The following is a 113,235-nucleotide window of genomic DNA, read 5'->3' on the forward strand; positions in this document are numbered from 1 at the left end:
CCGTGGTTATCCCCCTCCTAAAGGCAAGTTCCCAAGCATTACTCACCCGTCCGCCGCTCGTCAGCAAAGTAGCAAGCTACTCTCTGTTACCGCTCGACTTGCATGTGTTAGGCCTGCCGCCAGCGTTCAATCTGAGCCATGATCAAACTCTTCAGTTTAAAGTGTTTAATCGACCCATTGAATCAATGACTTAATAAATCTAATTTGTTAAGCACTTTTCCAATCAGTCAGGTGGTCAATCTAAAGACCTTTTTTGCATCCGAAGATGCGTCTCTGCCTGAATCCGGTAAGTGCCCACACAGTTTGCTTGGCTTGGTATATTGTTAAAGAACGTTCGCTTACTTCGCTGAAGTAGCGGCTTGCATCTCTGCAAGCAAGGCCGCGTATTTTACAGCCTCGAAGTTTTGTGTCAAGCCCTTGGGCTAATTTTTTTCAGACTCAAAACTTGTGCTTTTGGCGACTTCGTTGTCTGCCTCAAGCGTGGGGCGCATTTTAGAGATTTAACTGGCTGCGTCAAGCGCCTTTTTCACATTTTTAGGTGTTTTTTTGCCGACTGCTGTTTTTGTGAACGAAGCGCGGTAAAAAGCAACGGAAACTGTCGGATTAGCCACCAATAAGGCTTTCTGCTAATCTTTATGTAAGTTGAATCACAGATCAAAAATGTAACATTTTCGCGAATTAACGGGGTAAGTGGTCATGAATGGAGATATTCGTAGCTATCGGGGTATTGAGCCGCAAATTGGGGAGCATGTCTATATAGACTCCCGCTCTGTCATTGTTGGCGACGTACATATTGGTGAGCATAGTAGTGTTTGGCCATTGGTGGCGGCGCGTGGCGATGTTAACCAGATACGCATTGGTGCACGCACGAATGTGCAAGACAATAGCGTGCTGCATGTTAGTCGTAGCAGCGAAGGCAACCCTGAAGGACACCCACTGATTATTGGCGATGACGTTACCGTAGGTCATCACGTAATGCTGCATGGTTGTTCTATTGGTAACCGTGTACTTATTGGTATGTCGGCGGTGATTATGGACGGTGCCATAATTGAAGACGACGTTATTATTGGCGCAGGTAGCTTGGTACCTCCAGGCAAAACATTACGTAGCGGCTACCTTTATGTTGGTAGCCCAGTGAAAGAAGCTCGCCAGTTGACTGAAGCGGAGCGGAATTTCTTACCACAGTCAGCGGCAAACTATGTGCTATTAAAAGAAGACTACTTACTGCACGTCACTTCTATATAAGTAATCTATATAAGTATAAGGCTGTTATATATAAGTCAGCTTAATGAAAGTCACGGGAGCGGTTAGCAGCGACGCCCAGTTGTGCTAACTGCTCAGTTCCGTCTTCGAGGTGCCCCGCGATGACATGGATAACATCACCATGAATTTCAACCACGCCTTTCACTTTTAACAACTGCGCAGTTAAAAATGTTTGCCGAAAAGAACGTGCGGTTTGTTGCCAAATCACCACATTTACTAAACCACTTTCATCTTCTAAAGTCACAAAAGTAACCCCTGAGGCAGTGCCCGGCCGTTGCCGGCACGTCACTAACCCCGCCACGCGCACCAACTGCTTATGCCGACATTGCGCCAGCTCACTGGCCAGCTTATAGCCTGTTAACCCTTGCTGCTCGCGAAGTAGCGCAACAGGGTGACGACGAATAGAGACGCCCGTCGTTTTATAATCAACGGCGACGTCCTGAAACTCTGCCGGCGGTGGTAAAGGGTGGGCTTGAAGATCATAACTAGTGGCATTGTTATTCGGCGCTGTTGCTTCAGCAAAAAGGGGGAGCTGCTCAACTTGTAGTGCTAAGCTTTGCCATTGGCTTTCATGCCGGTGCCCGCTTAATGCTTGAAGCGCATCGGCCGCCGCTAGTTTATGTAAGTCTGCGCCGCTTAACCCAGCAGCTCGTAGCTGCTGCAGGTGTTTAAATCCGCCTTGTGGACGTTGACTTAGCAGCTTATCAATCGCGCTTTGCCGTAAGCCTTTAACTAAACGTAAGCCCAAACGCAACTGCAGCCCATGTTGCCCTAACTCAAGTTGGTGATGCCACTGGCTATGCTGAATATCGATTGGTAAGACATTAATGTGATGCCGTTTCGCGTCTTGAATAAGCTGACTCGCTGAATAAAACCCCATGGGCAGGCTGTTCAGCAGTCCACAGTAGAACGCCGCGGGGTAATAGTATTTTAGCCACGCCGAAGCATAAGCTAAATTGGCAAAACTGGCCGAATGGGACTCGGGAAAGCCATACTCGCCAAAACCACATATCTGTTGAAAAATGCGCTGCGCAAATTCATCGCTATATCCACGTTCTCGCATACCGGCAATCAGTTTACTTTCAAATTGCCGTAATTCGCCGCTACTTTTCCAATTTGCCATGGCTCGGCGTAACTGATCAGCTTCGCCACCACTAAAGCCAGCAGCGACCATAGCCAGCTTAATAACCTGCTCTTGAAAAATGGGCACCCCGAGCGTCCGTTGTAACACTTCACGTACCGCCTCACTGGGAAAAGTGACGGGCTCTATACCGGCACGACGACGTAAGTAAGGGTGCACCATGTCACCTTGAATGGGGCCTGGCCGTACAATCGCTATTTGTACCACCAGATCATAAAACGTCGAGGGCCGCAGTCGTGGCAACATGTTCATTTGTGCCCGCGATTCAATTTGAAACACACCAATGGAGTCCGCTCGCTGTAACATACCGTATACGGCGGCATCTTCTTGGATGATATCTGCAAGACCTAAGTCGCGTTGGTGGTGTTGCTTCACTAACGCGAACATTTTACGCAACGCTGTCAACATACCTAAGGCAAGCACGTCAACTTTTATGAGGTGTAAGGTTTCTAAATCGTCTTTGTCCCACTGAATAACTGTACGATCGAGCATGCTGGCATTTTCAACAGGAACAAGATCAGTCAGTTGTGTCGCGGCAATCACAAAGCCACCGACATGTTGGGATAGATGGCGGGGAAAGCCCAAAATACTTTGCGTGAGCTTTAACAAACAACGCCCACGATAGCTGGCTTGTAAGCCCGGAAACTTTTCTGCTAACTGCTCTTGCCAACTTTGTTGACCATCGCGCCGATCAATCTGGCGTAAATAATGACTCAGCTCCTGTTCATGAAACCCTAGAGCCTTACCGACATCACGCAAAGCACTACGTAAGCGATAACGTATGACCGTTGCCGCCAACGCCGCTCGGTGACGCCCATATTTCTGATAGATATATTGGATGACTTCTTCACGTCGCTCATGTTCAAAGTCGACATCAATATCTGGTGGCTCGTCACGTTCAGCTGAGATAAAGCGCTCAAATAGCACATCGATTTGATCGGGGTTCACTGCCGTAATCTGTAAGCAATAACACACTACCGAGTTGGCCGCTGACCCCCGACCTTGATACAAAATGCCGCGTTGCTGGGCAAACTGCACAATGTCATGAATGGTTAAAAAGAAATATTCATAATTTAACTGTGCAATTAAGGCGAGCTCTTTTTCCAATTTGGCTTGCACCTCAGTGCGTAGCCCTTCGGGAAAGCGTAAGGCGGCGCCAGCATAAGTTAACTCGCGTAAATAATCGGTGGCTGTTCTACCTTCAGGAACTAGCTCAGCTGGGTACTCATAGCGCAATTCACTTAAACAAAAGCAACATTGTTTGGCGATGGCAATTGTTTGCGCAAGCCACGCTTCCGGATAACAGCCTGTTAGTTCACTAGGGCTGCGTAAGCAATAATCTTGATTTGGCTTAAGTTGTGTAACTAGGCTATCAATAGGTTGCCGTTGACGTATAGCAACAAGCACATCATGTAAGGCCTGTCGCTTTGGCTGGTGATAATAAACCTCACAAACGGCGGCGACGGGCACCTTATGCGCTTCACTTAGCTGCTGATACCAGCGATAGCTGTCGGCATCATGTGCTTGATAATGACGCCCATAAGCTAGCCAAAGCCTTGCGGGATAATGCTGTTTGAGTGTGACAAAAGTTTGTTCAATTAACTCTGCGCCGCTATCTGTTTGGGGCAGCCGCCAAAGCAAATTGCAGTCGGGCAGGGTGCTAACAAAGTCTGATAAGGTGACTTGATAATGTCCTTTTTTACAACGGTTTCGCGCCTTGGTAATGAGCTGACAGAGCTGAGCATACCCTTGTCGATTACGCACCAAGACAATAAAAGTACCCAGTTCTGGCAAGTTAAATTCGCTACCAATAATTAACCGTAACGGTTTATTGCGTGCGGCAACATAAGCACGCACCACACCGGCTACCGAGCACTCATCGGTAATAGCCAAGGCTTGATAGCCCAACTGGCAAGCCCGTTCAACCAACTCATGTGGATGCGAAGCCCCACGCAAAAAACTAAAATTACTTAAGCAGTGTAGGGCGGCAGGGCGTGTGTCTTGTGCCGTTGGCAAGCTCACCGTTGCACCATTAGGTAAACCAGCCATGCAAATACCACCCTTGCTGACTGTGAAAAATCCACCCTTGGCGCTGGGCGTGATCAACCGCAATGTAATAATCACGCTTTATTGGCTTGGCATCCCACCAACCACTGACAATACGCTCAGGCCCCCACTGTAGCTGCCACTGTTGGCGATTAATCGGTTGCACTTGCGGTAGCAACCAGCAAGGCCGCTGTTGCTTCAGTGGTTGTGGTTGTTGCCCAAACTGCCACGGCTGCACACCACCTTGACGCTCTGGGCGCCAATCTTCGGTGTACTGAATGCTTTGTACACTGCGTTCCCCCAAGCGAGCTTGCAAACGGCTGACCAACGCACTGAGCTGATCGTGGCCGGTTGTTGCGCCAGCTAGCAATTGCGCATGCTTGGCTTGTCGTGGCTCTGGGCGTTGTAATCGAACACTTAACGCCAACACCGGCTGACGCAATTGTTGGCGTTCAAGATGCAACTGACTCAATTGCAATAAGTCATGGTGCTGCCAAACCGCGTGGGCAAACTGAATAGAAACCTGTGTACTCGGCCCTTGCCGATGATGCGCGCGAATAACGAGGGCTCTTGTACTCCATTGATGACTTTGCAGAAAGCTTTCAGCTTGTTGCAACAAGCGCTTTAGCGGAAAAAGTAACTGCACCCAACTGGATACTTCACTGCTGAGCTCTACTTTTTCATCAAACTTATCAGGCGGATGATAAAACGCTTGGGGCGGTTTAAACGTACCGCTTAACTCGGCCATATAAGTCATGACGGCTCGGCCAAAGCGCACACCCACTTCAGCTGGTGGGCGTTTTAATAAGTCGCCTACAGTTATAAAACCAACGTGGCATAGCTTTTCAATATGGCTGCCCGCTAGGCCACTATGTTGTATTGGCAACGCAGCTATTGCTTGCTGCACGCTGTCACCGTCATCAGTAACCACCGGCGTACCCGCCTCAGCAAGTAGTTTTGCTGCAAGAGGGCTATAGCCACTACTTAAGCAATAACGTAACGGCCATTGCTCAACACGTGACTGCAAGCGCGCCATCACCGCTTGGTAACCGCCATGCAAGCGCACCAAACTACGCACTTCACATAACAAGCCTTGCGGTGGGTATAAAACAATTTGCGCTATGTCTTGATAAAGCACTTGAGCAAGCTGCGTTAGCACACGCTGCTCTTGCGACAAAGAATAACGCTGCACACGTAAATTCGGTGCGAGCGTGCTCGCTAACACATCGGCCATGCCCAATTTAACCCCAGCTTGCAGAGCCGCCGCATTGGCTTGAACCAAAGTGCGCCTAGCCGCATGGCTTTCAAACAAAGCGTACGGCGCTTGGTTTTGCTCTGGCGGCTGCAGGGCCTGTTGATAGTCCAGCAATAGGTGTGGAAAGTGTAAATACACCCAAGTATTCATAACGCCCGCCGACGCTTTGGTAAGCGACTTTCTATTGCGCACGAAAATGGTGGTAATGGCCAGCCATAGCGGCGTTTTAGCACGGCTATCTGTAGCGCCGAGCACCCCCCTAAAGGCGAAGTTAAACGCAAACGCATTGCATAAGCTCGCGCGTCATCTTCAGGTTGTGTTGCCGTTATGATGAAAACCGTTTTTTGCGCCGCTTCAGCAGCTTGCTGCAGGCGGCGTACGGCAGCAGCCGATAACCCCGAGGCATGCCAAAACAAGACAAGATCAACCGCTTTGCTTTGTAACGCTTGCTCGGCCGCCCATAATGCCAACGTATCGTCGGGCTCTTGCACAACCACCTGTTGTGACAAAGCAATATTTTGATAGCTAAGCCCTGGCGCATAAGGTACCGCGGGAGGGTTAACCCATAGGCTGGTTATATTAGGCTGCGACAACAACGGAAAAAGCAACGCAAGCTCACCAATAAAAGGCAGCTGCAATTGCAGCTCATGTACACACCCCTGCAACCAACCACCGCCCAAACGCTGATCGAGCTCGGGCCAACCTGTTGTTAACACAGAGCTTGGTGATTTATGCAGCGGCGCTTGCTGCCCCTGCCAAACCAGCCCTTGCTTAACCAAGGCTTCAACTTGTGCTGGAAACGCCATAACCCCTCACGAAAGCCATAAATTACTGTATAAATATACAGTATACTTTAGAGCGTTTTTGGGAAACTGGCAAGTCTTTCACAATGGGGTATCATATGCGCACCACACCAACTATTTGCGACGAACGCACTGAGACTATGCTGACAACTTTATTAATTCCTTTTCGCTTTATCATCACATTTACTTTTGCTTTAGTGTCTACAGGAATTATTGGCGCTCTCATTATTTTAGTCGGCTTGCCAAAATTGCTCCTCCCCATACCAGCGGTGCAGCGTATGTTTTCAACTTGGGCAAATGGGTTGTTTCGCTTATGGGGCTACGCCATGTCGGCGACCTTTCGTTTAACCCAACCCATGCGCTGGCATATAGAAGGAGATAGTCAGTTGCATCGCGATCGCTGGTATATGATTTTGGCTAACCACCGCAGCTGGGTCGATATATTGGTATTAATGCATTTATCATGTCGCAACATGCCTATGCCGCGCTTCTTTCTAAAACATCAATTAATTTGGGTGCCTATTGTTGGGCTTGGGTGCTGGACGCTAGACATGCCATTTATGAAACGCTATTCACGCGAGCAAATTGCCAAAAACCCTAAATTACAAGGCAAAGACATTTCAACCACACAAAAGAAATGTCAAAAGTTTCGCCATATTCCAACTACGGTCATTAACTTTTGTGAAGGCACACGTTTTACACCTGAAAAACATGCGAAGCGGCAAAGTCCTTTCAAACATTTACTTGCTCCTAAAGCTGGCGGAACGGCGTTTGCTTTGCAGATTATGGGCCAGCAATTTGACGCTATTTTGGACATCACTATTATCTACCCCGATGATAAACGCCCAGCGGTTTGGCAGCTATTATCTGGCCAACTACGTGATATTTACGTGAATGTAGAGACGTTACCAGTAACCGATGATTTAATTGGTGATTACTTCAACGATGAAGCATTTAAAACTCATTTTCAAAGCTGGCTGAATAGCCGCTGGCAGCGCAAAGATCAACTAATTGACGCGATGAAGAGTAAAAGCGATATCAGCTAACAGATATCGGATATCAGACAAAAAAGCCCTCCAGATGGAGGGCTTTCACAAAGCTAAAGTCGTTCTTACTGTTCCAATATCTGATCGCTAATCGCGAATATCGCTCTTGCTCTTCAGTTACTTCTTCATCAAGTAGCCGGCAGCTTCCACAAGGTCGCCAACAACATCTTTGCTACCGTTAAAACCACTGGTAATAATTTCATACTTACCATTCACAATGAACGTTGGCGTTGCCTTGATATTGTATTTAATCATATTGCGCTCCATTTCATTCACCTGCTTTTCAACCAGTGGATGATTCATTGCTTTTTCAAACTTCTCAGCCTCAATGCCATGCACGTGGAAAATTGCTTTTAAATCTTCCTCAGAGTTTATTTGCTTTTTCTGATCGTGAATTCGCTCATAGAACGCCTTGCCAATTGGCTCTTCTTTTTTGAATAGCTTCGCTGCTACCATACCACGCGCCATAAGACGTAAAGTTGGGTGCGAAACAATATGCGATTTTTCAAATGTCGTTGGATACGCTTCTTTCATTGCTGCCGCCACTATTTCAAAGCGATAACAATGAATACAGTAGTACGAGAAAAACTCCCTAACTTCTGGGCGTTTGGTGCCTTCTTCAGCAATCACTTTATAGTGAACACCTTCTTTAAACTTTTCCTCATTCGCTTGTGCCGACATAGGCATAACCAACAATGCGAGAAAACCAATTAACAACGTCTTCATGTTTATAACTTCCTAATTTTTTGAAAAATCTTACTGATACATTTAATACGTAGGCTGCAGTGCCAATGGCGGCTCTTGCAACGCGGAAAATTGTTCTTTGAGCGTGAGAATTTGCTGTTCCCAATAACGTTGTTCAGCAAACCATGGAAACGCACGTTGAAAAGCACTGTCGTTCCAACGACGAGCTAACCACGCCATATAATGTATGATGCGAAAACCGCGTAAGGGTTCAATTAAAGCGACTTCTTTACTATCGAAATCACAAAACTCTTGATAACCCTCGAGCAATATATCTAGCTGCAATGTTCGCTCAGCGCGATTATCGCCCGCGAGCATCATCCATAAGTCTTGAATGGCGGGCCCGCTGCGAGCATCATCGAAATCAACAAACATTAGCTGCTCTTCACGCAGCAACATATTGCCTAAATGACAGTCGCCGTGCAAACGTTGGCATTGAAATGCGTCTAAACTTACCAAGCTGAGCTGTTTTACTAACGGCTCTGCAATAGCCCAAAAAGCTTCTTGCAAATTATCTGGCAACAATGGTGAATCTCGTAAAGTAGCCACCGCATCTGTGACAAACTCTTGATATGATAAGCGCGGCCGATGATTAAAGGGCTGCTGCTTAGCTACTGCGTGCATGCGTCCTATTTGGCGACCAATACGTTCAAGTTGATCAAGATCGCCCGGCTCAACGGCTCTTCCACCCACGCTTGGAAACACTGTAAAGCGGTAGTCTTGATAATTATGCAAGGTAGCACCGTTTAACACCAAAGGTGCTACCGCTGGCACTTCGGCATCAAGCAATTCTTGAGTAAAGGCATGCTCTTCTAATATTTGTTGTTCTTGCCAACGCCCAGGGCGATAAAACTTAGCGACATAGCGTTTATTGTCATCGGCGATAAACTGATACACGCGATTTTCGTAGCTGTTTAGCGCTAATAAACCAGATTGTGGATCAACCCCAACGTGCGCGAGCGCATCGGCGATGCGCTCGGGCGTCAGATTTTGAAAGCTAAAATCGTGCTGAGTAGAATGATCACTCATAGAGGAATCGAGTAACGTGTTGCTCACGAACATCACCAGTGACTGAACTAACCACAAAGGTAACATCTTGCACGCGCTCGGTCACGTCATCTGGATGCACAGCTAAGGTTATCGGCCGTGTTGCCACTTCGCCTGCTGCAACGGTTATGGTCGCGTCACCCAAAAGTTTACTGCGCGAGAAGCCTTCTGCGCTAATTACTAAGGTTTGTTCCTGCTGGGATTTATTCTGAATTTTCAGAGTAAACACGTTTTGCACCCAGCCATCCATATTAATACTGTATAGCTGGTTGCGATCTCGCAGCACGTTAAATTGCAATGGCGAGCGGGTAGTGATATCCCAAATTAATAAGGCGGTCATAATAATCATCACCACAAAGTAGCCTACGCTCTTAAAGCGCACTTTGTGGGTGCGTCCGCCTTGTAAATTGCGCTCGGTGGTAAAACGAATTAAGCCGCGCGGATAATTCATTTTATCCATCACGTCGTTACAGGCATCAACACAAGCACCGCAGTTAATGCACTCATATTGCAGGCCGTTGCGAATATCGATGCCGGTGGGGCATACCTGCACACACATGTAACAGTCGATACAGTCACCAAGACCAAGCTCTTTGGGGTCTTTTTTACGAGAACGACCACCACGTGGCTCACCACGTTTGGTGTCATATGAAACGGTTACTGTGTCTTTGTCAAACATGGCGGATTGAAAACGCGCATAAGGGCACATATGGGTGCACATAATCTCACGCATGTAACCCGCATTACCGTACGTACAAAAGGCAAAAAACCACACCGAGAAAGCCGCCCAGAACCCGGCATTAAAAGTCCAAAAGTCGACAAACAAGGCGCGAACATCCGTAAAGTAACCAACAAATGTTAATGCGGTTAGCAGTGACAATAGAACCCAAGAAATTTGCTTGCCGGTTTTCCGCCACAGTTTGTCAAAGTCCCATGGCCGTTTATCAAGCGACATACGCTGATTACGAGAGCCTTCAAATTTTTTCTCGAACCACATGAACATAAACGTCCAGGTGGTTTGTGGACACATAAAGCCACACCAAACACGGCCATACAAGGTGGTAACAAAGAACAAAGCAAATGCAGAAACAATGAAAATCCAAGCCAATATAGTGAAATCTTGTGGCCACAAGGTTAGCCCAAAAATACGGAAGCGTTGCTCGGCAATATCAAGCAAAATGGCTTGTTCGCCATTCCACTGTAGCCACGGCAATAAAGCAAATAGCGCCAGCAAGATAAAACCGAAACTGCGACGAAACCATTCCAACGTACCCTTTACATCACGCACATAAATACGGTTACGTGGCGAGTATTCATTGCTGCGCTGTTTGGGGTCAGGACGATGAATTTTTACTTTATCGGCCGCTTGCACTTCAATTTTTTGTTCCATAGCCATACCGCTTCTGTTTGGACTAGAAAATAAGCCCGATTATACATACTTTTTGTATGCCTATTTAGGCTTTTTCAACATGTTACCGGCCGTTTTTTGATCGCGATCAACACCGCAAATGGCAACAATAGTGTCCAATAGCACATTTGCGCCGGCTTCCACATCATGCCAGTGCGACCACTCGTCCGGCGCATGACTTACCCCATTCACTGACGGAATAAAAATAAGGCCAGCGTCAGTGACCTCGGTCATAAACTGCGTGTCGTGCCCGGCACCACTCGGCATACGCGTATAAGAATAACCACGGTGTTTCACTTGCGCTTCAATTAGGTTTGTTAATTCGCCCGAACAATGCTTCGGCTCAAGCCAGCTTACCTGCTCGTACTCAAACATGAGGCGATGCTTGCGCGCAATCGCTGACAATGTTTTACGACACGCATTGGCGAGTTCTTTCATGACGCCTTCGTCCATATCGCGCCCAACAATGGTAAATACAGCTTCACCAGGAACGGTATGAGGGTGACCTGGTTTGAGTTCAACTTTACCAACAGTGATGCGCGTTTTGTCCGTGCCGTTTTCAGCAATAATCCGATCGATTTCGTGGGCAAAATCAGCAAGCCCCATAAACGCATCGCTACGCATATCCATGGGTGCAGTTCCTGCGTGGTCGGCTTTCCCTTTCAGATGAACTATCCACTTGAACACACCAGAAATACCATCCACAACGCCTATTTGCAGGTCTTGTTGAAACAGCACAGGGCCTTGCTCAATATGCAGCTCCAAAAAAGCCTTGAGCTGTTCGGGGCGCCACGCCGCATCAAGTGCTTGCATGGCATCCAGACCCTGTGCAGCCATAGCGTCCTTCAAATACACGCCATCGGCGTCATGGGCCGACAATAGCCAATCGGGATTCAAGCAGCCAGACATGGCTTGCGAACCCAGCATACCACCAAATCGACCCTCTTCTTCGGCCGTGGCAACACCCCAAATGGGCGTGTCTATGTTCGGTTGTTGTTGCTGAATAGTTTGAATAACTTCAAGAGCAGCCATAACGCCAAGGGCACCGTCAAAAATGCCGCCTGCAGGCACGGTATCAATGTGTGAGCCCATAAGTACCACTGGCTTATCTCGCGCTCCGCGGCCAAAAAACACATTGCCCGCACCGTCCATATAGGTTTCAAGCCCAGCGCTTTTCGCTTTGTCTTGTAACCATTGCCGTCCTTGCATGTCGGCATCGGTAAAGCCGATGCGGTACATGCCGCGGTCTTGTTCGTTGTAGCCTATTTTTGCAAGTTCGAGTAGGTTGGCTTTCAGTCGCTCTGCATTGATCTCCATAATTCGTCCACTTCGTTGTTCGTGTTTCGTACGCTTCGCTGTTCGTACACGTCGTTATTCGTTAAAGATAGTATAGAAGCTCAATTTGGGTTTTGGGTTGTGGGTTTTCGAATAACGAAGAGCGAAGCGGTCGAATAACGAGTAACGGCTTTAAAAAAAGCCCGGCGGGTGCCGGGCAAGAAGAGAACAACCAGATCTCAGGGAAGTTTCACAGCACTATAAACAGCGCCTGTGACAAAGATGTGACATCAAGCAATTAAATTAGGCAATGCGTTTTGCGGTTGCTGCTGCGTTCAGTACCGCCGCCAATTTAATCGATGCTTGAATTACTTGCGCTGAAATGTTGTGCTTCAGCAATACACCAACGTGTGAGTCAATGCACATACCACAGCCGTTTAAGGCCGATACTGCGAGCGAGTACAACTCGAAATCTGCTTTATCAACACCTGGGTTGGCCATGCCATTCATACGTAAGCCGGCTGGCAATTTAGTAAACTGCTTGTCGGTGCACAGGTGTAAAAAGCGATAGTACACGTTGTTCATCGCCATAAGGGTTGCCGCAAGCTTTGCTGCGCCATCCACGTTATCTTCAATGTTGCCTTCAGCTTCGGCTTTTACCGCGTCAATTAATTCTTGGTCACCAATTGAGTATACCAATGACAGGGCGGTGCCATAAAACTGGGTTGGGGTCATACCAGAGGTATCGACATTGCCGAACAGGTTCGACAAATTGAGTTTGGTATCTTTACCGTGTTCACCCAAGCCTTGTTTGTAATCTGCAATGCTCATTTCAATTCCTCCGCTTAAAAAAGGTGCCGCAAATGCGGCACCTAAAGACATCACGTTATGTGGGGGGATGTGATGTCTGCTTACAGGGTGTCGCCGCCTACTGCACGGTTACATGGACACAATTCGTCAGTTTGTAAGCCGTCCAAAATACGTAGTACTTCTGTTGGGTTACGACCTACGTTCAAGTTGTTTACTGACACGTGCTGAATAACACCGTGTGGGTCCACAACGAAAGTGGCACGTAAAGCAACGTTTTCAACTTGGTCACGTACACCTAAACCGTCAACCAAAGACTTCACGCCGTTGTCAGCGAATGACCATTGGTTCAAGCTTTTCAGGTCTGGGTGCTCACGACGCCATGCCAATTTAACGAACTCGTTATCCGTGCTGCCGCCTAATACGATAGCGTCGCGGTCTGCGAATTCTTCGTTTAACTTCGCGAACTCAACAATTTCAGTTGGGCATACGAAGGTGAAGTCTTTCGGATAGAAGAAAATGATTTTCCATTTACCTTCAAAACTTTCGTTGTTGATAGTTTCGAACGCGCTTTCGCCGTTTTCTTCAGGCATGTTGAAACCAGGCTTAACACCTACAACTTCAAATTCTGGTAATTTATCGCCTACTGTTAACATACGTTTTGCTCCTTGTTTCAAATCGTCTTAGGGAAATTTGTGTAAGGCCCGTTGCCTTAGCTCGGGAACTATCATAGGCGCACATCAAAATTTGTTAAAACGAATAAAACGGATTACTATAATCGAAAATACTAATTAAGGCTTTGAGAGGGTCATTGAATGAGCAAGCTACCTAGCTTAAAAAACCTCAGCTATTTATTGGCGCTACACCAGCACCAGAACTTTAACCGAGCAGCGCAGGCGTGCAACGTAAGCCAATCGACGTTAAGTAGCGGCATTCAGAATTTAGAAGAACAATTAGGCTGCCAGCTGATTGAACGCGATCACAAGTCGTTTTTGTTTACTGGCATGGGCGAAGAAGTAGTTGAGCAGGCGCGACGTATACTGACCTCAACCGAAGAGCTGCTGTATTTTGCGCAAAGCCAAGGCAAAATTATGGAAGGCCCGTTACGCCTCGGCTGCATTCCAACTATTGCGCCATTCTTGGTGGGCCCTTTAACCAAGCAATTGCAGGTTGATTACCCCAAGTTGCAACTGAATATTCGCGAAGACACGACAGAAAATTTATTGCACCTGCTACGTAACGGCGAGCTTGATGTGTTGGTTTTAGCACTGCCAGTTGATCTGCAAGGCAACCAAAGCTATGTGTTAGGCCGCGACCCGTTCAAGTTAGTTATGCACCAGTCAATGGCTGACAATTTACATGAGCCGGTTCAATACAATCAGCTACCTGATAATTCAATTTTCCTACTGGAAAAAGAGCACTGTTTAACGGGGCATGCGGTTGCCGCCTGTGAATTAGCAGACTCAACCAAGATTAACCCGTTCACCGCCACCAGCCTACATAGTTTGGTGCAAATGGCTGACGCACGATTAGGCGCGACATTTATACCGCAAATGGCAATTGACCGAGGTATTTTGAATGGTACAGATTTGGTCGCGTTACAACCGACAGGGCAGCAAGCTTCACGTGAAATTGGGTTGGTGTATCGGCCAACAACAAACCGCCGGCAAACATTCCGGCGGTTAGCTGAGTTTATTGCGCAGTTATTGCCTGAGCCGCTATTAAAATAGCGGCTTACGTGCCATCTTAAGCACCTCGTTGGCACGACCCATTAAGGCGCCGTTTGTAATTGCTCTAAACGCGGCGCAATACTGGCTTGATCAGGCGCTTTTTCGCTGTGCACACGAGCCTGAGTCAGGTCTACTGGCTGACCGACTTCAGCAGAAATAATTTCCTGCAGCTGATCTGGGGTTAAATGTTTACCGGTTTTAACGACGCGTATATCGGTGTTACCGTCTACTGAGGCTGTACCCGGTAAATAAATAGTACCGTTAGAGAAGTCGACCGCAAATGCTATAACGCCCGGCACTAAGAAAAACAGTAAGCCAATACCGTTCAGTGCGGCAACGCCTGGGTCAATTTGTCCACTGACTTGACCTTTGCGCTCAGGGTAGAGAATAGTGCCACACGCGGTTAGGTGTAACGTGGCGAGAATTAAAGCCGTTGCACGTAATGCATTGCGTTTTAAGGTTGCCATTTGAGCTCCTTGGTCGCTTGTTAATATCATGTGATATCAGAATTGTAGCTAAAAAAATCAATCCAAAATTGGATTTAATCTATATTTACTTTAGTAAAGCTTTGTAAATTTTCACGTTAAGGAGCGTTCCATGTTACGCAAATTAGTTGCGCTTGCGGTTACCGCCGCACTATTTGGTAGTGGTCTTGGCAGTACTGATGCCTTGGCGGAGACGGTTTCTACTGAGCGTCATAAAGTGACGGTAAGTACCCTAGCAGACAAGCTTGAAAAGCCGTGGGGAATGGCGTTTTTGCCTGCTGGCGATCTACTCATCACCGAAAAGTCAGGCACCTTACGCCGGGTGACATTAAGCGGCGACATTAGCTCGCCTTTAAGTGGCGTTCCTGCAGTGGTCGACCGCAGCCAAGGCGGATTGCTCGACATTGCGGTAGACCCTAACTTTGGCGACAACCAATACGTTTATTTGAGCTACTCAGAAGCGGATCCGCAAGGTGGTGAAGGGAATAGTACAGCGGTTATGCGGGCCAAATTAACGGCCAATGGCTTAACCAACGGCAAGGTTATTTTTCGCGGCGCACCGAAATATAAAAGCGGCGCGCACTTTGGTTCTCGCTTAGTATTTGCACCTGACGGCCATTTGTTTATTACCCTGGGTGACCGTTATTCGGCCATGAATGACGCACAAACCTTAGATAATCATCACGGTAAAGTGGTACGTATTAAGCCCGACGGTAGCGTACCGAGTGATAACCCTTTTGTTGGCAAACAAGGCGCTTTACCGGAAATTTGGTCGTTTGGCCATCGCAACGTTCAAGGTGCCGCCATACACCCGACTACCGGCAAACTGTGGACGGTTGAACATGGCCCGAAAGGCGGTGATGAAATCAATATCCCCGAAGCCGGGCACAATTACGGTTGGCCAGAAGCCACCTACGGCGTGGACTACGATGGCAGCATTATTAGCGACAAAACTCACGTAGAAGGTACCGTGCAACCGCATTATTACTGGGTACCTTCTATTGCTACCTCCAACATGATTTTTTACACCGGTGATAAATTTCCGGCGTGGAAAGGTGATTTACTAGTCGCCGCTCTAAAAGGCTCTCAAGTTGCGCGCCTTGATCTTGATGGCGACCGCGTGATGCATGAGGAAACCTTGTTTGAAGAAGCCGTGACACAACGTATTCGCGATATTGAGCAAGGCCCGGATGGTTATATTTATTTAATTACCGATGATCGCAACGGTCAGCTTATTCAAATTAAACCGGCACAATAATCATGTTGTTAAGTAGTATTTTGGTCGCCTCACTTGCAGCGACCACAGAAACCTCAGCAACGCTGGCTTCGGCCAGCGTTGTTGTAGATGAAGTGATTGTGGTGAATCAAAGCCAGCCACGCCCCGCCGATGAAACCCCTGCTGCGCTCACCAACCTAGACTTAGATGAACAGCCCGAAGGCCTACGCGTTGATGCCGCCGAGCTGCTCAAAGGGGTGGCTGGCGTGCAAGCCGATTCGCGTGCCAACTACGCGCAAGATACCCGAATTACCTTACGAGGCTTTGGTGCCCGGTCGGCATTTGGGGTGCGTGGGGTTATTTTGCAACTAGATGGCATTCCCTTGAGCATGCCCGACGGGCAAGCACAAACATCGAGTATTTTGCTCGACGAGCCAGCCAATGTGCAGATTATTCGCGGACCCTTAGCAACCATTTACGGCAATAGCGCCGGTGGTGTCATTCAATGGTTTAGCGAACGCCCGCAGACAACCCAAGTGCAAGTGGATTTTATGGCCGGCACCAGTGATACCCAACGCCAGCATGTGCAAGCAGACTATGTGAGCGAGCGCAGTGCCGTTAGGTTGGCTGGCGCGCGCTTTCGTACCGACGGCCCACGCCAACACAATAGCGCAGAGCGTGACCAATTGGCGCTACGTTGGTACTACGACTTAACCGACAGCGTTGAAATGATTGTGCGCTTGGATGATAACAACGCGCCCTTGTTGCAAGACCCAGGTTCGCTGACACCAGCTGACTGGCAGGCCGACCCCAGCCAAACCTTTGGCGGCGCTGAGCGCTTTAATACCCGCAAGTCGATACATCATCAACAAATGTCCTTGTCTGTGCGCAGTTCTGTGGGTAACAAGAGCGGCTGGCACCTAAATGCATGGCGCGGTTGGCGTGACGTGCTGCAGTATTTGCCGTTTCCAGGCAGCGACACCCGCAGCTCAGGCGCTGTGATTGACCTGCAACGCAGTTTCACGGGCCTCGATGCAAGCTATGACATACACTGGAACGGCCAATGGCAAACAACATTAGGTGCTCATGTTGCTGAGCAAGTTGATCGCCGCTATGGCTTTGTGAACGACTTTGGTCAACGGGGTGAGCTGCGTCGTAATGAGCGCGGCGAAGTGAGCCAAACGGCTTTATACAGCTTGACCGACTGGCGCGTTAACGAGCATTGGTCGGTTACCGCTGGGCTGCGCTATAGCGACGTTGAATTTAGCGTTGATGACTATTTTATTCTGCCTGAAAACCCCGATGACAGTGGTGCGCAACAACAACATGCGTTGAGTTGGAGCCTTGGCGCCAACTATCAAATTAGCGACACCTGGCGTGTATTTGCCGCTAGGGGCCATGGCTTTGAAACCGCGACCTTAACCGAAATGGCGTACAGCAACACCGAAACGGGGTTAAATACTGCGCTAGGGCCTGCTTTCAATGATCAATGGGAAGTGGGCGTAAGCTGGCAGCATGCAGCCGCAAAAGGCCAGTTGAGTTGGTTTGATATTGAAACGACCGACGAAATTGTGGTGGACCAAAGCATTGATGGACGCACGACCTATACCAACGCCGGACTTACCGAACGTTACGGCGCTGAACTAGAAGTGAGCTGGCAACTGGCCGAAAACTGGGATTGGCGGGGCGCCGCTACTTGGCTTAAGGCAACCTATGGCAATGGCAACCGGTTACCAGGAGTGGCTGAACAGACGGCGTACAGCCAGCTTAACTGGAACTATTTGCTTAATCACCGGCTTAGCTTAATCACCGAATACCGCGGTGATATTGCCGCCACCGACGACAATAACGTTATGGCGCCAAGCCATACCTTATGGCACATCAATTGGCGTGCCGACTATGTCTTTAGCAACTGGCAAGTTAGCCCATGGCTGCAGCTGCACAATATTGGTGACACCAAATACGTTGGTGCAGTGGTGGTTAACCAAGGCAATGGCCGCGCTTTTGAACCTGGCGTTGGGCGCGAAGTACAGGTTGGATTTGGCCTTAGTCGTCGCTGGTAAGACACAGTTAAAGCCAGCGCATTAGCGCTGGCTTTGATGACATTTTAGCGCTTCAGCTTCTTAAGTAGTTCGCGCGCGACTAACTCAGAACTGGCAGGATTTTGCCCAGTAATGAGATTTCCATCCACCACGGCGTGTGGTTTCCAGTCAGCCACTTTTTCGTACAGGCCACCAAGCTCTTGCAGTTTGTCTTCAAGCAAAAACGGTACCACGTCGGTTAAGCCAACCGCGGCTTCTTCGCTATTGGTAAAGGCGCTGACTTTGCGACCCTGTACCAGCGGTTTGCCGGCTGGGGTTTTCACATTAACCAATACCGCTGGTGCATGACACACAGCTGCTACCGGTTTTTCCTGCTCCCAGAACTGTTGAATAAGGCCGATGGATAATGGGTCTTCGCTTAAGTCCCACAATGGCCCGTGGCCGCCTGGGTAAAACACCGCGTCAAATTTATCAGCAGTAACTTGGCTTAATTTCAGCGTATTCGACAGCTGCTCCATAGCCTCTTCGTCTTCGAACAAGCGCACAGTGGCATTGGTTTGTGCAGCTGATTGCTCGCTATTCGGATCAATTGGCGGCTGTCCACCATTGGGGCTGGCAAGGACGATTTCGGCTCCCGCGTCTTTGAATAAATAGTACGGCGCGGCAAATTCCTCTGCCCAGAAGCCGGTTTTATGGCCGCTATCACCGAGCTGCTCGTGCGAGGTCAATACCATTAATATTTTCATGAGCTTGCTCCTAATTCTTAAGTGCGTGTTAGAGTGGTATAACAAAGACATGCGCCCGTTAACATACTTTTTCAAGTGAGGATTTGATCACATGGCCATAAATTGGATACCCGTCGAACCCAATTACAAAAGCTATTTACAGTTGGTTGTGCTTATTGATATGGCCATTCTGGCAATTATTGCAGCAAGTTTATACCTGTTCTTACCGAACAACGGTTGGTTGCCGGCACCATTATGGTTCGGCGTACCATGGGCTGCCATCACCGTATTTTTTGGGCTGTTTTGGTCGTTGCGCCGTTACCAGTTCACCGCCTATGCGCGTACCGAAGAAGCGATGTTTTTGCGCCGAGGCGCGCTATGGCGTTTAACCCGCGCGGTACCACTGAACCGCATTCAACACGTTGAAGTTCGCCAAGGCTTTCTTGAGCGCCTGTTTGGGCTTGCGCATTTAACGCTTTATACCGCTGGCAGTGGCGGCGCAGATTTAAGCATACCGGGCTTGGCTTTGGCCAATGCTGAAGCCATGAAAGCAGAGCTGATTACCACGATTGCTAATGAGCAAACGGATGAGAGTGACCATGACTGAGTTTGTTTGGCAGCGCACTCCACTACTCACCATTGGCTTTTTCATTGCCAAAGAAGTGCGCAATTTAATCAAGAACATCACCAACTTTATTCCGGTACTAGCTGCCATTTTCGTGACTGACAGTACCTGGCTGCCTTACGCCATTGGTGGTGGTTATTTGGTATTTATTATTGTCAGCGCGATTTTGAATCATCACTTTTTCATGTACGCGCTAACAGATGACGCCGTGCACCTTCGTACCGGGGTGTTCAGCAAAAAAAGCCTCACCCTCAAGTATGAACGCATTCAACAAGCCGAACTTGATCAAACCTGGTATTTCCGGCCGTTTGCACTCACCATTTTGCGCGTCGATAGCGCAGGCTCTGCTGGCAAAGAAGTTGAAATTCCTGGCTTATCTGTTGAGTTAGCCCACAACTTGCGGCAACAAATGCTTGCTGAAGCCAAGCATGCAAGCGTATCAGCGACGGCTGCAGAAGATGATGTTGGCGCGGCACCAGCGCCACAACCCGATCTCGTACGCAGTTACGGAATTGGCGAGCTGGTACGCGCTGGTATTTATGACAATAAGCTTTTTGTGTTGTTAGCGGTGCTGATTTACCCGGTGTCGCAAACCGATATTCTAGAAGAGCGTTTGGTACCTTGGCTTGAGGCCAATGTCACGTTTATTGAGCAAAGCCTTTGGTTAAACATTGGCTTAGCTGCGGCGGCCTTGTCGTTGCTATTTGTGCTTGCTATTGCGGTGACGGTTATTAGTTTTTATAACCTAACACTCACAATCGACAACCAACGCTATCAAACTCGCCAAGGCCTGTTGAGTATTCGCACGGTGAGCTTTCGCTACCATAAATTGCAGCGAGTACGTATTCGGCAAAACCTGCGAGCACGTTTATTAGGGCGGTTCAGCATGCGCGTAAGCCAACTACAACCCTCAGCGAGTGCGCAACAGCAGCAAAGCGCAGCATTTAACCTTCCGGTGCTTACACAAAGCGGCATGTCTGAGCTGTGTCGCTGGTTACGATTACCCAACGCGAATCAGCTTAACTGGCAGAAAATCAGCCCAGTGGCTTTGCTGCAACCGTCGTTTTGGATAGCATTGACAGCCCCCATAACCGCAACCATAAGTTACCTTAACGTCGAAAATTTAGGTTTGGCGCTCACGCTTGGTGCCAGCGTTTGGCTTGCCTTACAGCTGTATGCGGTAGCTCGCTGGCAACGTTATGGTTTCACTCAAGCCGAAGGCTGGCTTGGCGTGCGTAGTGGCGTATTTGGCAGCAAACAAAATTGGTACCCAATGTATAAAGCACAGCAAATTGATGTGTATCAGTCACCTTGGTTACGCCTATTGGGCTATGCCGATGTCATTGTCTACACCGCAGCAGGCGCTGAAGTGATTAAGTATCAACCCGCTGCTTTAGCGACGCAATTACAACATGAATGGACAGCAACCGTGGCACAAAACCGAAAGCGTTGGATGTAGCAACAGATTGTTACGTTTGTCGGTAGAGCAACTAGCTATTTTGTGCCACGATGAAACCAGAACAGATAATAAGCAAACAAGGAAGCCAACATGTATACCGATGATGACTTAAGCTCAGCGGTCGAAAACGGGGTATTACCCGCTGAAAACGCGCAAGCTTTTCGCGAATTTGTGCAAAAAAAGCGGCACTCGACCATTCATGACGAAGAACATTTTCGGCTAGTAACTGGGTTTAACGATATATTTGTGGTGATTGCCGCAGTTTTGGCGCTATTCGCTCTTGGCACCTTAGGGAACACCATTGACGATTTTGTTGGTGGCATTCTTGTTGCCGCTACCGCGTGGGGGTTGTCTGAATATTTCACCCTCAAACGCCGCATGGCTCTGCCTTCCATTGTGTTGATGTTTTTTTGTTTAGGTGGTGTTTATTACGCAGTTGCGACAGGCTTCGCAGCTAAATCCGCTGAGCACGGCGGTTATTTCGTCTTGGCATTTGCGCTGACTGCGGCCGTGGCTGCTGCGCACTGGTACCGGTTTAAAGTGCCTATTACTCTTGCTGCCGGTCTTGCCACCGTTATTGGTATTGTGATTTCTTCGGCCAGCTTGGTTTTTGATTTTTCTGACACTTTGATAAAGGTACTGATTTTTATTTCTGGCGTTGTCGTGTTTGCCGTTGCCTTGTGGTGGGACAGCCAAGATCGACTGCGCCAATCACGCCATTCTGACGTGGCTTTTTGGCTGCATTTACTGGCGGCCCCGTTATTAGTCCATCCTATATTTGTCACCATTGCAGACGGTGACTTTGAGGTGAGTGTGGCACAAGCACTGATCACCTTAGTGCTTTACCTTGGCTTAAGTGCCTTATCACTTATTCTCGATCGCCGCGCGCTGATGGTATCGGCGTTGTCGTACGTGGTTTACGTATTTGGCGCGCTATTAACCAGCTTTGGTGTGGTTAACTTAGGCGCAGCAATTATTGGTGTGGTGATTGGCTTTGGGCTTCTGTTGGTGTCGGTATTTTGGCACCCGCTGCGCACCATGATCATGCGCATAACTCCAGCAAGCTTAGAGCAATTAGTACCGCCGGCTCGCTAGGCCGACGCGTCTTCTGGTAATATCTTGCTCTGTTCAAGCCGGCTCTGCCAGTAACTTATAGGCTGGGGCCGGCCGAACAAATAACCTTGAAACTTATGACAGCCTAAACCACGCAAGTGCTCTAACTGGGCCTGCGTTTCTACGCCTTCGGCAATAACCGATAAATTTAGGTTTTTACCCAGCCCCAAAATCGTTGTGGTAATAACTTCGTCATTAACGTCGGTGAGCATGTCACGCACAAAACTTTGATCGATTTTTAATTGGTACAGCGGTAACTTTTTCAAATACGCCAACGACGCGTACCCCGTTCCAAAATCGTCCAGTGAAAAACGCACGCCCAGCTCGCCCAAGCGCACCAAACGCTTCACCGTTATATCTATATTATCGATAAGTAAGCCTTCGGTAATTTCAAGTTCAAGCAATCCTGGTGGAATTTGCATGGCTTGTAAGCAGCGCTCAATATGCGTCACAAAGTGACTGTGGCGGAATTGTCGCGGGCTAATGTTCACTGCCAAGGGTATGTGTTTGAGTGCGTCGTGCGCTTGCCATTGTTGCAAAATACTGCAGGCTTGTTCTATCACCCAGCTACCCAACGGCACAATCAGGCCACTCGACTCAGCTACAGGAATAAACTCAACCGGCGAAATAACCCCAAGGTCTGGGTCGGTCCAGCGCAGCAATAATTCACCGGCAATAACTTCGCGATCTTCATTCACTTGCGGCTGCATATACAGCTCAAGTTCGTTGTTTTTCACCGCTCGGCGCAACGCCGATTCAATGAGCATACGACGGTTAATAGACTCTTGCATCGCTGGGTTGAAAAAGCGAATGGACTCGGCCCCTTGAGCTTTCGCCTCAGCAATGGCTAAGTCGGCATTTTTAAGCATCCCAGCCACACTGCTTTGACTGTCTGAGAACATAGTGACGCCAATACACGCGGTTGTGCTATGGGTTATGTCACCCAACACATAAGGCTCAGCAAGCGCTGCTAGTAATTCTCGCGCCCAGTTTCGAGCCGCTAATACGGCTTGTTCTGGATCGCGACTTAAGTCTTCCAAAATCACCACAAAATCATCTGAGCCTAAACGCGCTGCCGTGTCCGTGTCGTCGATGCTACTACGAATACGCTGCGCCACTTGCTGCAGCACTTGGTCGCCGGCTGCATGCCCTAAGGTGTCATTTATAATGGTGAAATGGGTTAAGTCTATACTAACCAGAGCGCCTTCGTAGCCGGTTCGATTGGAACTCGCCAATGCATGTTCTAAGTTTTGCAGCAGTAACTTACGATTCGCCAAGCCGGTAATGGCGTCGTAATACTCCAACTGAGTCAGCGACTCTTTAATGGTGATGTGCTCAGTAATATCTGTCGAAATACCACACAGCGCATAAACCTCTCCGTATGCATTGCGTAACGGTATTTTTACCGACAAAAAGTGGCGCATACTGCCATCGGCGGTCACGTTATTTTCTTCATCTGCCACGCGTTCACCTTGGCGAATAACGCGTAAGTCATTTTCCATTAAGTGTTCACAGGTTTTTTTATTGAAAAACGCACTATCCGACTGGCCGATAATTTTATCTGTGGTGGTTCCTAAATAATCACACACTTTTTTGTTGGCATATTCATAACGAAGGTTTTTGTCTTTGATATAAATATAAGCCTCTACCGAATCAAGAATGGTGTTTAGCTTAAGTTCACTATGAGCTAGTTCAAGGGTGCGCTGTTTTACACGCCGGCGCAGCCACAGCATAGTGACAAACACCAGTAGCAACACGCTACCGAGTAAAGTAATTAATGTATAAGGGAATGCAGGTGCATCGGAAGGCATGGCACGCCAGCGCTGCAGAATTTGGTAAAACGGTGAATGCGCGTCACGCCGCCAGTCACTGATGTACTGCTCGATGGTGTTAATCGCCCCCTGCTTTTGGGGGTTTGCGCTAACAAAATATAACCGACTGGGCTGAAACATCACCGGTGTCGGTTCGAGATCAAGTTCTCGTGCACGGCGGTCGCCGTACAGGTGGTTTGATGCAACCACATCGGCTTGGTTTGCCAGCACGGCCTGAAAACCTTGTTCAAAGGAGCGAACCGCAACAAATTCCACCTGTAAACCAAAGTTCGTCGCAATGTCAGCCAAATACACTTGTTGTATAGAGTCTTCTAAAACCGCAATGCGCACGCCCTCTAGATCAAGCAAGCTTGATACTTTTAACGAGCGTTTGCCGTACAACTGCGACCACGAGTGCAACACCGGTGTTTGGTGAAAGATAAAGCTTTCGTCACGTTGCTGATTCAGCGCCACGTCGGGCATAAGGTCAATATCGCCGCTACGCAGTAACTTTAAGCAATCATTCCATTGGCAAGTAATTGGCTCAATTTTCCAACCTTCTCGGAACGCCATTTCCTGCAGAATATCGCCGAAAATTCCCGAAACTTGGCCATTTTCGAACATAACTTTAGGCGGGTTTTCGTAAACCCCAACCCGAATAACTTGAGGCTCGACTTCATTGTTGTAGGCAAAAGAGGCTTGGCAGAAACATAGACAAGCTGCTAACGCTAAAAACGATATGCTTTTCATGTTTCCCAAATGGCACCTCTTTTGTTTATATTTACATAACGTATAGCATTGAATTACCGTTAAAACCAGCGCCGTACGCGCTTTCTGTAATTCACATACTGAGCGCCAAAGTGCTGCTGTAATATGCGCTCCTCAGGAATAATTTGAAAGCGATTCATATACAACACATAAACAATGAGCCAAACCAATGCCGGCAAGCTGCCCAGCCACACACCCCAACCAGCTAATGCCAACAAAAAACCTAAATACATTGGGTTGCGCGTAAACCCATAAATACCCGTCTGAACAACCTCTGAACTCTCTTCGGGTTTCATTGGGTTGACGGTAGTTTTAGCTTGGCGAAATGCAATAACCCCAGCCACCGCAATAAATGCGCCGGCGGTTACCAAAGCAAAGGCCAGCGCCTTGGCATCGGTAAAGCGCCAGGGTTGCATGGGTAGCAAACGCGACGTTAACGCCATAACACCAGCAATAATGGCAACCACCGCCACCGGTGGCACTTTCAACTCAAGTTTTTGCATACCGTTTTCCTGTGCAAGTAAAGAGGTGGTAAAATAGTAGCCTATGTCACACAACACGATTGCATTAAATCAGCAACGCCAGCCATTAGACCACCTAAAGTCAGTGTGGCTTTTTGGTTATGGGTCATTGATTTATAAAGCAGATTTCCCTTTTATACAACGCAAACCAGCACGTATTCGTGGCTGGGCTCGGCGGTTTTGGCAAGGCTCACACGATCATCGCGGTACTCCGGAAAAGCCGGGCCGTGTTGCGACGCTGATTGAAGCACCCGAAGCAGTATGCGCCGGCATGGCATATGAAGTAACGCCTGACGTGTTTGCCCACCTTGATCACCGTGAAAAAAACGGTTATTTGCGAATTTTCACTGAATTTGAGTGGCTTGACGAGCCCGGCTCAGTGGAAGGGTTGGTTTATATTGCCGGCCCCGATAACGCGGCGTTTTTGGGCGACGCTTCAGCAACACAGATTGCCCAGCATATTGCCAACTCGCACGGCCCAAGCGGCCCTAATGATGAGTACTTATTAAAATTAGCCGAGGCCCTGCGCGAGCTTGGCGAACACGATGATCATGTGTTCGCCATAGAGCGTGAGTTACTGGCATTGGCCTCTGAGTAACCGGCGCGGCGTTAACTTTCGCAGCACTATTTGCGCGTCGGTTTTTCAGAAATATAAATCGTAATCACACCGTCAATAACCAAGGTACCGTCAGCACGAAAGCCTTGCACAAGCACAGGTAAATCACCCGGTTTCCAAGCATTTTCATCAGCGCTGGCAACAATTCGAATATCGCTATCAGCTTTGGCGGTATAGGTTACTGTCATGCCTTTAGGTATCCAGCGCAGATGTTTCGGTATCGACGCTTCCGCAAGGGCTCCCATCGCCATTTCAAGGCCATTACACAAAGCAATGGCATGCACAGTGCCAATATGATTTTGCACGGCTTTGCGCTTTTTGAAGGTTAACTCGCAGTAATTAGGCTTTAAGTCAGCAATGGTTGGTTTTATGGTGCTGAAATACGGTGCTTTCTTGGCAAAAATGCGCGAAAACAACGCGCGGCCAAAGGGTAGCTTTAAGGTTTTATGATAAAGCTTGAGTAAGTAGTTTTCGTTCATCAGTTGGTTGTACTCCAAAGGGCGTCGGCTGCTCTCACAACCTAAATATTTAACAACAAAAAGCCAATGCCAATACGGTTTTGACGATGGTTATAATCTAGCAACGTTTCCCCGTAGCCCGAGAAGAATTGAATATAAAAACGTAGTCCATCAGGCTTGTCAGAGTTTAATGGGTGCGTGAAATCAAGCTGCCATGAGCCTTTGTCCCAAGACAGTTCTCGAGTAATGCGCGTTAAACTATAGGTACTCAAATTATTACGCCACGAAAAACGGTTCTCGAAATTACCGCGATAGCGCACTAAATCAGGGTTATCGTCGTCATCGCCAACTTCGTTAACACGTTGCTTCCACGTAGTCTCCCAAATGACTGGGCCCCACTCAACGGCGCCGCCAAAATAAATATAGTTCCAGCTACGCGAGTCAGGCTTACGCTGACCATTCGATTCATGCGCCAAACCTGCTTTGGCAAAGCGTACGGTGGCGTCACCAGGAATAAAGTCCCATTTTTCTTTCCACGGCATCACGTAAAAAACTTCAGGTTTATAGTTGGTGCTTCGAAACGGAGAAGAGTCGTCTGAATTCCATGCTTGCCAAAGCGATGTTTGCGAATACGCCACCCAAATATCACCATCTAACAAAATGTCTTCAACCAACTTGGTGCGCAGTGACAACTGCAGCTTGACCTCGTTAGGTTGCAAGTTTTCAAATGGCGTTCCCGGCCCACGCGTTGGCGAGCTTGGCTGCTCATTGGGGTTTGAGCTGTAATGAACTGGCAAAATAAAGTTGGGGTGAAAGGTACGCAGGTCAAAAATACCGCGCTTTTGGTCTTCACCAAGCTCCCAAAATCGACCAATTAAGTCGGTTTCTGCAAAAGCTTCTGCATCAAGCTCGACTTCAGCTTGTGGATTGTTCACGGCATTTTCCGAGGTATCTTGCGCCAACACAAGCTGAGACCAAAACAGTCCACCGACCAATAAACCAAACTTCACAGCACTATACTTAAACATAATATTTCTCCACCAACTGCTCACCGCATAACAACGCTGGGGTGTAATAGCCGCCCGCCGGCTGCTGCGAGACAATATGCATGGCTACATCAATTGCCCCCATACTGGTCAACTTGTAACCGTTCAGCACTTGCACGCGCAGTGTTTCCGTTATACCTGCTGCATTGCGAGCTTCACCCCATACGTAAGTCGTCGCCTGTTCAAGTTGCTTGTCGCTTGGCCCCGCAGGTTGCCTATCAACTTTCTTTTCCAAAAACTTTTTCACGCCTTCAATGCGCAACAACCAACGTAACCAATTGAGTTTTTTCAACTTACTCACTAACTTCGGTGAGGCCGGAATATACACCTCAATGTTGGGGATCCCTGTGGTATAAAAAGCCGTTGAGACATCGCCCCAGGGTATAGTCATGGCAAATTTATTGCCGTTGCCGAAATCTATTTCGCGGGTTCGGTAGGCAAGGGGCACCGTGGTAATGGTGCCATTGGCACGCACGGCACCGCCTTCGCCTAAGCGCCGCACACTGGTTTTAGCGGTGCCACGGCTCATGCGCGACGCCGAGTCAAAACCTAACGCTAAATGGGTTGCGTCGGGCAGCTTTTGCTTGAGCTTGGCCGCCACACAGTCGGTTGGAATAACATCAAACCCAACACCAGGGCATAACACAATGCCGGCTGCTGCCGCACGCTCATGCTGTGCATGCGCATATTCGAACACACTTAATTCACCGGTAATATCCACATAATGGGTTTTGCTGGCCAAACAGGCCTCAATCATAGGCTTGGCAGTCACTTCAAATGGTCCGGCACAATGCACCACTAGATCAATATCAGTCAGCGCTTGCTGTAATGCTTGAGTATCATTTAGATTCACCACACAACTCGGTAACTCTAGCTCACCCGCTAATTTGTGAATGGCTTCACCATTGCGCCCGGCAAGTATTGGGGTTAGCCCGCGCTGTTTGGCTTGTTGTGCCACAAGCTTACCCGTGTAGCCATTGGCACCGTATATCATCCAGTTCATGTTTGGTCCTTATTTTTTCCGCAGGTTGCTAACGGTTTGCTGCGCATTATGCATGCGTGCAGCAGCAGCCACCTCTTTGCTTACAATGGTTTTACCTACCGGCGAAAGCGCAATAGCGGCCAGCTTAATGTGTTGAATACCAAATGGAATTCCAATAATTGAAATAAACATGGCAATGGCTGCGACTAAGTGCCCCAAAGCCAACCACCAACCAAAGAAAATAAACCACAGCACATTGCCGAAGCAGCCAAGCGCGCCGGTACCGATATCTTCTTTTTGTGTCAGTTCGTCACGCGCTATGGCTTCTTGCCCAAACGGGAAAAATGAAAATAAGCCAATGACAAAACAAGAACGGGCCCATGGAATACCGACAATAGTAATAAATGCAACCAACCCGGCTAGCCACCAGCCTAAGCCCATAATGGCGCCACCTAGAATAAACCACAAAATATTACCCAATGTACGCATACTGCTTTCTCCGTTAAATATTACCGAACCTGTTATGTCGACAACGCAAAAGCTATGTAAACCGACTTCAAATTTCTCGAGTCTTTACTATGTTTAGACTGTAACGATTTACAAGCATATCGAAAACAGGAGGTTTTACCATGAAAACACTGCAAACTTTACTTATTGCAACCATTTCAGCTCTGGCTTTATCTGCTTGCTCACAGCAAGAGCAAGAAGAAACGCGTGAAGAAGCACAAACGGCGTTAGAGCAAGCAACAGAAGCGACGCAGCGCGCTGCCGAAGATGCCGCTGATTTTGCGCGTGAATCGGCCGACCGCACCAGCGACTTTTTAAGTGATAGTGCGATTACCGCGCGGGTTAAAACTGCATTGTTTGAAGCTGACCAGGTGAGTGCTAGCCAAATTAATGTCGAAACGATTGACGGCCACGTCGTACTCAGCGGCGTTGTTGCTACGGCTAGTGAGGCTGATTTAGCTGAACAACTTGCCGAAGGTATTGAAGGCGTGCAGTCGGTTGAAAACGACATTGAAGTGCAGCAATAACTCCAAAATCTTGTGAGAAACGGCGCCTCGGCGCCGTTTTTTTATGCCAATTCAATACCCCTTATGCCAAAGTCGAATAATCCAAACTACCCCACAGTGCGTTACACTCTTAACCATACATTTCATAGCGAGGAGCACGCATGTCGTCATCAACGGATAAATCATACACGCCCCCGAAGGTTTGGCAGTGGGATAAAGAAAGTGGTGGTAATTTTGCAAGCATTAATCGACCCATTGCAGGTGCCACGCACGAGAAAGAATTACCTGTGGGTAAACACCCGCTGCAGCTTTATTCTTTGGCCACCCCAAATGGCGTGAAGGTAACAGTCATGCTAGAAGAGTTGCTTGAAGCCGGTATTGGTGACGCTGAATACGATGCCCACTTAGTTGAAATTCTTGAAGGTGACCAATTTAGTAGTGGGTTTGTTAGTGTGAACCCTAATTCGAAAATACCGGCCCTGTTAGATGTAAGTACAACACCACCAACGCGGGTGTTTGAGTCGGGTTCAATTTTGCTTTATCTAGCAGAAAAGTTTCATGCGTTCTTGCCGCAAGACCCCGCTAAACGCACCGAAACCTTAAACTGGTTGTTCTGGCAAATGGCTAGCGCCCCGATTTTAGGTGGCGGCTTTGGCCATTTTTATGCCTATGCCCCAGAAAAATATGAGTACCCAATTAACCGCTACACGATGGAAATTAAGCGCCAGTTAGATGTTCTTGATCGCCAGTTAGCCGAGCATGAATACATAGCGGGAGACCAGTATACAATTGCGGATATGGCCATTTGGCCTTGGTATGGCGCGTTAGTGACGAATCAGGTTTATGAGGCCGCTGAATTTATTGAAGCGCACACGTATAAAAATGTACTACGCTGGGCTGAGCAAATAGCCAAACGCCCCGCAGTACAACGCGGGCGTATTGTGAATAAAACCTGGGGCGAACCCGACAAGCAATTACGCGAGCGCCATGACGCAAGCGACTTTAACCAATAAAAAAGGGCTGAAAAGCCCTTTTTTGGTTTTGCGAACAATGACCGCTAAGCTTTTTTCAACGCCCGCACAATGATTAACAGCACAATGGCACCAACGGTCGCGACAATAATACTACCAATGATACTGCCGTTGCTCGACAACCCAAGCAAGTTAAACAAAAACCCGCCCAGCATAGCGCCAATAATACCAATAACTATGTTGCCTAAAATACCAAAGCCGCCGCCTTTAACGAGCGTACCAGCTAACCAGCCTGCAATAAGCCCTACTAACAAAAACCAAAGAAAACCCATTTGCTTCTCCTTTTTTGTTTTTAAACAACTCGTTAGTAAGCCTAGCAGAAATTTTTGATAGCGCGAGCTTGCATACCTAGAACTATTAGGTATAGGATTATACATAGTACTTCTAGGTATAAGTGAGATAGTAACCCATGAATTTATCAAAAGATTTAATGGCGGCTTCATCAACGCCATTGGTACTTGGCGTTATTGCTGAAGGTGAAACCTATGGCTACGAGATAGTGAAGCGCGTTGAAGAGTTGTCTGGGGGCGAGTTGCAGTGGACAGATGGCATGTTATATCCGCTGTTACATCGCTTAGAAAAACAAGGCTACTTGCTCTCGCGCTGGCGTGTCGGTGACTCGAACCGTAAACGCAAATATTACGCAGTTACGGAAGAAGGCCGAAAGACACTGTGTGAACAACAGCAGCAATGGCAAATCATTAACCAAGCGCTGAATAAAATTTGGCGCGACATGCAACGGAGTGACAACAATGATGTCCAGTTCGCCTAATCATTTCGATTTAGAACAAAGCATAGCGCAGTGGCGCCAATTTGTACTGCGCCGTTCGGCTATTTTGAATGACGACGCCGATGAACTTGAGAGCCACTTGCGCGATCAAATTGATGCATTACTCACACAGGGATTGCATGCCGATGAAGCCTTTCTAATAGCCACCAAACGCATTGGCAATATTGAAGCCGTTTCGCAGCAATTTGCTGAGGTGCATACGGGCCGGCTGTGGCGAAACCTGGTATTAAGCCAACCCCACTCCAACTGGCTCAATGACGTATTGGTCGCGTTGTGCTTTGCGATTGCCGCAGCCCTGCTATTCCAAATACCGCGGTTATTTGGCTTTAACCCCGAGCAACACGAATGGGTGTATGCACGTAACATAAGTTTGTTTTGCTTACCGCTATTAGCCGGATACTGGGTGGTACAACGGCAGCTTGGTACTCGGGCTTGGTGGCTAATTTTAGGCACCGTAGCGCTGTTTGCGGTCACCATGAATGCCTACCCCTGGCAACCCATATCCGACACTGGCGATTTAGCCGTTTTACATTTGCCGATTATTTTATGGTTTTTAGTGGGCATTATGTACACCGGTAATTGGTGGCAAACCGATGCACGCCGCATGGACTTCATTCGGTTTTCTGGCGAATACGCCATTTACTTTGTGCTAATCGCCATAGGCGGCGCTGTGCTCACGGCAATGACCATAGGGCTGTTTTCGTTTATTGGCGTTGATATCGAAATTTTTGCGCAGCAGTGGCTCATTCCAAGTGGTGCCATGGGTGCGGTTGTTATTGTGGGCTGGTTAGTGGAAGCTAAAAAAGGCACCGTAGAAAACATGGCCCCTGTGCTCGCTCGCATTTTTACCCCCTTGTTCACATTGCTACTGGTGAGCTTTTTAGCAGTGTTGCTTATTTCGGGGCGCGCTTTTGATATGCAACGCGAAGTACTTATTGGTTTAGACGCCATGCTGATTATTGTGTTGGGCTTAGTGCTCTACGCGGTATCGTCACGCGAGCCCACACAAGCGCCAAGCCTATTTGACACCTTGCAATTGTTATTGGTGCTAGCCGCATTATGCGTGGATGTGGTTGCATTGAGCGCCATGTCTGATCGTATATTTGCAATGGGTATTACACCCAACCGTTTAGCAGCGCTAGGTGAAAACTTAATCTTGCTGGTTAGCTTGAGTGGTTATGCTTGGTATTACTGGGGTTTAATTCGCGCTAACCACGCAGGTTTTGCCAAGCTAGAGCGCTGGCAAACTCGTATGGTGCCCGTTTACGTTGTATGGGCAGCTGTGGTGGTGTTGCTGCTGCCTATATTGTTTCGTTTTACCTAGTGTGCATGGTCGTGGTGATGAGGCTTGTCATCACGACATAGCTCGCCAGGCAGCTCAAGCTCAATGGTGGTGTGGCTTAAATGGTAAGGCGCTAGCGCATTATCAATTTGCTGTTTTAAGTCACGCCGCGCTTCGGTGCCAATATCTTCATCAAGTACCAAGTGAGCGGTGAGCACATGGTGTTCGCCGTCTAGTGACCAAAAATGCAAATGATGTACATCAACCACATGGGGCAACTGCTTTAAGGTATTACTCACCGAAGTCACCGTGCCATTGTCCGGTGCAGCTTGGAAAAATAAACGAGCCGTTTCATACAAATTGCGAATCACGTTAAACAAAATAAATAGGGTGAACGCCACCGACAACAACGGGTCAAGAATGGGCCAGTTCACAAATTGCAGCACAATACCCACTATAAGTACCGCAACCCAGCCCAACACGTCTTCCATTAAGTGCCAGTTAATCACGCGCTCGTTTAATGACTTGCCCGCAGAGAGTTTATAGGCGGCAAAACCATTCACCGCAATACCTAAAATGGCGAGGCCGATCATGCCCTCAGCAATGGGCATTTCGGGGTTCCACAGTCGCGGAATAGCCTCCATTAAAACCCATGCCGAACCGGCAATAAGTACAATGGCATTGATAAAAGCGCCAGCCAAACTTAAACGCCGGTAACCATAAGTAAACTGGTTGTTGGCTTGTTTTTTACCGAGTTTATTGAGTATCCACGCCATGCCAAGCGATAAGCTGTCGCCTAAGTCATGAACGGCGTCGGCAAGTATGGCAGTACTGTTGGTGAGTATGCCGCCAATAAACTCAATAATGGTAAAGCAGAAATTAAGTAGGAACGCCCAGCCTAGGCGTTCCGAGGAGAGATCTTTGCTGTGATCGTGATGATGGCCCATGTTTTAGTTCAACGTCGATATTAGCTATTGGATATTGGATATTAGCTGAAAAGCTAGTTCGTTATTCGTTTAAAGACGATAACACATAACACCAAGAGCATGCCTAGAACAATAGTGGGCCAGGGAATAAAAATAGCTAAGCCTAGGCAGGCGACTAAGCCGAGTATGGAAACCCACTTGGGCACGAAACGTTGGGCTTGGGGTACTTTGAGGGCGGCGAGGTTGGTTAGCCCGTAGTAAATAAGTACGGTGAATGCACTGAACGTCCATGCGGTTTCAATACCACCGAGTAGTGCAATGGCGGCCATAACTGCAAAAGTTAGCCAAGTGGCGGCTGGCGCTGATTTTTGTTGGCTGTCTAGGCTGGCCAAACTGCGTGGTAAGTCACCGCGGCGCCCCATGGCTAATACCACCCGTGACACACCAAGCACGAGGTTCAGAATAACGCCGCACATAGCGACAATACCGCCCACAACCACCAAGCTGTGCCACGGCGAATTTTCAACTAGGTTAGCTATATTGAAGTTACTTTGAGCAAAGCTTTCGGCGCCACTTGCATGCAAAATAGCTAGGCCAACAGCTATGTACAGCAGGCTAATGACCGCTAAAGTAAGTACGATTGCTTTTGGTATGGTTTGTCGCGGGTTAACGACTTCTTCACCCATAGTGGCAATACGGCCATAGCCAGTAAAGGCTACAAACATTAACGCGGCCGCAAAAAACAAACCGTTGTCGTAATGCTGCAGTGAGGCCTCAGTAAAAATTTGTGGCGGGCTTGGCTGACTGTATGCCGCAGCTATAAATGCTAGTAAACCAGCTACGCTGATGCTGACCAACATGGCATTTAACCAATTGGTGCGGCGCACGCCGCTAAGAACAAAAGCCGTAAAAATAAGCAGTAACGTCGCGGCTATTGCATTGATTGCCCATGCTGGTGTGTTAACAACTGTGCTTATGTAGCCGTGTAAATACCAGGCGACGGCAAGTGCTGCGGTAGCGGCTGACGCGCTTTTTGCTAGCACAAATAAGGTACCGGCTGTTAAGCCTGCGGTTGGGTTGAGAAACTTATAGCCATACTCGTATGTGCCACCACTTACAGGGTGCACAGCAGCTAATTGGGCCGAACTTAAGCCATTCAACAAAGCCGTTACTGCCGCAATAACAATAGCAAAGACCAAATTTGGCCCAACCAATTCAGCACTTAAGCCCACACTGACATACGCGCCCGTACCCAAAATTGAGCCTAAGCCAAGAATAATCGCGCCAAAAAGTGTTGTTTCACGTACTAACTGTTGTGTCATTATTATTCCTTTTTAGCTTTGGTGATCAGCCAACGTAGCACCGCTTTATGACATTTTTATGCCGTTTTCAAAGCGCTGCCGTTAACGCTTCAGCGTCAGCATTTTAGATAATTCTTCGCTACCTTCTTTGCTGTTTATGGTGGCTAGGGTCCAAATAGCCGAAAGCACCAACAACACACCGTGCGTAATTGCACTGTCGAAGTTAATATCAAACACTATGCTTAACAACCACGCCAGCAAATAAGTAAAACCAATAGCCGGCAAGCTTAGTAATGCAAAGGCCAACATAACAATGACAAACGCGCCCACATGCTGCAGTAATTTTGTAAGCATAATGACTCCAATTATTCAGTTAGCGATTTATAATAATTTTCCAGCTGTACTGGCAGATTTTAGGTCACCAAAAACAACACGATAGTTGCTAACGTCATACCCGTAGTTCACTAGTTTTTGGCCATTAACTAATGAGACATCTGTCATTTCGCCTTGTTTCCAGTCAAGATCTTGCGCCTTTCGCTGTTCTTGTATGGTTTTTGAATAGTGTAATTTAACCATGAACTGCTCACTTGCTGAGCAATTACCGGCTGCACATTGTTCTTCATAGTCATGGACTTGAATGCAGAAATTATGCGGTTTAAATACCAGCTGATTGTCATCAGATAAATTGATCGTGTGGGTGATATCTTGGTCGCCATACCACACTGAATACCACTTGCCGCCGGCGCACATACTGCCTTGGTACTCACACACCGCGGTTTCATTAAGCTCAATCACTTTACCCGCATCGTTCAGTGCTAAGTTCAGCGCGATGTCTCGCGTTGCACCGGGTTGAAGGTTAGCCGTTGGGTTGTCATTGACACTGCAGCCAATACTGCCGGTGACGGCTTGCACGGCAACGCCAGCCACCTGGCAGCTTGAAAGCAGCGGAATGAACATGAATAGCAGCAGTTTTTGATTACGGCTCATACGCAATTAGTTCTCCAAAATGGCCAACATTAGCCATATAAACACACAACTCGCAACGTATTGAAATGCACCCGTTAGCGACAATCCGCCAGCTTTTTTTTGCCACATTTGCATGAGAGCACCGCCGCCCAAACACCAAAGGTGCCAAACCAACCCTAATCCTGCTCTGCGCTATCATTCAAAAATCATCGCAGCTATCAATTTTATGATAAGTGGCGTTTAATCATTAAGCCAATTAGCTATAGAGCTAGCCGAGGCTTGAGTTCATTTAAAAATACATTAGGCTGATCAATCCCCAAGTATATTGTCGGTATCACATGATCCGAACCATCACTTGCTGGCTTCAATTCAATCGCAATATTTGGCACACCTGAACTGTTATAGCGTTTCACTTGCTTTGCTCGCTTTACATAAGTTGCATGCGCCTTAACCGCTGCAATTTTTGATAACGGAATAACCTGCGGTGGATAAATTCCATAGCGAATAATTAACTCGTTTGCGGTTAGCGAAATAGGCCGTTTCGCGTACGCACGATATTCAGCGATAAAAAACACCAAACTAAATAGCGTTAGCGCTGTGATAATATTTGCCGCAAGTGGCGACCAGAAAAAATGCAGTAATACATGCGCAATTGGCAGTTCAATAATAATTAATAAAATAAACCCAAGTAGGTTGCTCTGTGCGCCGTCTTTTTGGTGATAAGTAAAATGCTGCTCGCCATTAAAGCGTTCTGGCTTAATTCGGCTAGCAAATAATGCGTAAGTCCACAGGCGGGTTTCAAAACTGAACACCTTAGCCACCAAACCGTCTCCTAAATAGCGCTTAATCGGTTCTGCTATAGCCAAATCTGGATCGATGTTCTGGTTTAGCGCCGCTTTAATCGAAACATAAACAGTAAGCAACACCGATAACTCAAGCAGCACCAATGCGGCTAAAACGAAATACCGCCCCTGCTCAAGATAGGGCCAAATTAGTTTATTTGTCTGCGGAATAATAAAACTGCCGACCAAAACAGCAATGCTGCACAGCACAGTGGCTTTTAGTAGTGCTTCTTTTTTATTCTTTATGCAGACAAAGCAGAGTATGGGCAGAACAAAGAACGCATCAATGAAGAACAGCCATTCATAGTTGGCACTTCCAAAGTCATTCAGCACTGAATTCGATTGATAATAAAACGTCCACCATAGCGAAATAGCAATGAGAAATAGCAGTGGTATTTTCGTTTTTATGGCGGTGCGCATTTGATGAGTGCCTTATCCAGAGGTTTTCATATCGTTATGCATTTGGCGAAACACAAAATTAGCCCATTTCAAAACAACCTGCTTATCATATGGGCTATCCTTCGGTTGATCATAAAGCACTAAAACCGGAAACTGATCTTGTGGACAAAAATCTGTAGGTGAAAATCCCCCCCATTTTAGTCCGAGACCCACAATCGTTTTTTCTGAATTACCGGTAACCCAATAGCTTACTCGGTGGTTAAATCCTTTGTCATATATCTTACGGCCCACTTTGCGCGCTTCAGACTCGGAAGCAAAACATATTGGCGTTTCCGTGTCTGAACTTACAGCACACGAGGATAAAACAAATACGACGCATAAACTGAAAACAAACCTAACGGACATTACGCCCCCGCATGTATTACTCATCGCGTTCGTATACAATCGCAGGTAACGGGGGCAAGCCTTTGGTTGTTCGATCAGCAGTGGATATATCTTTGCTAGCCGCTTTCAATTCACCATCGCTATAAGCCACGCCATAAGACTCAAGACTTAGTCCGCGGTTTTCGATATATCGATTGTAGGTTGCAGCCATCAACCAACGACCGTCAGGATGGTTTAATTCCGCAGCTCGTTTTGCCAAATAAAATGCCAACAAATGATTTTCATTGCCCATACTTACGAGTTTTTTGTCAACGTGCTCAAGATTTGTATGTTGCAATATAACCGCTGCATGCACGAAATCTGCAGCAGTTGAAATACGGCCATTAACCAGCTCTTCAAAAACCAATAATCGGCGGGCCATTTCATCGCTATATATCGGGAAATTACCGTTTTTCAAATTCTCTTCCGAACGCGCTTCTTGATCAGCTTGATAAGCAGCAAGTAGCTTTAGGTTGTCGTCAGCTAACAACGAGGTTGACATAAAAGATAGTCCGCAGATAGCTAAAAACAACAGTACGTTCAAAATTTTCATAGACTCTCACCGATTATGTGACCTAGAGATACCTTATATACCCGTTGGCAGTACGTTAATAGTCGATCCGCAGTGTAGCTATTAGCAACAGATTAAAATTGATCGAGTGTGGATCAGTTTTCACCCCTTGTTGACATTGGCAGCCGTTGCAACTGCTTTTAATGGCGAGATGTCGGCATCATTTTCGGTCCTTCAAAGTCTGGTAGACCTTCCCTTTCTCTCGTTTACCAACGACAAGAGCATAGATGACTAGCTCTTCATCGACCACTTCGTAAACCAATCGGTAACCCGCTGATCGTAGTTTAATTTTGTACACTGAACTGTAGCCTCCAAGCTTTGCCGAAGGCTCTCTTGGATTAATAAGTCGCTCCTCAAGCTTCTTCTTGAACTGACTTCTTATAGCAGCGTTCAGCTTCTTCCATTCCTTCAGTGCTGAGGGTACAAATTTCAGCTTATAGGTCATCCAGCGACACCGCGATGGCTTCTGCACGCTCACTACGACGCTCTTCGACCAGCTTGCCCAGTTCGTAATTCTCGATCATTTCCATAATTGCCTCATACGTATCCGCAGGTATAAGGTATGCAGCAGGCTTATTATGATTCAAGATAGCAATAGGGGAACCACTAGCTTGGGACAGCAACGATGATGGATTTTTCTTTAACTCTGAGATGCTTACAGAAAAATCTGCTAACACTTGGCGCATAAAAACCTCAAATATGACCTAAATAAAGATCATATTTTAGGTTATTTTCATAGTTTTGCCTAGATAAAAACTGAGCCCTAACGCCGCATTCAGCGGCTTGTCCGCTGCAATGCTTGGTTAGGCACGCCTGCAAGGCTCTCAATCGTCGCAATTGCGTTCTCTACGCCATCCTCTTCTCGCAGTCTCATTCCGAGCGCCTCTGCATCGTCAATCATATTCTGGTCGGTGGTTATCTCTTCGATAGCCGCCTGAAGCCTATCAACCGTCAGCCTCTTCAATGGGATCGGGGCTGAACCAGCGTTCAGTGTATGCACGCGATCCCCCCAGAAGGGTTGATCTCCGAAAAAAGGTATAACAATAGAAGGCTTTCCTGCACGCAAGGCTGCAGCTGTGGTTCCTGCGCCTCCATGGTGCACAACGCCTCTCACGCGAGAAAAGAGCCATGAGTGAGGCACTTGGTCAACCGCAATAATACTCTGAGGCAACGTCTTAATTTTTATCCCGCCCCAGCCAGTTGCGAGAACGCCGCGAACGCCTGCTCCTTGAAGTGCTTCAATGACCATACTTGCTAAACGTTCAGGGTCACGTCCTGTCATGGAGCCGAAGCCAACATACACAGGCGGTAAGCCTTCGGCCAAGAAAGCTGAAAGTTCTGGTGTAGGCTCATAGTCTTCACCATCTTCGGTATACCAGTAACCGCAGATACTAGCCGTTCGCGGCCAGTCGTCAGGTCGTGACACTACCAATTTGCTAAAGCCATGAATAACAGGAATTGCTGTGCCATCGTGAGTCTGTAAAAGACTAAAGCTTTTTGCTTTCGGTAGGTTATTTTCCTGGCGCCATGTTCGAGCGTGTTTAGCCACCGACAACCCAATCAGTAGATTAACAAAGCTATATGAGAGTTTATTATACCACCCACCCAGCTTCAATCGAGGCAGCATCATGTTTGGATACTCAGCCGTAGGTACTAATCCTGGCACGACTAGCGCCATCGCAACGGGAATGCCGAGCTTCTCAGCAATATCAGGTGCAGTAAACGCCTTGGGGTGAAACACAATCATATCTGGCTGTGATTGTTGTGCTGCCTCCCAGCTTTCGTCAGCTAAGGCACGCTGTATCGGGCCTACTTTCTTGAGCAAGCCCAACGTGCGCTTTACCACTTGAAATATATTATTCGTATCTTCCAGCACGCCTTGGTCTTCAGGCGTATCCAGCAAAGTCAGCATACCATCGTTCATGTAGGCATAATGGAGTCCAGCAGCTTCAATAGCCCCGCTAAATCGTGAGCTCGTTGACACCGTTACGCAGTGTCCACCCCGCTTTAAGCCTTGCCCCAATGCAATATACGGCTGTACATCGCCCCGGGTTCCGTAGGTAAGAATAAGTATGTTCATTGTGGGGGCCTAACTTTTAAATAAGGGGCGCAGGCACGTAGGGCATAATGGCGAAGCCGCCCTGCGTGTATGCGTCCCAGCCTGCGCAGCAGGCGACTTAATTTTTTTGTTATACACATCAATGCTCGGTGGTTGACATAAGGGTCTTAAGCCCGTTGTACCACGCTAAAAAAGCAACGGTGCCATGAGTCTCATTTTCAAAGAATTGTTGCTCCGAAATAGCATCATTGTTATCAATTACAGATGAAGCAAAAGTGGAGCCCCATTCATAATTAGTTAACCCAATATCTCCCAGATGAGAATTATTTGCAAAAGCAAAGTAAACTCGAGAATTGAACTTTATGTCTTTATTACCAGCGTTCACTGCCCGATTTAAGTAGTCATTATCCCATAAAGATGTTGGATCTATGATTAAGTAATCTGTAAATACAGATGGTGACTCTATAAGAGTGTTTGCTGCGAACAAGCCGCCAAACGACTCACCAACCAATACACGCTTTTTGGATGTCCTGTATGTAGTATCAACGGTAGGTATCAACTCATTTTCAAGGAACTTAGCGAACTGCTTAGCGTTTCCTGTTTGATCAAATGTTTCTAAGACGCGGCCTTTAAACTTCCACTCTATAAGCGATGATGGTGTTAAGTCTCGAGACCTATTTGTATTCGGAATGGCAATTACGATAGCTTCTTGAACCTGATTTCCCAGCGTTTCTGTACTTAAGGATTCAAGTACACCGACAAACCCCTTAAACCTGTGGATATCGCCGTCAAGAAGATAGATGACAGGGTAAGTATTTTCGCTCGTTCCGTATGACGGGGGTAAATAAACCATGTAGGGTCTATTCTCAGCCATGATCTTCGATTCTAACGATTTGGTTGTGCCTAATGAAATTGAGTCATCCGCGAATACTGGCAAGGTAAACAATAAGATTAAGAACGCCGCTACCAACTTTTTCATACTAACTTCCCTGATGTGTATAACGCCCAAATTTAGCGCGGAAAAACGCGCATGCGTTTTGCCGTCGCAGCCCATGCGCAGCATGGGCGATTAAGATTTGCTTGTTAGCCGTATTTGCCAACATGCAGGCCAATTGTACGAATTTAAAATTGCGACAGCGCTATAGTAAAACTGGGCAGCAAAACTTACTATTGCTCCAAGGCACTTAACGTTTCAGGCTTTCGACAACGTGCGTTTAAATTCTTGCCCACCTTCGCCGAAAGAAAGCATTTTCACTGCAACTACTTTGTTGTCTTTGTATACAGCCTGCAACCTTGCGCTTGAAAATGCTTTAAAAATGATTGTTTCCCGATCAATCAATTCGATTTCAAAAGGTCGATCATCAGCGTGTTGATAGAATACTTTCCCATCTTCTTGATAAATTTTACGTTCGCCATATTGACCAGTTATAAGGTTTATATCTTCTTGCTTAACAACATACCGATTCGATTCGGCTTTCACGAGCGGATATACCCATTGATGTAGTTTAATGTTGTCCGAACCTTTTTTTATAAGAGTATTTAACACATCTGCATAGGCCACATTAAATGCATTGTCACTGACTGCTTCTATATTGGGAGTTACGCCTTTTCGCTCCCAGTTATCATTTGTCCTTGGATCAACAGGTCGAAGCCTTGGTAAAGTAAGGATGTAATCCTCATTGATGATTTCTGCTCTTCTGGCATGGGCTGCACCTGCAGTGACTTCGCCAACGACTGTTGCCCTAGATAAATTCTTCATAGAATAACTAAAAGATTCTGCCGCCGATGCAGAGTTGTGACTGGTTAAGATATACAGTGGCGTATCTTTAAACCGCGGACCAGGCACATAAGGTGAAGTCCAATCTTGTACTTGGGTTAATCGTCCGTTTTCACGGCTTTCAAAGGTCAATAAGTGAACAGTGTCCATATCAAAAAAGTAGCTGGCCAATGTGTTTACCATAAAGGGGCTGCCACCAAAATTGTTTCTTAAATCGATAATAATGCCATCAGCATGCTGTAAAAACTTCATCGCACTTTCAAGTGTTGCGCCGCCCAAATGGCTATCAGAGAACATTCTTATATCAAGGTAACCTATATTACCTTCGAGCATTTCAACCTTTTTAAAACCATAATTATCCGTCGGTGTTTCCATAACGCGGCGATCTGAAACCGCTGTATTTTGTTCTGATGCTCGATATTCTTTCAGCTCTTTCACCCACTGTGGGTCATATACAACAGAGAGATGTTTATCATTGGCGATTTTATTGAGTTCTATGGTCGTAAAATCAGCAATTTTTTCAGCGGATTTTTGCTTGCTACAGCGGCTAAGGAAATCTTTGGAGTTTAATAACTGAGACATCTTTGTTGCTGTTGCTTCAATCACGTAGGCATCCTGAAGCTTTTTAGCGACAACTTTTGAGACATCACTGCAATCAGTTGCACTGGCTGCACCACAAAAGGCAATTAAATTGATTATCAGCGGTTTATAAAACTTTTTACTCATACTCTTCCCTGCAATTTAATTATTTTTCTATAACTTAAATGTTGAAACAACGCGGCAATTTTCAGTAGGGTTACATAAATTGCTAACGCCCGGCTCACAGGAGACAAAAGCGAAGCTTTTGGCTTCCTGTGCAGCCGATTGTTATGTGCATTAGTAGGCGTTTCTGATGTCTATAGCTTCGTCGATCCAGTCAGCAATATTCTCACTAATGTAGTTGTATACCCCTTGACTCGTAGCCTGTGAAGGCTTTTTTAGCTTTACTACGCTTGATAGTTTTTTGCCATCAATTGTAAAGTCATCAAATGGGTTTCTGCCTTCACTACCCTGTTCACCTGAAGAATTCTTTAGCTTGTGAATCTGAATTCCAAGAACGCCTTTCCCTGATTCCCAGGCTTTCTTGATTTCATATTTAATCCATTTTCTACCAGCCGTGTTCTCTCCGACCAGTACGATCACGCAAGATTTTCCGGTCATTTGACCATCAATCCATTTCTGAATGGCGCTATCGCCGCCTTTTTTTACTTCTTCCCAATCGTTATCGCTTGCAGGCTTATTACCTTCAACAGAACCAATATTTCTTACTGTCGAAGCTCTCCAGTTATCATTTTTATAATGAAAACTATAGAACGCTTTTCTAGCCATAAAAACTCCTTATTTTGTCAAGTCAGAAATGAAATCAATTACCGTTTGAACTTTTTCATCTAGAGATACTTTTTCGTCGGCTAGCTTCTCTAAATATTTTTTCGCCGCCTCTGAGTTTTGATAATAACTATCAATAGAAGGCAGTATTTTTTCGTATATTTCCTGAGCAGCATGCCCTGTCGAAGCAACAGGTATACATATATTTCCGAAAGCATGTGAAATTTCAAACTCACGAATGACCCCACCCGCAGTAACAATTTCACCATCAACGTTTTTGTTTCCGAAAAGGAAAATCGATATACCAGACAATGAGATCATCTTATGGCGATATTCATCCCATAAAACCGAAAGATCTTTATCTCCAGTTTTGAATTGTGGGAATGGCCTTAGTATAAGTTGAGCATCTGAATACTTTAACGGCTTTGAATATATCGCTTCTAAAGCCCCGTTTATCACGGAGCTTCCAACTCCCCAACCAAATCCATTAACAACTCTAAAATTACCTTCAATTAGTGCGCGAGATATCTTATGAATAAATTCAATTGATTCTTGTTTTTCGTAAGGATTGTAAACTTCGGCACTCCCGGAAATAAAGATCGTTTTCTTTTTAAATCGAGACTCAATCTCTTTTAGAATATTGGTTATTTCTTCGTAACCATCAACAAGAAGTGTTTTTATTCCGTACCTTTTCAGGTCATTTATAATCAACTCCTGCTTTCTGACGTTATAGTCATATGTTGCTTGATCTGGATTATTGTTATCACCAAGAGTGGGGCGTTTGGTGATGCAGTAATGCTGCTTTTTATCTTCAGAGTATCGAAAATTAAGCCTGCTGAGCACGTAGTCAAGATTAGGGTCAGTAAAGCTAAAACCTAAAAACAGGAAAGTTTTTGTTGTAAGCTCACCTGTCAGAGCATTGATAAATGGTTCATGCGTTTGATGGTATTGCTCATACTGCTCTTTGGTTATTATCGCCTCAGCTGGACAAGATACATCGCCGTGCATTTTAAATATTACAACGTCTCTTTTAGGCTTGTTATTTAGCAGCTGTTTGACATTGTGCTTCGTATCCGAAACTTTACCTTCTGCTAAAAACGCCTTTTCGATAAGCTCATCGTAGTTTGTAGTCCATACAGATGATATTGGTAGTCTTGCTAGAATTCTGTGGTTTTCAGTCTCCTCAGTTTCCTCAATAAACTCCTCAAGAATTTTACGACTAATTTTTGATCTGGTTCTATTTTCATTTACGTGAAACTGCGCAAGCGAAACAAGGTCAGATTCGACATTAATATCTAAACCCAAGTCAAAGGCGATTTCGCTCATCAATTCCTGCCAATTGACAAACCCAGCAGGAATAGACAGCCCTGCGCCAGCAAAAATCGCCGCAGTCCCTTCATTCAAATCTTTCACGTAATCTCGTATAAAGATTTCAGTTTCTCGATCAAAAATCATTTTCATACTTCCAAGCTAATATTTATGACTTCCTGAGCACATAACGCCTCAATAACCGGCGCGCTTTAGCGCGTCCGGCACCGAAGGTGCGAAGTTGATTGATTTGTTATGTGTTGACTTCATGCTCATTTACATTAAAAGATTCTACTAGAGAAAATGAATCATTATCAGGCCCTGAATTTCTGAACTCTTCTAGCGTTTCACGTGATTTCCATTTTTCAAAAATATTTACCCTGTTCTCATCAATTGGATCTACCGACACTGAAAAGTCTTCACAGGCATCTAGCTTTCTTGCAAGGGAAATTGCTTCAATTGATTTCTGGATAAATTCATCTCGTTTGCCTGACTTTATTCTCAATTTCCCTGCTACGATTATTGGCACGATCTTATCCTCATAGACACATAACGCCCGCAGCACGCGCGGCTTTGTAGTGGAGGCGAAGCCGCAACGAAAAAGGCGTCGCCGTGCCTGCGCTTGTTAGCTTTTTTCACAGTTCTGCTTCCACTCTTTAAACAGCGATTTCACGGCTTCGCTGACTTCGCTACGAAGATGTAGATCATGTGCTTGTAGCTCATATTCATAGAATATGGATTCAAAATTAATTGTTTGTTTGCAGCTAAAGCTGCCTGCCGATTCAGAGCAATGGCCTATATACCAGTCCGATGGAATAGCTTTTCCTGGGTTCTTCAAAGGCGCAGATCGAACAAGGTGCCACATAAACAGAGGCTCGTGATACTCATAAACACGATAAAACGGCAGGCTTGGGTCTTTTTCCACATACACGGTATCTCTTTTGTCGTAAACGTTCCAAGCGGCTTCAGCCATTCCATTAGGATTGCCAATCTGTGAGCTTGCATATGCCAACCCCATTAGCTCATGCTCAAAATCTACCCCATTACTGTTGATATGGCTTAATGTGTATCCCGAAACCTTAGCCTTAATATTTTGAGCTGGGATGTATATCAATTCTTGACCATCCGAACTATCGAGCTCGTCAGCGATAGGTGCAAGAAATGCTTTCATAAATGAACTATCCGGTGAAAAACTAGATGGATAGCAAATTTTAGTGTCATCTAGTCGCACTTTTCTAAGGCTTTCGGCATAAGTAACTTGCGAGCTAAAAATCACCAAGATAAAGAGATAAAACTTCATACTTCTCCTGAAAGCTAACGCCTTACTAATGGGCGCAAAATGTAGCTTGGCTAAACTTAGCGACGAAGGAGCACAAGCCAAGCATTTTGCGTCCTTTTGAGTAACTTGTTATATGGCTATTTGCTGTCTAGCCAACACTTAGAAAATACTATGTTATTAGAGTTTGAAACAACAAGTTTATGCACATAGTTTAAACCATGGGCAGGTTCTGGGTCTTTACCAACCATATACACAGTATTAGATGAGGAAACCAATTTTTCATTAATACTTACCGATGCATCATTATTTAGTAATACTCCTTCGAATAATCCTTGGTAACCTGCCATAACATGAATTGCTTTATTTAATTCTTGCCCACGCAATCCTTCTGTCGGTATCCAAAGGCTTGAATGATCAACAAGTTTGTTTGGTGGCAATTCAGACAAGCTATTAATTATGAATGCTTTTGCATTTTTTAAATAAGGCTTATGAGTTGCCATATTTCTTTCAACAAAGTTTATTGCTTTTGAAACAGAAACAATAACTTTTGAGTTGTTAGTTTTATAGAAAATAGCAGGTAGCTCGTAAGATTCGGGATGGCTTAAATTGGATTTCCATTTAACTGGATATTGATTTGACTCACAAGGATCGGTTTCAGCGTTCACAAAGCTAGAAACTAAAAATACTAATAAGACTAAAATTTTCTGCATACTTTCACTAGCCATATAACGCCGTTGTTCAGCGGTGCCCTTGTAGCGCAGCGAAAAGGGCATCCGGTGGAGGGCCGTCAGGCCCGGAACGAACTGGAACTATTTGTTAAGCCTTGTCTGTAGGCCACACCTTGGTTCCGATCTGTTTGAATTTTCCAATAGCCAGGGCACCCCGCTCATTTCGCGCTTTAGAGCCCGGAGCAAGGATTGCCTCTTGCACTGCGGGACGGTCGGCCTCCCACATTTCTATGACCTCAAAACTTTGGTCCAGCAAAACCAAAAGGACACTATCCCATTCATGATCGAGACGAATTGATCCGAGTCGTTGCCCGGGCCCTGGCTTCTCTGGCAGGCACCGACCTTTGATTTGGATCTTTCGGCCTGAACTATCGATAGCGTCGTAACCAGCCTGCCTTGCCTCCGTCAACTCCAAAGCAAGCAATTTGGCGGCGCTGAATTCAGCTATTTCGCCCGTGATCCCAAGTGGCTTACCCGTCAAATTTTTGAAGCGAACAGCAACGTCTTTGGCTGCCGCCAGAATTTCTTGCAACTCTTTATTCACGGAATTCCTTTTGGCTTAACGCTTCAATATGGGGCGCGCGTTGTTTGCGCGTCCCAGCCCAACTTGTTGGGCGAACATAATTGACTTGTTAGCTTTAAACGCACTTGGCGATTGTTGATAAAGCATCTTTCCAAGCCGCTACAGAGTCAAAATTTTCAACCAAACCGTCTTTAGTGCTTTGACCAGTGAACGCCCCCATTCCATGTTGAATCATATAAGTTGGCTTATATGCAGGTGCACCTAGATCAGTTAGGCTTTGACAAATCGCAGTATTATCAGCACTTAATTTTGTAAGAGCCGTTTGCAACTTATCCATATCATCTTGTGATTGCGCACCAAACAAATTCATACGCAGAACACTAATCGCTTGATGTGCAGTTTTATCTGAAACACGTTTAGTATCAAAAAAGCCATAAGACATGCCTGCAAAATATAGCTCAGCAGCATTCGAGTAATTATTGTCAGTCAAGCAAGCATTAAGTCCAGTAAAAATATCGACAGGGTTCTGCGTGTTCGATAGCTCGGCCACTGCGACGCATCCAGCTGGTTTCGGGGACTCCAAATTTCCAGCAGACTCATAGTTTGTAACACCACTTTTAGGCGTAGAATTACAAGCTGAAAGTAGCAAAGTTGATAAAGCTGCAAATATAATTTTTCTATCCATGAGCACAAAGCCCTCCTTTAAAGCTAACGCCCCGCTAAACGGCGAGCGTCAGCGAGTCCGGTGGAGGCCACGCTTTTTGTGGCCGGAACGAATTTGAGCGGTTTGTTATGCCTTTGGACGCACGAAGTCACCACCTGACCCTTTTATAAAATTTGCGTTTTCACGGCTGAAGCACTCACCAGATAACTGCCAAAAATCACCTTTACCACGAGAGTGCACTACATACTCAATTACTTCCGATTCGGTGGCAAAGACAATAACATTATGGCCATCTGACTTTAGCACATCGGTATGTTCTGACACCTGCCAATTAAAACCAAGAGCCTTCTCTGACATTTCGTTGTATGGCCCCAGAAAGCAAACCTTTGCCCACTTATCACCACCCAACGTGGAAAGATTCAAATTTTCGAAATTACTAGCCTTGATGGCAGCGTAAATTTCTTCACTGGTTTCGCTTACTACATACCCATTATCAGTGCAGCCCAAAAGGGAAACTAAGGTAAAAATTATTGCGGTTCTATTCATAGGCATAACATTTATATAGTGTGCGCGCACTCCTTGCACCGAGCCAAATCTCTAAGCAAAGCAGTTAGCGCTATCAAACACACGCTGTTTAACTTTGTTTTTTTTATGGAATTGACATTAAATTATTTATAAAGAATAAACAACAAAAAATGGCAGCACTGCTGATGGGCAGCTCTCAGAATATGTTGCATCACTCCGACCACACTGCATATTCATTACCGCTTGGATCGCTGAAATGAAATCTGCGCCCACCGGGGAAGCTGAAGATCGGCATCACAATGCTGCCACCGGCCTGTTCGACGCGTTGCAACGCATCTTCAAGATGTGCGCTATAGAGCACAATCAGCGCACTGCCGTTGCTGGTTTGCGCTTGCAGCTCAGAGCGATAAAAGCCGCCATCAAGACCAGCGCCCTGAATGGATGCATAGTCCGGGCCGTAATCGATAAATGTCCAACCGAATGCCGCGCTGAAGAACGCCTTGGTGCCCTCAAGATTACTTGCCGGCCATTCCACGTAGTTTATTTTTTCAGACATCGCCTGCCCCTCAATGCGATAGGACCATGGTGTTGTATTATCGTGAGCGGTTATTTTCCGATTTGATTTGCAATATCGGCAGTATGTGATTTCTACTTAGCCGATGGTGCGTTGCATTTTTATATTTATCGTCATGTGCATTGAGCAATAACGCGATCAAGAGATTTCGACTTGGTACAAACTGAATCAGAGCGGTGTAACCATAGTCAGTGCTGCCGCCCATTTGAATGATGGCTTCACCATTAATTTCGACCTGAGCTAAACTGCCTAGCAACCATCGTTCATTTGCTTCCTTAAAAACTAAATTGGACGACTCTGCGGGAAATATCGTTCCATTTTTAAGTGCCGCCGACCAAATAGCTAAATCATCAATTGACGTAACCATACCGCCAGCACCAACTAACGCCCAAGTTAAGCCTTTTTCAAAAGTACTAGCACCTGAGTCAGTTCCTCCATAGCCGCGAGCTATGTTATTAACTAATACGCGTTGATCTTGATAGAATCCGGTATTACTCAACTGCAACGGACTCAATAAATTGTCGTGAACGTAATCTCGAAAGGGTTGCTCACTAACCTTCTCGACAATAGCAGCCAACAACGTATAGCCCGCATTGGAATAGGCTATTTTCTCACCGGGCTTTGCAATTAACGGCATAGCTAAGATTCTGCGTTCCGCCTGAGCCTTATCCATTAATTCAAAGTCAGAATCATTATGAAAGTTATCCAAACCACTTGAATGCCCTAAGAGCTGCATAATGGTTATGGGCTTTACATCTTCTGGGGCCGTTGGATAAAAATCTCCAATTGTGTCAGAAAGCTGCAACCTTTCATTATTGACCAGTTGCAGCACGGCTGCGGCGGTAAAGGTTTTCGCAATTGAACCCATATCAAAGATAGTTACGGCACTATTTTTCACAGAGCCTTCTCTGTCTGCATAACCAAATGCACTCTGATATAAAACAGTATCCCCTTCAGCAACCAGAATCACGCCATCAAAAGTTCCCGCTTCGTGTTCTTGCCGAAGCTCATCTGCCAAACTTGCAATAACGGGTTTATCGGATTGAGTAATTGTAGATACATTACGATAGTTAGGTGCCGCACTGCACGCTGAACACGTCAGGATAAATAAAAGTATGGCGAGTCGATTCATGATAGTCCTAAGTGAATTAGCGCCTCGGGCTGAGGCGCTCAGCGTCTTACGGCCTTGCCTTGTCATGACTTTTTAACTTCTGAGTAGTCAGCAAAGAATTTATCGTCTGGACATGGTATCTCGCTTAACTCGAACCAAGATATCGTATTCGCCAACAGAGGAATTATTGCCACACCGACCGCCGCCGGATTAATGTTGCTTTTAAGGCACATCGTTGTGTTAGGAATAAGAGTTACATCGTAACTAAATGCGCGGCTACCATTTGCCTTGACCTGAAAACTATATGTCCCCGAATCCATTTTGACTTTCATGAATTGGTTATTATCAATGGAGCCAAAATACTGATCATTAAACCCAATGAGCATAGCGTTCGCACCGGCAGCAAATGCTGCTGGTCGAATAAAGATAACTTCTGATTGATCGTTACCTTCAGTAGCAAGCTGCATGTTTGGAGAGACCGAAGAACAGGCCGACAAAAACAGCGCCGTTACTGACAGTAAAATTTTATTTTTCATGTAAGTGACATCTCCATTTTGGTGGCGTCGCGCCAACTGGTTGACTTTTAGTTGTATCAATTTTCCTGCCATAGAGCGGTAACCGGGCTGCATAGCCATAGCAACAAACTTTGCTCTTTCCTGCGGAATATAGCGACGACGGCGTTGTTCGCCAGTGAAAATTTCTATACGCTCCATAGACACTCCTTAAAGATAGGTCTAAGCCTATCGCTTAACTAATGAGTGCCCGTTTTAAAAAGTGGCTAAAACACATAACGCCCCGAGTACCAGTACGAGCTTTCTAGCATTCGGCAGCCGAAGGTTGCGCAGTGATGCGCTTGGCTATGAGTATATGCCACTTTGCAATAATTCCCGTAGCTTAGATGAGCTTAGAGGGTGTATCAGTTGGCGGTTCTGCATAATCCGGCAAACCAGCACATCCAGCGACTAGGCATACCAATAAAACAATGTTAAATCTCAAAATAACTCCTCAGGAACACATAACGCAAAGCACATGGGCGACAAGCCGCGCAGCGGGTTGGCGTCCCAGCGACCAACGGGAGCGAGTGATGCGTATTGTTAGGCATTTTTTACACCTAAAACTGACCACTGCTGCCAAGAACCTAGAGCAAACAGGCCGCCAATAAACAAACATATACCAGAACTAATTAACCAAAATGCCAGGCTATTTTCTGGGAACATTGGCATTAACCCGACGAAAGAAACGCCACGAATTAAAAATATACTGGCAATGAGGATTAGCGCCAATTTTGTTAGAGGTAAACGTTTAATTGCGCCTGCGCCCGACAAACCATAAAGCGCCCAAACCAAAAGCACCATGACAATGACAGAGGTTACAATTGTCGGATACCAAAGCCCTTGCTCTGCCATCCGAGCCATCTGCTCGCCTGCACCAAAGAAACGATACCAATCGCCTCCGAACACAATACAACCCAAATGAGCAAGTGCAGCAGCGAAACAACATATTGCGGCAGCCAGAAGATACTTATTACCCGTAGAATGCATCTTTCCTCCGTGAATGCCTAACGCTTGCAGCAGCGGCCGAGCGTAGCGAGGTCCAGCCCCAAAGGGGCGTTGCTGACTGCACTTGTTACATGCCTACCACTCAATTTGAATTTTTGTACCGACATTTACCAAATCCATAAATTCATCCATTTCGGAGTTTGTAATGGCAATACAGCCGTTTGTCCAATTGAAGTGCTGCGAAATTGGAGCAAGCCAACCTAACCAATTACGCTGCCCATGAACCATAATAAAACCGCCTGGCGAAACGCCATTTTTCTCAGCATTAGCTGTATCAACTGCATTTGGATAGCTGACATGCATGGCTCTGTAGAATGAAGAGTCTTCTTTCTTGTAATCAAGTGTATATTCACCTTCAGGCGTCTTTTCATCACCTTCTTGTTCTTTATGTCCTTTAGGATTGGCTCCAAGGGCAATGTCATAAACCTTCACTATTTCACCGGCTGACAATAAGTACATTTTCCTTTCGGATTTGTCGACTTTAACCAGATCTACCCCAGCAAAAGCTGTTTGAGTAACGAACATCAAAATTAGCAGGATATATTTCATAGCATGTAACGCCTCAATAACCGGCGCGCGCTTTTTGCGCGTCCGGCGCCGAAGGCGCGTAGTTAATTGACTTGTTATGCTTATTTACTAGCCAAAGTTGTACGAACGCGCCTGTAATAAAGCTTGCCCACAAAAAAGCGAACAACTGTAGTGTAATAGTAATGGCCAGTAGAGTTGATGGTGGCTCCGACTGCCCAGGCATTGTTGCTATGAGATAAACCAAAATCGCCATCGGAGTTGATAATACCGTTGCATAGACTGCACCCGGCTTAATATTGGGCGATTGTTGCTTATGGATTGAATTACCCAAAGCTGTATAAGCAGCAAGCTGAAATAGAAATACTAAGATACTGAATAGGAAAACTGCAGGTATCGAGCGGATGGGCGCATTGTCTGGAGTTCCGTCAGGATTCGTAAAACTGTAAGTGAAGACAAACCACACAACCATAGCGAAAGGTACAATGAAAGAACTCATTGCTGAAGCGACTATGTATTTAGGTTTATTCTCCATAACTCTCACTGAGCATAACGCCTGCAGCAACGGCCGCAATGGAGCAGCGAAGCTGCGGAATGGAGGTCCAGCCCCGAAGGGGCGATGTTGCCTGCACTTGTTACACGTTGCGGACTATTTAAAAACACCGTTATCTCCTGCCTGCGCAAAGATATTGCCAAACCTAAGCTCTTGCTCTGTGAGCTGATATTGCAGGAGCACTACAACAGAGTAACCAGACTCATGATCTAGAGCGATTGCTATAGCGTCTGACTTTTCGCCGGTTTCTGGTAACGGGACACGGACATCATAAACTAAGGCGGTGGCTTTATATTCCCCTGACTGTGCTGCTGAGATGAAGGCCTGCTGAAGCATTGAGATAACTTCAGATGATGGAGGGTGCTCATCACCATCGTAAGCTGCAACACTAACTATTTCTCCGGATGGCGTCATTGCACCTCCGTAGGGGAAGAACTCACCATGCTGGGCTAGCAGCTGCTCTGCCAATGGCAATACGGCATCCATGAGTTGTTGTGATTCGGCTTTCCCTTGCTCCATGCTGCCTCCAAAGCAAAATGTTGAAAATAATAGGATTAATGTAGCGATGCTTAATTTCATAGTGACGTGTAACATTTGTATAGTGTTCTAGCACATGTCGTAATCGTTCGGTTTACTTGGTAACTCACCAAAAACAAAATAAAAACCATCCAAAAAGTCGCCTTTTCTTGCAAGCAAAGTAAGCACGCTCACTTTGCTTTTCGACTACGCCTGATAACACTATTTTTGTTTAAATTATGTAATTGAAAATAGGACATATTTATCCTCCATGCAAGCTTTAAGTGTGCGACTTTGAGCCGTGAAGCGTGCCGATTGATCGATTATGCTTAACTCACGATTATCAAAAATCATGGATGTTAATGATGCCGAGCCCTTTTATTGAAAAGCTTCGCGCTGATATGCGATTGCGTGGCTATAGCTTAAAAACTGAGAAATCTTATTTAGGTTGGATACGGCAGTTTATTTATTTTCATAAAAAGCGACATCCTAATGATATGGGTGCAGAAGAGGTGAAGTCCTTTTTAAGCTGGTTGGCGAATGAGCGCCATGTTGCTGTTAATACGCAAAAAGTTGCTCTAAATGCTTTGGTGTATCTTTATCACAAAGCGCTTAATCACGAACTGGGAGATCTCAATTTTAGCCTGGCCACTAAACAGCGTCAGTTACCTGTTGTGCTCTCACCTGAGGAAGTTCAGCGTATTTTAAACCAGCTTAGTGGTCGCAATAAGCTGATTATCGAACTCCTATACGGTAGCGGTTTGCGTGTAAGTGAGGCGCTACAACCTGCTGTGAAGGCGGCGAAAATCTTTAAAAAGGTCAATTGTCATACGTTTCGACATTCGTTTGCCACCCACTTATTACAAGCAGGATGCGACATTAGAACAGTGCAAGAGTTGCTAGGGCATAACGACGTGAGTACAACTCAGATTTATACCCACGTCATTGGTCAACATTATGCGGGCACAGCTAGCCCGCTTGATCGGCTGTTCAGCAATGAGTAAAACGATGGGGTTACTCCACCGTTACCGATTTAGCCAAGTTACGCGGCTGATCCACATCGGTGCCTTTAATAATGGCCACGAAGTAGGAGAGCAACTGCAGCGGAATGGTGTACACAATAGGTGCAATCAGCTCGTCACAGTGGGTGACGTTGATCACGCGCATGCTGTTGTCGCCTTTGAAGTGAGCATCTTTGTCAGCAAACACATACATGATGCCGCCACGGGCGCGAACTTCTTCCACGTTTGACTTCAGCTTCTCTAGCAGCTCATCGTTTGGTGCGACCACAATCACCGGCATGTCGGCATCAATGAGTGCTAATGGGCCGTGCTTTAACTCGCCAGCGGCGTAGGCTTCAGCGTGAATGTATGAAATTTCTTTCAGCTTCAGCGCGCCTTCCATTGCAATGGGGTACTGTGTGCCGCGGCCTAAGAACAAGCTATGGAATTTGTCGGCAAACTCGGGTGCTAAGGCCTCAATAGCGTCGCTTAACAGCAGGGCTTCTTCTAATTTTGCTGGCAAGGTTTTCAGTGATTTGATCACGGTTTCTTGCTGCTCTGCGCTCATGCCGCGGAACTGGCCAATCGCCAAAGTAAGCATGAGCAAGCCAACTAGCTGCGTGGTAAAGGCTTTGGTTGAGGCCACACCAATTTCAGTGCCAGCACGGGTCATGTACGCCAAATCTGACTCACGCACCATGGACGAGGTACTCACGTTACAAATGGTTAAGCTGCCTTTGTAACCAAGCTCTTTGCTTAAACGCAGTGCCGCTAGGGTGTCAGCAGTTTCACCAGACTGTGAAATAGTCACCAACAAGCTATTGCGGTGCACGTGCGAGGTGCGGTAGCGGAATTCTGAAGCAATTTCCACGTTGCACGACACACCAGCCATAGACTCAAGCCAATAGCGTGCCACCATGCCGGCATGATAAGACGTACCGCAAGCAACAATTTGTACGTGCTCAATGTCTTTCAAAAGCTCTAATGAGCCGTTACCGAAGACATCATCGGCCACATGGCCATCGACAATACGGCCTTCAAGTGCGTTACGCACCGCACTTGGCTGCTCGTGAATTTCTTTGAGCATAAAGTGGCGATATTCGCCTTTACCGCCTGCATCATAGTTGCCGTCTGACTCGTGAATATCGCGCTCTACACGAGTGCCTTTCGCGTCATAAACTTTCACTTCAGTACGGTTAATGTCCGCCATGTCGCCTTCTTCAAGGTACATGAACTTGTGGGTCACTGGCAGCAAGGCCAATTGGTCAGAGGCAATAAAGTTTTCGCCAATACCTAAGCCGATAACGAGCGGACTTCCTGAGCGCGCCACTACTAATCGGCCAGGTTCACGGCAATCCATCACCACGGTGCCGTATGCGCCTTCAAGCTGTTTAATGGCAGCTTGCACGGCTTCAAACAAATCGTCGTGGGTTTTGCGTTCGTGATGCACCAAGTGACAAATCACTTCGGTGTCGGTGTCCGAGGCAAAGGTATAGCCCAAGCCTTTCAGTTGCTCGCGCAGTTTTTCGTGGTTTTCAATAATGCCGTTGTGTACCACAGCTATACAGTCATCAGAAATGTGTGGGTGGGCATTGGCCTCGGTAACACCGCCATGTGTTGCCCAGCGAGTATGAGCAATACCGGTCGTTCCCGATAGTGGGTGCTCACCAACCGCGTCTTTCAATGCTTGTACTTTACCGGTACGGCGTACGCTTTCAATTACGCCTTGATCGTTCAATACGGCTAAGCCGGCCGAGTCATAACCACGGTATTCAAGGCGCTTTAAGCCTTCTAATAAAATTTCGCTAATACGGCGCTCTGAAGTTGCACCAACAATTCCACACATAGTTCTTATCCTTTTTTCACTGGGCGTTGCCAGCCTGTAATATTCCGTTGTTTGCCGCGCGCAACGGCTAATTCTTCATCTTCGACATTCTTGGTTACCGCAGAACCGGCGCCTACTGTTGCGTTTTTGCCTACGCGCACCGGGGCGACTAATGAGCTGTTCGAGCCAATAAACGCGCCATCATCAATTTCCGTGACAAATTTATTCACGCCGTCGTAGTTACAGGTAATAGTGCCTGCACCAATATTTACCCCAGCACCAATCATGGCATCGCCAAGGTAGGTTAAGTGGCTGGCTTTAGAGCCTTTACCCATACGGGTTTTTTTAATTTCAACAAAGTTGCCAACTTGCACACCTTCGGCTAACTCAGCACCAGGGCGCAAACGCGCATAAGGCCCTACAGCACAGTTTTCGGCTAATACGGCTTCTTCAATAACACTATTGGCTTTAACCCGTGAGCCTGCGCCAATTTTGCAATTGCGCAGCACGCAGTTACTTTCGATAACCACGCCTTCGCCAAGTTCCACACGGCCTTCAAAAATAACATTCACGTCAACCACTACGTCATTGGCAATAATCACCTCGCCACGCACGTCAACGCGTACGGGGTCCATTAACGTGGCGCCATTTAACATTAATTGCTCGGCCTGCCATGCTTGGTAAGCTCGCTCTAAGCCTGCCAACTGCACCCGGTTATTCGCCCCTTCCACTTCACTAATAGCCTGTGGTTGCGCAGTGGCAATATTCACACCTTCGTCAGCTGCCATAGCAACAATATCGGTTAGGTAGTATTCGCCTTGGGCATTATTGTTTGACAAATTGCCGAGCCAGCGCTTCAAAGCCGCACCCTTTACCGCCATCATGCCGGTGTTTACTTCGCTAATGGCCAGTTGCTCGGTATTCGCGTCTTTTTGCTCAACAATTCCCACTACGGCACCGTTTGCGTTGCGCACAATACGGCCGTAACCGGTTGGGTCGGGCAGGGTAACAGTTAATAAAGCTAAATCGGTATTGATTGCAGCATCTAACAACCCCTGCAGGGTTTCTTTGCGCGTTAGCGGTACGTCGCCATATAAAATCAATACAGTTTCATTATCGCCTAGGTGCGGCACCACTTGTTGCACGGCATGGCCGGTGCCAAGCTGCTGCGCCTGTTCGACAAAATTCAATTGCTGCCCAGCGAGTTTATCCATTAAGACATCGCCACCATGACCATAAATAACATGCACGTTTTCAGGCGCAAGCGTGCGCGCAGTGTCAATTACATGCTGAACCATGGGCTTATGAGCAACCGGGTGTAATACCTTAGGTAAGGCCGAACGCATACGCGTGCCTTTGCCTGCGGCAAGTACAACAACACTCAGAGACATGAATCCTTCCGTTTCTGTTTAGTAAATTAAGCGTCTATTTTAATGCTGTTTACAACAAATTAACAGGCGAAAAAAAGACCCACAAACCAAGATTTGCGGGTCTTTTCGTTTTTTTAAAGCTGGCGTGCTGATTATTTGCGTAATTTACGAATAATCTGCAACTGAGCCATCGCTCGAGCCAGTTCTGCTGCTGCTTCTGCGTAGCTTAAGTCAGAACTTTGATCTGCAATTGCTTCTTCAGCGTGTTTCATAGCTTCCAGAGCTTTTTGTTCGTCAAGCTCTTCACCACGAATGGCTGTGTCAGCAAGGACCGAGACGTTATGCGGCTGCACTTCAAGCACACCACCAGCAACGTAGATGATTTCTTCTTCGCCACCTTCTTTAACCACACGAACCATACCTGGTTTGATTGTGGTTAACAGCGGGGCGTGACCTGGGTGAATACCCAGCTCACCTTCGCTACCGGTCACTTGCAGGGTCTCAACGGCACCTGAGAACAAACGTTCTTCGGCGCTGACCACATCAAGCTGTACAGTTTTAGCTGCCATTTAAACCTCCCGGTTTATTACATTTTCTTGGCTTTTTCGACCGCTTCTTCGATGCTACCAACCATGTAGAAAGCTTGTTCTGGAAGGTCGTCGTAGTCACCGTTTAAGATGCCTTTAAAGCCAGCGATGGTATCTTTAAGCGATACATATTTACCTGGTGAGCCAGTGAATACTTCAGCAACGAAGAACGGCTGTGACAGGAAGCGCTGAATTTTACGCGCACGGGCTACGGTCATTTTGTCTTCTTCAGACAATTCGTCCATACCCAAGATAGCGATAATATCTTTCAGCTCTTTGTAACGCTGCAATACTGACTGTACGCCACGTGCTGTGTCGTAGTGCTCGTTACCGATAACCAGCGGGTCCAACTGACGTGACGTTGAATCCAACGGGTCAACCGCAGGGTAGATACCCAGTGACGCGATGTCACGTGACAATACTACGGTCGCGTCTAAGTGAGCGAACGTGGTTGCTGGCGACGGGTCGGTCAAGTCATCCGCAGGTACGTATACCGCTTGGATTGACGTGATTGAACCCGTTTTGGTTGAAGTAATACGTTCTTGTAGTACACCCATCTCTTCTGCAAGAGTTGGCTGATAACCTACCGCAGACGGCATACGACCTAACAATGCAGATACTTCGGTACCGGCAAGTGTGTAACGGTAGATGTTATCTACGAAGAACAATACGTCACGGCCTTCGTCACGGAACTTCTCAGCCATAGTCAAACCGGTTAACGCAACGCGCAAACGGTTACCAGGAGGCTCGTTCATCTGGCCATAAACCAGCGCAACTTTGTCCAGTACGTTTGAATCTTTCATTTCGTGATAGAAGTCATTACCCTCACGCGTACGCTCACCAACACCTGCGAATACTGAGTAGCCGCTGTGCTCGATAGCGATGTTACGGATAAGCTCCATCATGTTTACGGTTTTACCTACACCCGCACCACCGAACAGACCAACTTTACCACCCTTAGCGAACGGACAAATCAAGTCGATTACCTTGATACCGGTCTCTAACAGTTCAGTTGCACTTGACTGTTCTTCGTACGACGGTGCAGCACGGTGAATCGACATACGTTCTTCTTCACCGATATCGCCCGCTTCATCAATTGGCTCACCCAATACGTTCATGATACGACCTAGGGTTTGTTTACCCACTGGTACCATGATTGGCTCGCCGGTGTTTTGAACGGTAATTCCACGACGCAGACCGTCGGTAGTACCAAGTGCGATACCACGCACAATACCACCGCCTAACTGCTGCTGAACTTCCAGGGTCAGACCCTTGAGGTCACCGTCGGTCACCTGCAGCGCGTCGTATACCTTTGGCACGTCTGTTTGTGGAAATTCGATATCCACAACCGCGCCAATAATTTGCACGACCTTACCTTGACTCATGACATTTCCTCTAACTCTAAAATTCTTGCAAGCTTCGCCTTAAACCGCTTCGGCGCCCGATACAATTTCCGAAATTTCCTGTGTGATCGCAGCTTGGCGCGCTTTGTTGTACACCAATTGCAACTGATCAATAAGGTCTTCGGCGTTGTCGGTAGCGGCTTTCATTGCCACCATCCGCGCTGCCTGTTCACTAGCGATGTTGTCCACTACGCCCTGATACACTGTCGCTTCTACATAACGACGAATCAGCAATTCTAAAATGGGCTGTGGATTCGGCTCATACAAGTAGTCCCAGCTACCTGATTGAACTTCGTCACGAGACTCAGCTTTTGGCAACGGTAGCAACTGCGCTACTGTTGGCTCTTGCTTCATGGTGTTCACAAATTTGTTGTACACCACAAACAGGCGGTCAATTTTGCCTTTATCAAAGGCATCTAACATTACCTGTACTGTCCCGAGCACATCATTCACGCTTGGCTTATCGCCCAAGCCTGATTTTTGCGCCAGTAAACGGCCTCCAAAGCGTTTAAAGAAACCCGTAGCCTTGTTACCAATCGCTGCAAAATCAACATCTACACCGTTGTCTTTGTATGCTTTTGCGTGCTTAACCACCGCTTTAAATTCGTTGGTGTTTAAGCCGCCGCACAAACCGCGGTCAGTTGAAATTACAATGTAACCAACTCGTTTTACATCGCGTTCTTCTAAGTACGGATGCTTATATTCTAAGTTGGCATGGGCAACATGGCCGATCACCTTGCGAATGCTGTCGGCATACGGACGGCTAGAAGCCATACGTTCCTGCGCCTTTTTCATTTTAGACGCAGCAACCATTTCCATTGCGCTGGTGATCTTCTGAGTATTGTTAATACTCCCGATCTTGGTTTTTATCTCTTTACCGCCGGCCATGATATTCTCCTGTTAACTCAACGACTTGTGGCTACACACCCGTGTAGCCACGCTCCGCTTACCAAGACTGCGTCTTCTTGAAGGTTTTCAGGCCTTCGTGCAGCTTCGCTTCGATGTCGTCGTTATAGTTGCCAGTTTTATCAATATCAGCCATTAGTTCAGCGTGCTCGCTACGCATGTACGAAATTAACGCACCTTCGAAGTCGAGGATTTTGTCTTTCTCTACGTCTTTCAAGTAACCCTTTTCTGCAGAGAAAATAGACACTGCCATTTCAGCCACGCTCATTGGCTTATATTGGTTCTGTTTCATCAGTTCAGTAACACGCTGACCGTGCTCTAACTGCGCGCGAGTTGCTTCGTCTAAGTCTGAAGCGAACTGAGCAAACGCCGCCAATTCACGATACTGTGCTAATGCCAAACGGATACCACCACCAAGCTTCTTAATGATCTTGGTTTGTGCTGCACCACCTACACGCGATACCGAGATACCTGCGTTTACAGCAGGGCGGATACCGGCGTTGAACAAGTCAGTTTCTAAGAAGATCTGACCGTCGGTGATTGAAATCACGTTGGTTGGTACGAACGCAGATACGTCACCCGCTTGGGTTTCGATAATTGGTAGCGCCGTTAATGAACCGGTTTGACCTTTTACTTCACCGTTGGTGTACTTTTCAACGTAGTCAGCGTTTACACGCGCTGCGCGCTCAAGCAAACGTGAGTGAAGATAGAATACGTCACCTGGGTATGCTTCACGACCTGGCGGACGACGTAGCAACAATGAAATTTGACGATAAGCAACAGCTTGCTTCGACAAATCATCGTATACGATTAACGCGTCTTCACCGCGGTCACGGAAGTATTCACCCATGGTACAACCTGAGTAGGCTGCCAAGTATTGCAACGCTGCTGATTCAGAAGCAGATGCTGCAACAACAATGGTGTTTTCCAATGCGCCGTGTTCTTCAAGCTTGCGTACTACGTTAGCGATGGTCGATGCTTTCTGACCGATAGCTACGTACACACACTTAATGCCTGAGTTTTTCTGGTTGATAATGGCGTCGATAGCCAAAGCCGTTTTACCGGTTTGACGGTCACCGATGATCAACTCACGCTGACCACGACCAACTGGAATCATGGCGTCAATTGATTTGTAACCAGTTTGTACTGGTTGATCAACGGATTGACGCTCGATAACACCTGGTGCGATTTTTTCAACTGGCTCAAAGCCGTCTGCGTCAATCGGACCTTTACCGTCAATTGGCTCACCCAAGGTGTTTACCACGCGGCCTAACAAGGCACGACCAACCGGTACTTCTAAGATACGGCCAGTAGATTTAACTTTTACGCCTTCTTGCAAGTCGGCATATGGACCCATAACAACGGCACCAACGGTGTCGCGCTCAAGGTTCAATGCGATTGCGTAACGATTGCCAGGAAGCTCAACCATCTCACCTTGCATACAGTCTGCAAGGCCGTGAATGCGAATAATACCGTCGGTTACAGATACGATGGTACCTTCGTTACGAGCTTCACTGACCACTTCGAACTGTTCAATTCGTTTTTTGATCAGCTCTGCGATTTCATTTGAATTCAGTTGCATGCTCAAGTCCCCAATTAGGATTGCAGTGCGTGTGCAAGTCTATCTAACTTGCCGCGCACCGTGCCGTCGATTACCGTGTCACCAGCTTTAATGTATAAGCCACTGACAATTGCTGCATCGACAATGCAATTCAGCTTAACTTTGCGTGAAAAACGTTGCTCTAACGTTTTCGCTAGATTGTCTTGCTGTTTCTTCGTCAATTTCACCGCAGAAGTAACGTCTACCGCGATTTCTTTTTCGTAGTCGGCGCGCAATTCAGCGAACAGCGCAACCACAGCAGATAAAGCTTTCAAACGACCGTTTTCGGCCATAATGCGAACAAAATTCTGGCCTTTATCGTCCAGTTGCTCACCACATACATTCATGAAAACTTCAATTTTCTTATCTAGCGTTTCAGCGCTACTCAAAAACATGGCCATAGTAGCGTCTTCTGCAACCGCAGTCGCAAACGCCAACATTTCGTGCCATTTCTCGATAGCGCCGTTCTCTACTGCAAAATCAAAAGCTGCTTTTGCATAGGGGCGAGCAACCGTAGTCAATTCTGACATTTGCACAAACCCCTTTGGTTAGAGTTCAGCGACCAGTTTTTCAACAATGTCACTGTGAGCGTCTTTATCAATTTCACGCTCGATGATTTTGCTTGCACCAGCAACAGCCAATACAGCTACTTGCTTGCGCAATTCTTCGCGTAAGCGATTGCGTTCAGCTTCAACTTCAGCATGACCAGCAGCAATAATTGCTTCGCGCTCGGTTTCGCCACGTTGTTTGCCTTCATCAACCGTTTGCTCTGCGCGTTTTTTCGCTTGAGCAATGATTTCGGCAGCTTGAGCTTTCGCTTCTTTAAGTTCGTCAGCAATTTTTGCCTGAGCAAGCTCTAAGTCTTTTTCGGCACGTTCGCCGGCTGCAAGACCATCAGCAATTTTTTTCTGACGAGCTTCAATCGCATTATTAAGCGGAGGCCATACGAACTTCATACAAAACAGTACGAAGACGATGAACGCGATTAATTCTCCGATCAGGGTCATGTTTATATTCATTAACCCCCCCTCCTATAAGTTCTATCGTTCGAAAGTTGAATGGCTTATTAAGCAGCGAACAATAAGAACATGGCGATACCAACACCGATCATAGCAACGGCATCGATAAGACCAGCTAGGATGAACATTTTAACTTGCAAAGAAGGCGCTAATTCTGGCTGACGTGCACACGCTTCCAAGAATTTACCACCCATGTTACCGAAGCCAAGACCAGTACCGATAGCACCGAAACCGATCAACAAAGCTACAGCGATATATTTAAGACCTAATGCTAGTTCCATTGTTTTCTCCAATATTTCAAAGGTTAAGTTAAAAAATAAAAGTTAATACAAAAAATTAATGGCTTTCAGCGCTGGCCATGCTTAAGTAAACAATGGTCAACATCATGAATACGAATGCTTGCAGTATAATAACCAAGATGTGGAACACGGCCCACACAAAGTGCAACGGCAACTGGAACAAGCCAATAGCACCTATCAAGATGAAGATCATCTCGCCAGCGTATAAGTTACCGAATAGACGCAAGGCCAACGAGAACGGCTTAGCGACTAACGCAATGGTTTCTAACAACAAGTTAAATGGAATTAACAGCGCCTGCACAAAAGGATTGCTCGCATGAAACGGGTGCAAAGTTAATTCTTTAATGAAACCCAACACACCTTTCATACGAATGGCGTAGCCGATCATGAGTAAGAACACACCAGCGGCCAAACCAACGGTCATGTTTAAATCGGTGGTTGGTACAATTTTCATGTACACATCGTGCGAGTCCATGCCAAAGAAGGTGGCGCCTACCCAACCCGCAAATGCAGGTAAAAAGTCAACGGGCACTAAGTCCATTAGGTTCATCAGGAATACCCAGACGAAAATGGTCAGTGCTAACGGCGCGATTAATTTGCTTTTACCGTGGAAGGTATCGCGAACGTTGTCTGATACTAGCTCAACGATCATTTCGATAAAGCATTGCAATTTACCAGGTACGCCTGTGTCTGCTTTCTTTGCCGCTGAGCGGAAGATCATCAAAAACAGAATACCTAGTCCAATTGACCAAGCGAGGGTATCAATGTGCCATGTCCAGAACCCGGCTTCACTACACGCTTTATTAAAGGCAATACCATTTTCGGTAGAGCACATTTTGGCGTTAGTTAAGTGGTGCTGGATATGGCTTTGGAGCGTTAACTCTTCTGCAGCCATGTTGTTTCCCACAATTTTAAGTTGATTTTAAAAGTAAAATTGGTGCTAGCCATTGCACAATAAGGGCTGCAGTGTAGCCGCTAACAACCGCGCTTAGCGGGAGCGATGTCAACACCAACAGGCCTACAAGCAAGGCCCCGGCAAGGATTAATTTCAACGCCTCACCGGCAAAAAAGTTACTTACTATGTCTTTTGCAGAACGTGCGCCACCTATTGCGAAAGCGCGCCATGCAAACAGTGCTGTCGGAATAATTACGGCAATTCCGCCACCCACAACACCCCAAAAATATGTATATCCAGCAATGGGTTGTACCAACGAAAACACGCAAGCCAATAAAAATATAGCGCCAATTTGCACGCGAATTAACTTCGCCGCGAGCTGTTTTCCAGTTGCTGTCATTGTTTGTTTCACGGGCTAAAAACCTCGGCTAAAAGCCCGCGATAGTATAAAGATTTGGCGTTGAATTGCAAACAAATTGGGACGGCTAGCTGTCGTGTTCTAATTGAAAATGCGTCAAGATGCCATCAAGCTCATCTAAACTACTGTAATTAATCACGACTTTGCCTTTTCCTTTACGCCCGTGGTTGATAGCCACACTGGCACCAAGGCGTTCACTGATAAGCTTCTCAAGCCGCTGAATATCAGCATCTGGCTGGGGTTTTGCTGCTTTTTCTTTGGCGGGTTCTAATGCTTGGCGAACCAGTTTTTCGGCTTCTCGCACCGTCATGCCTTTGGCGGCAATTTGTCGTGCAATTTCAGCTTGAGGTTCGCCTTCAAGCGCTAACAACAACTTGGCGTGCCCCAATTCAATGTCACCACGCTCAAGCAACGTCTTGGTTTCTTGCTGTAAGTTATTTAACCGCAATAAGTTGGTCACCGTTGCACGAGATTTACCTACGGCGTCAGCAACTTCTTGGTGAGTTAATTGAAACTCGGTGAGTAATCGTTGCAAGGCGGTGGCTTCTTCCATGGCGTTTAAGTCTTCACGCTGAATATTTTCAATCAGCGCGATAGCTACCGCGGCTTCATCGGGTACCGACTTAATTAAACAAGGAACCTCCGGCAAGCGCGCCATTTGTGCGGCACGCCAACGGCGCTCACCGGCAATAATTTCATACTTTTCATGGGCGACTTCGCGCACCACAATCGGTTGAATAATGCCTTGCGCCTTAATTGACGCAGCTAAGTCTTCAAGGGCCTCGGGGGTCATATCTTTACGGGGTTGGTATTTACCCGGCTGCAACCATTCAATTGGCAACTTTTGCAGCTCACCTTTGGTGTAGTCAACTTCGGGCACGGTGTCGTGTTGTTCTTTGTCACGCGCCGTTTTGCTAGTTGTCAGTAACGCGTCTAAGCCGCGTCCAAGTCCTCGTTTTTTGGCAGACATAAAGCGTTTTTTCCTTAAGCTTCAGCCGCTGCTTCGGCCTTTTTTTGTTGTTCTGCGCGGCGAATAAGTTCGCCTGCAAGCGCTAAGTAGGCTTTGGCACCAGCCGATGATTTATCATAGTACATGGCCGGAGCACCAAAACTAGGTGCCTCAGCAAGGCGCACGTTGCGTGGAATAACCGTGCGGTAAACTTTTTCGCCAAAATGCGTTTTCAATTGTTCTGAAACATCGTTCGCTAGGCGATTACGTGGGTCGTACATGGTACGCAGAATACCTTCAATTGTTAAGCGCGGATTCACCGCTTCGGCTAGACGCTCAATGGTATCCATTAATGCAGTTAACCCTTCTAGCGCAAAATACTCACACTGCATTGGCACGAGCACTGAGTCAGCAGCGGCCATGGCGTTAACCGTAAGCATGCTCAAACTTGGTGGGCAGTCGATAAAAATGAAATCGTAATCGTCAACAACTGGCTTTAATGCTTGCGCTAAACGTTGCTCACGGGCAAATTCTTCCATCAGTTTAATATCAGCCGCGGTGGTATCGCTATTGGCGGCAATGAGGTGATATTTGCCATTGGTTTCGCGAATAATCACGTCTTTGGCAGGCTTTTGTTCAATCAACAGTTCGTAGGCGGTATTGTCCACGTCGTATTTATCAACGCCGCTACCCATGGTTGCGTTGCCTTGCGGATCAAGATCGATTAATAATACTTTGCGCCGTGTTGCCGCCATAGAGGCTGCTAAATTCACCGCTGTGGTGGTTTTCCCTACCCCACCTTTTTGATTCGCAACTGCAATAATTCTGCCCACAGGACTAACCTCTCGTTGTAATTATGGCCAAATGGCGTTCGCCATCGGCTTCGGGAACCTGTAATCGAATAATCTGTTCAACCTGATATTTTACTGGAATATCAGCTATTTCTGCTTCTGGGTAGACGCCTTTCAAGGCATAAAATTTGCCCTGATCATTCGGTAAATGCCCGCACCAATTCAGCATATCACTAAGCGAGGCAAAGGCTCTACTTATCACCCCATCAAATTTTAGGTCAGGTTGATAGTCTTCTACGCGGCTTTGCACAGCCGTTACATTCTTAAGGCCCAACTGATGACACACCTGGCGAATAAACCGAATGCGTTTGCCTAAGCTGTCTAACAACACAAATTCTTGGTCAGGGGAGGCAATAGCCAGTGGCAAACCTGGTAAACCTGGGCCGGTGCCAACGTCTATGAAGCGTTGCCCCTGCAAGTGGGGTAATACCACCAAACTATCTAAAATATGGCGACTAAGCATCTGCTGTGGGTCACGCACAGAAGTTAGATTATAGGCTTTGTTCCATTTGTCCAACTGCTGAACCAAGGTGACTAGCTGCTGTTGTTGATGCTCGTTAATATTCAGCGCGGTTTGCGCTAATAATTTTTGTAATTTTGTCAGCATGGTTTACGCGCTTTTCCGCAATAGGCCCTGTTTTTTCAAATGCACGAGCAACATAGAAATCGCCGCTGGTGTAATACCTGAAATGCGTGATGCTTTGCCCACCGTTTCAGGTTGGTGTTGATTTAACTTCGCCACCACTTCGTTCGACAGCCCCTTGATAGTGCCGTAATCGAAATTGAGCGGTAATTTGGTATTTTCATGACGTTGCTGCTTGGCGATTTCGTCTTGTTGGCGCGCAATATAACCCGCATATTTCGTTTGAATTTCAACTTGTTCAGCAGCTTTCTCGTCGGTTAAACCAGGGCCTATCGCGTTAATTTTCATTAACTCGCTGTAGGTAATTTCTGGTCGACGCAATAATTCTTCAGCGTTTACTTCGCGTGTAATTGGCGTTTTAACCAATGCATTAACTTGTTCCACGGCGGGGTGATCTTTATGGATCCAAGTACCGCGCAACCGTTGTTGCTCTTGCTCAATCGATTCGAGTTTGTGTTCAAACGCCGCCCAGCGCATATCATCGACCAATCCTAATTGGCGGCCTTGCGCAGTCATGCGTATGTCCGCGTTGTCTTCGCGTAATAGCAAGCGGTATTCAGCACGTGAAGTAAACATGCGATACGGTTCTTTGGTGCCTAAGGTACTTAAGTCGTCAATGAGTACGCCCATGTACGACTGATCGCGCCGAGGCGCCCAACCGTCTTTGTCTTGTACTTGTAAGGCAGCATTGGTACCGGCCACCAAGCCTTGCGCACCGGCTTCTTCATAACCGGTGGTACCGTTAATTTGGCCAGCAAAAAACAACCCCTGAATATATTTAGTTTCTAAGGTTTGTTTGAGATCGCGCGGATCAAAAAAGTCATATTCAATGGCATAACCAGGGCGCGTTATATGCGCATTTTCAAAACCTCGAATAGAGCGTACTAACTCCACTTGAACGTCAAATGGCAAACTTGTCGAAATACCATTTGGGTAAACTTCGTTCGTGGTTAAGCCTTCTGGTTCGACAAATATCTGATGCGAGTTTTTATCGCTAAAGCGCATAACTTTGTCTTCAATGGAAGGACAGTAGCGTGGGCCAACGCCTTCAATTACGCCAGAATACATGGGCGATCGATCAAGCCCACCGTGAATAATTTGATGGGTACGTTCGTTGGTATGCGTTATCCAGCATGAAATTTGCTGCGGATGATCTGCTTGCGAGCCCATAAACGAAAATACCGGTGTTGGGGTATCGCCAGGCTGTTCTTGCATGACGCTAAAGTCGATCGTTTTGGCGTCAATACGCGGTGGCGTACCAGTTTTTAAGCGATCAACACGTAATGGCAACTCGCGTAAACGGCGCGCTAAATTGTTGGCTGGCGGATCACCTGCGCGGCCACCCTGATAATTATTTAAGCCAATATGAATTTGACCACCTAAAAACGTACCAACGGTTAATACCACTGTTTTGGCTGAAAACTTCAAACCCATTTGAGTTACAACACCAACCACGCGATCGTTTTCAACGATCAGATCGTCACATGCTTGCTGGAACAAACTCAAATTTGGTTGGTTTTCGAGCATATGGCGAATAGCTGCTTTGTACAAAGCGCGATCAGCTTGAGCGCGAGTTGCTCGAACCGCAGGGCCTTTCGAAGAATTCAATGTACGAAATTGAATACCGGCTTTGTCCGCCGCAATGGCCATAGCACCACCAAGCGCATCAATTTCCTTCACTAAATGGCCTTTACCAATACCACCTATAGCTGGGTTGCAAGACATTTGCCCCAGTGTGTCAATGTTGTGCGTAAGCAACAAGGTGTTACAGCCCATGCGAGCTGATGCTAATGCAGCTTCAGTGCCGGCATGTCCACCACCAATGACAATAACGTCATAATGCTGGTGGTAAGTATTGGTATTTGGCATACAGTGCGATCCTAGAACGTCAGTGATGTCTTTAATAAAACGTAGCCGGATATTTTAACCTGAATTGGCTCAGATCAAAACGGTTAAATTTTAGTCGTGGTTTACGGGTTGTTTTTAAGTCAACTGCTTAAGGATCTAAGTAAATAAATTAAGATCTTTTTTTTGATCTTTTTTATTACTCTTACTATTAGCTTTGGGAATTTTGTGGATAACCGAAGCTAAGCCATATCGGGTAAGGATCAAAACGATCCGCTAACATGTGATCAGATCATGATCCTTTCGGTGATCAACCAGTGGATAACTAGGCTACTTATACACAGGGTAAGTTATTCACAGAGTTATGCAGTGGGTATGTACAGGGTTCGTTTGATCTTATACATAGGATTATTCACAAAGATTTGATGAAAGTTTCAAGCCATGTTGATGATTTTTCATCCGGATCATCTTGTGACATATCTATTTCAAGGTGTGTGATCAGGCGTTTTGCACCTAATATCGCGAGCATTGCATCGCAATCACGCCCTGCTGCACAGTAGGTGTCATAGCAGCTGTCACCAACGGCGATAACGCCATATTTGAGCCTAGTTAAGCTGGGTTTGTGTTGATGTAACTCCTCAGCAAAGTCGAGCATACTATCGGCATAGTCACCTGCACCGTGGCTTGCAACGCAGCATAGCCACACAGAGTTAGGATTTAGAGCTTCAATAAGATTTGAATAATCAGGTTCATAATGCATGTTGGTGCTGTGACCGGCTTGCTGAAGTTGGTTGGCGAGTTGATCAGCTAAGTATTCGGTATTTCCAGATGTGGTTGCGACAAGAATGTCGATAGCAGCCATGGGGTTTGTTCCTACTTAATTGAATGCGAGAGCATTAAACGGCAACGACAACTTTATTGCGACCTTTTTGTTTTGCTTCGCTAGTTGCTTGTTGTGCGCGTTGAATTGTTTCATCAAAGCTTTCACCGAATTGTACTTGCACCACGCCAAAGCTGCCACGAATTGGTAAAACTAATTCGTCAATACGCAGTACAGGCATTTTGCGACGAATTTCTTCGGCGCGTTGTTGGGCCTGGGAAAGATCTAAGTTTGGCATAAAGACAATAAAGCGGTCGCCGCGATAGCGAGATAGAATTTCACTGTCACGTAACTCGGTTTTTAAAATAGCGGACAGCTGTTGTAATACTTTGTCACCGACGTCTTCGCCATACTCATTATTAATGAGCGCAAAGCGGTCAATGTCAAATAGCGCTAAGCTGTGATTTTGATTGGGTTTTGATGATTTGATTACTTGTTCTACTAAGGTTTTGGTTAGCCAGCGCGTAGGTAATTGCGTGAGCAAATCAAGCATGGCGAGTTCTTTGAGCGCATTGTTTTGCTGGGCTAAAGCGGGCACCGTAATTGCAAAATAAGCCATAAAGGCCATAACAAATAACGCGAACTGGTACGTAATAGCTTGGTCGGTCACGTTAAATAAACCAACACCAAAGGCAATCACAGACGTTATGACTAATAAGCTTATTGAGGCGCGAGACGTACGTTCAGTAAATACAATCCACAATTGCGGAATAGCTAAAAAGAAAATGAAGTAAGCCACACCAGGGTGATCTATTGCATGGTCAAGCAGCATAATTGAAATGATAATCACGATAGCGAGGCTAAGCTTTACAATAAACGAAGCATAATTTGGGCTTAAACGTTTATCGTGTTCGAAGAATATTTCTATCCACGATAATTTTTGACCGGTTAGCTTAGGTAGAATAATCGTCAATATTGGCGTCACCACAATGACACCAATCAGATCGCCTAGCCACCAAGCGAACCAACCGTCAGCAATAATGTTTTGATAGTCATCGGTGGCATAGGCCCACACCAGTAATCCGGAAAATGTCGCGAACAACGCTGAAACTATAAAAATGACCAGTAAACCAATAATTTTTAGCGGCATTGGTTTTTGTACATAATGGCTCAGCCAAAAGCGCGCGGTTAATCCGCCGGCGCCATATGACAAGGTATGTACAAGAGAGAATAATAACGACGTTGCAAGATGAGTTGGGTCAAATCCATTTTCAAATTGTGTTTGAAAATGAAAAGAAACAAACCAAATACCGAAAAACACGGGAAAGAAACCGCGTTTACCCAGCACTAAAAACGCAGCAAATGAAACGCCGGCAGGCATATACCAGAGGCTGATAAACTCAGCGTAAGCCATTAGGTTTGAAGCATAAAAAGAGCTCACCCAAAGCGCAAAAACGAAAACAAAGGTGCTGATTTTCAAACGCCATCCTTAAGTACGTGAGTACGTCTTTTGTTTTAGTAACTGTTTGTCTGCACGTTCTATTGCGAGTTTTAAGCTTTCTTCTGGCGCTATTTCTACTACGCCAAAACTACCTTGTATAACGAATGGGCGATCATGGTTGTTGGCTTGAGCTAATTCAAGCTTTATTCGTTCAACTATATTGGTTGCGCCTTGCAAATTTTCTTTCGCTAAAAGCAGAATAAACTCATCGCCACCATAACGCGCAAATAAGTCATTTTCTCGTAACGATTGTTGCACTATTTTTGCTGTGGTTACAAGCGCTTGGTCGCCAGCTGCATGGCCGAATGTGTCATTTATGGCTTTAAATTTATCAAGGTCGAACAATACCAGTGAAATCGGATAATTTCGTTGGTCACTTAGTAGTCGTTTTGCTTGCTCAGCAAAGTGTTGACGATTGGCTATTTGAGTTAAGCCGTCGGTATTGCTGCGCTTTAATAAATAATTGTTGGTGGTAATTAAACTAGGTACGGCCATACCGAAATAAGCATTGGCACTAATGACACAAAGCGCGAATTGGTAGGTAATGGCGCTGGAGTTCATGTCTAAAATTTGAAACGACAGGGTAATAAAAATAGCTAATACGCTTAAACCAACACATTGGCGAGGAATACTTTCGGTGAACACAATCCACATTTGTGGAATACACAAAAAGAAAATGAAGTAAGCAAATTCGGGGTTTTCCAACCAAACATCGAGCATTAAGTGGATAGTCGTCAAACTTAATAAAACACCGAGTTTGAAAATAAATGGCGACCATGCACGTTTCGGTGATTTGTCATAGCGAAATGCAAAAAGACGGCTGTCACGTTTAGCATCAGGCCAAATTCTTGCAAAAAGTAGGAGAAAAACAGGTGTTAGAATATAAACACCGGCGAGATCACCTATCCACCAAGGCAGCCATATTGCTGAATTAGCACTTTCAATTAGCATTTCAGTAGCATTGAGTGTGGCAATACTTAGAAATGTTGCCACTAAGGTGGTGATAAAAGCACAGAGCAAAAACGTCAGAGTTTTTTGCACGATTTGCAGGTGGTTAAAGTGACCGATAAAAAACCGACAAGCTATACCGCCGATGCCATAAACCACCACATGCACCAACGAAAAAGGAGCCGCTTTTGTTATCGCGTCGACAAGTTCAAGGGGTTCATTGGAAGAGAAATTCAGCCCGAAAGTCGTTATTAATGCAGCAATAAAAATGGGAAGGGCAGCCAGCCAACGAAACATAATAAAGGCTGCAAACGAAAGCCCTGCAGGAATAAACCACAAGCTAGCGTGAGCTTGATATTCCATCAGCCCAGACAAGTGCCACGTAATAATCCATAGTGCAAATAATAATGCAAACGGAAGTAGTGCGCGTCTCGCTATCAACTTAATCATCCTTTTCAGTTGGTATCCTAACTTTAAGCCAGAATTCAAAACACGACAAATGGTTAATTTTCACGCCCAGTGCAATGGAGCACAAAGTGTATTCTTGCTACAGTACGCGGAATATTTTTTATCTAATCATCTAAGTAATTAGAGAATTAACAGAGAATTAAACATGAACAAATCAAAGGTGTGGTTAATTGCTGGGCTGGTTTTGGCTAGCAATATACAAGTAGCGCAAGCGTCGGTTGTTTCGCAAACAAAAGGGAATTTTGTTGATAAATTTCGTCAACTTGATGAAGTGTTGCCAACCCCTAACGTGTACCGCAATGCAGCCGGAGAACCAGGTGAAAATTACTGGCAGCAGCAAGCAAACTACACCATTAAAGTTCGATTAGATGAAGAAAAACGTCGTATTGATGCCCAAGAGACTATTCAGTACCACAATAATTCGCCGTATACGTTGAAATATATTTGGATTCAGCTCGATCAAAACATTTTCCGCAATGACTCGATGGCTGAACGAACGTCAACGTTTAACAGTAAGCCAGATATGAGTTTGGGTGGTATTGATAAGCCAGCAAAGATTTCATTGAATCAATTACGCCGCCAGCAGTTTATGGCAGACAACGAATTGGGTTTTAGCATTGATAAAATTGCCGATGCACGTGGTCGTGCTTTAGATTTTGTGATTGTTGGTACCAACATGCGCGTTGACCTGCCAACGCCTTTAAAGCCAAATCAAAAAACTGAGCTTGCCATCGACTTCGGCTTTAATATTGTTGAAGAAGATGCTGTCGGCGCGCGTTCAGGTTATGAGCATTTTCCTGACGATGCGCGCGAAGGTGGTAACGATATCTTTTTAATGGCGCAATGGTATCCGCGCGTCGCCGCATTCACCGATTATGAAGCTTGGACCAACAAGGAATTTTTAGGCCGCGGTGAATTTACTCAGGAATTTGGTGACTTTACGGTTGAAATTGACGTACCTGCTGATCACATTGTGTCGTCAACCGGTGTCTTACAAAATCCACGTCAAGTGCTGAGCAACGCGCAGCGCGAGCGTCTTGAGCAAGCGGAAAAGGCAGATAAACCAGTATTTATAGTCACACCTGAAGAAGCGCTTGAGAACGAAAAAGCGGGTACCGACAAACGTAAAGTTTGGAAATTTAGTGCAGAAAACGTTCGCGATTTTGCTTGGGCAAGCTCACGCAAGTTTATTTGGGACGCCCAAGGCTATCAGCAAGGCGGTGACGTGCAGCCATTGGTTATGGCGATGAGTTTTTACCCTAAAGAGGGCGGTGAACTTTGGGAGAAGTATTCAACGGCTTCGGTGATTCATACCATGGAAGTGTACTCACGTTTCTCATTTGATTATCCATATCCAACTTCACAGTCTGTGAATGGGCCTGTGGGCGGTATGGAATATCCAATGATCACTTTCAATGGGCCACGTACTATTTTGCAAGATGACGGCAGCCGCACCTATTCGTTGTCAGAAAAACGCTTTTTAATTGGCGTGGTGATTCATGAAATTGGCCATATTTATTTCCCAATGATTGTGAATTCAGATGAACGCCAATGGACTTGGATGGATGAAGGTTTAAATAGCTTTTTAGATGGTGTTGCTGGCCGTGAATGGGACCCAACCATACCATGGGGTGTAGAACCGCGTTCTATTGTTGACTATATGAAGTCAACCAACCAAGTACCTATTATGACGCAGTCAGATAGCGTATTAAATTTAGGCCCCAATGCGTACACCAAGCCTGCTGCGGCATTGAATATTTTGCGGGAAGTAATTTTAGGCCGTGAATTATTTGACTACGCGTTTAAAGAATACGCACAACGTTGGGCATTCAAACGCCCAACCCCAGCTGATTTCTTCCGCACTATGGAAGAAGCTTCAGGGGTTGATCTAGATTGGTTCTGGCGTGGTTGGTTTTATTCAACAGACCACGTCGATATTAGTTTAGATCGGGTGTACAAGTTGCGTTTAGACACACAAGATCCCGACATCGACTGGGAACGTCGTCGTCAAGAAGAGGCGGATAAGCCGACGCCACTGTTTGTGCAAAGAAACCAAGCAGAAGGTCGTAAAACCTGGGTTGAATTAAACCCAGGCGTGCGTGATTTCCATGATGACAATGATCGGTTCACGGTAACCAATAAGCAGCGCAATGCTTACCAAAGTTTCTTGGAAAAACTAGAGCCGTGGGAGCGTCGTGTATTTGAGCGCGCGGTAGCGGAAGATAAAAACTATTACGTGCTTGATTTCAAAAACATCGGTGGGTTGGTCATGCCTATTTTATTGCAGGCGACGTACTCAGATGGCACCACTGAAAGCTTAAATATTCCGGCTGAAATTTGGCGTCGCAACGCGCAATCGGTTAGTAAGCTTATTGTAACGGACAAAGAAGTGGTGGAATTTGCGGTAGACCCGAACTGGGAAACGGCAGATGTTGATATTGAAAACAACTACTATCCGCGCCGTATTATGCCGTCGCGCATTGAAGCGTTTAAATATAACCGGTCAACCGATCATATTTCACGTGACTTAATGCAAGACGCGAAAACCAAACTGAAGTCTTCTGAAACCGAAGACAACAATGAAGAGGAACAAAATTAATGCGTACGTTGTGGCTCGCATTAATGTTGCTAATTGGGGTGAGCGCGGCCAGCGCTCACCAGCTCAAAACAGCCAGCACCACTATATTGTTCAATGAGCGTACCGGGAACATAGAAGTTTTACACCGGTTCTTTTTGCATGACGCAGAGCATGCGGTTAAGCAGCTTTTTGATAAAGAAGCCGATATTCATCAGCTGGAGCGAACCCGTGAGCAATTTAGCGACTATGTGCAACAGCGGTTTAGCTTGGCGACGTTAGACAATCAAACCTTGCCACTCAGTCATGTCGGTTATGAAATAGACGGCAATAATTTCTGGGTGTATCAAGAAACACCAGTGGTAGCGAATTTAAAGGGTTTGAAAATACGCCATAAGGCACTGCAAGACGTATGGCAGAGTCAGCAAAATTTAGTTAATGTTGAAGGCAATGGTCCGCTGCAAAGTGTGACATTTAAAGCTGCAGATAACTGGCTTGACGTTTACTTTTAGACCTTCCATTTAGGTAGAAAATAAAAACGTTACCGGCGCCGATAACGGAGGTTGCCATGCTACGTGTTTTATTAGCTTTTATAATTGCGGTTGTTGGCGCTGCTTTGGTTGGTAGCGTTATGCAGACACAATTTAACTTGGCGGAGCTTACCGCGCTGTCGGTGAGTGTTGATATGCCAACCCGCATGAACACGATTGTTCATGATCTGCTGCACTTCGGCCCAGTTTTTGCGGCAATGTTAGTGCCTACCTTGATCATCGCTTTTGTTATTGCTTGGCTACTTGCCAAACGTTTCGTTCGGTTGGAGCGGTGGTGGTTTATTGTTGGTGGCGGCTTCGGCTTAGCGACGGCTTTTCTCATTATTGATTCTCTTGCCCCAATGCCTACGTTAATTGCAGCGAACCGCACGACCTTAGGGTTTGTTTTAATGAGTGCAACGGGCGCTTTTGCCGGCTGGATTTTCGACAGGTTGTGGCACCCACAAGCGCGAGAGCTGAACGAGGAGCTACCGAAATGAGCAGACCATTAGGTATAATAATCGCGGTTAGTTTGGTGTTTTTGGTGGGTATTTTGCAGGGTGCAATGGCCTCCACCAAAACCACAGTTATTGCTGAAAAGTTAGCGTTTCCGTGGTCAATGGCGGCCTTACCTGAAGGCGGTTTCGTGGTGACGCTGCGCGGCGGGCAGCTTATTTATGTTGCACCGAACGGCAGCAAGCAGCCGATAGAACTTAGTCTTCCAGATCTCTACGCAACCGCGCAGGCGGGTTTATTTGAAGTGCTCTTGGCGCCGGATTTTGCGAGCACGCGTGAATTGGTCTTAAGTTATGCCTGCGGTAGCGAGGCGGCTAATAACACCTGCGTGGTTAAAGGCAACTTGTCGGCGCAAGCACCCTACAGCGTAATTAACACCCAGAATATTTTCACCGCGTTACCGAAAAAGGCTGGTGCAGCGCATTTTGGTGCGCGCATGGCTTGGCTTGCCGACGACACATTGCTGATCGCCTTAGGTGATGGCTTTGTACACCGCGAACAGGCGCAGCAATTAGATAACCACCTTGGCAAAATAGTCCGCATTCATCGCGATGGCAGCACCCCAGATGATAACCCCTACAAGCACAGCCAAGCTTCGCAAATTTTTAGTTATGGTCATAGAAACGTGCAAGGTTTGATCTATGATGAACAGCGTGACGCCATATGGCAGCACGAACACGGGCCTAAAGGTGGCGATGAACTGAACAAAATTGTCGCCGGCGGTAACTATGGCTGGCCTATTGCAACCTACGGCATTGATTACACGGGTGCGAAAGTTTCCCCTTTTAACCAGTTACCGGGCGTGAAAGCGCCGCTGTATACGTGGACACCATCGCTAGCACCTGCTGGTTTAGCGTTGTACAACGGTGATTTATTGGTGTCGCACTTGGTTGGACGGCGCCTACAACGGTTTCGTTATAGTCACGACAGCTGGACGTTAACCGATGAATACTTAAGCGAATTAGGCCAGCGTATACGGGCTGTGTATACCAGCCCAGACAATGAAGTTTATGTGCTTACCGACAGCGCCGAAGGCCAATTAATTAAAGTGGAATTACCATGAAATTTATTCAGTCTCTAACGTTTACCTTAGCAATGGCATTTATGGCTACGCTTGCAACGCCCAGTGCTCAGGCATACGGCGGCATTGGGCATCATGCGTTTTGCGAAATAGCTTACACATTGGTGAAGCCAGCAACACGAGCGCGGCTCGACAAGATGGTGGCTGAACACCCTGACTACGAAGACTTTGGTAGTATCTGTAGTTGGGCCGATCATATTAAAAGCAACGACCAATGGGACTGGGCAAAGCCACATCATTATGTGAATTTCCCGCGTTCGGAAGCCAATGTTCGCACTGAAAACTGCAGTGACAAAGGCTGTATTTTGAGTGCCATTCAACATCATTACGACGTGTTGAAGCATGACCTAAACGACTGGGTGGCACTGGCGTTTTTAGTGCATTTTATGGGTGACTTACACCAACCGATGCACGTGAGTTTTGCCGATGACTTAGGTGGCAACCGAGCGAAACTGACCTATTTTGAGCAGCCGACCAACTTGCATAGGTTGTGGGACACCGACATGTTTGCGAAGCGTGGTGGCGAGCAAAGTAGCGCAAAAGCACAGGAGCTAACCAAAGAGCTTGAGCCACTAGCGCCGCTTTCGGTGAACCCAGAGCAAACCTTGGCGTGGGCCAATGAGTCAGCAGCCATTACCCGGCGAATTTATTCAAACTACCGTGAAGGCCAAGAAATAGCTGACGATTATACCGCGCAGTGGGGGCCTGTTTTGGAACAACGCATGCAACAAGGTGCGCAGCGGTTGGCCGCAATTCTTGATGGGCTATATGCGAGAACGAATAACTAATTAAGCTTTAGAATTGAGGCGCTGTGGAGTGGTTTCTTGGCTACCGTCAGCGCCATAAATAGCTGCGCCACCGGTACCTGCGGCATCGCGCAGAATATTCAGCATTTGTTGGTTATGGTGCAGACGATGTTGAATAAGCTCGCCGTTTAAACTATTCAATTGGGCAATACGCTGGGTACGCTCTAGTAATTGCTGCCAGACATCGGCACAGTCGGCTTGCTCAGCTGCTTTGCGCGCGCCGGCTGAATCATGACTAAAACCGAGCTTTTGTTGGGCCGCTCGGCGTTTACTTTCATTGCTTTCAATCGCTTGCTGCAGCGATTGTTTTTGCTCTGCTAGTTGCTTGAGCTGTTCGCCATCTATTTTACCGTCGCCAAGTAGCTTCTGCTCTTGTTCAAGCAGGGCGTTGAGTTGATCTAAACGTTCAACTTGTGCGGTTAAATGCTGGCGTAAACTCATAAGCGCTTACAGACCGTCCGTTAAACTTTTCAATAAAGCTTCGGCAATATTGTCAGTGTTCATGTTCAATTTGCCATCACGAATTGCTTCGCGTAGCTCTTCAACACGGGCCATATTAATGTCTTGGCTAGCGTCTTGCGGTAGTTGGCTTAAATGCGTTACAACTTCCGCTTGCTTGGCTTCACCAGCACTGGCTTTCTCAGTTTTTTGGGCGGCTTGAGAGCGGCTAGACTCAGACTGAGTAACAGTATTAGGTGGTTGATAACCATTGATTTTCACGGGAAATCCCTCGCTATTATTGGCGTTGCTAGATTATTTATCGGCACTAGCAGCAAATTCTTTAAGTCTATTTGCACATTTTTAACAGTTATTGCGCGGGTTCAGCTCGGCCCGGTGCAATTATTTTAACGCGCATCAGCTGTTTATTATTTAATCGAACGCGAATTATATCACCAATTGCCCCAGTATCCATGGCCTCGGCTGTTCGGGTAATTTGAAACCCCTGCCCACTGGCTTCAATGACTAACTCATCGCCGAAACCAACCACTTGCGGCTTGGTTAATAAGTTTTCTTGCAAAACGCTGTGCTGGCTTAGCGCGCGGCGCAATTGTTGGCCGATGACTTCTTGCATAGCTGCTGGCGTGGCGAGCAAAGCATAACGCGGCAAGCGGCCTAAATCACCTTGCTCAATAGTAATGTCGTTACGCGTCAGCGTGTGCTTTGCGGCTAAGTCTCGCGTGACCACCAAATAATTTCCTGTCACCGCAATATCAATTTGGGCAAAGCGAGGATTTTCACGCACGTTTGTACTGCAACTTAATGTGACCATGGTTCGCCCTGCTAAACGCTGCGGCGCGCGCGTGAAGCGCGCATGGACTTTTTGGCATTGCTGTAGCGGCGCTAGCGTTTCTGTTGGTGTTAATAGTTCAAAGTTGTAGCTCGTGGTTGTTGTCGGTAAATGCTCTTGTACCAGTTGGGCCAGTGCCCGATACCAATTGCTCTGTTCAATTGCTTGATTGTCGTTAGCGCCTTGTGCCGGGCTTGCCCAAATAAAACCAACCATTAACAGCACCAGGGTGAAGCGTTGCCACGCCGAACTTCCTTGGCGTAGCTGCAATGAGCGCCAAGGAAATAAAGTCGAGACAAAATGAGAGACAACGCTCATGGCAATACCAATAAAAATAAATGACAGCTCGAATTATAGACAGTTTCGCAATGAGGTATTGCCAGAATTGGGGGTAAAAAAGGCGCTTATTCTTTGCTTTGTATTTACACAAGCCGAAGTACTCTGCAACGTGAACAGGAGGGTCTGCACCATGATCGACAAATTAACCAGTGCGTTGCAGTTTCAACAACAGACTTTAGCGCTGCGCCAACAGCGTCAAGAAACGCTAGCGGGCAATATCGCGAATGCCGATACGCCGAACTATAAAGCGCGAGATTTTGATTTTTCGCAAGAGCTTAAACGCGCTACTGCACAGCAGTCGGGGCCGGTAAAGCTAGCCACAACCCATGCCGGGCACATGCAGTTATCGGCCTCAAATACTGCAGTTGACATGAAGTATCGAGTGCCTGCGCAAAATCGGCTTGATGGTAACACTGTGGATATGGATATGGAACGCGCGCAGTTTTTAGATAACTCACTGCGCTACCAAGCAGACATCCAATTTTTAGATGATCGCATTAGTGGCCTCAAGAAAGCCATGCAACCAGAACAATAAAGGGGCTGAAATATGGCAATTTTTTCAATTTTAGATATTTCAGGTTCGGCGTTAACGGCGCAGTCGCAACGCATGAATGTGGCGGCCAGCAATATGGCGAACGCCAATAGTGTGGCTGGCCCCGATGGCCAGCCGTACAAAGCCAAACAAGTGATTTTTGAACAACAATTGCAAGCCAATGGTGTTGGCGGCGTGCAAGTAAAAGAAGTGGTTGAGTCAGAAGCACCAGCTCGGCGCGAGTACCAACCAGGTCATCCGCTGGCGGATGAACAAGGCTATGTGACCATGCCGAATGTCGATCCGGTTGCTGAAATGGTCAACATGATTTCTGCCTCGCGGTCTTATCAAGCCAACGTCGAAGTGATGAACACCAGTAAAGACTTACTGATGCGAACACTGACTATTGGCAAGGGCTAAGGAGTAACCAATGAGTACCATTGATGCAAGCGTATTAAATCGCGTGAACCAAAGCGCCAATAACGCGCAGGTGGCTTCGAATAGCCAAGAAATGCGCGATAACTTTATGACGTTATTGGTGACGCAGTTGCGCAACCAAGACCCATTGAACCCAATGGAAAACAACGAAATGACTTCGCAACTGGCGCAAATTAATACGGTTAGCGGTATTGAGTCATTAAACGACACCATGCAAACCATTAATGGCCAAATGGAGGCGGCAAAAACCATGCAAGCCTCGGCGTTAATTGGCCGTGCTGTACTGGTACCTGGCGACCGTATTTTGGTGGGCAACGAAGGTGAAGGCGATGCCACGCCATTTGGCATTGAACTCAATGCCCCTGCCGAAAGTGTGAAAATTAATATTTATAACGCCAGCGGCATGCTGGTTCGCCGTATGGACTTAGGCGAAGTGGGCTCGGGCCCACAGTCGTTCTCTTGGGACGGCAAAATGGATGACGGCACAGCAGCCCCTGCTGGCGCTTACAAGTTTACTGTTGAGGCGACTAATGGTGACCAACCGGTTACCTCAGAACGTTTTAACTATGCACAGGTTATCGCGGTGAGTATGACAGACAGCGGTCCGCGACTCGACTTGGGTGGTATTTTAGAACCCGTTCGTCTTGAAGACATTCGGCAAATTATTTAAGGAGCTCGACCATGGGTTTTTCACAAGCATTATCAGGTTTACGCGCAGCAGCCACTAACTTAGACGTAATTAGTAACAACGTTGCTAACTCTCAGGTGGTTGGTTTTAAAAGTGCTCGCGCACAGTTCTCAGATATTTATGCCAATGCGCAAGTGGGTTTAGGTGTACGCGTAGCTGGCGTATTTCAGGACTTCAGTGACGGCAACATAGAAACCACGAACCGCAATATGGACTTAGCCATTAGCGGTAAAGGTTTCTTTCGGTTTGAAAACCAAGGCCAAATTGAATACTCGCGCAATGGCCAGTTAACTATTGATAAACAAGGTTTTATTGTGAACGCGCAAGGCGCACAGCTAACCGGCTACCCGCAAGGTGTTGAGTTTGGTGGTCAGCCAGAAGTATTGCGTGTGCCGCCAGGTGGTGTTCCAGCGAATGCGTCAAGCGAGCTTAGCGGCGTATTTAACTTAGATACCAGCACAGCAATTGTTGACCGCGCAGCTGTGCCGTTTGACCAAGCCGACCCAGATTCGTATTCCTATGCGAACTCGGTCACCTTGTTCGACTCTTTAGGTAACCCACAACCTAGCATGATGTACTTCACCAAAACGGGCGACAACCAGTGGGAAGTGCGCATGTCACGCGGTAACGAGTTGGCGCCAGAAGTTGGTCAACTAGATTTTGATACCAATGGTTTGCTAACCGGTACCACTGGTATGGATGGCTTTACTTTTGTGCCTGGTGAAGGCGCTGCGGATATGTCGATTGCTTTGGACGTTACCGGTACGACTCAGTTCGCGAATGAGTTTGAATTAACCTCAATGGAACAAAACGGTTATATGTCAGGCACCTTAATGCAGGTAGCCGTGGCAGAAGATGGCAGCATTATTGGTACCTACTCAAATGAGCAACAAGTTGTTCTTGGTACCATTGCGCTGGCCAACTTCCAAAGTCTTGAGGGCTTGAAGTCGGTGGGTAATAACGCCTGGGTTGAGTCGCAACGCTCAGGTGTACCAATTTTGTCAGTACCTGGTGAAGGCCAATTCGGCTCAATTATGGCGGGCGCTGTTGAAGCATCAAACGTTGACCTAACCCAAGAGCTGGTGGCCATGATTATTGCGCAGCGCAATTATCAAGCCAATGCACAGAGTATTAAGTCGCAAGACGAAGCTCTGCAAACCACCATGCAGTTGAAATAATACCTAAGGTAACGAGGCTTAATCATGGATGCCATTTTATACACGGCAATGAATGGGGCACGGCAAACACTCGACGAACAGTCGGTGGTGACCCATAACTTGAGTAACGCATCAACCACTGGTTTTCGGGCGCAGCTTGCGGCGGCCCGCGCTGTACCTGTTAATGGCCCTGGCGTTTTGGATACGCGCGTAGCCGCAGTGACAACCACTGGTTTGTTCGATACTTCGGCGGGGGCTATTCAAACCACCGAACGTGACTTAGATGTGGCCTTCGATCAAGCCAACTGGCTTGCCGTACAAACGCCAGAAGGTGAAGCCTACACCAAGCGTGGCGATTTGCAGATAGATGCCGATGGCCAATTAATGGTCAATGGCATGCCGGTGCTTGGCGATGGCGGGCCGATATTGTTGCCGCTAGGTACTCAGGTAACTATTGGTAATGACGGTACCGTAAGCGGTATAGGTTTAGGCGGCGATGCCAACGAATTGGTGCCGCTTGATCGTCTCAAGCTGGTACGTGTCGATCAGCCGAACCAATTGCAGCGCAGCGACGATGGTTGGTTTCGTACTCCTGTTGGCGCTCCATTGCAGCGTGATGAAACGGCGCAATTGGTGTCAGGCGCATTAGAGGGCAGTAATGTGAACACCATTGAAGCCATGGTGGCCATGATTGACACGCAGCGTCGTTATGATTTGAACATGAGCGTAATTTCAACCGCTGATGAAACGGCTCAACAAGCAAATAGCCTGCTGTCGGTGAAGGGCTAGATAGGTTTACTGGAGAAAAATTATGATTAAATCGTTATGGACTGCCAAAACCGGTTTGACCGCGCAACAACAGCAGCTTGATGTCATCACCAACAACTTGGCCAACGTGAATACCGCAGGTTTCAAACGCTCTCGCGCAGTATTTGAAGATTTGCTGTATCAAAACATGCGCCAACCGGGCGCCATGAACAATGCCCAAGACAGTTTGCCTTCAGGCCTGCAAGTGGGCACGGGTGTGCGTACCGTAGCCACAGAGCGGTTGCATACTCAAGGCAGCATGAATAACACTGAGAACTCACGTGATCTAGCTATTAGCGGTAAAGGCTACTTTCAAGTGCTCATGCCAGATGGCTCGTTGGCGTATACCCGTGACGGTAGCTTTCAAGTGAATGAAGACGGCCAAATGGTCACCGCCAATGGCTTTCCACTAGAGCCGGCTATTTTTCTTCCGGCCAATGCCATGAGCGTGACCATTGGCCAAGACGGTATTGTCACCGTCACCCAACCCGGTAACACCCAAAACGTTCAGGTTGGGCAGATTACTTTGGCTATGTTTATGAATGACGCGGGCTTAGAGGCGCGCGGTGGTAATTTATTTGTGGAAACCCAAGCTTCGGGTGCACCAACCGAATCGTTACCCGGTATGAACGGAGCCGGCACGCTATTCCAAGGCTTTGTTGAAGCCTCGAACGTGAACGTGGTGGAAGAAATGGTCAACATGATTCAAACCCAGCGTGCTTATGAAATTAATAGCCGAGCTATTTCAAGCAGCGACGAAATGCTGGCGCGGTTGAGTCAGTTATAACAAGCGATTAGGCGAATAAAGGCAGATAGCATATGCGTGCGGTTTTGATAATAACAATGGCGGTGTTTTTAGCAGGATGTAGCAGCTCGCCGCCAGAGCCTGTAGTGGTGGAACCATACGAGCCGGTGGTTATACCGGAGAACGCGTATGGAGTGCCTAATGGTTCTATTTATCAGGCGCAAAATGGCTATATCCCACTGTTTGAAGATCAGCGGCCACGCCGCACTGGCGACATTATTACCATTGTGCTTGAAGAGCAAGTTAGCGCGACCAAGAACGCCTCTTCACAGTCGTCGCGTGCAAGCAATATTGGTGTGGATTTGGAAGGCTTGCCAGATGCGCTTGAACAACTGGCCGAATATGGCTTTAGCGTTGGAAGTGCGAATGATTTCGCCGGCTCAGGCGGCAGCAGCGCGTCGAATCAGTTTTCTGGCGTAATTACCGTGCAAGTTATGCAAGTGCTACCGAACGGAAATTTGCGCGTGCGCGGTGAGAAGCAAATCGCAATTAATCAAGGCACTGAATATATTCGCTTTTCTGGGGTCGTGAATCCGCGCAGTATTAGTGGCCAAAACAGCGTGTTGTCAACCGCTGTGGCCGAGGCGCGCCTTGAGTACATTGGCGATGGTTATATTAACGATGCGCAGAAACAGGGTTGGTTGCAGCGTTTCTTTAATTACATCGCGCCGTTTTAAGTAGAGGTTTTATCATGTTACGACAGCTTATAATGCTTATAACTGTAGTTATTGTTGGCTTTTCTAGTGCGCAAGCAGAGCGGATTAAAGAGCTTGCAGACTTTGCTGGTGTGCGTAACAACAGCCTTGTTGGTTATGGCTTGGTGGTTGGCCTTGACGGCAGCGGTGACCAGACCATGCAGGCGCCGTTTACCGGTCAGAGCATGACAAACATGTTGGCGCAACTAGGTGTCACTATTCCGCCGGGTACTAATATGCAGTTGCGTAACGTAGCCGCGGTAATGGTTACTGCAACCTTGCCGGCTTTTGCTCGGCCTGGTCAAGAACTCGACGTGGTGGTGTCTTCCATTGGTAATGCCCGCAGCTTGCGCGGCGGTACCCTGTTAATGACGCCACTAAAAGGTGCCGACGGCCAAGTTTACGCCCTTGCCCAAGGTAACTTATTGATCAACGGTGCTAGCGCAGAGTCACAAGGCTCGTCAGCGGTGATTAACCAACAGGCGGGTGGCCGTATTACTGGCGGTGCTACGGTAGAACGCAGTGTTGCGCACGACATTACCTACGGCAAAATGCAGCTGAACCTCAAAGAAGCAGATTTCACCACAGCCTTACGTATGGTTGAACGCATAAATCAAGAATTTGGTTATGCGGTTGCTATGGCACTGGACGGCGGCACCATTCAACTTGATGGCCCTTCAGATGCAGCAAACCGCGTGCAGTTTATGGCGCGGGTTGAAAATGTTGATGTGCGTCCAGGGTCAGCAAGCCCTCGTGTTGTATTGAATTCACGCACCGGGTCGGTGGTTTTAAGTGGTCCAGTAACCCTGCGTCAAGCGGCTGTTGCGCATGGCAACTTGTCGGTAACGATTACCCGTCAACCTTATGTTAGTCAGCCGCCAGCACTAAGCGGTGGTGAAACAGTGGTTGGCGAAACTAGCAATATTGCCATTGAACAAGAGCAGGGCTCCTTACAAATGGTTGAGGGCGTTGAGTTGATGCAAGTTGTACAGGCGCTCAATAGTTTGGGTGCAACGCCAAGTGACTTAATGGCAATTTTACAGGCGCTGCATACCTCGGGTGCATTGCGTGCTGAATTGGAGATTATTTAATGGCTAACTCAGTTGCGTCGGTCGGGTTAGCTGTAGATGCCCAGCAATTAGACAAATTGAAAACCCAAAGTCAGCAGCGCCCACAAGAGGCTGCGGCTGAAGCTGCGCGACAATTTGAGGCATTGTTTATTTCACAAATGATGAAGTCAATGCGTCAAGCTGGCGGCGAATCAGAGTTATTCAATAGTTCAGCGATGCGTACCTATACCGATATGTTTGATCAACAAATGGCAACTGAAGTTGCCGGTAAAGGTATTGGTTTGGCCGAGCAGCTATTACAGCAATTGCAGCTGGAACAAGGTAAAAAACCATAAAGTTATACGTGCTGATGCCGATAAACAAAGGTAACAGCATTAGGGAGCAGGCATGAGTATCTTTTCAATTGGCTTAAGTGGTTTACGCGCGGCGCAAACGGGGCTTTATGCCACCAGTGGCAATATTAGTAACGTGAATACGCCAGGCTACAACCGTGAGCTTGTGCAGCTCGGAGAAAACCGTTCTTATGGCGTGTTAGTTAATGGTGTTGAGCGCCAATTTAACCAGTTTGTCGCTACCCGCTTAAATGCTGCGAGCGGTTCGCTTGCTTCGCTAGAAACCTACCACAGCCAAGTGCGCCAAATTGATAACTTGCTTTCAGATGAGCGTTCAGGTTTAGCGCCTGTTATGCAAGAATTCTTTAATGCGCTTGGGCAAATGAATAGTAGCCCAGCCGACCCTGCCGCCCGAGCCGGTGTGCTGGGTACCGCGAGCACCTTAGTTAGCCAATTTAAGTCATTTGATAACTACCTTGAAGATATTGAGCGTAGCGTAAACGCTGAAATGAAGTTTGAGGTGGACTCTATCAACTCATTAACTGGGCAAATTAGCCAGTTAAACAAAGAGATTTTGTTAGCCCGTTCGGGTGCAGGGGATGCTCCAAATAGCTTATTAAACCAGCGCGATAAACTCGTGCACGACCTGTCGCAACGCATTGATGTGCGGGTGCATGAGCAAAAATCGGGCTCTTATACTATTTCGTTGAATAACGGGTCGCCATTAGTTTCTGGCGATACGTCTTATCAGCTTGATGCGCGTGCTGATAACAATGACCCGACTCGCACCGCGATATTTTACAATGACGTGTCGGGCAACCAAGTTCAGCTCAAAGAGTCGACGTTCAATCGTGGTAGCTTAAGCGGGCTTATGGAGTTTCGTTCAAAAAGCCTAGATACCATGCGTAACCAGCTTGGCCAAATGGTGCGAGTATTTGCCGATTCGTTTAATCAGCAACATCAAGCGGGTGTCGACCTAAACCAAGATCCTGGGCAAGCCATGTTCGGCACGGGAGAGCCGGTTGCCTATAGTCATTCACGCAATACTGGAACTGGTGTCGCGGGTGTACAGATTACAGACGCTAACGCGTTGTTGGCGACCGATTACGATATTAAGCTTACCGACACTGGCTACGAAGTTCGCCGTGTTGATAATGGTAAATTGGTTGATGCGACTTTTGATGGCGCTACGGGTACGTTGGCATTCAACGGTGTTGAAGTAGCTATGACTGGTACAGTCGATCAAGGTGACAGCTTCCGTGTGCGCCCTTTAGTGAATCAAACTCAAAGCTTTGAATTGTTACTTACCGAAGGTGCTCAGTTAGCTGCTGCACAGTCTAACGCAAGCGGCGATAACCGTAACGGCTTAGCCATGCTGGATTTACAAAACCAGTTATTAGTTGAAGGCAAAGGTACTTTCAACCAAGCCTACGGCACCATGGTGAGTACTTTAGGCAACCAAATTAACGTGGTACAGGCTAACTTGGCGGCGCAGCAAGGTTTAACAGAACAGCTAACAGCATTGCAGCAGTCAGAGTCGGGCGTAAATCTTGATGAAGAAGCCGCAAACCTGATTCGTTATCAACAATATTACCAAGCCAATGCCAAGGTTATCGAAACCGGTTCGACCATTCTCGATACTATTTTGCAATTGCGCTAACCAGACACCGCGGAGTATAGATTATGCGAATTAGCACACTCACCATGTACAACCAAAACGTGTCGTCGATGAACCGGCAGCAAACAGAGTTCATGAAGATTGGTCAGCAAATTGCCAGTGGTAAACGCATCGTGAATATTTCTGATGACCCACAAGCAATGACGCAAGCGATTAATATTTCGCAATCAAAGTCGGTGTCGAATCAATTCAATGACGCTCGCGTTGGCGTGCGCAACTCTTTGTCACAAGAAGAAAGTGTTCTTAACACCGTTAACGACGTTTATTCACGTGCAAAGACTTTGATGGTACAAGCGTCAAGCGATACCTTGTCGGACGCTGATCGGGCGTCAGTATCGAGCGAGTTGCGTGGCCTGTACGAGTCGTTAATAGGCTTAGGAAATACCCGCGACGGTAATGGTCGTTATTTATTTGGCGGTTACCAAGACGATACAGCGCCTTTTGTGCGAGACGGGGCTGGTGATGTTAGCTATGTCGGCAGCCCAGAAGTACGCGAGCAGCAGGTTGACGGCGAGCGCCGCATGGCTGTAGGCCATTCAGGTGACAAAATTTTCCGCTCGGTGCACAGCAGCGCAGGTTATTTAGCCGATGCCGGCTTGAACAACGAAGGCACCTTACAGTTTGATGGCATCAATATTGTCGACTCAAACCACCCTGACTTTGGTCAAGCCTATGATATTGAGTTTGCCGATAACGCGGGCCAAATGCAGTATCGCGTGAACGGCGGAGCGTGGGCGGATTACAGTAGCCCGACTAACGTCGCATTAGGCGGTATTGAAATAGAGCTAGAAGGTGCTCCGGCAGACGGTGATACATTGCGTGTCGCCCGCGGCCAAGATAACAACATGGATATTTTCCGTACTTTTGAAAAAGCCTTAGCGGTACTTGATAATCCAGCAACCACAGATGCCGAAAAGGCGCAACGTTCGAACACTTTGCGCACGGTTATGCGTGAATTAGATAACGGTATGGACAACGTCTTAACCACCCGTGCGGAAGTTGGTGCCCGACTTAATGAGTTAGATGCGCTAGACACCATTGGCGGTAATCGTACCTTGGCATACGAGCAGGCATTGTCAGATTTGGTTGATTTGGACTATGTGGAAGCAGCTTCACAGTATAGTGTGCGTATGGTTGGTTTGCAGGCAGCACAAAAAGCTTTTGTCGGCATGAAAGACATGAGCCTTTTCAACTTCCTCTAAGAGCAACAGAAGATATTAGCTAACAGATATCAGATATCAGAGATGGCGCTTGGAGCATCGGCGCGGATATCCGATATCTAATAGCTGCTATCGCTCTAGTTCTCACATTGCGAGAAGTACTTGTTCCACCATATTTAGGCCGAGCCTAAATAGACGCTGTAAATAACCACCAAGCTCCGTCATTAATACCGTCATCAATACCAAGCCAAGCGTTAATGACATGGGAAAGCCTACCGAGAATACCGTTAACTGCGGAGCCGAGCGATTCAAAATTCCCAAGGTTAAGTTGACGATAAGCAGCGCACCAAATACTGGCAACGCCAGTAATATTCCAGAGCTGAACACCACCATCCCAAAGCGTGCTACTTGTTCGAATGCGCCGGCATTTAAGCCTAAGGTACCAATGGGTAGAAACTCGAACGAACGGGCGAGAATTTCTAGCATGATCAAATGCCCATCAATGGCAAGAAACATCAAGATAGCAAAGGTGTAAAACACACGCGATAAAATCATGGTGTTTGCGCCGCTGTCGGGCGAAAAGAAGGTAGCAAAGGCTAGGCCCATTTGTAAGCCGATATACTCACCAGCGGCCTGTACGGCAGCAAAAACCACCTGCACCACCAAGCCAATGGCAACGCCAATAATAATTTGCTCGACAATGATGCCGAAACTAGCCCATGAAAACAGTGGAATGTCAGGAAGTGGTGGCAGCAGAGGGCCAATAATGATGCTAAATATGAGCGCTAGGCCGAGTTTGACGCGATTAGGAATGCTTGAATGGCTAAATACCGGTGCAATAAGTAACAAGCCGGTAAAGCGGCAGAACGGCCATAAAAATAGGCTGATCCATTCTTGAAGTTGCGCAAAAGTGACCGTGATCATGCGCGGCTCCGTTATTGAATCATGGACGGAATATTGGTGAATAACCGCGTGGTGAAATCAATAATAAGTTGCAGCAAATAAGGGCCGATTAACACCAGTACTGCAAGCACGCCCAAAATTTTGGGAATAAAGCTAAGGGTCATTTCGTTAATTTGGGTGGCAGCTTGAAACAAGCTGATCAATAGACCAAGCAGCAACGCTGTTAATAACAGTGGGCCGGCCAAATAAACGCATAGCAGCATGGCTTGGTAAGCAATAGTCATGACCGTTTCAGGAGTCATTGGCGGCCCCTACACGTAAAAGCTGGCTGCAAGCGAGCCAATAAGTAGCTGCCAACCGTCCACCAATACAAACAGCATGAGCTTAAACGGCAAAGATATCGTGGCTGGCGGAACCATCATCATACCTAGCGCCATAAGCACACTGGCTACCACTAAGTCGATAATTAAAAACGGAATAAAAATAGTAAAACCAATCTGAAACGCGGTTTTCAATTCGCTGGTGACAAACGAGGGCACCAATACATGAAATGGCACATCTTGAGGAGTCGCCATAGGGCCAACGTCGGCTAAGCCGGCAAACAATGCCAAGTCGGGTTCGCGCGTTTGGGCCAGCATAAACTCACGCATTGGGCCTGAAGCAAGTTCTAAAAATTGTGGAAAATCTATGGCGTCTTGGCTAAATGGCAGCCACGCGATGTCGTAAATTTGGTTAAATACCGGCGCCATAATAAAAAACGTTAGAAATAACGCGAGCCCAAGTAGCACCTGATTTGGTGGCGCCGACTGAGTTCCCATTGCAGTACGCAGTAGGCCAAACACAATAATGAGTCGCACAAAGCAGGTCATCATTAAAAGTACGGCCGGCAAAAACGTTAGGCTGGTTAAAAAGAGTAACGTTTGCAGCGACAACGACCACTGCTGACCGCCATTTTCAGTGGGCTCGACCACGACACCTGGAATAGACTGCGCTAGGGCTTCAAATGGAATGATAAAAAGAGTAAGGGCAACGACCACCAGCCAAACAATGCGCATTATTTGGCCTCTTCAGTTGGCTTATCTGAAGTTTTGTTGAGAGCTTGCGATAAGCGTGCTGCAAAACTGTTTAACTGCGGCTCTGGGCGTTCTTGCGCTGGCAGTTCATGTAGCTTAGTGACTTGGCCGGAAGCAACGCCGAGCACCAACCAGGTGTTATTGACCTCAACGATGACGACACGCTCGCGCTGCCCAACAGCCACTGAACCGACAACATGAAGTAATTTTGAATGACTAAACGATGTGCCGTTAATTTTTCGAAATAACCATGCGCACAGCAGAATAATGCCGATGATTAATATCAGCACTAAGGTTACTTGGCCAAGCAGTGCAAGGCCGGTATCAAGTTCTGCAGTTGAGGTTTCGTTCATCGATTTAGTTTTTGTACGCGCTCTGAAGGCGTGACAATTTCGGTAATACGAATACCGTATTTGTCATCTAAAACAACCACTTCGCCTTGAGCTATTAGGTATCCGTTAATCAATATATCCATCGGCTCGCCAGCTAAACCGTCAAGTTCAACAACGGAGCCTTGGGCTAATTCTAGCAGTTGTTTAATAGTTATGCGCGTGCGGCCTAATTCTACGCTCAACTTGACTGGAATATCCATGATGATATCCAGCTCGTTCATTGAGGTAGCGGCGGCTGAACTTTCTAGAGGTTTGAACACGCTGTTGGCATTTTCGTCAGCGGCAGCGCCGTTTTCTTCGTCTAACGCGTCAGCCCACGGATCTTGTTCATTATCTGGGGTTACATTGTCTTTATTCGTCATCAGAGGACTCCTTTGCGCGCATTGGGGTAAAAATGCCGCCTTTATTGCGTTCACGCATGAATGACTGCGGGAATCGGTGATTTTCAAGCAACCGCTTCACTTTAAGTGCACGATTGTCATTAAGGCTGCCAAATTCGCATTCCATAATCGGCAATGCGTTTACCGTGGCGGTGACTGTTTCGGGTAATTCAATAGGTAGCACGTCGCCAGGTTTGAGAGACATGACTTGCGGAATACGCATGGGAATATCCACAAAGTTGGCAATAAGTTCAACGCTAGAAGCTTGTAGCTCATGAGTAATGCGCTGGCGCCACGCCTTGTCATTACTGTTACCGCCTATGTCGGCACGCAAGTTGGTCAGCTTGTCACGTAGCGGTTCAACCATGGCGTACGGCATACAAATTTTGAAGTTACTGTCGAGATTACCCACTTCTAAGTGGAAGGTGGTGGTCACGACAATTTCACTGGGCGAACTAGTGATTGCCGCAAATTTCGGCTGCATTTCAGAGCGAATGTAACTAATTTCAAGCGGGTGTACCGCGCGCCAAGACTCTTGGTACGCGTCTATGGCCAAGTTAAGCACGCGGTTGATAATGCGCTGCTCGGTACCGGTAAATTCCCGGGCTTCGTTACGCGTCATAAAGCGACCATCGCCACCAAATAAGTTCTCGACAATCATTGAAACTAACGCATGGGGAAACACCACGAGTGCACTACCGCGCAGCGGTTTCATTGAGATAATGTTTAAGTTTGTTGGTGTTGGTGTGGCGTCGGCAAAGTCACTAAAACGCTGGTATTTTACGGACTCAACCGTAATGTCCGCGTTACGGCGCAATAAGTTAAACAAGTTCATACGAAACTGACGCGCAAAACGCTCGTTAATAACTTCAAGGGTGTGCAAACGTTCACGGACAATTCGAGCTTGCGAACCGGGGTCAAACGGTTGTTGCTTGACCTTGTGCTTCGGTTTTTGAGCAAGCGCGTCTATGCCAACATCTGCGGCAGTCGCAGCTGTGGTGTCGTCATCGCTATGTGCATCATCGTCAACCACACCGGCTAGTAATGCATCAAGCTCATCTTGTGACAGTTGGTGTCCGTTACTCATAAATACTCTTGGTTATTTTAGTTACTGAATAACTTATTGAACAAATTATTGAACAATAAACTCAGTAAATAATACGTCGTTTATGGCTAAAGCTTCATCGCCTTGGTATGGAGCGCTAAGCGAGTCCATAATACTTTTTGCTAGAATCTTCTTACCCTCAGACTGAGCGATTTTTTCCGCCTCTTGACCTGACAGTAGCACCAACAGACGATTACGGACCTGTGGCATATTCTTCGTTAACGTCATTTTTACTTGTTCGCTTGGTAATTCAAGCGTTAACCCAGCGTAAAGTAAGCGTGGGCCAAATTGGTCACTGGCTAAATTCACTGTAAATGGCTGTATCGATAAAAATACAGGGTCGGTCGGCTCTGGTTCAGCTGGTGTTGCGCCCATAGCTGTGGCCGCGGCTAAATTACGCGTGTCCCACAGTAAGTAGGTGTTTGCGCCAATGAGCACCAGCACCAATATCAAAATAATCAGCATAATCGGCGAATTGTTTCCGCTTGGAGCTGCCGGTGTGTCGTTTTTACGCGCCATGTTATATTCCTTCGTTCTTTATCAGCTAAGCCTTTGCTTTATATCGCTCATTGTTAGCGCACGATTAAGCAAAGATATCGACTTGACCATTTCGGGCGGCGGCAGTATGCCGAGAATTTTCACCCATGTCAGTATTTTCGGCCGATTCCGAACTTTCTACAGTATTTTCGTCAAAATTTTGTGCATTGCTTTGTTCATTCGCAGCCCATTGCTGTGCTTGCTGCCGTGCTTGTTGCTGAGCAAACTGCTGGGCTTGGTCATTGACGTTAGATTCACCTAATTGAATGCCTTGGTTGGCCAATGCTTCACGCAGTGTAGGTAGCGCTTGTTCAAGTGCACCGCGAACCTGCTGGCTATGGGTCAAAATATTGAGCTGTGCGGTGGTGTCATCCACGCGCAATTGCACTTGCAAAGGGCCTAACTCGGCTGGGTGTAAGCGCAATGTCATTTCGTTTTGATTGTGCATAACCATTTGCAGAACGTTTTGCTGCAGTTGGTTGGCCCAAGCTTGGCTGCCTACGGGTGCTGCAAGAGAAGCCGTTGTTACTGTCGTGCTAGGAGTCGCTGTTGCCGCCTGCGCTGATTGTGTTGATTGCGCAACAGGGGCGTCAATCATGACTATGCTAGCAGTCATGGAAGGCATTGCCACTTGCGCAGGGCGAGCGCTATCAATAGGCGTTATTTGGTCAACCGGTTTCAAGTCGGCCAGCAGCGGTGTCGTCGCAATACGAGCGTCGGTCTGTTCTGGATTGCGCGGTGCTACAGGGGTGGTAAACACCGGCGGTTGCGCTTGCTTGTCAGCCTCGGTAACTTTACCTGATAACAGCGGCCCGGCAGTTAAAGGGGCATTATTCTCAGCTGTTTGTTGCCCCGCGTTTAAGGCTGGAACTTGTGCCTGTGATTGCGTGGCAAGGTTTGCGGTGAAACTTTTAGTTGTGCTTGTTTCAGCCACTTGATGTAGCGCACCGGCCGGTTGTTCAGCAGTTACTTGAGGCTGTTGTATCGCTTGTTGCTGTTGTAACTGGGCAACAATGAGCGCGATAGTTTCAGGGCTTAAGTCGGCTTGCTCAAGAAGCTGCTCTTGTTCATTAGCGTTCAAGCTTTTAGCTAATTGCTGCAACTGAGCTTGCGAGGGTGCTTGGTTTACATTGCCAGCTTGTGGCTGCAAAGCAGCGAATAAGGCGGCAAAACCTTGTGACGGCGCAGCGCCTTCCGACGCAGTTGCCGAGCCTTTATTGGCGCTCGGTGCGGTATTCACTAAATGATTAAAATTTACCATCATGCTCACCTTGTTTCTCCTAACGCAGCCCGCGCTGGCGCATGTACATTGCTAACGAAAGTTCATCCGCCAACTTTTGTTCTCGTTTGTTAGCAACTTTAACTGCAGCCGCCGCTTTACGGTCGACGAGTGTTTCATAAGAAGCCAATTTTCGTTGCTTGGTTTGCCATTGCTGTTGGCTTTTATCAACTTTACCTGCTTGGTCGACTAGCGCATTTTGTGCACGTTGTATGGCGTGATCTAAACTTGCCAAAAAGTGCCGGTAATTCGTCAATAAGTGGGTGGCAATACCGTTTTGCATTTGCTGTTGCAGCTGCACGGCATAGTCATTTCGATACTGCTGCAACGTCTGCAGCTGCATGGCAATTTTTTGCTTATTTTGACGCTCTTCAGCCAATAATTTGGCCGCTTCGTTGCGTGCTTTTTCAGCTTGCTCGGTTAAGTGGGCAAGAACGACGCTATTCATGACGACGAACCTCCTACTAATTCAGTTAAGCGTTGTTGCGCTTGATCAATGGGTGCTTGGTCGTTCATTTTTTGCTGCAAATAGGCTTCTATTTGCGGGAACTTTTGCACCGCTTGGTCAAGTAACGGGTCGTGCCCTGGGCTATACGCCCCAACGCTAATTAAGTCGCGATTACGCTGGTAAACAGAGAATAATTTCTTCAAGCGTTGAGCTTGTTGTTGATGACCCAATGTCGTTACCGATGGCATTACACGGCTGATAGAAGCTTCTACGTCAATAGCCGGGTAATGACCGCTTTCCGCTAAGTTGCGAGACAACACAATGTGACCGTCCAAAATGGCGCGGGTTGAATCGGCAATGGGGTCTTGTTGGTCATCACCTTCGGTTAATACAGTATAGAACGCTGTAATTGAGCCGCCACCACGTACACCATTACCTGTGCGCTCCACTAACGCGGGAATTTTTGCAAATACGCTAGGTGGATAGCCTTTGGTGGCTGGTGGCTCACCAATAGCTAGGGCTATTTCGCGTTGTGCCATGGCAAACCGCGTCAGCGAGTCCATGATCAGCAGCACATGTTTGCCCTTATCGCGAAAATCTTCCGCTAAACGAGTTGCGTACGAAGCTCCTTGTAAACGCTGCAACGGCGAAGCGTCAGCAGGGGCCGCCACCACTACCGAGCGTGCCATGCCTTCTGCACCTAAAATATTGTCTATAAACTCTTGCACTTCGCGCCCACGTTCACCAATTAAGCCAACCACAATCACATCGGCTTTGGTGAAGCGCGCCATCATGCCAAGCAATACCGATTTACCCACGCCAGAACCGGCAAACAGGCCCATGCGCTGGCCGCGGCCCACGCTTAACAGCCCGTTAATGGCTCGAATGCCCACATCAATGGCGGTATCAATAGGAGCGCGTTGCATCGGGTTGATGGTTTTTGTTGCTAAGTAGCCGTAATCGACTTGTTTAGGTAGCGGCTTGTTATCAAGCGGGCGGCCACTGCCATCTAATACGCGGCCCAATAAATTTTCGCCAAGCGGGAAACGCCGGCTGTCATTGTGGCCATCGTTCAGCGGCATCACGCGTGCACCGGGCACTAATCCCTGCACTGCATCTAGCGGCATTAAATAGGTAATGTCGCCGGCGAAACCAACTACTTCAGCTTCCACCAAGGCTTCGCCGTGCTGTGGCAGCTCAATCACGCAACTGCTACCCACCGGTAACTTCAAACCAACGGCTTCCAACACCATGCCAGTGGCGCGCACCAATCGACCGCACATGTACCACTGGGGTAAGTGCTGTAGGCGCTGGTTCACGCTATTAAGCGTCACCAGCCATTGGTCGAGTTGCTGCTGGGCGTTAGCCATGGCTTCCTCTGAGTTGATGCACAATACGTTGCCAACGGGTTTCAATGGTGGCGTCTAATTCACCGTTAGCGCTGATTAAACGGCAACCGCCACGCTCTAAACGCTCATCGGCGCGAAGCTTCCAGCCGACAACGGCAATTTCTTGTTCCAAATGCTGCTTCACCAGTGCTAAATCGTCGGGATTTAACAGTAATACGGGTTTGTCAGTAAGCATGGGGTCTTCGTGCAAAATGGCACGAATAAGCTCTAAAACTTGTTCTGGATTTGCATCAAGCGCTTCTCCAGCTAATTGTCGGCCTACCGTTAACGCCAATTGCAGTAAACTTTCTGACAAATGTGCGTCCATACCGTGTACGGCTGCGTTTGCTTCTTTAATCAGTTCGCCTAACGGCGCTAACGCTATGTTTAGCTGCTGGTTGTACTGTGCCAAACCTTCCTTGCGGCCAGCCTTTAAACCTTCTTCGTGGCCAGCTTGGTAGCCAGCTTCGCGGCCGGCCTTTAGGCCCTCTTCGTAGGCCTGTTGACGAGCATCTTCGCGCAATTTACGCAATTCACTTTGTTGATCAAATTGCGCTTGATCGGCTTGTGCCTGTTGTTTAGCATCGCGCTTTTGCTTCGCGGCCAATGGCTCCATGTTCCAGCTACGCCACTGGTTGTTGGTATTAGACGAAGGCATCATCACCACTACTCAACACAATTTCGCCCGAGTCGGCCAAGCGACGAACCACTTGCAGAATTGCTTTCTGCTCGCTTTCAACCTGTGAAACACGAATAGGCCCACGAGTTTCCATTTCTTCGCGAATAAGCTGCGCCGCACGCTGCGACATATTGCGCAAGAATTTCTCGACCAAGCCATCGTCGGCACCTTTGAGCGCCACCACCAGAGAGGTGGTTTCGATTTGCCGTAGCAGTACCTGAATACTGCGGTCGTCGAGGTCCATAAGGTTTTCGAACAAGAACATTTCGTCGACAATTTTTTGAGCCAGTTCGTCGTTGTAGGCGCGAATATTCTCCAGTGCGGTGTCCTCTTGGCCAGCGCTAAGCAAGTTAAGAATTTCTGCCGCAGTACGCACGCCGCCCATTTTGCTGCGTTTCAGCGACTGGCCATCTAGCATGCCGCCAAGCACTTCGGTGAGTTCTTGCAATGCTGCTGGCTGCACACCAGTAAACGTTGCTACACGCAAGACAACGTCATTGCGTAAGCGCTCATCAAATAATTCTAGAACGCCCGCCGCTTGTGCGCGGTCGAGGTGAATTAAGATGGTCGCGATAATTTGCGGATGCTCATCGCGAATCATCTCGGCTACCTCAGGCACGTCCATCATGTTTAGGGCATCAATACCAATGCCGCCAACTTTATGCTCAAGCACGTCTTCAATAAGCGTGTTGGCGCGATCTGAACCCAAAGCTTTGGTTAGTACCGAACGCACGTAGTCGTCGTACTTGTCTAAGGACGGCGTGTTAGACAGATCGTTATGGAACATCTCAAGAACAGCTTTAATATCTGCGTGTGACACATCCGAAAGCTTGGTCATTTCTTTACTGATTTTTTGAATCTGATTGGGCGAAAAATGCTTAAACACTTCCGCGGCAGACTCTTCTTCGAGCATTAACAACAGCAGCGCCGAGCGACGCAAGCCGGTCATTTCTTTGGCAACGCTTTTGTCCGCGTTTCTGTCGGTTGCGCTAGACGTGGTCATCTTCGTTCATCCAATTCTGTAAAATACGGGCTACCTGGCGCGGATTCGATTGCGCAATTTCTTTCGCTTTGGCAAGAGCTTGGGTATAGCTCTTACTCTTCTCTGGCCAGTGGAAACTGTCGCCGGGTACTTCTTCGTCGTCAAAATCATCTTCTTCGTCATAGCTTGAACCGTCTTTTCGACGACGGCGTTTCACCACAACTTCCTCCATGTCATCGTCATCGCCTACTACTGCTCGCAGGGTGCCTTTACCGTTGGATGCGGCAGCGCCTTCAGCTGCTGGAGTTATGTGCACATAGCGCTTCATAATTGGGCGCAACAGCAACAAGTACAGCAGCAAGATACCGATACCTGCTAACACATAGCGCACAAGGTTTTGCGCTAACTGCATCATTGCAGGCTGTTTGTACCAAGGCTCTTCTATAATCGTGTCTTGTTCGTTCACAAAGGGGCTGTTTACCACTTCAATTTGATCACCGCGGGCTTCTTGAAAGCCCATCGCTTGTCGTACGAGACGATTAATGTACTCAAGTTCTTCGTCGCTGCGCGGCACCATTTGCGGGTTGCCTTCTTCGTCTAGTGTGGTGCGATGGTTAATCACCACAGCAACCGATAAACGCTCTAGTTGGCCGCGTTGGTGATCAACGTGCTCAACAAAACGGTCAAGCTCATAGTTCACCACTTGGTCTTGTTGCACAGCGCGGGTGCCGGTATTTGTTGTTACTTCACCTTCTTCGCCTTCAGCAGGCGTTTCAATCGGCGATGGTTCGACACCGGGCGGAGTGTTAGTTAGCGCGCCTGGAATACCCATGGCGCCATTGCCTGAGCCTTGCATATTCGTATTGCGTTGAATGCTGCGAATAGCTGCTGTGTCAGCAGTTTGGTTCGGGCTATAGCGCTCAGCAGTCGCTTCACGCTTCGAGAAATCAACTTGCGCAACTACCTGTGCTTTGATGTTGTCGCGGCCAAGAATAGGAATCAGGATATTTTCAATGCGTTGCTGGTATGAGCGCTCAACTTGCTGAATATAATCCAGCTTAGAGCCACTTAAGGCATCGTCACGATTATTCTGTGATAACAAGGCACCGTATTGGTCCACCACGGTTACATTATCAGGCGCAAGTTCGGGAACACTGCTGGATACCATATGAATAATGGCTTGTACTTGGCCATCACCAAGTTTACGGCCCGGGTGAAGCGTTAGAATAACCGATGCCTTGGCAGGTTCACGCTCGCGCACAAACACCGAAGCTTTGGCCATGGCTAAATGCACCCGCGCTTTTTGCACTGGGCCTAACGACTCCATAGAACTCGATAATTCGCCTTCAAGTGCCCGTTGGAAATTCACTTGTTCAGCAAATTGGCTAATGCCAAACGCCTGGTTATCCATCAGTGAAAACCCAGCGTTGCCACCTTGCGGCAAGCCTTGCTCAGCCATTTGTAAGCGCAACTTATGCACTTGATCACTCGGTACCAAAATAGTGCCAGCACCATTTAACTGATAGGGAATTTGACGGGTATCGAGTTCGTTCACAATACGGCCGCCATCGGCCTCGCTTAAATTGCTATACAACACGCGGTACTCAGGGGCGCTGGCCCACATGACCAAGGCAAACACCAAACCAATAAAGGCCGCACCGCCAATAAGCAGCGGCACTAAACCACTTTGTTTTAGCTTGTTCAGCCATTGCTGCGGAGCCGCCGTAGCAGCTGCCCCTGGGCTGTTTACTGTTTGTGCTTGCGTTGCTTCCATTGGGTATCTCAATTCAATTTGTGCACGGATTTATCTACTGCATATTATGCCCAAGGTAATGCAAGTCAAAGTGACAATAAGCGCACTTTTTTATGCTTTATTACGCGCTTCACATTACTTGCGCGCGCGTATAGTTGCTGCATGTAATTGATACTGTGTAAGAGGATAGACACATGAGCGTACCGGCTATTCAAACCGCGTTACAGCAAATGCAAACCATGAAAGCTGAAGTGGCGGCACCGGCTGCGGCGAAAGTAAATTTAAACGTGCAGCCAGGCGTTGAAAAAGCGCAAAACGGTGGTTTTGCGGGCGAGTTGAAGAACTCCATTGAGCGCATTAACTCACTGCAGCAATCCTCAGCGGCAACCACCAAAGCCTTTCAACTAGGCGACCCGAATGTGTCGCTAAACCAAGTGATGGTGGATAAGCAAAAAGCCGGTTTGGCGTTTGATATGGGCGTGCAAGTACGGAATAAGCTAGTGAGTGCTTATAAAGATATTATGAACATGCAGGTGTAGTTCTTACTGAATTGTGCCACGGAAGAGGCCTTAGGCCTCTTCACGCACCAATAACCCAGACATTTCATGCAAGTGCTGAGCAATACGCAGCACCTCTTCGTTGGGTATTTGACGAATGACCTCACCGGTTTCTTGGCTAACCACTTTAATCACCATTTTGCCGGCATCATCGTTCATTTCGAAGTGAATACCATAGTTATTCATCACTTCGTTAATTTGCTGAACGGGTTTCACCAATTCATCTTTTTTAACTTCGCGCTGCGCTTCACTTTGACGCACCGCAGGCAGTTGCTGCAATACACGGTCTAAACGCTGCTTTTCTGCGGCAGCGGTTGTCACCGGCCAATTTGAAGTGGCTTCATTAATTGGGGTAGCCATGCTGTATTCTCCAAAAATACGAAACGTTTCGCTTTTTCTTTTTCGCTTAAATTGGATATCGGCCTCAACTGCTCAAACTTTAGCCGTGCCCAATAAAACTATAAAGTCGACGCTAATGCACTGACTTTGCTGTATAAATTCATAATAGCCGATAACGCCACACGTTCACTATCGTCTAATTCTAAATAGGTGTTCTCACCGCGGGTACCGTCTTGTGGCTTAATAATGTCTGCATACCGGCTCAGCAAATGATCCAGGTTCATCTGAATCATCATCAGCTCTAGTTCAAACTCTTGCCGCTGACGCTCGTACTTCTCTTTTTGCTGCGCATCCGTGCTGTTTTGTATCGCGGCCTTGAGCTTGCTTTCCAAAATAAACTCGACCGTTCTTAGCTTAGGAATCACGTCATTCATCAACTGCTCTGACGTGACGTTTGCGCTGGGTGCTTTCATGTTGGTTACCTTGTACGAGAATTAGGCCGTTTTTTAGGCCATCTTTCGTTATCGGCAAATGCACCGGCAACTTTAATTTATTGCGTTACGAATGGTTGCTGCAGATAAAAACATGAGCGTTAATTCAAGCCCAGCGCGGGTTTCTTTTTGCAGGGAAATAAACCCTAGTTTTTGGTAAAACACCACAGAATCAGGGTGCGCCCAAAGGTGAAGCCCGTATACACCGGTTTGCTCAGATACTTTGGCGACAATACATAAAACTTCCTTTAATAATTGTGAGCCGACACCTTGGCGTTGAAATCGTAAGTCGGTGGCTATTTGCTCGAGGCTTATAGTTGGCAGTTGCGGCGGCAGACTCGCAGACCCCGCGAGCATTGGGTCAATATCTTCGCACACAAGAATATTTGTTTTGGTAGTGGCGTAACCGGCTATGGCGCTGTCGGTTAATGCGAGCAGTGCTTTATGTAAGTCTTGTTGGTGGCGCTTGACGAGTTTTTTGCGTGCAAATTGGTTCAGAAAAGGCACCCCACAATCAAAGCGCTTCAATAGCGGGGATAATTCTTGGGTAACCTGGCACAGCGGTTTTATGCTCATTGTCATGATAAAGCTTCCTTGCTTATTGGGTATTAACGTTTCATCAAATCTTTGAGTGCGTCAGTGGGTTGCGCCGGCTCGTTAATCGCTTGTGATAATGCCGACCAAGCTTGTTGGTTTAGCCGAACCACATTTTGCTCCGTCGTGACACGCCGCGCCTCAGTGTGTGCCTGATTGATAATAAATGATGTCAGCGTTACACCGGACAATGCCGCCGCTTGCTCCAACTCCCGCTTTACCTCGGGCGTGGTTTTTAGCTCAATTCGCGCTGATTTGGCTGAGTGCATGAAGTATATCCAAAGTGGTTGGTTATTAAACAATGTCGTAACTATAGTTTAGCGCTCATAACTCGTCAATATTATACGGATAATATACGTATTTATTTTGTTTGGTTTTAGCCAGCCAATAAAAAAGGCACCCGAAGGTGCCTTTCATCATTAAGGGGATTAGCCCTGTAGGTATTAACCCAACAGTGACAATACGCCTTGTGGAACCTGGTTTGCTTGCGCAAGAACCGAAGTACCAGCCTGCTGAAGAATCTGCGCACGAGTCATGTTTGATACTTCAACTGCGTAGTCAGCGTCTTCGATACGTGAACGCGCTGCTGATAGGTTCGTCATAGTTGTGCTGATATTGTCGATAGCTGATTCAAAACGGTTTTGTTTTGCACCTAAATCGCTACGTGCAACGTCGACTGCTTCAATCGCTGTATCTAAGTCTGCAAGAGTGCCGGTATCAACAACGAAAGTCGCCAATTTATAAGCTGTTGAATCTAGCTGTGCAATATTGATAACTTCGGCATCATTCGCGCCAACTTGGATATCAAAGCCTGCTGCGTCGCCGTCAAATAACTTAATGCCGTTAAATTCTGCATCGTCAACCACACGGCCGATCTCTAATAAACGCTCATCAACTTCAGCTTGAAGCGCAGAAATATCTTCAGCAGAGTTTGTTCCGTTGCGAGCTTGAACAGCTAACTCACGGATACGTTGTAAGTTATCGTTCACTTGATTCAAAGTACCCTCTGCAGTTTGAGCCAGAGAGATACCATCGTTTGCATTTCGCTGTGCTTGTGCAAGGCCACGAATCTGTGAAGTCATTTTGTTAGCAATTGCTTGACCAGCTGCATCGTCTTTGGCGCTGTTGATACGCAGGCCTGAAGACAGACGCTCCATTGAAGTTTGCAGTGAAGACTGTGACTTCTGGAGGTTTTGCTGACCGATCAGTGAGGTCATGTTTGTGTTGATAACTGACATAGTCTTATTCCTTCTGTTTCCAAATTAGGCTGCCTAGTTTGGCCTGCCGTCGCTAAGGGTTATCGGTGGGTTAAAAAAAACCTTTAGAACTTTTTTTGAAAAACCTGAAAAATATTTTCGAAAGCCTATCTAACGCTTGCTATATTAACGGGGCCGATATTAAAGGCTATGGTAAATATGCCGATACATGGAATAAGAAGATTACTATGGAAAGGAGCATCGCGTGAGCGAGGCCAGTCAAGCAGCCCAAAGCGCTGAAAATGAATTTACGCCAATAAATAGCGTGGTTGAACTTGCGACATATTATGACGCATTAAGTCAGCCGGGCGTGGCGATGTTGACGTTGCTTGGGCCAGCAGAGAAAGATCATCCAGTGGTGTTGGTAGAGCAGTTAGAAGAAGACTATTTATTGTTCGATTTGACTGCCATTCGTGACGTAGCGCCGCCGCTGCGCCGCGGTGGTAAGTTTATTCTTTCCGGTTTTACCCCCGGTGGCTTAGTGCGCACCAACCCCATATCTATTCGCGAGTTCACCACCGTAGAAAGCCGTTTATTGGCGTATGCCGATTGGCCAACGGAAATTCATGTGAAGCAACGCCGTGCTAGTTTCCGCGCCAGTTTGCGCATTGGCATGAACGTGGGTGTGCACGTACGAAGTAAAGATAATGACAAAGAAGAGCTAGTAGAACTACAGGGCGACTTAAAAGATCTGTCAGCAACCGGCTGTTTGGCTGAATTTTTTATGCAAGATGGCGTGTCACGCGTGTTGCCAGATATTGCCACCGAAATAGAATTATATTTTCCCAACGGTACTTCGTTTGAAGTGAAGGCTAAGGTTCGGCATTTAAAAACCGACAATGATCGCCAGGTGCTCGCGGTTGGGTTTGAGTTTGAAGATGTGAGTAAGCCGCAAGAGCGTGAAATTTGGGGCTATGTGCGCGAAATAGAGCGCGAAGCGTCGCGCAGCGCCGGCAATGGCGATAGCCGCAGCGAGTCGGAGTTATTCCGCGTACGCGATGAAAACGACCAAAAACTCAGCCGCCGTCATGGCCATACCTATGCCACACCCATGGCGCGCAAAATGGCGCGTATTGCTGGTTACCTTGATAGCCAAATGGTGGTGATGAAGCAGGGGCAGCAGGTCAACTCGTCGCAACTATCGCTGCATGCTGATCGTATTCTTGACATGTTAGAAGATGATCGCCAGGAAACGCTGTTCTCGGTGCATTGTATTCATCGCGAGTCGCGGTGGGTCAAGCACGGCTTAGCAGTTGCGGTGCGTTTAGCTGATTTACTGAATGCGGCAAAAATGCCGCGTGATTTGCGTAAGGCTGTCGTGGCAGCAGCTATGGTGCATGACTTAGGTAAAGGGACGTTACCTCCGGAAATTTGGCGGGCCACCACCTTAAGTACTGATGTTTACGAAGAAATGCAAAGTCACGTTGAAGCTATTGTAGAGAAGCTGGAAAACGTGAAGTGGCTAGCCCCCGTGGTACGCGACAACGTGATTGCACAAATAAATGAACGGCTTGATGGTTCAGGCTACCCCAATGGCTTGAAGGATAAGCAGCTAGGGCAGTTAGCACGCGCTGCTGCGGTAGTAGACGCGATTGATGCGATTCAGCGCAACCGACCCGATCGACCAGCCATGAGCCCGGTTGCGGCGGCGAAGTCAATGCAGACCCGTACTGATCAATTTGATGAGGCCTGGGTGAAACGTTATATCGCACATTTTGGCCCGTTACCGATTGGGTCGTTACTTCGCTTTGAAAAAGGCCAATTCGGTTGGGTTGTCGGTTTAGACGCGAAGAAACGCGTAAATCGCATCCGTATATCTCCACACAAGTTGGCGCCAGATGACAAACTTGGCCCACCGATTGAAGGTGCAGCTTTAGCTGAGTTTGGTCGTATTCGCGACGTATTGGTGCCGGAAAGTTGATCTATTACGCCAACCGGCGTATCAAAAATAGTTATATTAAAAATACTAAAGTTGAATAAATAATGGCCGATAAGAAAGAATAGGCGTGTTTTGCGTCGCTTTTTATCGGTTTTGAATTGAATTTATTCATGCAAACTGACTGATATAGAAATAGGGGTTATCACCATGGCATCCATTGCAGCATTAGGTATCGGTTCGGGCTTAGACCTGAACGGCTTGCTGAATCAGCTTGAATCGGCTGAGCGTCAGCGACTGCAACCGATCACGCAACAAAAGCGTAGCTATGAAGCAAAAATTTCTGCTTACGGCAAGCTGGAAAGCGGTTTGACTAAGTTTCAAGATGCTGTCAAGAAGCTGGGTGAAGCGAATACTTTTGGGGCCACAACAAGTAGTGTGAATAACGACGTCTTAAGTGTCGCAGCTTCGAATAATACCGCACTTGGCAGCTATTCAGTCAATGTAACTAATTTGGCACGCTCATATAGTGTGGCAACTCAAGGTGTAGCAGATAGAACCGCAAGTCTGGGCACTGGCACTGGTAGTGTTTCATTCACATTAGGAAATGGGACCACGCACACTGTCGACTTTGCAGATGGGCAGACATCGTTAGATGATATCCGAGACAAAATTAATAGCGCTCAAACCGATGTTCAGGCTTCTATTGTTAACGATGGTAGTGGTACTCCTTACCGACTGGTATTTAGCTCAACTAAAACGGGTACGGATGCGGGGCTTACAGACATAACCTACAGTGGTGCTTTGGCGGGCAATATCGTAACTGATGATGCGACAGAAGTGACTGCTCAGAACGCGAATTTAACGCTAAATGGTATCGCGATTAGTAGCCAAACGAATCAAGTGGAAGGAGCTATCGAAGGCGTGACATTGTCACTTGCCAAAGAAGGTGAAGCCACTATTTCGGTAAATCGTGATCAAGAGAGCATCACTGGTGCGGTAAAAGAGTTTGTAGAATCCTACAACGAACTTCAAAAGACTATATCTGGTTTGAACAACTTTGATGCGGAGACTGGTGTCTCAGGTCAACTTCTGGGTGATAGTGGATTACGCACAGTTCAATCACAGTTACGAAATGCAATGTCGAACAGTGTAGAAGGGGCATTTAAAACCCTTAGTGATTTAGGTATTGAAGTTGAACTAAGTGGGCAATTAAAACTTGATGAGACAAAACTTAGCTCGGCCGTTTCAGGTCAATTAGCTGATGTTCAAAACTTTTTCTCGGGAACCGATACAGTCGAAGGCTTTTCAGCGTTAACAAACAACACTTTGACCAATTTATTGGCAGAAAATGGCCCATTGGAAAGCCGCATTAGCGGTTTCAAGAATAGTTTAGACCGTTTAGATGATCGTTACATTCGCGAAGAAGAGCGGATTTTCAATACGGTTGAACGTTATCGTAAGCAGTTCGCTCAGATGGATAGTTTAATAGCTAATATGAACTCAACCAGTGCGTATTTACAGCAGCAGTTTGCTTCGCTAAATGCGCAGCTCGGGCAAGGTAATTAGAGGTAAATAACATGTACGGTATGCGTGGTGCAGCAGCTTATGGTCGTGTGGATGTTGAAAGTCACGTACTTTCGGCAAGCCCTCATAAGCTTATTTTGATGTTGTTCGAAGGCGTGCAAAAGCAAATAAAAGCAGCGCGTTTACATATGGGTAACGGCAATGTAGCTGAAAAAGGTATGGCTATCACCAAAGCGACGGATATTGTTAATTTAGGTCTGTTAGCTGCTTTGGATAAAGAAAAAGGCGGAGAGCTAGCTGAGCGACTGGAATCAATATATCTCTATGTAGGCCAGCTGTTGTTACAAGCCAACCTTAAAAATGACGTGGCAAAATTAGACGAAGCGGCAGAGTTATTAGAACAAATCGGCTCTGCTTGGAAAGAAATTCAACCACAGGTTGAAGGGGCGTAAGGCTCGTGGCCGCGCAACCGCAAATAAAACGTGACTATTTAATGTCGCCGACGGAGGTCATTATGTCGTATCAGACGCTGCTGGAACATTCAAACAGAATGCTCGCCAGTGTGCGCAACGAAGACTGGGAAACCTTGATCGAAACGGAAGTTGAGTACGTTCGTGAGGTGGAGCGGTTGAACCACGCCGAAGCCGGAGTTGAGCTGTCTGAGGACCAACAGCTTAGCAAGTTACAACTTTTGAGCACCATCATGGATCAAGACCGTGAGATTCGGGAGCGATTAGTCGCGCGTCGCACCATGTTGGAGCAGACGTTGCTCAGCATGCAGAAAAAGCAGAAGCTTGAGCACAGCTATCGCAATTGAGCAGCATAACGCCATTATTGGACACTTTGGTCCACCAGGTTGCGAAACAACGCTCATCGGTGGACCTTCTTCCCCGCCACACCTTACCCGTGGCACCTATACAAGCCACAGCAAGTACCACCGAGTTTAGCCAAGCCGGTCAACAAATAGCACGCTTAGTGCAACTCATTCAGTCATTTCAGCAGCAGCTTCCAGCGCAGTTTTCACAAGGTTCTCAGTTAGGTAATCAGCCCGGTGCCCAGCAAATGGGCGGACATATAAAGCTTAACGCGCCAATATTTCCTGCAACAACGCAGCTTGATGCATTAACCTTAATGGGCCGATTACAGACAATTGTGAAAGACTCAGGATTATTCTACGAGGCGTTATTGGCGCGTTGGGCGGCAGAGAAAATCCCATTCATACAGGTACGCCAGCAACCACATAACCTTGGCCAGTTTCGTGCAAACTCACCACAAATTCAGCAAATTTTAGGGCAGCAACTTGAGTTATTGAATTCGGGTATGATTCGTATCGATACCGAGTTATGGGCTAATGCTCATTTGCAGTGGCTAGTGCAACCCGATGTGAATCCGCTGGTACAGCGTTGGCGTGACGAGCAGAGCCGTAAACAGGGCGAAGAGCCCGAGCCGCCAGCTTGGAACAGTGAAATAAAGCTCACGTTACCAAATGTTGGGGAAATACGAGCACAAATGCGGTTGTCACAAAAGCGACTTACCATGCAGCTACAATGTGCTGAACCGCTGGTTGAGTCGTTGCAAACGGCAACGTCAAGGCTTTTGGCGCGACTGCGTTTAGGCGCGGGCGTAGAAATTGACGATATTCCAGTGTCGAGGTTGCCGTTATGAATGACGAAAAGCCAAAAACACAAAAAGCGGTGGCGTTGCGTTATCAGGAATTTGAGCCAGCACCAAAAGTTGTGGCAAAAGGCGAAGGATTGATCGCGGATAAGATCATTGCGCTGGCAAACGAGCATAATGTGTTTGTGCATGATTCGCCGGAATTGGTCGATCTTTTGTCGCAAATTGATCTAGATGATTATGTACCGCAAACGCTTTGGTTGGTTGTTGCGGAATTGTTGATTTGGGCGAGAGGCGTTGACTCAAGTCATTGATTTGTATTTTTAGCGAGCGTCTATTTTAACAAATAAAACACAAGTTTGTATTAAATGTAGACTGTAAAGATTGATCAATTTTTATTGACCAACACTGTTAAGATTTGCTAAAGATCACCCTGCGAATGAAAAACAATCAGCAGTGTTGGAGAAATGCCCCCATGAGTCACAGCAAAACTATTTCTGAACTTCAGGAATTAAACCTAAGTTATCTGATGTTGGTTCAGAAATTGATCGTCGAAGATCGCGATACCGCAATTTTTCGATTGAAAATTGACGATGACTTAGCTGATTTAATAGCCGATATGTCGGCTAAAGAATTGACGATGTTAGCCCGCCAACCGCAAAGCTTGTTGCAGCCAAATTTAGGGCCAGTGAGCCAGTTAAAAGCAATTTTAACAAATAAGCGGGATACGGGAATGCAGGCGACTCATTTAGCAATGCATATGGCGTCGGCGTAAATTTTACACACGCATCAATTAGAAAGATCCTGACATGACTACGAAAAAGCTTCTTGAAGAACTAAACCAAGTGCAGCTTGCTATTGAGCTGATTGAGCTTGGTGCGCGTTTGCAAGTTCTCGAGTCAGAAGTGAGTTTGAATCGCGGTCGGTTAGTGCGGTTGTATAAAGAGGTGTCGGGCAAGTCGCCACCCAAAGGAATGCTGCCTTTTTCAACGGATTGGTTTATGACGTGGCAGCCTAACGTACACTCATCTTTTTTCTACAATATTTATGCTCGCTTGCGCGAAGGGCAGAAGCTAGAACGCATGCAGGCATTTATTAAAGCGTATAAACTTTACCAAGAGCATATTCAATTAAGCGGTGAAGAAGAAGTGCTCGCTCTAACGCGAGCATGGACATTAGTGCGTTTTTTTGAAAGTGACATGTTTCAGTTGTCTAAATGTAATTGTTGCGGATTAAATTTTGTAAACCACGCACATACGCCCGACCATGATTACATGTGTGGCGTGTGCCAACCTCCTTCTCGAGCCGGGAAACCGCTCAAACAAAAGCCTTTAAAATCACGAAAAGAAATTTAAGTCTGAAGCCCCCGAGCCGATATACTTCTTAGATGTTTTTTCCAAGAAAAGGAAGCGGCCGTGTTAATCGCAATCGGTTTTATAGTGGTGTTACTGTCGGTGTTCGGCGGCTTTGTATTAGCTGGCGGCGCGTTGGGGCCTATTTTTCAGCCGCTCGAACTGTTAATTATCGGCGGTGCTGGTATTGGCTCCTTTATAGCGGCCAATAACGGCAAGGCGATCAAAGCGACGTTGCAGTCGGTAAAGCGCTTCAAACGTTCAACAACTTACAATAATGACACCTACCTTGAACTTCTTGCCGTTATTTACAAGTTGCTCAACAAAATGCGCCGCGACGGCATGTTGGCCGTGGAGCGCGATATTGAAAGCCCAGAAGAAAGTGCAATTTTTCAAGAGCACCCAGATGTACTTGAAGACACCATGATGCTGAACTTCATAGCTGATTATTTGCGCTTAATGATCAGCGGCAATATGAACCCTCAAGAGCTTGACGAGCTAATGCTGCACGAAATTGAAACTTTTGAAGCTGAGGCTGAAATTCCAGGCGATGCCTTGCATAAAGTGGGTGATGCCATGCCTGCATTTGGTATTGTTGCAGCGGTTTTAGGTGTAGTTCGCGCCCTAAGTACCGCAGATGTACCACCCGACGTGATGGGAACCATGATTGCCCATGCGTTGGTTGGTACTTTCTTGGGTATTTTATTAGGTTATGGTTTTATCAACCCGTTAGCCAGCCGTGTCGAGCGTCAAGTAGCTGAGCTAGTAAAAACCTTACAAGTTATTCGCGTCACATTGTTGGCGAGCATGCACGGTTATGCGCCGCAGTTGGCGGTCGAATTTGGTCGTAAAGCATTGCACACTTCTGAGCGTCCAACCTTTAACGATTTAGAAGACTATGTTCGTGGTGCCAAAGCGGAGCAGTAACCATGGCTGAAGAACATCGCCCGATAATTATTCGACGTAAGAAAATTGTCAAAAAGCACCATGGTGGTAGTTGGAAAATCGCCTTGGCAGACTTTATGACTGCATTAATGGCGTTGTTCTTGGTGATGTGGATTTTGTCGATGTCGAGCGAGAAAGATCGACAAGGCATTTCCGAGTATTTCCGCACTCCACTGTTAGTTTCTATGGCTGGTGGCGAACGTTCAAGCAACGCCGCCAACGTTATTCAAGGTGGTGGTGCCGACCCAACCCATATGGATGGCGAGCAAGCACGTATAGATTTGCGTCGTGAATCACGGCCTGCCGATGTGCGTCGTCATTTTAATGAGATTCGTCGCCGGGTTGAGGCCGCTATTGATGCTGATCCGGTACTAAAAGCCTTAAAAGCACAGTTACGTTTTGACGTTACCCGCGAAGGCTTGCGCATAATGATGCTTGATACTGAAACCAAGCCAATGTTTGAAATAGGCAGTGACCGTATTGCACCATACATGGAACGCTTGTTAAGAACGTTAGCACCGCTGTTAAATGAGATTCCTAATGAAGTAACTATCAGTGGTCATACCGACAGTTTGCCCTATGCCGGTGGCGAGCGTGGCTATAGCAACTGGGAGCTTTCTGCTGACCGCGCAAACGAGTCACGAAAGGCATTAATGGCCGGTGGATTTGACCCAGAGCGCCTGCTGCTAGTGATGGGCGCGGCCGATAGAATTCCGCTAGATGGCACCGAGCCTGATGACCCCCGAAACCGCCGCATTACCATTGTCGTGCACACGCTTGAGTCATCTGAATTTATTAAACGCCAAGGCTTTTTTCCGCAAGACGAGCAAGAACTTGAAGCCAGTTTAGAGCCCGACGTTGGTCTGCTAACCGAACAGTTTCAAGAAGCCACCCGAGCAACCGATCTAACAAAACAGAAATAAGGGGTTCTAAGCCCCTTTTTCGACCCTTCGTTATTGCTTGCCTTACGCCATAATTGGTGTCATGGCAGAAGAACAATCTCAAGATCAAGAAAAAACAGAAGAACCCTCCGCCCGAAGGCTGCAGAAGTCACGGGAAGAAGGTCAGGTTGCGCGATCACGCGAGCTGACCACTTTTGTGATCTTGTTTGGTGGCGTTTTAATGCTGTGGGCATTAGGTAGCACCATGTATCAAAACTTGGGGCTGGTTATGGAGCAGGCCTTTTTATTTGAACGCTTGCAGGTGTCAGAACCCGGCCCCATGCTACAAAACGTTCTTGAGCTTGGTCAATCAGCATTGTTTTCGTTGCTACCCTTATTTGCGGTGATGATGCTATTGGCGTTGGTCGCCCCGGCACTGTTGGGTGGTTGGGTGATTTCTGCCAAAGCGATGGCTCCCAAACTGAGTAAATTGAACCCAATAAAAGGCCTAAAGCGAGTGTTTTCAACACAGGCGCTGGCTGAACTTGGCAAAGCAATTGCCAAGTCGGTATTAGTTGGCAGCGTATTGATGCTGTTTCTATGGGACCAAAAAGCAAACTTCTTGCGGTTAATGAGTCTTGAGGTCAAGCAGGCATTAGGCGAGGCCATGAGCATGGCTGCATTGGCGTGCTTCTTGATGATTTTGACCCTGCTAGTGGTGGTGGCGTTTGATGTGCCGTTTCAATTGTTCACGCACACCAAAAAATTACGTATGTCGAAAGAAGAAGTAAAACGTGAAAACAAAGAAACCGAAGGCGACCCCCATGTAAAAGGCAAAATTCGCCAACAGCAACAAGCCATGGCGCGCCGACGCATGATGAGTGAAGTGCCACAAGCCGACGTGATTGTGACCAACCCAACCCATTATGCTGTGGCATTAAAATACGATGATAGTAATATGGGCGCTCCGCGTGTTGTTGCCAAGGGCACCGACTTAGTTGCACACCGTATTCGCGAGTTAGGTGATGAACACAAAGTGCCGCGCTTAGAAGCACCACCGTTAGCTCGGGCATTGCATACACACGTTGATTTAGGCCATGAAATTCCGGCACCCTTGTATACTGCCGTGGCCGAAGTCTTGGCATGGGCGTTCCAGTTAAAACGCGCACGCGAGGGGGCCGCAGTAACGCCGCCAACCCCAACAAATATTACAGTTCCTGATGATTACGAGGTACCGGCACCATGAAGTTAAGCATGAACGCGCTAGCAGGGAGCATGAGCTCGGCACGCTTGCAGGTGCTTGTTGGCCCCGTACTTATCTTATTGATTTTGGCAATGATGGTATTGCCATTACCGCCGTTTATTCTCGATTTTCTGTTCACCTTTAATATTGCTTTGTCGCTCATGGTGTTGTTAGTCAGTATGTTCACTGAGAAACCATTGGAGTTTGCGGCCTTTCCAGCGGTATTGCTGTTTTCAACCTTGCTACGTTTGTCACTGAACGTTGCCTCCACGCGCGTTGTACTCATGGAAGGCCATAACGGTGGCGACGCCGCCGGTAAAGTGATAGAAGCCTTTGGACAATTCTTAGTGGGCGGTAATTTTGCCGTTGGCTTGGTGGTGTTTCTTATTTTGGTTGTCATTAACTTCATGGTTATTACCAAAGGCGCAGGGCGTATTGCCGAAGTAGGCGCACGCTTTACGTTAGATGCCATGCCAGGTAAGCAAATGGCGATTGACGCTGACTTGAACGCAGGCCTTATCGGTGAAGAAGAAGCGCGGCGGCGTCGCCAAGAAGTCGCCCAAGAAGCTGAATTTTACGGCTCTATGGACGGTGCGAGTAAATTCGTTCGCGGTGATGCCGTTGCCGGCATGATCATCATGGTGGTGAACATTATTGGCGGCTTAATGATAGGGGTTATGCAGCATAACATGAGTGCTGGCGCTGCCGCAGAAACTTATGTGTTATTAACCATTGGCGATGGTTTGGTGGC

The 113,235-nt window shown here is 47.0% G+C and carries 126 protein-coding genes and 1 rRNA gene (1 of these 127 only partly in view); 43 read left to right on the forward strand and 84 right to left on the reverse strand.

All coding sequences use genetic code 11. From position 1 onward, the window contains the following. Positions 1–158 (reverse strand): 16S ribosomal RNA (locus BM334_RS05865); the annotation flags it as partial. 538 nt (positions 159–696) lie between these two features. Here BM334_RS05865 and BM334_RS05870 point away from each other — a divergent pair. Further along, positions 697–1,245: a gamma carbonic anhydrase family protein gene (locus BM334_RS05870; protein WP_092839357.1), complete on the forward strand. Its 549-nt coding sequence runs from the start codon at positions 697–699 to the stop codon at positions 1,243–1,245. A gap of 40 nt (positions 1,246–1,285) precedes the next feature. Here the strand turns inward: BM334_RS05870 and BM334_RS05875 are convergent, their stop codons facing one another. From BM334_RS05875 to BM334_RS05885, 3 genes are read right to left on the reverse strand one after another with little or no spacing between them, the layout of a single operon-like run. After that, positions 1,286–4,453 carry an error-prone DNA polymerase gene (locus BM334_RS05875; RefSeq protein WP_092839360.1) on the reverse strand — a complete coding sequence of 1,056 codons (3,168 nt, stop codon included), beginning with the start codon at positions 4,451–4,453 and terminating at the stop codon, positions 1,286–1,288. After that, positions 4,437–5,855, reverse strand: coding sequence for a Y-family DNA polymerase (locus BM334_RS05880; RefSeq protein ID WP_092839363.1), 1,419 nt, complete (start codon positions 5,853–5,855; stop codon positions 4,437–4,439). The genes BM334_RS05875 and BM334_RS05880 overlap by 17 nt, the downstream gene beginning before the upstream one ends. Then, positions 5,852–6,511: a hypothetical protein gene (locus BM334_RS05885; protein ID WP_092839366.1), complete on the reverse strand. Its 660-nt coding sequence runs from the start codon at positions 6,509–6,511 to the stop codon at positions 5,852–5,854. The genes BM334_RS05880 and BM334_RS05885 overlap by 4 nt, the downstream gene beginning before the upstream one ends. A 137-nt stretch (positions 6,512–6,648) precedes the next feature. Here BM334_RS05885 and yihG point away from each other — a divergent pair, with 137 nt between their 5' ends. Beyond that, a complete protein-coding gene (gene yihG, locus BM334_RS05890) occupies positions 6,649–7,554 on the forward strand; it encodes a 1-acylglycerol-3-phosphate O-acyltransferase, YihG family (RefSeq protein ID WP_092840011.1) in 906 nt (301 codons plus the stop codon). 117 nt (positions 7,555–7,671) lie between these two features. Here yihG and BM334_RS05895 read toward each other — a convergent pair whose 3' ends face one another. The 6 genes from BM334_RS05895 to BM334_RS05920 all read right to left on the reverse strand — a co-directional run bounded on the left by BM334_RS05895 (position 7,672) and on the right by BM334_RS05920 (position 13,491). Further along, positions 7,672–8,280 carry a thiol:disulfide interchange protein DsbA/DsbL gene (locus tag BM334_RS05895; protein ID WP_092839369.1) on the reverse strand — a complete coding sequence of 203 codons (609 nt, stop codon included), beginning with the start codon at positions 8,278–8,280 and terminating at the stop codon, positions 7,672–7,674. 42 nt (positions 8,281–8,322) lie between these two features. Then, a complete protein-coding gene (locus tag BM334_RS05900) occupies positions 8,323–9,327 on the reverse strand; it encodes a serine/threonine protein kinase (RefSeq protein ID WP_092839372.1) in 1,005 nt (334 codons plus the stop codon). After that, positions 9,320–10,735, reverse strand: coding sequence for a cytochrome c oxidase accessory protein CcoG (ccoG, locus tag BM334_RS05905; protein WP_092839375.1), 1,416 nt, complete (start codon positions 10,733–10,735; stop codon positions 9,320–9,322). Before ccoG ends, BM334_RS05900 begins: the two co-directional genes overlap by 8 nt. Positions 10,736–10,795: 60 nt before the next feature. Beyond that, on the reverse strand, positions 10,796–12,070 hold the full coding sequence (locus BM334_RS05910) for a Zn-dependent hydrolase (RefSeq protein ID WP_177215036.1): 1,275 nt from the start codon (positions 12,068–12,070) through the stop codon (positions 10,796–10,798). Between the two features lie 261 nt (positions 12,071–12,331). Beyond that, positions 12,332–12,859, reverse strand: a complete 528-nt coding sequence (locus BM334_RS05915; protein ID WP_092840014.1) for a carboxymuconolactone decarboxylase family protein — start codon at positions 12,857–12,859, stop codon at positions 12,332–12,334. Between the two features lie 80 nt (positions 12,860–12,939). Then, positions 12,940–13,491: a peroxiredoxin gene (locus BM334_RS05920; protein ID WP_092839382.1), complete on the reverse strand. Its 552-nt coding sequence runs from the start codon at positions 13,489–13,491 to the stop codon at positions 12,940–12,942. Between the two features lie 159 nt (positions 13,492–13,650). Here BM334_RS05920 and BM334_RS05925 point away from each other — a divergent pair, with 159 nt between their 5' ends. Continuing rightward, positions 13,651–14,565 (forward strand): hydrogen peroxide-inducible genes activator, encoded by a 915-nt coding sequence (locus BM334_RS05925; protein WP_092839386.1) that lies wholly within the window; start codon positions 13,651–13,653, stop codon positions 14,563–14,565. Positions 14,566–14,606: 41 nt separating this feature from the next. On the opposite strand, the gene BM334_RS12690 is transcribed toward BM334_RS05925, so the two are convergent. Then, positions 14,607–15,032 (reverse strand): hypothetical protein, encoded by a 426-nt coding sequence (locus tag BM334_RS12690; protein ID WP_177215038.1) that lies wholly within the window; start codon positions 15,030–15,032, stop codon positions 14,607–14,609. Between the two features lie 130 nt (positions 15,033–15,162). On the opposite strand from BM334_RS12690, the gene BM334_RS05935 reads away from it, so the two are divergent. Next, positions 15,163–16,308, forward strand: a complete 1,146-nt coding sequence (locus tag BM334_RS05935; RefSeq protein ID WP_092839390.1) for a PQQ-dependent sugar dehydrogenase — start codon at positions 15,163–15,165, stop codon at positions 16,306–16,308. Between the two features lie 2 nt (positions 16,309–16,310). Further along, positions 16,311–18,329 carry a TonB-dependent receptor family protein gene (locus tag BM334_RS05940; RefSeq protein ID WP_092839393.1) on the forward strand — a complete coding sequence of 673 codons (2,019 nt, stop codon included), beginning with the start codon at positions 16,311–16,313 and terminating at the stop codon, positions 18,327–18,329. Positions 18,330–18,373: 44 nt separating this feature from the next. Here BM334_RS05940 and BM334_RS05945 read toward each other — a convergent pair whose 3' ends face one another. Beyond that, positions 18,374–19,054, reverse strand: a complete 681-nt coding sequence (locus BM334_RS05945; RefSeq protein WP_092839396.1) for a type 1 glutamine amidotransferase domain-containing protein — start codon at positions 19,052–19,054, stop codon at positions 18,374–18,376. A 91-nt stretch (positions 19,055–19,145) separates the two neighbouring features. Here BM334_RS05945 and BM334_RS05950 point away from each other — a divergent pair, with 91 nt between their 5' ends. The 3 genes from BM334_RS05950 to BM334_RS05960 all read left to right on the forward strand — a co-directional run bounded on the left by BM334_RS05950 (position 19,146) and on the right by BM334_RS05960 (position 22,212). Beyond that, positions 19,146–19,640 (forward strand): PH domain-containing protein, encoded by a 495-nt coding sequence (locus BM334_RS05950; protein WP_092839399.1) that lies wholly within the window; start codon positions 19,146–19,148, stop codon positions 19,638–19,640. Further along, on the forward strand, positions 19,633–21,117 hold the full coding sequence (locus tag BM334_RS05955; protein ID WP_177215040.1) for a PH domain-containing protein: 1,485 nt from the start codon (positions 19,633–19,635) through the stop codon (positions 21,115–21,117). Before BM334_RS05950 ends, BM334_RS05955 begins: the two co-directional genes overlap by 8 nt. Positions 21,118–21,207: 90 nt before the next feature. After that, positions 21,208–22,212, forward strand: coding sequence for a hypothetical protein (locus BM334_RS05960; protein ID WP_092839406.1), 1,005 nt, complete (start codon positions 21,208–21,210; stop codon positions 22,210–22,212). Here BM334_RS05960 and BM334_RS05965 read toward each other — a convergent pair. After that, on the reverse strand, positions 22,209–24,791 hold the full coding sequence (locus tag BM334_RS05965; protein WP_092839409.1) for an EAL domain-containing protein: 2,583 nt from the start codon (positions 24,789–24,791) through the stop codon (positions 22,209–22,211). The two genes, BM334_RS05960 and BM334_RS05965, sit on opposite strands and share 4 nt — an antisense overlap. Before the next feature lie 59 nt (positions 24,792–24,850). After that, positions 24,851–25,312, reverse strand: coding sequence for a methyltransferase family protein (locus tag BM334_RS05970; RefSeq protein WP_092839412.1), 462 nt, complete (start codon positions 25,310–25,312; stop codon positions 24,851–24,853). A gap of 43 nt (positions 25,313–25,355) precedes the next feature. On the opposite strand from BM334_RS05970, the gene BM334_RS05975 reads away from it, so the two are divergent. Next, on the forward strand, positions 25,356–25,928 hold the full coding sequence (locus tag BM334_RS05975; RefSeq protein WP_092839416.1) for a gamma-glutamylcyclotransferase: 573 nt from the start codon (positions 25,356–25,358) through the stop codon (positions 25,926–25,928). A 26-nt stretch (positions 25,929–25,954) separates the two neighbouring features. Here BM334_RS05975 and BM334_RS05980 read toward each other — a convergent pair whose 3' ends face one another. Genes BM334_RS05980 through BM334_RS05995 form a run of 4 tightly spaced genes read right to left on the reverse strand, consistent with a single transcriptional unit; the run spans position 25,955 to position 28,921 of the window. After that, positions 25,955–26,425 carry a hotdog fold domain-containing protein gene (locus BM334_RS05980; protein WP_055439949.1) on the reverse strand — a complete coding sequence of 157 codons (471 nt, stop codon included), beginning with the start codon at positions 26,423–26,425 and terminating at the stop codon, positions 25,955–25,957. Between the two features lie 41 nt (positions 26,426–26,466). Then, a complete protein-coding gene (locus tag BM334_RS05985; RefSeq protein WP_092839419.1) occupies positions 26,467–27,432 on the reverse strand; it encodes a phospholipase A in 966 nt (321 codons plus the stop codon). Beyond that, on the reverse strand, positions 27,425–28,453 hold the full coding sequence (locus BM334_RS05990; protein WP_092839422.1) for a saccharopine dehydrogenase family protein: 1,029 nt from the start codon (positions 28,451–28,453) through the stop codon (positions 27,425–27,427). The genes BM334_RS05985 and BM334_RS05990 overlap by 8 nt, the downstream gene beginning before the upstream one ends. A 9-nt stretch (positions 28,454–28,462) precedes the next feature. Further along, positions 28,463–28,921: a YccF domain-containing protein gene (locus tag BM334_RS05995; RefSeq protein ID WP_092839426.1), complete on the reverse strand. Its 459-nt coding sequence runs from the start codon at positions 28,919–28,921 to the stop codon at positions 28,463–28,465. Positions 28,922–29,061: 140 nt separating this feature from the next. Here BM334_RS05995 and BM334_RS06000 point away from each other — a divergent pair, with 140 nt between their 5' ends. Both BM334_RS06000 and yghU read left to right on the forward strand, forming a co-directional pair. Further along, positions 29,062–29,466 (forward strand): BON domain-containing protein, encoded by a 405-nt coding sequence (locus BM334_RS06000; RefSeq protein WP_092839430.1) that lies wholly within the window; start codon positions 29,062–29,064, stop codon positions 29,464–29,466. A gap of 140 nt (positions 29,467–29,606) precedes the next feature. Continuing rightward, positions 29,607–30,458 carry a glutathione-dependent disulfide-bond oxidoreductase gene (gene yghU, locus BM334_RS06005; RefSeq protein WP_092839433.1) on the forward strand — a complete coding sequence of 284 codons (852 nt, stop codon included), beginning with the start codon at positions 29,607–29,609 and terminating at the stop codon, positions 30,456–30,458. Between the two features lie 44 nt (positions 30,459–30,502). Here yghU and BM334_RS06010 read toward each other — a convergent pair whose 3' ends face one another. After that, complete coding sequence (locus tag BM334_RS06010) at positions 30,503–30,748, reverse strand: GlsB/YeaQ/YmgE family stress response membrane protein (RefSeq protein ID WP_092839437.1); 246 nt, start codon at positions 30,746–30,748, stop codon at positions 30,503–30,505. A 137-nt stretch (positions 30,749–30,885) separates the two neighbouring features. Between BM334_RS06010 and BM334_RS06015 the strand changes: the two genes are divergently transcribed. Beyond that, positions 30,886–31,248: a PadR family transcriptional regulator gene (locus BM334_RS06015; protein ID WP_092839440.1), complete on the forward strand. Its 363-nt coding sequence runs from the start codon at positions 30,886–30,888 to the stop codon at positions 31,246–31,248. Further along, positions 31,229–32,590: a permease prefix domain 1-containing protein gene (locus BM334_RS06020; protein WP_198677359.1), complete on the forward strand. Its 1,362-nt coding sequence runs from the start codon at positions 31,229–31,231 to the stop codon at positions 32,588–32,590. The genes BM334_RS06015 and BM334_RS06020 overlap by 20 nt, the downstream gene beginning before the upstream one ends. On the opposite strand, the gene BM334_RS06025 is transcribed toward BM334_RS06020, so the two are convergent. The 26 genes from BM334_RS06025 to BM334_RS06155 form a co-directional block, all read right to left on the reverse strand. After that, on the reverse strand, positions 32,587–33,495 hold the full coding sequence (locus BM334_RS06025) for a cation diffusion facilitator family transporter (RefSeq protein WP_092839443.1): 909 nt from the start codon (positions 33,493–33,495) through the stop codon (positions 32,587–32,589). The two genes, BM334_RS06020 and BM334_RS06025, sit on opposite strands and share 4 nt — an antisense overlap. 53 nt (positions 33,496–33,548) lie before the next feature. Continuing rightward, on the reverse strand, positions 33,549–34,796 hold the full coding sequence (locus BM334_RS06030) for an APC family permease (protein WP_092839446.1): 1,248 nt from the start codon (positions 34,794–34,796) through the stop codon (positions 33,549–33,551). 81 nt (positions 34,797–34,877) lie between these two features. Further along, a complete protein-coding gene (locus tag BM334_RS06035) occupies positions 34,878–35,129 on the reverse strand; it encodes a hypothetical protein (RefSeq protein WP_092839449.1) in 252 nt (83 codons plus the stop codon). 27 nt (positions 35,130–35,156) lie between these two features. Next, the gene (locus BM334_RS06040; protein ID WP_092839452.1) at positions 35,157–35,762 is read right to left on the reverse strand and encodes a hypothetical protein; all 606 of its coding nucleotides are present in this window, start codon (positions 35,760–35,762) and stop codon (positions 35,157–35,159) included. Between the two features lie 239 nt (positions 35,763–36,001). Beyond that, the gene (locus BM334_RS06045) at positions 36,002–37,003 is read right to left on the reverse strand and encodes a hypothetical protein (protein ID WP_055439936.1); all 1,002 of its coding nucleotides are present in this window, start codon (positions 37,001–37,003) and stop codon (positions 36,002–36,004) included. A gap of 400 nt (positions 37,004–37,403) precedes the next feature. Further along, complete coding sequence (locus BM334_RS06055; protein ID WP_055439934.1) at positions 37,404–37,958, reverse strand: hypothetical protein; 555 nt, start codon at positions 37,956–37,958, stop codon at positions 37,404–37,406. Positions 37,959–38,136: 178 nt separating this feature from the next. Further along, positions 38,137–38,421 carry a type II toxin-antitoxin system RelE family toxin gene (locus BM334_RS06060; protein WP_092839458.1) on the reverse strand — a complete coding sequence of 95 codons (285 nt, stop codon included), beginning with the start codon at positions 38,419–38,421 and terminating at the stop codon, positions 38,137–38,139. Beyond that, positions 38,411–38,662, reverse strand: a complete 252-nt coding sequence (locus BM334_RS06065; RefSeq protein ID WP_055439932.1) for a type II toxin-antitoxin system Phd/YefM family antitoxin — start codon at positions 38,660–38,662, stop codon at positions 38,411–38,413. The genes BM334_RS06060 and BM334_RS06065 overlap by 11 nt, the downstream gene beginning before the upstream one ends. An 89-nt stretch (positions 38,663–38,751) precedes the next feature. Continuing rightward, the gene (locus BM334_RS06070; RefSeq protein WP_092839461.1) at positions 38,752–40,056 is read right to left on the reverse strand and encodes a glycosyltransferase; all 1,305 of its coding nucleotides are present in this window, start codon (positions 40,054–40,056) and stop codon (positions 38,752–38,754) included. 118 nt (positions 40,057–40,174) lie between these two features. Continuing rightward, positions 40,175–41,014 (reverse strand): alpha/beta hydrolase, encoded by an 840-nt coding sequence (locus BM334_RS06075; RefSeq protein ID WP_092840024.1) that lies wholly within the window; start codon positions 41,012–41,014, stop codon positions 40,175–40,177. A gap of 213 nt (positions 41,015–41,227) precedes the next feature. Then, a complete protein-coding gene (locus BM334_RS06080; RefSeq protein ID WP_092839465.1) occupies positions 41,228–42,538 on the reverse strand; it encodes a S41 family peptidase in 1,311 nt (436 codons plus the stop codon). Between the two features lie 150 nt (positions 42,539–42,688). Beyond that, on the reverse strand, positions 42,689–43,180 hold the full coding sequence (locus BM334_RS06085; RefSeq protein ID WP_092839468.1) for a TIR domain-containing protein: 492 nt from the start codon (positions 43,178–43,180) through the stop codon (positions 42,689–42,691). Between the two features lie 9 nt (positions 43,181–43,189). Then, complete coding sequence (locus BM334_RS06090; protein ID WP_218155335.1) at positions 43,190–44,638, reverse strand: SIR2 family protein; 1,449 nt, start codon at positions 44,636–44,638, stop codon at positions 43,190–43,192. Positions 44,639–44,738: 100 nt separating this feature from the next. Beyond that, the gene (locus BM334_RS06095; protein WP_092839472.1) at positions 44,739–45,014 is read right to left on the reverse strand and encodes a putative quinol monooxygenase; all 276 of its coding nucleotides are present in this window, start codon (positions 45,012–45,014) and stop codon (positions 44,739–44,741) included. Between the two features lie 96 nt (positions 45,015–45,110). Further along, on the reverse strand, positions 45,111–45,785 hold the full coding sequence (locus BM334_RS06100; RefSeq protein WP_092839476.1) for a hypothetical protein: 675 nt from the start codon (positions 45,783–45,785) through the stop codon (positions 45,111–45,113). A gap of 116 nt (positions 45,786–45,901) precedes the next feature. Further along, positions 45,902–46,489: a hypothetical protein gene (locus BM334_RS06105; RefSeq protein WP_126801838.1), complete on the reverse strand. Its 588-nt coding sequence runs from the start codon at positions 46,487–46,489 to the stop codon at positions 45,902–45,904. 91 nt (positions 46,490–46,580) lie between these two features. After that, the gene (locus BM334_RS06110) at positions 46,581–47,036 is read right to left on the reverse strand and encodes a DUF6998 domain-containing protein (protein ID WP_092839485.1); all 456 of its coding nucleotides are present in this window, start codon (positions 47,034–47,036) and stop codon (positions 46,581–46,583) included. Positions 47,037–47,130: 94 nt separating this feature from the next. Next, a complete protein-coding gene (locus BM334_RS06115) occupies positions 47,131–47,700 on the reverse strand; it encodes a hypothetical protein (RefSeq protein WP_092839488.1) in 570 nt (189 codons plus the stop codon). Between the two features lie 105 nt (positions 47,701–47,805). Further along, the gene (locus BM334_RS06120) at positions 47,806–48,225 is read right to left on the reverse strand and encodes a hypothetical protein (protein WP_092839492.1); all 420 of its coding nucleotides are present in this window, start codon (positions 48,223–48,225) and stop codon (positions 47,806–47,808) included. A 190-nt stretch (positions 48,226–48,415) separates the two neighbouring features. Continuing rightward, a complete protein-coding gene (locus BM334_RS06125; RefSeq protein WP_092839495.1) occupies positions 48,416–48,760 on the reverse strand; it encodes a VOC family protein in 345 nt (114 codons plus the stop codon). Positions 48,761–48,797: 37 nt separating this feature from the next. After that, positions 48,798–49,910 carry a serine hydrolase domain-containing protein gene (locus tag BM334_RS06130; RefSeq protein WP_092839498.1) on the reverse strand — a complete coding sequence of 371 codons (1,113 nt, stop codon included), beginning with the start codon at positions 49,908–49,910 and terminating at the stop codon, positions 48,798–48,800. 62 nt (positions 49,911–49,972) lie between these two features. Further along, positions 49,973–50,602: a hypothetical protein gene (locus BM334_RS06135; RefSeq protein WP_092839501.1), complete on the reverse strand. Its 630-nt coding sequence runs from the start codon at positions 50,600–50,602 to the stop codon at positions 49,973–49,975. Positions 50,603–50,983: 381 nt separating this feature from the next. Further along, complete coding sequence (locus tag BM334_RS06140) at positions 50,984–51,430, reverse strand: hypothetical protein (RefSeq protein WP_092839504.1); 447 nt, start codon at positions 51,428–51,430, stop codon at positions 50,984–50,986. A 93-nt stretch (positions 51,431–51,523) separates the two neighbouring features. Further along, positions 51,524–51,997, reverse strand: a complete 474-nt coding sequence (locus tag BM334_RS06145; protein WP_092839507.1) for a L,D-transpeptidase family protein — start codon at positions 51,995–51,997, stop codon at positions 51,524–51,526. Between the two features lie 13 nt (positions 51,998–52,010). After that, a complete protein-coding gene (locus tag BM334_RS06150; protein ID WP_092839510.1) occupies positions 52,011–52,508 on the reverse strand; it encodes a hypothetical protein in 498 nt (165 codons plus the stop codon). 114 nt (positions 52,509–52,622) lie between these two features. Further along, the gene (locus BM334_RS06155; protein ID WP_126801839.1) at positions 52,623–53,105 is read right to left on the reverse strand and encodes a hypothetical protein; all 483 of its coding nucleotides are present in this window, start codon (positions 53,103–53,105) and stop codon (positions 52,623–52,625) included. A 293-nt stretch (positions 53,106–53,398) separates the two neighbouring features. Here BM334_RS06155 and BM334_RS06160 point away from each other — a divergent pair, with 293 nt between their 5' ends. Further along, complete coding sequence (locus tag BM334_RS06160; RefSeq protein WP_275069488.1) at positions 53,399–54,046, forward strand: phage integrase N-terminal SAM-like domain-containing protein; 648 nt, start codon at positions 53,399–53,401, stop codon at positions 54,044–54,046. A gap of 10 nt (positions 54,047–54,056) precedes the next feature. Here BM334_RS06160 and glmS read toward each other — a convergent pair whose 3' ends face one another. From glmS to BM334_RS06250, 18 genes are all read right to left on the reverse strand, one after another. Further along, positions 54,057–55,889, reverse strand: coding sequence for a glutamine--fructose-6-phosphate transaminase (isomerizing) (gene glmS, locus BM334_RS06165; protein ID WP_092839518.1), 1,833 nt, complete (start codon positions 55,887–55,889; stop codon positions 54,057–54,059). 5 nt (positions 55,890–55,894) lie between these two features. Continuing rightward, positions 55,895–57,259 (reverse strand): bifunctional UDP-N-acetylglucosamine diphosphorylase/glucosamine-1-phosphate N-acetyltransferase GlmU, encoded by a 1,365-nt coding sequence (gene glmU, locus BM334_RS06170; RefSeq protein WP_092839521.1) that lies wholly within the window; start codon positions 57,257–57,259, stop codon positions 55,895–55,897. A gap of 131 nt (positions 57,260–57,390) precedes the next feature. Beyond that, positions 57,391–57,807, reverse strand: a complete 417-nt coding sequence (locus BM334_RS06175) for a F0F1 ATP synthase subunit epsilon (protein WP_055439922.1) — start codon at positions 57,805–57,807, stop codon at positions 57,391–57,393. 17 nt (positions 57,808–57,824) lie between these two features. Further along, complete coding sequence (gene atpD / locus BM334_RS06180) at positions 57,825–59,210, reverse strand: F0F1 ATP synthase subunit beta (protein WP_092839524.1); 1,386 nt, start codon at positions 59,208–59,210, stop codon at positions 57,825–57,827. Positions 59,211–59,249: 39 nt separating this feature from the next. Next, positions 59,250–60,116 (reverse strand): F0F1 ATP synthase subunit gamma, encoded by an 867-nt coding sequence (gene atpG / locus BM334_RS06185; RefSeq protein WP_092839527.1) that lies wholly within the window; start codon positions 60,114–60,116, stop codon positions 59,250–59,252. 58 nt (positions 60,117–60,174) lie between these two features. Then, positions 60,175–61,716 (reverse strand): F0F1 ATP synthase subunit alpha, encoded by a 1,542-nt coding sequence (gene atpA, locus BM334_RS06190; RefSeq protein ID WP_055439919.1) that lies wholly within the window; start codon positions 61,714–61,716, stop codon positions 60,175–60,177. A 14-nt stretch (positions 61,717–61,730) separates the two neighbouring features. Beyond that, on the reverse strand, positions 61,731–62,264 hold the full coding sequence (gene atpH, locus BM334_RS06195; protein ID WP_092839530.1) for a F0F1 ATP synthase subunit delta: 534 nt from the start codon (positions 62,262–62,264) through the stop codon (positions 61,731–61,733). An 18-nt stretch (positions 62,265–62,282) separates the two neighbouring features. Beyond that, positions 62,283–62,753: a F0F1 ATP synthase subunit B gene (gene atpF / locus BM334_RS06200; RefSeq protein ID WP_092839533.1), complete on the reverse strand. Its 471-nt coding sequence runs from the start codon at positions 62,751–62,753 to the stop codon at positions 62,283–62,285. A gap of 47 nt (positions 62,754–62,800) precedes the next feature. Continuing rightward, complete coding sequence (gene atpE, locus BM334_RS06205) at positions 62,801–63,034, reverse strand: F0F1 ATP synthase subunit C (RefSeq protein ID WP_055439916.1); 234 nt, start codon at positions 63,032–63,034, stop codon at positions 62,801–62,803. A gap of 55 nt (positions 63,035–63,089) precedes the next feature. Next, positions 63,090–63,947 carry a F0F1 ATP synthase subunit A gene (gene atpB, locus BM334_RS06210; RefSeq protein ID WP_092839536.1) on the reverse strand — a complete coding sequence of 286 codons (858 nt, stop codon included), beginning with the start codon at positions 63,945–63,947 and terminating at the stop codon, positions 63,090–63,092. A gap of 16 nt (positions 63,948–63,963) precedes the next feature. After that, on the reverse strand, positions 63,964–64,359 hold the full coding sequence (locus tag BM334_RS06215) for an ATP synthase subunit I (protein ID WP_241970935.1): 396 nt from the start codon (positions 64,357–64,359) through the stop codon (positions 63,964–63,966). 73 nt (positions 64,360–64,432) lie between these two features. Then, positions 64,433–65,335 carry a ParB/RepB/Spo0J family partition protein gene (locus BM334_RS06220; protein ID WP_092839539.1) on the reverse strand — a complete coding sequence of 301 codons (903 nt, stop codon included), beginning with the start codon at positions 65,333–65,335 and terminating at the stop codon, positions 64,433–64,435. 14 nt (positions 65,336–65,349) lie between these two features. Beyond that, on the reverse strand, positions 65,350–66,147 hold the full coding sequence (locus BM334_RS06225; protein ID WP_092839542.1) for a ParA family protein: 798 nt from the start codon (positions 66,145–66,147) through the stop codon (positions 65,350–65,352). A 4-nt stretch (positions 66,148–66,151) separates the two neighbouring features. After that, on the reverse strand, positions 66,152–66,772 hold the full coding sequence (rsmG, locus tag BM334_RS06230; protein WP_092839545.1) for a 16S rRNA (guanine(527)-N(7))-methyltransferase RsmG: 621 nt from the start codon (positions 66,770–66,772) through the stop codon (positions 66,152–66,154). Positions 66,773–66,775: 3 nt separating this feature from the next. After that, positions 66,776–68,677, reverse strand: coding sequence for a tRNA uridine-5-carboxymethylaminomethyl(34) synthesis enzyme MnmG (mnmG, locus tag BM334_RS06235; RefSeq protein WP_092839548.1), 1,902 nt, complete (start codon positions 68,675–68,677; stop codon positions 66,776–66,778). A 388-nt stretch (positions 68,678–69,065) separates the two neighbouring features. Further along, positions 69,066–69,515: a flavodoxin domain-containing protein gene (locus BM334_RS06240; protein WP_092839551.1), complete on the reverse strand. Its 450-nt coding sequence runs from the start codon at positions 69,513–69,515 to the stop codon at positions 69,066–69,068. Positions 69,516–69,549: 34 nt separating this feature from the next. Beyond that, positions 69,550–70,953: a sensor domain-containing diguanylate cyclase gene (locus tag BM334_RS06245; RefSeq protein WP_092839554.1), complete on the reverse strand. Its 1,404-nt coding sequence runs from the start codon at positions 70,951–70,953 to the stop codon at positions 69,550–69,552. Between the two features lie 9 nt (positions 70,954–70,962). Further along, a complete protein-coding gene (locus tag BM334_RS06250) occupies positions 70,963–72,363 on the reverse strand; it encodes a sensor domain-containing diguanylate cyclase (RefSeq protein WP_177215042.1) in 1,401 nt (466 codons plus the stop codon). A gap of 172 nt (positions 72,364–72,535) precedes the next feature. Here BM334_RS06250 and BM334_RS06255 point away from each other — a divergent pair, with 172 nt between their 5' ends. The 5 genes from BM334_RS06255 to BM334_RS06275 are packed head-to-tail and all read left to right on the forward strand — an operon-like array spanning position 72,536 to position 77,880. Continuing rightward, positions 72,536–74,989: a M1 family metallopeptidase gene (locus BM334_RS06255; protein ID WP_092839559.1), complete on the forward strand. Its 2,454-nt coding sequence runs from the start codon at positions 72,536–72,538 to the stop codon at positions 74,987–74,989. Continuing rightward, positions 74,989–75,477, forward strand: coding sequence for a DUF6702 family protein (locus BM334_RS06260; protein ID WP_092839562.1), 489 nt, complete (start codon positions 74,989–74,991; stop codon positions 75,475–75,477). The genes BM334_RS06255 and BM334_RS06260 overlap by 1 nt, the downstream gene beginning before the upstream one ends. A 56-nt stretch (positions 75,478–75,533) precedes the next feature. Continuing rightward, positions 75,534–75,995: a hypothetical protein gene (locus BM334_RS06265; RefSeq protein ID WP_092839566.1), complete on the forward strand. Its 462-nt coding sequence runs from the start codon at positions 75,534–75,536 to the stop codon at positions 75,993–75,995. Further along, entirely contained in the window at positions 75,992–77,074 is a 1,083-nt protein-coding gene (locus tag BM334_RS06270) for a PQQ-dependent sugar dehydrogenase (protein ID WP_092839569.1), read from the forward strand. The genes BM334_RS06265 and BM334_RS06270 overlap by 4 nt, the downstream gene beginning before the upstream one ends. Continuing rightward, entirely contained in the window at positions 77,071–77,880 is an 810-nt protein-coding gene (locus BM334_RS06275; RefSeq protein ID WP_092839572.1) for a S1/P1 nuclease, read from the forward strand. The genes BM334_RS06270 and BM334_RS06275 overlap by 4 nt, the downstream gene beginning before the upstream one ends. Here BM334_RS06275 and BM334_RS06280 read toward each other — a convergent pair whose 3' ends face one another. The 3 genes from BM334_RS06280 to flgA form a co-directional block, all read right to left on the reverse strand. After that, positions 77,881–78,339, reverse strand: coding sequence for a flagella synthesis protein FlgN (locus BM334_RS06280; protein WP_092839576.1), 459 nt, complete (start codon positions 78,337–78,339; stop codon positions 77,881–77,883). Positions 78,340–78,345: 6 nt separating this feature from the next. Then, positions 78,346–78,618, reverse strand: a complete 273-nt coding sequence (flgM, locus tag BM334_RS06285) for a flagellar biosynthesis anti-sigma factor FlgM (protein WP_092839579.1) — start codon at positions 78,616–78,618, stop codon at positions 78,346–78,348. Positions 78,619–78,706: 88 nt separating this feature from the next. Further along, a complete protein-coding gene (gene flgA, locus BM334_RS06290) occupies positions 78,707–79,504 on the reverse strand; it encodes a flagellar basal body P-ring formation chaperone FlgA (RefSeq protein ID WP_092839582.1) in 798 nt (265 codons plus the stop codon). 151 nt (positions 79,505–79,655) lie between these two features. Here flgA and flgB point away from each other — a divergent pair, with 151 nt between their 5' ends. The 11 genes from flgB to flgL are packed head-to-tail and all read left to right on the forward strand — an operon-like array spanning position 79,656 to position 88,929. After that, positions 79,656–80,060 carry a flagellar basal body rod protein FlgB gene (gene flgB, locus BM334_RS06295; RefSeq protein WP_055439898.1) on the forward strand — a complete coding sequence of 135 codons (405 nt, stop codon included), beginning with the start codon at positions 79,656–79,658 and terminating at the stop codon, positions 80,058–80,060. A 12-nt stretch (positions 80,061–80,072) separates the two neighbouring features. Then, a complete protein-coding gene (gene flgC / locus BM334_RS06300) occupies positions 80,073–80,477 on the forward strand; it encodes a flagellar basal body rod protein FlgC (protein ID WP_055439897.1) in 405 nt (134 codons plus the stop codon). 10 nt (positions 80,478–80,487) lie between these two features. Then, positions 80,488–81,165 (forward strand): flagellar hook assembly protein FlgD, encoded by a 678-nt coding sequence (gene flgD / locus BM334_RS06305; protein WP_092839585.1) that lies wholly within the window; start codon positions 80,488–80,490, stop codon positions 81,163–81,165. Between the two features lie 11 nt (positions 81,166–81,176). Beyond that, positions 81,177–82,361, forward strand: coding sequence for a flagellar hook protein FlgE (gene flgE / locus BM334_RS06310; protein ID WP_092839589.1), 1,185 nt, complete (start codon positions 81,177–81,179; stop codon positions 82,359–82,361). A 24-nt stretch (positions 82,362–82,385) separates the two neighbouring features. Continuing rightward, on the forward strand, positions 82,386–83,129 hold the full coding sequence (locus BM334_RS06315; RefSeq protein WP_092839592.1) for a flagellar basal body rod protein FlgF: 744 nt from the start codon (positions 82,386–82,388) through the stop codon (positions 83,127–83,129). 22 nt (positions 83,130–83,151) lie between these two features. Further along, positions 83,152–83,934, forward strand: a complete 783-nt coding sequence (gene flgG / locus BM334_RS06320; protein WP_055439893.1) for a flagellar basal-body rod protein FlgG — start codon at positions 83,152–83,154, stop codon at positions 83,932–83,934. 32 nt (positions 83,935–83,966) lie between these two features. Further along, positions 83,967–84,629, forward strand: coding sequence for a flagellar basal body L-ring protein FlgH (locus BM334_RS06325; RefSeq protein ID WP_092839595.1), 663 nt, complete (start codon positions 83,967–83,969; stop codon positions 84,627–84,629). A gap of 14 nt (positions 84,630–84,643) precedes the next feature. Further along, the gene (locus BM334_RS06330) at positions 84,644–85,738 is read left to right on the forward strand and encodes a flagellar basal body P-ring protein FlgI (protein ID WP_177215044.1); all 1,095 of its coding nucleotides are present in this window, start codon (positions 84,644–84,646) and stop codon (positions 85,736–85,738) included. Further along, positions 85,738–86,052, forward strand: coding sequence for a rod-binding protein (locus BM334_RS06335; RefSeq protein WP_092839598.1), 315 nt, complete (start codon positions 85,738–85,740; stop codon positions 86,050–86,052). The genes BM334_RS06330 and BM334_RS06335 overlap by 1 nt, the downstream gene beginning before the upstream one ends. 52 nt (positions 86,053–86,104) lie before the next feature. Then, a complete protein-coding gene (flgK, locus tag BM334_RS06340; RefSeq protein WP_092839601.1) occupies positions 86,105–87,709 on the forward strand; it encodes a flagellar hook-associated protein FlgK in 1,605 nt (534 codons plus the stop codon). A gap of 23 nt (positions 87,710–87,732) precedes the next feature. Beyond that, on the forward strand, positions 87,733–88,929 hold the full coding sequence (gene flgL, locus BM334_RS06345; protein WP_092839604.1) for a flagellar hook-associated protein FlgL: 1,197 nt from the start codon (positions 87,733–87,735) through the stop codon (positions 88,927–88,929). A 102-nt stretch (positions 88,930–89,031) separates the two neighbouring features. Here flgL and fliR read toward each other — a convergent pair whose 3' ends face one another. The 13 genes from fliR to fliF all read right to left on the reverse strand — a co-directional run bounded on the left by fliR (position 89,032) and on the right by fliF (position 99,827). Beyond that, positions 89,032–89,811: a flagellar biosynthetic protein FliR gene (gene fliR / locus BM334_RS06350; protein ID WP_092839607.1), complete on the reverse strand. Its 780-nt coding sequence runs from the start codon at positions 89,809–89,811 to the stop codon at positions 89,032–89,034. An 11-nt stretch (positions 89,812–89,822) separates the two neighbouring features. Beyond that, on the reverse strand, positions 89,823–90,092 hold the full coding sequence (gene fliQ / locus BM334_RS06355) for a flagellar biosynthesis protein FliQ (RefSeq protein WP_055439886.1): 270 nt from the start codon (positions 90,090–90,092) through the stop codon (positions 89,823–89,825). 9 nt (positions 90,093–90,101) lie between these two features. Next, positions 90,102–90,845: a flagellar type III secretion system pore protein FliP gene (gene fliP, locus BM334_RS06360; RefSeq protein ID WP_092839610.1), complete on the reverse strand. Its 744-nt coding sequence runs from the start codon at positions 90,843–90,845 to the stop codon at positions 90,102–90,104. Continuing rightward, positions 90,845–91,216, reverse strand: coding sequence for a flagellar biosynthetic protein FliO (gene fliO / locus BM334_RS06365; protein WP_092839613.1), 372 nt, complete (start codon positions 91,214–91,216; stop codon positions 90,845–90,847). Before fliO ends, fliP begins: the two co-directional genes overlap by 1 nt. Continuing rightward, positions 91,213–91,617 (reverse strand): flagellar motor switch protein FliN, encoded by a 405-nt coding sequence (gene fliN, locus BM334_RS06370; RefSeq protein ID WP_092839616.1) that lies wholly within the window; start codon positions 91,615–91,617, stop codon positions 91,213–91,215. Before fliN ends, fliO begins: the two co-directional genes overlap by 4 nt. Continuing rightward, positions 91,607–92,722, reverse strand: a complete 1,116-nt coding sequence (gene fliM, locus BM334_RS06375; protein WP_092839619.1) for a flagellar motor switch protein FliM — start codon at positions 92,720–92,722, stop codon at positions 91,607–91,609. Before fliM ends, fliN begins: the two co-directional genes overlap by 11 nt. A gap of 45 nt (positions 92,723–92,767) precedes the next feature. Further along, complete coding sequence (gene fliL / locus BM334_RS06380) at positions 92,768–93,259, reverse strand: flagellar basal body-associated protein FliL (protein WP_092839623.1); 492 nt, start codon at positions 93,257–93,259, stop codon at positions 92,768–92,770. Positions 93,260–93,323: 64 nt separating this feature from the next. Next, the gene (locus BM334_RS06385; protein WP_092839627.1) at positions 93,324–94,541 is read right to left on the reverse strand and encodes a flagellar hook-length control protein FliK; all 1,218 of its coding nucleotides are present in this window, start codon (positions 94,539–94,541) and stop codon (positions 93,324–93,326) included. A gap of 16 nt (positions 94,542–94,557) precedes the next feature. Beyond that, positions 94,558–95,004 (reverse strand): flagellar export protein FliJ, encoded by a 447-nt coding sequence (fliJ, locus tag BM334_RS06390; protein ID WP_092839630.1) that lies wholly within the window; start codon positions 95,002–95,004, stop codon positions 94,558–94,560. Beyond that, positions 95,001–96,374 (reverse strand): flagellar protein export ATPase FliI, encoded by a 1,374-nt coding sequence (gene fliI / locus BM334_RS06395; RefSeq protein ID WP_092839633.1) that lies wholly within the window; start codon positions 96,372–96,374, stop codon positions 95,001–95,003. The genes fliJ and fliI overlap by 4 nt, the downstream gene beginning before the upstream one ends. Continuing rightward, on the reverse strand, positions 96,367–97,053 hold the full coding sequence (locus tag BM334_RS06400) for a flagellar assembly protein FliH (RefSeq protein WP_092839636.1): 687 nt from the start codon (positions 97,051–97,053) through the stop codon (positions 96,367–96,369). Before BM334_RS06400 ends, fliI begins: the two co-directional genes overlap by 8 nt. Further along, entirely contained in the window at positions 97,037–98,074 is a 1,038-nt protein-coding gene (gene fliG, locus BM334_RS06405; RefSeq protein WP_198677361.1) for a flagellar motor switch protein FliG, read from the reverse strand. The genes BM334_RS06400 and fliG overlap by 17 nt, the downstream gene beginning before the upstream one ends. Continuing rightward, a complete protein-coding gene (gene fliF / locus BM334_RS06410; RefSeq protein ID WP_092839639.1) occupies positions 98,061–99,827 on the reverse strand; it encodes a flagellar basal-body MS-ring/collar protein FliF in 1,767 nt (588 codons plus the stop codon). Before fliF ends, fliG begins: the two co-directional genes overlap by 14 nt. A gap of 173 nt (positions 99,828–100,000) precedes the next feature. Between fliF and fliE the strand changes: the two genes are divergently transcribed. Further along, positions 100,001–100,345: a flagellar hook-basal body complex protein FliE gene (fliE, locus tag BM334_RS06415; RefSeq protein WP_092839643.1), complete on the forward strand. Its 345-nt coding sequence runs from the start codon at positions 100,001–100,003 to the stop codon at positions 100,343–100,345. A gap of 30 nt (positions 100,346–100,375) precedes the next feature. Here the strand turns inward: fliE and BM334_RS06420 are convergent, their stop codons facing one another. The 5 genes from BM334_RS06420 to BM334_RS06440 form a co-directional block, all read right to left on the reverse strand. Next, entirely contained in the window at positions 100,376–100,723 is a 348-nt protein-coding gene (locus BM334_RS06420; RefSeq protein WP_092839646.1) for a flagellar protein FlaG, read from the reverse strand. Between the two features lie 98 nt (positions 100,724–100,821). Next, positions 100,822–101,175: a hypothetical protein gene (locus BM334_RS06425; RefSeq protein WP_092839649.1), complete on the reverse strand. Its 354-nt coding sequence runs from the start codon at positions 101,173–101,175 to the stop codon at positions 100,822–100,824. Positions 101,176–101,247: 72 nt separating this feature from the next. Further along, positions 101,248–101,775, reverse strand: coding sequence for a GNAT family N-acetyltransferase (locus BM334_RS06430; RefSeq protein ID WP_092839652.1), 528 nt, complete (start codon positions 101,773–101,775; stop codon positions 101,248–101,250). Positions 101,776–101,801: 26 nt separating this feature from the next. Beyond that, entirely contained in the window at positions 101,802–102,056 is a 255-nt protein-coding gene (locus BM334_RS06435) for a type II toxin-antitoxin system TacA family antitoxin (RefSeq protein ID WP_092839655.1), read from the reverse strand. A 174-nt stretch (positions 102,057–102,230) separates the two neighbouring features. Then, entirely contained in the window at positions 102,231–103,025 is a 795-nt protein-coding gene (locus BM334_RS06440; RefSeq protein WP_092839658.1) for a flagellin N-terminal helical domain-containing protein, read from the reverse strand. A gap of 223 nt (positions 103,026–103,248) precedes the next feature. Between BM334_RS06440 and BM334_RS06445 the strand changes: the two genes are divergently transcribed. The 12 genes from BM334_RS06445 to flhA all read left to right on the forward strand — a co-directional run. Next, on the forward strand, positions 103,249–104,964 hold the full coding sequence (locus BM334_RS06445) for an HD domain-containing phosphohydrolase (protein ID WP_092839659.1): 1,716 nt from the start codon (positions 103,249–103,251) through the stop codon (positions 104,962–104,964). Positions 104,965–105,129: 165 nt separating this feature from the next. Beyond that, positions 105,130–106,488 (forward strand): flagellar filament capping protein FliD, encoded by a 1,359-nt coding sequence (fliD, locus tag BM334_RS06450; protein ID WP_092839662.1) that lies wholly within the window; start codon positions 105,130–105,132, stop codon positions 106,486–106,488. Positions 106,489–106,499: 11 nt separating this feature from the next. Continuing rightward, complete coding sequence (gene fliS, locus BM334_RS06455) at positions 106,500–106,898, forward strand: flagellar export chaperone FliS (RefSeq protein ID WP_177215045.1); 399 nt, start codon at positions 106,500–106,502, stop codon at positions 106,896–106,898. A 5-nt stretch (positions 106,899–106,903) separates the two neighbouring features. Continuing rightward, positions 106,904–107,263 carry a flagellar protein FliT gene (locus BM334_RS06460; RefSeq protein WP_092839665.1) on the forward strand — a complete coding sequence of 120 codons (360 nt, stop codon included), beginning with the start codon at positions 106,904–106,906 and terminating at the stop codon, positions 107,261–107,263. A 59-nt stretch (positions 107,264–107,322) separates the two neighbouring features. Continuing rightward, positions 107,323–108,111, forward strand: a complete 789-nt coding sequence (gene fliK / locus BM334_RS06465; protein WP_126801841.1) for a flagellar hook-length control protein FliK — start codon at positions 107,323–107,325, stop codon at positions 108,109–108,111. Next, on the forward strand, positions 108,108–108,377 hold the full coding sequence (locus BM334_RS06470; RefSeq protein ID WP_092839671.1) for an EscU/YscU/HrcU family type III secretion system export apparatus switch protein: 270 nt from the start codon (positions 108,108–108,110) through the stop codon (positions 108,375–108,377). The genes fliK and BM334_RS06470 overlap by 4 nt, the downstream gene beginning before the upstream one ends. Before the next feature lie 161 nt (positions 108,378–108,538). Beyond that, positions 108,539–108,838, forward strand: a complete 300-nt coding sequence (locus tag BM334_RS06475) for a flagellar transcriptional regulator FlhD (protein ID WP_092839674.1) — start codon at positions 108,539–108,541, stop codon at positions 108,836–108,838. Between the two features lie 34 nt (positions 108,839–108,872). Continuing rightward, positions 108,873–109,418, forward strand: a complete 546-nt coding sequence (flhC, locus tag BM334_RS06480) for a flagellar transcriptional regulator FlhC (protein WP_092839677.1) — start codon at positions 108,873–108,875, stop codon at positions 109,416–109,418. 60 nt (positions 109,419–109,478) lie between these two features. After that, positions 109,479–110,342, forward strand: a complete 864-nt coding sequence (gene motA / locus BM334_RS06485) for a flagellar motor stator protein MotA (RefSeq protein WP_092839680.1) — start codon at positions 109,479–109,481, stop codon at positions 110,340–110,342. Positions 110,343–110,344: 2 nt separating this feature from the next. Then, complete coding sequence (gene motB, locus BM334_RS06490; RefSeq protein ID WP_092839684.1) at positions 110,345–111,283, forward strand: flagellar motor protein MotB; 939 nt, start codon at positions 110,345–110,347, stop codon at positions 111,281–111,283. Positions 111,284–111,344: 61 nt separating this feature from the next. Further along, complete coding sequence (gene flhB / locus BM334_RS06495; RefSeq protein WP_092839687.1) at positions 111,345–112,487, forward strand: flagellar biosynthesis protein FlhB; 1,143 nt, start codon at positions 111,345–111,347, stop codon at positions 112,485–112,487. Beyond that, a protein-coding gene (flhA, locus tag BM334_RS06500) for a flagellar biosynthesis protein FlhA (protein ID WP_092839690.1) crosses the window boundary here: on the forward strand, positions 112,484–113,235 show its beginning. It continues 1,333 nt past the right edge of the window; only the first 752 of its 2,085 coding nucleotides appear in the window; its start codon is at positions 112,484–112,486; the stop codon falls past the right edge of the window. The genes flhB and flhA overlap by 4 nt, the downstream gene beginning before the upstream one ends.

The sequence above is a fragment of the Pseudidiomarina donghaiensis genome, from assembly GCF_900116895.1.
Taxonomy (GTDB): domain Bacteria; phylum Pseudomonadota; class Gammaproteobacteria; order Enterobacterales; family Alteromonadaceae; genus Pseudidiomarina; species Pseudidiomarina donghaiensis.

Coding starts and splice junctions, on each gene's coding strand:
- BM334_RS05870 (WP_092839357.1), top strand. CDS start 697: ATGAATGGAGATATTCGTAGCTATCGGGGTATTGAGCCGCAAATTGGG.
- BM334_RS05875 (WP_092839360.1), bottom strand. CDS start 4,453: ATGGCTGGTTTACCTAATGGTGCAACGGTGAGCTTGCCAACGGCACAA.
- BM334_RS05880 (WP_092839363.1), bottom strand. CDS start 5,855: ATGAATACTTGGGTGTATTTACACTTTCCACACCTATTGCTGGACTAT.
- BM334_RS05885 (WP_092839366.1), bottom strand. CDS start 6,511: ATGGCGTTTCCAGCACAAGTTGAAGCCTTGGTTAAGCAAGGGCTGGTT.
- yihG (WP_092840011.1), top strand. CDS start 6,649: ATGCTGACAACTTTATTAATTCCTTTTCGCTTTATCATCACATTTACT.
- BM334_RS05895 (WP_092839369.1), bottom strand. CDS start 8,280: ATGAAGACGTTGTTAATTGGTTTTCTCGCATTGTTGGTTATGCCTATG.
- BM334_RS05900 (WP_092839372.1), bottom strand. CDS start 9,327: ATGAGTGATCATTCTACTCAGCACGATTTTAGCTTTCAAAATCTGACG.
- ccoG (WP_092839375.1), bottom strand. CDS start 10,735: ATGGAACAAAAAATTGAAGTGCAAGCGGCCGATAAAGTAAAAATTCAT.
- BM334_RS05910 (WP_177215036.1), bottom strand. CDS start 12,070: ATGGAGATCAATGCAGAGCGACTGAAAGCCAACCTACTCGAACTTGCA.
- BM334_RS05915 (WP_092840014.1), bottom strand. CDS start 12,859: ATGAGCATTGCAGATTACAAACAAGGCTTGGGTGAACACGGTAAAGAT.
- BM334_RS05920 (WP_092839382.1), bottom strand. CDS start 13,491: ATGTTAACAGTAGGCGATAAATTACCAGAATTTGAAGTTGTAGGTGTT.
- BM334_RS05925 (WP_092839386.1), top strand. CDS start 13,651: ATGAGCAAGCTACCTAGCTTAAAAAACCTCAGCTATTTATTGGCGCTA.
- BM334_RS12690 (WP_177215038.1), bottom strand. CDS start 15,032: ATGGCAACCTTAAAACGCAATGCATTACGTGCAACGGCTTTAATTCTC.
- BM334_RS05935 (WP_092839390.1), top strand. CDS start 15,163: ATGTTACGCAAATTAGTTGCGCTTGCGGTTACCGCCGCACTATTTGGT.
- BM334_RS05940 (WP_092839393.1), top strand. CDS start 16,311: ATGTTGTTAAGTAGTATTTTGGTCGCCTCACTTGCAGCGACCACAGAA.
- BM334_RS05945 (WP_092839396.1), bottom strand. CDS start 19,054: ATGAAAATATTAATGGTATTGACCTCGCACGAGCAGCTCGGTGATAGC.
- BM334_RS05950 (WP_092839399.1), top strand. CDS start 19,146: ATGGCCATAAATTGGATACCCGTCGAACCCAATTACAAAAGCTATTTA.
- BM334_RS05955 (WP_177215040.1), top strand. CDS start 19,633: ATGACTGAGTTTGTTTGGCAGCGCACTCCACTACTCACCATTGGCTTT.
- BM334_RS05960 (WP_092839406.1), top strand. CDS start 21,208: ATGTATACCGATGATGACTTAAGCTCAGCGGTCGAAAACGGGGTATTA.
- BM334_RS05965 (WP_092839409.1), bottom strand. CDS start 24,791: ATGAAAAGCATATCGTTTTTAGCGTTAGCAGCTTGTCTATGTTTCTGC.
- BM334_RS05970 (WP_092839412.1), bottom strand. CDS start 25,312: ATGCAAAAACTTGAGTTGAAAGTGCCACCGGTGGCGGTGGTTGCCATT.
- BM334_RS05975 (WP_092839416.1), top strand. CDS start 25,356: ATGTCACACAACACGATTGCATTAAATCAGCAACGCCAGCCATTAGAC.
- BM334_RS05980 (WP_055439949.1), bottom strand. CDS start 26,425: ATGAACGAAAACTACTTACTCAAGCTTTATCATAAAACCTTAAAGCTA.
- BM334_RS05985 (WP_092839419.1), bottom strand. CDS start 27,432: ATGTTTAAGTATAGTGCTGTGAAGTTTGGTTTATTGGTCGGTGGACTG.
- BM334_RS05990 (WP_092839422.1), bottom strand. CDS start 28,453: ATGAACTGGATGATATACGGTGCCAATGGCTACACGGGTAAGCTTGTG.
- BM334_RS05995 (WP_092839426.1), bottom strand. CDS start 28,921: ATGCGTACATTGGGTAATATTTTGTGGTTTATTCTAGGTGGCGCCATT.
- BM334_RS06000 (WP_092839430.1), top strand. CDS start 29,062: ATGAAAACACTGCAAACTTTACTTATTGCAACCATTTCAGCTCTGGCT.
- yghU (WP_092839433.1), top strand. CDS start 29,607: ATGTCGTCATCAACGGATAAATCATACACGCCCCCGAAGGTTTGGCAG.
- BM334_RS06010 (WP_092839437.1), bottom strand. CDS start 30,748: ATGGGTTTTCTTTGGTTTTTGTTAGTAGGGCTTATTGCAGGCTGGTTA.
- BM334_RS06015 (WP_092839440.1), top strand. CDS start 30,886: ATGAATTTATCAAAAGATTTAATGGCGGCTTCATCAACGCCATTGGTA.
- BM334_RS06020 (WP_198677359.1), top strand. CDS start 31,229: ATGATGTCCAGTTCGCCTAATCATTTCGATTTAGAACAAAGCATAGCG.
- BM334_RS06025 (WP_092839443.1), bottom strand. CDS start 33,495: ATGGGCCATCATCACGATCACAGCAAAGATCTCTCCTCGGAACGCCTA.
- BM334_RS06030 (WP_092839446.1), bottom strand. CDS start 34,796: ATGACACAACAGTTAGTACGTGAAACAACACTTTTTGGCGCGATTATT.
- BM334_RS06035 (WP_092839449.1), bottom strand. CDS start 35,129: ATGCTTACAAAATTACTGCAGCATGTGGGCGCGTTTGTCATTGTTATG.
- BM334_RS06040 (WP_092839452.1), bottom strand. CDS start 35,762: ATGAGCCGTAATCAAAAACTGCTGCTATTCATGTTCATTCCGCTGCTT.
- BM334_RS06045 (WP_055439936.1), bottom strand. CDS start 37,003: ATGCGCACCGCCATAAAAACGAAAATACCACTGCTATTTCTCATTGCT.
- BM334_RS06055 (WP_055439934.1), bottom strand. CDS start 37,958: ATGAAAATTTTGAACGTACTGTTGTTTTTAGCTATCTGCGGACTATCT.
- BM334_RS06060 (WP_092839458.1), bottom strand. CDS start 38,421: ATGACCTATAAGCTGAAATTTGTACCCTCAGCACTGAAGGAATGGAAG.
- BM334_RS06065 (WP_055439932.1), bottom strand. CDS start 38,662: ATGCGCCAAGTGTTAGCAGATTTTTCTGTAAGCATCTCAGAGTTAAAG.
- BM334_RS06070 (WP_092839461.1), bottom strand. CDS start 40,056: ATGAACATACTTATTCTTACCTACGGAACCCGGGGCGATGTACAGCCG.
- BM334_RS06075 (WP_092840024.1), bottom strand. CDS start 41,014: ATGAAAAAGTTGGTAGCGGCGTTCTTAATCTTATTGTTTACCTTGCCA.
- BM334_RS06080 (WP_092839465.1), bottom strand. CDS start 42,538: ATGAGTAAAAAGTTTTATAAACCGCTGATAATCAATTTAATTGCCTTT.
- BM334_RS06085 (WP_092839468.1), bottom strand. CDS start 43,180: ATGGCTAGAAAAGCGTTCTATAGTTTTCATTATAAAAATGATAACTGG.
- BM334_RS06090 (WP_218155335.1), bottom strand. CDS start 44,638: ATGAAAATGATTTTTGATCGAGAAACTGAAATCTTTATACGAGATTAC.
- BM334_RS06100 (WP_092839476.1), bottom strand. CDS start 45,785: ATGAAGTTTTATCTCTTTATCTTGGTGATTTTTAGCTCGCAAGTTACT.
- BM334_RS06105 (WP_126801838.1), bottom strand. CDS start 46,489: ATGGCTAGTGAAAGTATGCAGAAAATTTTAGTCTTATTAGTATTTTTA.
- BM334_RS06115 (WP_092839488.1), bottom strand. CDS start 47,700: ATGGATAGAAAAATTATATTTGCAGCTTTATCAACTTTGCTACTTTCA.
- BM334_RS06120 (WP_092839492.1), bottom strand. CDS start 48,225: ATGAATAGAACCGCAATAATTTTTACCTTAGTTTCCCTTTTGGGCTGC.
- BM334_RS06125 (WP_092839495.1), bottom strand. CDS start 48,760: ATGTCTGAAAAAATAAACTACGTGGAATGGCCGGCAAGTAATCTTGAG.
- BM334_RS06130 (WP_092839498.1), bottom strand. CDS start 49,910: ATGAATCGACTCGCCATACTTTTATTTATCCTGACGTGTTCAGCGTGC.
- BM334_RS06135 (WP_092839501.1), bottom strand. CDS start 50,602: ATGGAGCGTATAGAAATTTTCACTGGCGAACAACGCCGTCGTCGCTAT.
- BM334_RS06140 (WP_092839504.1), bottom strand. CDS start 51,430: ATGCATTCTACGGGTAATAAGTATCTTCTGGCTGCCGCAATATGTTGT.
- BM334_RS06145 (WP_092839507.1), bottom strand. CDS start 51,997: ATGAAATATATCCTGCTAATTTTGATGTTCGTTACTCAAACAGCTTTT.
- BM334_RS06150 (WP_092839510.1), bottom strand. CDS start 52,508: ATGGAGAATAAACCTAAATACATAGTCGCTTCAGCAATGAGTTCTTTC.
- BM334_RS06155 (WP_126801839.1), bottom strand. CDS start 53,105: ATGAAATTAAGCATCGCTACATTAATCCTATTATTTTCAACATTTTGC.
- BM334_RS06160 (WP_275069488.1), top strand. CDS start 53,399: ATGTTAATGATGCCGAGCCCTTTTATTGAAAAGCTTCGCGCTGATATG.
- glmS (WP_092839518.1), bottom strand. CDS start 55,889: ATGTGTGGAATTGTTGGTGCAACTTCAGAGCGCCGTATTAGCGAAATT.
- glmU (WP_092839521.1), bottom strand. CDS start 57,259: ATGTCTCTGAGTGTTGTTGTACTTGCCGCAGGCAAAGGCACGCGTATG.
- BM334_RS06175 (WP_055439922.1), bottom strand. CDS start 57,807: ATGGCAGCTAAAACTGTACAGCTTGATGTGGTCAGCGCCGAAGAACGT.
- atpD (WP_092839524.1), bottom strand. CDS start 59,210: ATGAGTCAAGGTAAGGTCGTGCAAATTATTGGCGCGGTTGTGGATATC.
- atpG (WP_092839527.1), bottom strand. CDS start 60,116: ATGGCCGGCGGTAAAGAGATAAAAACCAAGATCGGGAGTATTAACAAT.
- atpA (WP_055439919.1), bottom strand. CDS start 61,716: ATGCAACTGAATTCAAATGAAATCGCAGAGCTGATCAAAAAACGAATT.
- atpH (WP_092839530.1), bottom strand. CDS start 62,264: ATGTCAGAATTGACTACGGTTGCTCGCCCCTATGCAAAAGCAGCTTTT.
- atpF (WP_092839533.1), bottom strand. CDS start 62,753: ATGAATATAAACATGACCCTGATCGGAGAATTAATCGCGTTCATCGTC.
- atpE (WP_055439916.1), bottom strand. CDS start 63,034: ATGGAACTAGCATTAGGTCTTAAATATATCGCTGTAGCTTTGTTGATC.
- atpB (WP_092839536.1), bottom strand. CDS start 63,947: ATGGCTGCAGAAGAGTTAACGCTCCAAAGCCATATCCAGCACCACTTA.
- BM334_RS06220 (WP_092839539.1), bottom strand. CDS start 65,335: ATGTCTGCCAAAAAACGAGGACTTGGACGCGGCTTAGACGCGTTACTG.
- rsmG (WP_092839545.1), bottom strand. CDS start 66,772: ATGCTGACAAAATTACAAAAATTATTAGCGCAAACCGCGCTGAATATT.
- mnmG (WP_092839548.1), bottom strand. CDS start 68,677: ATGCCAAATACCAATACTTACCACCAGCATTATGACGTTATTGTCATT.
- BM334_RS06240 (WP_092839551.1), bottom strand. CDS start 69,515: ATGGCTGCTATCGACATTCTTGTCGCAACCACATCTGGAAATACCGAA.
- BM334_RS06255 (WP_092839559.1), top strand. CDS start 72,536: ATGAACAAATCAAAGGTGTGGTTAATTGCTGGGCTGGTTTTGGCTAGC.
- BM334_RS06260 (WP_092839562.1), top strand. CDS start 74,989: ATGCGTACGTTGTGGCTCGCATTAATGTTGCTAATTGGGGTGAGCGCG.
- BM334_RS06265 (WP_092839566.1), top strand. CDS start 75,534: ATGCTACGTGTTTTATTAGCTTTTATAATTGCGGTTGTTGGCGCTGCT.
- BM334_RS06270 (WP_092839569.1), top strand. CDS start 75,992: ATGAGCAGACCATTAGGTATAATAATCGCGGTTAGTTTGGTGTTTTTG.
- BM334_RS06275 (WP_092839572.1), top strand. CDS start 77,071: ATGAAATTTATTCAGTCTCTAACGTTTACCTTAGCAATGGCATTTATG.
- BM334_RS06280 (WP_092839576.1), bottom strand. CDS start 78,339: ATGAGTTTACGCCAGCATTTAACCGCACAAGTTGAACGTTTAGATCAA.
- flgA (WP_092839582.1), bottom strand. CDS start 79,504: ATGAGCGTTGTCTCTCATTTTGTCTCGACTTTATTTCCTTGGCGCTCA.
- flgB (WP_055439898.1), top strand. CDS start 79,656: ATGATCGACAAATTAACCAGTGCGTTGCAGTTTCAACAACAGACTTTA.
- flgC (WP_055439897.1), top strand. CDS start 80,073: ATGGCAATTTTTTCAATTTTAGATATTTCAGGTTCGGCGTTAACGGCG.
- flgD (WP_092839585.1), top strand. CDS start 80,488: ATGAGTACCATTGATGCAAGCGTATTAAATCGCGTGAACCAAAGCGCC.
- flgE (WP_092839589.1), top strand. CDS start 81,177: ATGGGTTTTTCACAAGCATTATCAGGTTTACGCGCAGCAGCCACTAAC.
- BM334_RS06315 (WP_092839592.1), top strand. CDS start 82,386: ATGGATGCCATTTTATACACGGCAATGAATGGGGCACGGCAAACACTC.
- flgG (WP_055439893.1), top strand. CDS start 83,152: ATGATTAAATCGTTATGGACTGCCAAAACCGGTTTGACCGCGCAACAA.
- BM334_RS06325 (WP_092839595.1), top strand. CDS start 83,967: ATGCGTGCGGTTTTGATAATAACAATGGCGGTGTTTTTAGCAGGATGT.
- BM334_RS06330 (WP_177215044.1), top strand. CDS start 84,644: ATGTTACGACAGCTTATAATGCTTATAACTGTAGTTATTGTTGGCTTT.
- BM334_RS06335 (WP_092839598.1), top strand. CDS start 85,738: ATGGCTAACTCAGTTGCGTCGGTCGGGTTAGCTGTAGATGCCCAGCAA.
- flgK (WP_092839601.1), top strand. CDS start 86,105: ATGAGTATCTTTTCAATTGGCTTAAGTGGTTTACGCGCGGCGCAAACG.
- flgL (WP_092839604.1), top strand. CDS start 87,733: ATGCGAATTAGCACACTCACCATGTACAACCAAAACGTGTCGTCGATG.
- fliR (WP_092839607.1), bottom strand. CDS start 89,811: ATGATCACGGTCACTTTTGCGCAACTTCAAGAATGGATCAGCCTATTT.
- fliQ (WP_055439886.1), bottom strand. CDS start 90,092: ATGACTCCTGAAACGGTCATGACTATTGCTTACCAAGCCATGCTGCTA.
- fliP (WP_092839610.1), bottom strand. CDS start 90,845: ATGCGCATTGTTTGGCTGGTGGTCGTTGCCCTTACTCTTTTTATCATT.
- fliO (WP_092839613.1), bottom strand. CDS start 91,216: ATGAACGAAACCTCAACTGCAGAACTTGATACCGGCCTTGCACTGCTT.
- fliN (WP_092839616.1), bottom strand. CDS start 91,617: ATGACGAATAAAGACAATGTAACCCCAGATAATGAACAAGATCCGTGG.
- fliM (WP_092839619.1), bottom strand. CDS start 92,722: ATGAGTAACGGACACCAACTGTCACAAGATGAGCTTGATGCATTACTA.
- fliL (WP_092839623.1), bottom strand. CDS start 93,259: ATGGCGCGTAAAAACGACACACCGGCAGCTCCAAGCGGAAACAATTCG.
- BM334_RS06385 (WP_092839627.1), bottom strand. CDS start 94,541: ATGATGGTAAATTTTAATCATTTAGTGAATACCGCACCGAGCGCCAAT.
- fliJ (WP_092839630.1), bottom strand. CDS start 95,004: ATGAATAGCGTCGTTCTTGCCCACTTAACCGAGCAAGCTGAAAAAGCA.
- fliI (WP_092839633.1), bottom strand. CDS start 96,374: ATGGCTAACGCCCAGCAGCAACTCGACCAATGGCTGGTGACGCTTAAT.
- BM334_RS06400 (WP_092839636.1), bottom strand. CDS start 97,053: ATGATGCCTTCGTCTAATACCAACAACCAGTGGCGTAGCTGGAACATG.
- fliG (WP_198677361.1), bottom strand. CDS start 98,074: ATGACCACGTCTAGCGCAACCGACAGAAACGCGGACAAAAGCGTTGCC.
- fliF (WP_092839639.1), bottom strand. CDS start 99,827: ATGGAAGCAACGCAAGCACAAACAGTAAACAGCCCAGGGGCAGCTGCT.
- fliE (WP_092839643.1), top strand. CDS start 100,001: ATGAGCGTACCGGCTATTCAAACCGCGTTACAGCAAATGCAAACCATG.
- BM334_RS06420 (WP_092839646.1), bottom strand. CDS start 100,723: ATGGCTACCCCAATTAATGAAGCCACTTCAAATTGGCCGGTGACAACC.
- BM334_RS06425 (WP_092839649.1), bottom strand. CDS start 101,175: ATGAAAGCACCCAGCGCAAACGTCACGTCAGAGCAGTTGATGAATGAC.
- BM334_RS06430 (WP_092839652.1), bottom strand. CDS start 101,775: ATGACAATGAGCATAAAACCGCTGTGCCAGGTTACCCAAGAATTATCC.
- BM334_RS06435 (WP_092839655.1), bottom strand. CDS start 102,056: ATGCACTCAGCCAAATCAGCGCGAATTGAGCTAAAAACCACGCCCGAG.
- BM334_RS06440 (WP_092839658.1), bottom strand. CDS start 103,025: ATGTCAGTTATCAACACAAACATGACCTCACTGATCGGTCAGCAAAAC.
- fliD (WP_092839662.1), top strand. CDS start 105,130: ATGGCATCCATTGCAGCATTAGGTATCGGTTCGGGCTTAGACCTGAAC.
- fliS (WP_177215045.1), top strand. CDS start 106,500: ATGTACGGTATGCGTGGTGCAGCAGCTTATGGTCGTGTGGATGTTGAA.
- BM334_RS06470 (WP_092839671.1), top strand. CDS start 108,108: ATGAATGACGAAAAGCCAAAAACACAAAAAGCGGTGGCGTTGCGTTAT.
- BM334_RS06475 (WP_092839674.1), top strand. CDS start 108,539: ATGAGTCACAGCAAAACTATTTCTGAACTTCAGGAATTAAACCTAAGT.
- flhC (WP_092839677.1), top strand. CDS start 108,873: ATGACTACGAAAAAGCTTCTTGAAGAACTAAACCAAGTGCAGCTTGCT.
- motB (WP_092839684.1), top strand. CDS start 110,345: ATGGCTGAAGAACATCGCCCGATAATTATTCGACGTAAGAAAATTGTC.
- flhB (WP_092839687.1), top strand. CDS start 111,345: ATGGCAGAAGAACAATCTCAAGATCAAGAAAAAACAGAAGAACCCTCC.